The organism is Methylobacterium sp. JK268 (assembly GCF_054052225.1).
Genome location: NZ_JBSVZN010000007.1, coordinates 55,860 through 166,522, shown reverse-complemented (window position 1 = coordinate 166,522; position 110,663 = coordinate 55,860). Strand labels below are relative to the sequence as shown.

Below are 110,663 nucleotides of genomic sequence, written 5' to 3'. Positions count from 1 at the left end.
CGCAGCTCGCCGGTGGCGATGCCGAAATGCGCCCCGTGCAGCTGGAGCCTGCCGCGCTCCACCAGGATCTTCACGCAGGGGAAGGTCATCAGGTTGCGCAGGCTGTTCTCGACCGTGGCGTATTCGAGCCGCTGCAGGTAGTCGCCATCCGCCTCGGGGTCGACCCGCTCCGCCGCCGGCGCGATCAGCGACACCCAGCGGCCGATGAAGTCGCCGGGCGACAGTGGCGCCGCCGAATCCGCGAAGGCCCGCACGCCGCCGCAGCGGGCGTGGCCCAGCACCACGATGTGCTTCACCTTCAGGGCCTGCACGGCGAATTCGAGGGCCGCCGAGGTGCCGTGGTACTCGCCGCCCGTCTCGAAGGGCGGCACGAGGTTGGCGACGTTGCGCACCACGAACAATTCGCCCGGCCGGGCGTCGAAGACCACCTCGGGCGAGACCCGGCTGTCGCAGCAGCTGATCACCATGATCTCGGGGCTCTGCCCCTCGGCCAGCGCCTCGTAGCGTCCCCGCTCGCGGGCGAAGCGGTCGTCCAGGAAGGCGCGGTAGCCCTCGGTCAGCGTGTCGGGAAGCATGATGCAGCTCGTCGGATGACAGGGTTGCAAGAGCCAAGTTCGCCCGGGGGTTCGCCCCAGGTTCCCGGCGGGGAGACGGATGCCGCCCCGATCGTCATCTAGGAAGCGCCCTCGCCCCAGGCCAGTTGGACCTCCGTCACCGGCTCGCCCGCCGCGATCCGCCGCGCCAGGGCCGCGAGCCCTCTCGGCTCCACCCGCTCCGGCGTCGCCGCGAGTTCGTCGAGGGGCCACCAGCGGGTGCCGAGCACCGGATTGTCCTCCGTCTCGGCGAGCCGCGAGGTGTCGATCCGGTCGCTCGGCAGCCGCACCACGAAGTAGCGCTCGATCGCCACCCGCGGCTTCGTGAACAGCGTGAAGGGCCCCTCGCAGCGGGCGACCAGGGGGCCGAGCGGCGCGTCCGCGACGCCGATTTCCTCGTGCAGCTCGCGCCGGCATGCCTCCTCGGGCGTCTCCCCCGGCTCGATCCCGCCGCCCGGCATGAACCAGAAGCGGCGGTCTCCCGGCCGGGCCGGGTCGACGTCGCGCACCGCCTCGTAGGCGATGAGCAGCAGGCGGTCCTGCGGGTCGAAGACCAGGGCGCGGGCGATGTCGCGGGTCGGCAGGGTCATGGGGAATCGTGCTCCGGGAGGGTCCAGATCGCGGCGGGCAGGCCGTGGCCGTCGCGCTCCGGCGGATCGGGATAGGACACGCCGCGCCCGCGCGCGATCCCCCGCGCCACCAGGAGGCAGGCCAGCGCGTCGAGGAGATCGTCGGGCTTGGCGCCCCGCGGGGCCGCCGCCTCGGCGGCGTCCCCGAGCCCGGACCGAGCGAGCAGCGCCCGCCGCAGGGCCGCGCCCTCCGGGATGCGCTTGGGCAGGGGCAGCGGCGCGCCGTGGAGCCGCGCGAAGGCGAGTTCGGGATGCACCTCGTAGACCCGCTCCCGCAGGTCGGCCCGCGCCCGCAGCAGCGCGTCGACGGCCCGGATGCGGGGGAACAGCGCGTTGGCGGGCGGGGAGGGCGCGAAGGGCTGGATCGCCCGGGCGAGCGCGATGGCGCGGGCGTAGTCCGGCGCCTCGACCACGGCTCGGGACGAGGTCGGGAAGACCGAGGCCCGCCGCGCGCCGAGGAGCGGGCGCACCAGGGCCTCGGCGCGGCGTCCGCCGACGCCGACCCGCTCGGGCAGGCCGATCGGGATGTCGACCGCGACGATCGCGGGCGCCTCCGGCCCGTCGCAGATCGCGGCGAGGTCCGGCACGACGCGGATGCGCACCGGCGATCCGTCGGGTCCCTGAAGGGCCGCGATCCAGCCGCCGGGGCAGCCGTCGACGCCCGCGATCCAGGATCCGGCCGTCAGGACGAATACTTCACCGAGCAGCCGTAGGGCCGGGCGGTCTTCACCGTCACCGGTCGGCCGGCCGCGACCTCGGTCAGGGCCGCATCCACGAGGTTGTGCGCGGTCTTGAGATCGGCGGCGTTCACCGAGGGCTTGTCGTCGATGCCGCCCATATAGGCGACCGTGCCGTCGCCCCGGATCACGAACATGTGCGGCGTGGTCTGCGCCCCGTAGGAATGGCCGACCGCCCCCTGCGGGTCGAGCAGCACGTCGGTCGGGGCGGCGCCGCGCTCGGCGGTCAGGCGCTTGGCCGCCGGCCCGTCGACGTAACCCTGCTCGCCGGGGGCCGAGGAGATCACCGAGAGCCAGACCACGCCCTGGCCGGTCCACTTCTTCTGCAGATCCTGCATGGCGTGGGCGCCGTAATGCTTCTGAACGAAGGGGCATTCGTGGTTCGTCCATTCGAGGACGACGGTCCTGCCCTTGAAATCGTCGAGGGCGACGCTGCGGCCCTCGACGTCGGTGGCCCGGAAGGCCGGGGCGGGCTTGTCCACCGCGGGCGCCGCGGCGACCGGGGCGGCGAGGCAGGCGAGCGCGGCGGCCGCGCAGGCGGCCCGTCGGATCATCGTCGGCATTGGGGGATCACTCCTGGCTGGGAGAGGCGGCACCGAGGGACGCCGCCCGGCGCGGCGCGGCGAGCCCGTCGAGGGCGGCCAAAACCGTCGATTCGGTGAGGATCTGCGGCAGCACCTGCGCGTCGCCGGGTCCGCGATAGAGCAGGTAGAGCGGCACGCCCGAGCGCCCATGGGCCTCCAGCACCCGGGTGATCTCGGGGTTCTGGTTGGTCCAGTCGCCCTTCAGGTAGGCGACGTTGCGGGCCTGGAAGGCGTCGCGGACCGCCTGGCCGGCCAGCGCCGTGCGCTCGTTGATCTGGCAGGTGATGCACCACGCCGCGGTCATGTCGATGAAGACCGGCCGGCCCTGCGCCAGCAGCCCGTCGAGCCGGGCCTGCGTGAAGGGCTCCGGCCCGCCGGCCACCGTCACGGGTGTGGCGCCCGCCCGGTCGCGGTCGAGGGCCGCGCCGATCAGGCCGAGCGCCACGAGCCCGAGCGCCGCCGCCCCGAGGGCTAGCCGGCGGCCGAGGGGTCCGGCGCCGCGCCCCCGCTCCAGCGCGAAGGCACAGAACCCGACCAGCACGAAGCCTAGGAGCGCCAGGAACAGGCCGGCCGGGCCGACCTGCTGGCTCAGCACCCAGACGAGCCACGCCACCGTCGCGTAGAGCGGGAAGGCGAGGAAGCCCTTCAGGGTCTCCATCCAGGCGCCCGGCCGCGGCAGGCGCCGGACCGCCGCCGGCCACAGGGTGAGGAGCCAGAAGGGCAGGGCGAGGCCGAGGCCGAGGGCGGCGAAGACCGCGAGGCTCACGGCCGCCCCCTGCGTCAGGGCGAAGCCGACCGCCGCGCCCATAAACGGCGCCGTGCAGGGCGTCGCCACCAGGGTGGCGAGCACGCCGGTGAAGAAGGAGCCTTCGAGCCCCGCCCGGCGGGTCAGCCCGTCGCCGACGGCCACGAAGCGCCCGCCCAGCGTCAGCGCCCCCGACAGGCTGAGGCCCATGGCGAAGAGCCCGTAGGCGAGGCCCGCCACCACGAGCGGCGACTGCAGCTGGAAGCCCCAGCCGATCTGGGCGCCGCCGGCCCGCAGCCCGATCAGCAGCCCGGCGAGGCCCAGGAAGGTCGCGAGCACGCCGGCCGTGTAGGCGAGCCCGTGCAGGCGCACGCGGCCCGCACTCTCCCCCGATTGCCGCACGAGGCCCAGCACCTTGATCGACAGGACCGGAAACACGCAGGGCATCAGGTTGAGGAGGATCCCGCCCAGGAAGGCGAGGAGGGCCGCCTGCCAGAGGCCCGTCGGCCCGTCGTCGGCCAGGGGCGGCGCGGCGGTCTGGGGCGGCGCGGCGGCCGGAGAGGGCGAGGTGGAGGCGGGAGACGCCGCGGGGGCCGCGGCGTCTCCGAGCGCGAAGGCGTGGCGCACCGGCCCGTCGGCGGCGTCCTCCGTCAGGGTGAGGACCCCGTCGAGGCGGCCGATCGGGCCGGCCGGCGCGAGGTTGCTGCGCCGGAGCCCGACATGCAGTCCGGCCGCGTCGACCGAGACCGCCTGCGGGGCAGCGTGCTCGATCGCCGTCTCCGCGTAGGGGAAGAAGGCGAGGTCGTGGATCGTGTCGGGCTTCAGGCCGGGCGCGTCGAGGTGCAGGGTGAGCGCGTCGCCGTCCTCGGTCAGCCGCGAGGGCCAGGGCGAGGGCTGCGGCAGGGCGGCGCGGGCCGCGGCGAAGCGATCGGCCTGACGCGGGTCGGGCCGGGCGCTGGTGCCGGGCGGGGCGACCGGGAGCGTCAGGGCGAGGCTCGCCTCGCCCGGGATGCATTCCCGCTCGCAGACGAGGTAGGAGACCTTGGCCTTGAGGGGCGCGGCGCTGCCGTCGAGGCGCTCCGGCGGCGTGATCGTGGCGGTGAGGAGGGTCTCGCCCTCGTAGCCGAAATTGACGAGGTCGGCGACCGGGATGCGCGCCGGCACCGGCCAGGCGATCGGCCCGGCGGAGAAGCCCGGCGGCAGGGTCCAGGCGATCTCCGGGGCGAGGCCGGAATCTCCCGGATTGCGCCAGTAGACGTGCCAGTGCGGCTTCATGGTGAGCCGCACCCCCACCGTGAAGGGCTGGCCCGGGGCGATGGCCGCGGGCTCGGCGACGAGGTCCGCCCGCACGAGGTCGGCGTATTTGGGGTTCACCCGCGGCGCCTGGGCGGCGGCCGGAGCCGCGGCGGCGGGCAGGATGAAGGCCGCGAGGGCGAGGAGCAGCGACGGGAGATGGCGCATCGGGATCCTTCCGGGATCCCCATAGCCGGACTCCGCGGCCGCGGCGAGGCGACGGGCGGACGCGTTTGCGTGAGGAGCGCGGCGCGTCACCTTCCCCCTGCTGCGATTATCGTGTGAGTGGATCTTTTTAGCCGGTTCATCAAATCCGCGATTCTGGAAGACTCAGCACGCCTCACGCTGAGATGCTGCGCAACGGCCCCTCTCCCGAGTGGGCTAGCGCGTTCACACTTCGCTTCCCGGCATCAAAAAAGCGCTTCTTTCGCAGTCGCTTGAACGGAAACGAGGAGACCCGCGGGATCCCCTCTCCCGTGCGGGAGAGGGGTAGGGGTGAGGGTCCCGGACCGTGCCGTCATCGAGCGAAGACGGTCGTGCTGGCAGCGGGACACGTCAGAAGTCTTGCTGAACCACCTGGACCCTCACCCCTGCCCCTCTCCCGCACGGGAGAGGGGTTCCCCGCGCCGGACTCACCGAGTCATCCGCTTGAACAAGCGATTGTCTTGTAACAGTTTTTCGATCGCCGTGTTCACACGGCAGCCCCTCGGGAGAGGGGATCCCGCGCCCGTCTTGAGCGGCCATTACCGAGGATGGAATGCTCTTGCCGCACACCGGAACACGTTTTCCTCCCCAAGGGACGGCGAAGCCACCGACGAACTGATGCGGCGCGATTGTCCGGAGGCTGTGTGCACACGGTCACCCTCTGCGGGCCGGGCATCGCATCCGGGCAATCGGGATGAGCGTGCCGCCTCCGTCGACCTGCCCCACGCCCTCCCAGCCGCGATGGCTCCGGCCGCACCCTGCGCCTCCTCGACCCCGACGCATGGCGCACGGCCGTGACCCGCTCCCTCGCCGCCCTGCGCGCGGGTCTCGGCCTGTCGGCGACCCCGACCGCCGCCCGCTCAACCCACCCGGAAATGCGCCTCCACCGGCCGCGCCGCCTTCCCGTTGATCGGCAGGATGTCCTGCGGGCAGGCCGAGAAGGCGATCACGAGGTCCATCTCGGCCCGGAAGGTCACGAAGCCGCCCGGCACCGGCCGCGGCGGGGCCGCGAAGGCGAGCCGCCCCTCCGCGTCCCACGGGATGTTCATGAACAGGTTGAGCGGGCTCGGGATCTCGGGCGGCGCCAGCCCGAGTTCGGCCAAGCCCGCCACGAGGTTGTCGGCGCAATTGTCGTGGTGGCCCTCGTGGCCCAGGAAGGCGTAGCGGTGACGGTCGCAGGCCGCGATCAGCGTGTCGTGCACCCCGCCCGAGGTGTCGTCGAGCCAGGTCAGGATCGGCCGGCGGCGGTTGGTGCGCATCACGTCGCCCGGCCGCGGCACCAGCCGCAGCATGTGCGCCCGGGAATGCTCCATCGACATGAACTCGGTCAGGTCGTCCCGGTTGAAGGCCCAGGTATCGACCACCTGCTCGCCGTGCGTGTTGACGACCGTGACGGTCTCACCCGTCGCGACGAAGGCCGCCTTGCCGCTGCGGGCCGGGATGGTGACGAGGCTCTCGGTCATGGCTCAACCCCGCGCCGCGATCAGGTCGATCTCGACGATGCCGCCGCGGGCGAGGTGCGTCACCCCGACCGTGGTGCGGGCGGGCAGCCGGCCCGGCGCGAAGTAGGTCTCGTAGAGGGCGTTCATGGCGGCGTAGTCGCGGGGGAAGTCGGTCAGGAAGATCCGCACGCAGACCACGTCCGCGAAGGTCAGGCCGACGCCCGCCAGAACCCGGCGCAGGTTGTCCATCACCTTGCGGGTCTGCGCCTCGATCCCCTCCGGGATCGGGGTGGCATCGTCGTCCGGGTCGGTGGCGAGCTGGCCGGTCACGAAGACGAAGCCGTTCGCCTCGACGGCGTGGCTGTAGGGCGCCACCGGCTTGGGCGCGTCGGGCATCAGGTGGAAGAGGGGGCTCATCGGGTCTCCCTTGCGGCGTCGCCCGCGTAGCGGGCGAGGAACTGGCGCGCCCGGTCGGTCCGGGGCTGCGCGAAGAAGGTGTCGGGCGCGCCCGCCTCGACGATGCGGCCCTGGTCGAGGAAGACAACGCGGCTCGCGGCCTCGCGGGCGAAGCCCATCTCGTGCGTGACCACCACCATCGTCATGCCGTCGCGGGCGAGATCGCGCATGACGCGCAGCACCTCGCCGACCAGTTCCGGGTCGAGGGCGCTCGTCGGCTCGTCGAACAGCACGAGGTCGGGCTTCATGGCGAGCGCCCGGGCGATCCCGACCCGCTGCTTCTGCCCGCCGGAGAGCCGGGCCGGGAAGCTGTCGCGCTTCTCCGACAGGCCGACCTTGGCCAGCAGCGCCTCGGCCTCCTCGCGGGCCTCGACCTTCGACAGCCCGAGCACCTGCACCGGGCCCTCCATGACGTTCTGGATGACGGTCAGGTGCGGCCAGAGGGCGAAGTGCTGAAAGACCATCCCGATGCGGGCGCGCAGGCGCGACAGCGCCCGGTCTCCCATGACGACGCCGCCCGCCGTCACGCCGACCGGCTCGCCCTTCAGCAGGATCTGGCCCGCATCCGGCCGCTCCAGCCAGTTGATGCAGCGCAGCAGCGTCGACTTGCCCGACCCCGAGGGCCCGAGCAGGCAGACGGTCTCGCCCCGCTGCACCTGCAGGCTCACGTCCTCCAGCACCGTGAGCGGGCCGAAGTGCTTGGAGATCCCCACCAGTTCGAGCGTCGGGCGGCCGTGCAGGATCGGGCTCTCGGGCATCGCTCTCATCGCCGCGCCTCCGCCAGGCGGCCGATGCGGGCGACGCCGGCCTCCACGATCAGGCAGAGCGCCCAGTAGAGCAGCACCGCCGAGATGAACGCCGCGAACGGGACGTAGCGGCGCGACTGGATGGAACTCGCCGCGTGGGTGAGTTCGGGCAGCGCGATGATGGTCAGGAAGGCGCTGTCCTTGATGATCTGGATGGTCTGGTTGCCCAGCACCGGCCCAGCCGCGAGCAGGAGCGGCGGCAGGATCAGGCGGCGGAACAGCCGGAATCCGTGGAGCCCGATCGCGTGGCCCGCCTCGATCGGCTCCCGGGGCAGCGCCGCCCAGGCGCCGCGCAGGATCTCGGCCGTGTAGGCGGCGTGGTAGAGGCCGAGCGCCGCCAGCCCCGCGCTCCAGCTGTCGAAGTTGAGACCCAGGGAGGGCAGGCCGTAATAGACGATGTAGGCGAAGAGCAGGAAGGGCACGCAGCGCAGCGCGTCGACGACGCCCTGCGCGGCTGCCCGCACCGGCCGGACCCTCGCCATCAGCACGGGGGCGAGGAGCGCCCCGAGGCCGAGCGCGATCAGCGCGGCGACGACGCTCAGCGCCACCGTGTTGGCGAGGCCGGCGACCAGCAGGCCGCGCTCCTCCCAGACGATGCCGAAATCGCGCATCAGGCGGCTCCGAGGCGGGCCTGCCGGCGCTCGATGAGGCGCTGGACGAGGACGAAGGCGTAGACGATGGGCGCGTAGACGGCGATCGCCACCATGAAGGGCGGCAGCGGCTCGAAGCTCTCGGCGCCGATCCGGACCGCCGCCCGCGTGATGTCGACGACGCCGACCACCGCCAGCACCGGCGTGACCTTGACGAGGAGCGACATCTCGTTGACGAGGCCGGGCAGGCTGGCGCGGGCGATCTGCGGCAGCACGATGCGCCGGAAGCGGGGCAGGGCCGGCAGGCCGATCGCCTTGGCGGCCTCGTACTGGTCGCGCGGGAAGGCCATCAGGGCGGCGCGCCAGACCTCGCAGTTGAAGGCCGCGGTGTTCATGACGAGGGCCAGGATCGCCGCCGAGACCGGCCCGATCGGCAGGCCCACCTCCGGCAGGGCGAAGAACAGCAGCAGGAGGAGCGTCACGAGCGGCGTCGCGCGCAGGAGGCTGACATAGACGGCGACGATCGGCGCGGCGCCCGGCACCCGCGCCCAGCGGATCACCGCGAGGGCGAGGCCGAGGGGCAGCCCGATCAGGATGCCGATGCAGGAGAGGGTCAGCGTGGTGACCGCGCCCTGCAGGATGGCGAGGACATCGAGCCAGCTCATGCGGGGCGGCCTCGCGCATCATCCGCCGCCCGTCGTCGGCCACGGGAAGAGAGCAAGGACCGTGTGCAGCTTTCGGTCACGGTGCGGAAGCATCCTGCTTGATGACGACGGTTGGGCTCTGGTTCGGCCAAAGAGCGCGCGGGATCCCCTCTCCCACCCGGGCTTGCTCATTCACACTTCGCCGGATGAGGCGCGGGTTTCTCCTCTCCCCGCGTGCGGGGAGAGGGCTGCGGACCCCTCGTCGGGTCCGCAGCGAGCCCGCAGGGCGAGGGTGAGGGGGCGGTCCCGAAGGAGCCTCATCCTGCGCCTCCCCCTCACCATCGGCTGCCGCCTCGCCGCGCCGACGACAAGGTCGTCGCGGCCCTCTCCCCGCACGCGGGGAGAGGGCATGCGCACCACCCGAAGTGTGAATCCGCAAGCCCACCCGGGAGAGGGGAACCGCGCTTCCCATTCAACCATGGGCGCCGACCTCAGAACTCCGGCGCCCACGACACCGGCAGGTCGCGGAACTCCTCGCCGAAATACTTCTTCTGGAGTTCCCAGAAGGTGCCCTTTTCCTTCTGCTTCGCGATGAAGTCGTTCAAGTAGGCCAGGAGCTCGGTGTTGCCCTTCTTGACCGCCCAGGCCGGGAAGGACTTTCCCGAGACGGGTTGCCCGATCTCGAACACCTTCGGCTTCTCGGCCACCAGCGCCTTCAGGTTGATGATCGTGTTGACCACGTAGTCGGTGCGGCCGAGGGCGAGGTCCTGGTAGGCCTCCGGGTAGGAGGTGTACTCCACCACCTTGCCGAGGCTGCCGCCCTCCTTCTCCAGCATCGCCTTCAGTTCGGGCAGGCGGCCGAGCAGCGCGCTGCCGGCCTGCACGCCCACCGTCTTGCCCGAGAGATCCTTGATCGCCTTGATCGCCGTGTCGCTCTTGCGCTTGACGTAGTAGTGGGTGGCGTCGGCGATCGGGCTGGTGAAGTCGAGGGATTGCGACCGTTCCTTGGTGATGATCGCCGCGGTGATCGCGCAATCGTACTTGCCGGTCGCGACGCCCGCCAGGATGCCGGTCCAGGGCAGGATCTGCTGGTTGACCGGGAAGGGCGATTCCTTCTTGAGGATCGCCACGAGGTCGTTGTCGAAGCCGGTGGGCTGGCCGTCCTTCACGAACTCGAAGGGCCGGAAATCGTCCTCGGTCGCCACGACGAGGCCGCGCTTGCGGATCTCGTCCATCGTGCCGGCGAAGGCGCCGCGCACGGCGAGGAGCGAGGCGGCGACGGCGCCGAGGGCGGCCCGGCGGGTGGGGTGGCGGGCGGAATCGTCGGTCATGGCGTCGGGTCCCCTGTGGTGATCCGGCGGTGCCCCGCTGCGCGGGGTCCGCGATGGCACTCAGTTGAAGGTGAAACCGTGGGCGCGCAGGTAGACCGGGAAGGCGGCGCCCTCCGGCTGCGCCGCCTGGCGCGCCTTGTCCTCCGACCAGCCGTAGAAGGCGGCCGTGCCGAAGACCGCGTTGGCCCGATGCTGCTCGGCCGGGATGGCGTGGCGCGCGTGGCGGCGGCGGTCGTAGGCGTCGATGGCCGGGACCGGGTCGGTCGCCGCGTAGGTGTCGCGATGGCTCGTGACGCTCCGCGGCAGGCGCAGGCTGACGAAGCCCGCCCGCGCCGGGTAGCCGAGGCAGAGCCCCGCCACCGGGAAGACGAGGTCGGGCAGGTCCAGGATCTCCGCCACCGCGTCGATCCGGTTGCGCAGCACGCTGATCGGGCAGCAGCCCAGGCCGGCCGCCTCCGCGGCAAGCACGCAGGTCTGGAGGGCGAGCGCCGCGTCGACCGTGGCGTTGAAGAACCCTTCGAGGGTGCCGTTGGCGACGGGCTTGCCGCGCGCCCGGCCGATCGCGTCGAGCCGCCGCGCATCGCCGAGGAAGACCAGGAAGGCCGGCGCCGCGCCGATCCAGGGCATGGCGGGGAAGAGGGCGCCGAGCGCCGCCCGCCGCTCGGGATCGACCACCCGCAGGATCGACGCTTGCTGGAAGTCGGATTTGCTGGACGCGGACAGGGCCGCCGCCGTCAGGAGGTCGAGGAGCATCTCGTCCGGGACGCGGTCCTCGTAGGCCCGCACGGTCCGGCGCGTCAGCAGGCGGCGCAGGAACGGCTCGTCCGGCGCGCCCTCGCAGGTGGGACCGCCGTCATCGAACCGCGCGCCGAGTTCGTCCGCGTAGCTGGCCACGCCGCATCCCCGCCCGTCGGCGCGCCGCGGCAATTGCGCAGCACGCTTCGCATCGGGCGATGCAGCAAACGTGCCAGGGTGATCGGTCCGAGTCCGGCGGCAGGGGACGACCAATCCGGAGCATCCCGGGGGACAGGCCCTGCGGGGATCGACCGCCGGCGGGCGCAGCGGCCCGGCCCTTCCGTGACCCGCGGCGCCGCAGGGCTGTCCGCGGACGAGGCGAGGCACTTCTCCCCTCTCCCGTGCGGGCGACCGCGTCCCCACAGCCTAGGAAAACATGTTCCGTATCAAAAGCATGATCGTTCCGATCGACCAGACGTCGAGCGGATCCGTCATCCCTCAGCCGCACCCGCGGCGCGATCGCGCGCAGGGCATCGCAAGGCTCGATCGACGCCGATCGACATGAAGTCTAGTCGATTTGATCCCGTTAGGTGAGGGTGAGCCAGAGCTTCAAACCCGGCTCATGGCAACAAACCCACCTCCTCATGCTGAGGTGCGACCGCAGGGAGCCTCGAAGCACTGCTGACCATAGATCCAAGTCAAGACCTGCCTGAATAGACTGTTCTGGGGTGCTTCGAGGCTCCCTGCGGTCGCACCTCAGCATGAGGGGTGCTGTGCCTTTCATCTCCGTTGAGCCGACGACAGAGATGTGTGCACACGGTAGCCCGCACCGGAGAGGGGATCCCCGCGATCTGGAGTGGGGAAATTTGTTGTCTTAGTCGTGCTCTCCGGAGACCAAAGCCCCCTCCGAGGGGCGTTGAATGGTCCCCGGACAGCCCTGCGTCATGCGCGGGACGGCGCCCGTCAGTCCCGCGCCACCGCGATGGCCCCGTCATCTAGGCTGACGAAGCGGATGCCGGCCTGACGCAGGGCCGCGATGGCGCTGTGGTGCGAAGATGGCGCCTGTTGCTGCGTCTCCTCCTCCAGGCGCCGCACCGTCGACAGGGACAGGCCGCTCGCCTGGGCGAGAGTCGTCATCGACCAGCCGAGCAGGGCCCGCGCCGCCCGCAGGTGGTGGCCCCGCACCGCCTGCTCCAGCCCGCGGCGCAGGGACCCCGCCACCGGCACGAAGGGCAGCGCGGTCGGGTACATGACGCAGCTCCGGCTGATGACCGCGCCCGCCTCGTCGTGGACCGGCACCGACACGATCCGGACCCGCTGGCGGATCTCGTCCCGCAGGTTGAGCAGCGGCGTCTCCTGGAGGAGCGTGCCCTCGGCATGGTGCCGGATGGCGCTCTCGATGAACCGGGCGCGCTCCTCCGGCACGATCTCGGCGAAGGGGTCGGCGTTGAGATCCTCGAGGCTCCGTCCGGCGGTCGCGGCGGCCTCCGCTGGGAAATCGAACCGCATGTCCAGGCTCACCGGGAGGATGACGATGCCCGTCGCCCGGAAGATCGCACCGCGATGCCGCTGCTCGGCCTGCCGCGCCCGGATCAGGACCTGCGGGTCGGTGACGTCGAGGATGACGCCCGCCGCCTCGAACGGCCGACCGTCCGGCGTCACGCGGATCTCTGAGCGAAGGGCGAGGCTGCGCATCGTCCCGTCGGGCCGGATGATCCGGACCGTGGCCTGGGCCGGCCTCAGGCCCTGCATGAGCTCGGCCGCGCGCGGCATCATCCCCCTGTCCTCCGGATGGACGAGGCTCGCGAACAGGTCGTAGCTCGGCCGCATCTCCCAAGGATTCAGCCCGAGCAGGCGAAAGAACCCTGGCGACCAGATCTGAACGCCGGTCGCGAACGTCCATCGCCACAGGCCGACCAACTCCATGCCTTCCAGCAATCGCAGAAACTCAGGAGATTGAATAAATATCTCTTCTGGAGACATTCTGATAATATTCGTCTATATTCGTAGAGGGGTGAGACTCACTATCATGTACAGGAACGCATGACAAGAATGTCATGTTGGTCGGTGCGACCTTGGGTTCAAATGGACCCGATTGCTGCTTCACATAACAGTTTTCGCCATGGTCGCGCAGTCCTCCGTGCGCGCCGCAGGGCCGCTCCGCGTGGCGGCGCTCCGCGCGGTGCCCTATTTGGCGCCGGAGAAGCCAGGAGGCCGGTGATGCGCGCGATCAGGATCGGAACCGGGGGCGGCCTCGACGCCCTGGAGCCCGTCGATCTGCCGGATCCGGGCTCGCCCGGCCCGGGCGAGATCCGGGTGCGGATCCGCGGCTCTTCCCTGAACTACCACGATTACGGGGTGGCGAGCGCCGCGGGCGACCGCTTCGCGGGCCGCATCCCGCTCTCCGATGGAGCCGGCACCGTGGAGGCGGTGGGTGAGGGCGTGGCGGAGTTCGCGCCCGGGGATGCCGTCGTCTCCGGCTTCTTCCCGCTCTGGCTCGACGGGCCGCCGAATGCGGGCGACTTCGCCACCGTGCCGGGCGACGGGGTCGACGGCTACGCCCGTGAGGCGGTGGTGCGTCCCGCGACCTGGTTCACCCGTGCGCCCCGCGGCTACGACCCCGCGGAGGCCGCCACCCTCACCACGGCCGGCCTGACCGCGTGGCGCGCCCTCGTGGTCGATGGCGGCCTCAAGGCCGGCGACACCGTGCTGGTGCTCGGCACCGGCGGCGTCTCGATCTTCGCCCTGCAGATCGCCAAGGCGATGGGCGCCACCGTGATCGCCACCTCCTCCTCCGACGCGAAGCTCGAGCGGGTGCGGGCGCTCGGGGCGGATCACCTGATCAACTACCGGTCCGAACCGGCCTGGGGCGAGGCGGTGCGGCGCTGGACCGGCGGGCGGGGGGTCGACCACGTCATCGAGGTCGGCGGTCCTGGGACCTTGCCGCAATCGATCGCCGCGGTGCGCATCGGCGGCCACATCTCGCTGATCGGCGTGCTCACCGGGCGCGGGGGCGAGGTCCCCACCGCCGCCCTGATGGCCAAGCAGGCCCGCCTCCAGGGGCTGATTGTCGGCAGCCGGCGCCACCAGCAGGACTTCGTGCGCGCCATCGAGGCCACCGGCCTGCGCCCGGTCATCGACCGCCGCTTCCCCCTCGACGCCCTGGCCGAGGCCTTCCGGCACGAGGAATCCGGCGCCCATCTGGGGAAGATCTGCATCGACCTCTGACGCCGCAGGTCGCGTCGGTCTAAGGGGAACGGCCCGGCAGGGCTCCGGCGACGCGGCCGGGCCCCGATCGCCGCTGCACGAAGGAGCCTCGCCGATGGAAGCCGCGGACCTCGCCCCCTACGCGAACCATCTGCTGCCCGAGGCGCTCCTGCCGGGATGGCCCGATCCTTCCCGCGGGAAGGTGCGGGACAATTACGACCTGCCCGACGGGCGGCGCATCCTGATCAGCAGCGACCGGATCAGCGCCTTCGACCGGATCCTGGCGGCGATCCCGCTGAAGGGGCAGGTGCTCACCCAGACCGCCCGCTACTGGTTCGAGGCCACGGCCGACCTCTGCCCCAACCACGTCCTGGCCTATCCGGATCCGAACGTGGTGGTCGCCCGTCGGCTCACCATCCTGCCGGTGGAGATCGTGGTGCGCGGCTACCTCGCCGGGACCACCGCCACCTCGATCCTGACCCAGTACAAGGCCGGCGCCCGGGAGATGTACGGCCACCGCCTGCCGGACGGGATGCGGCCGAACCAGCGCCTGCCGGCGCCGATCCTCACGCCCACCACCAAGGCCGGGGAAGGGGGGCACGACACGCCCCTGACCCCGGACATGATTCTCGGCCAGGGACTCCTGACGGAGGCGCAGTGGCGGACCGTGTCGGAGGCGGCGCTGGCGCTCTTCGCCCGCGGGCAGACGCTCGCGGCCGAGCGCGGGCTGATCCTCGCCGACACCAAGTACGAGTTCGGGACCGATGCGCAGGGGAACATCCTGCTCGCGGACGAGATCCACACGCCCGACAGCAGCCGCTACTGGTTCGCGCAGAGCTACGCGGCCCGCTTCGAAGCCGGCGAGGCGCCCGAGAGCTTCGACAAGGATGTCATCCGGAGTTGGGTGGTGGCGCGGTGCGACCCCTACCGGGACGCGATCCCCGCGATCCCGCCGGACGTGATCCTGGAGACCGCCGCGGTCTACGTGCGCGCCTTCGAGACGATCACCGGCCAGCCCTTCGCCCTGCCGGACCTGTCCGTGCCGCCCTTGGAGCGGATCCGCCGGAACCTCGATGCGTTCCTCGGGCGCGCCTGACCGTGCCGGCGGGCGCCTCGCCCCGGCGGAGCCGGCGCGCGGGAGCCTGGGATCGACCGCTCTGGCGAGGCTCGACCTCCTCCAGGCCCTGCGGGCGGCCGCCGCCGTGATGGTGGTGCTGCACCATCTCGGGCACGAACTCGGCACGCTCGGCCTGCGCGGCGAGGGGCCGGCGGCGCTGCCCTGGTGGGCCGGGGTCGACGTGTTCTTCGTTATCTCCGGCTTCATCATGGTCCACGCCACGGGCCCGGACTACGACCGGCCGGGCGGCCGGATCCGGTTCCTGGCGCATCGCGTCGCGCGCGTCGTCCCGCTCTACTGGCTCGTCACGCTGGCCTTCCTCGCCGTGGCGCTCGCCGCGCCGCGGACGCTCGGCGATGCCGGCGCGGCCTTGAGTCCGGGCTTCGTCGCCGCCTCCTTCCTGTTCTGGCCGGCCGCGCGGCCCGACGGCACCCTGCAGCCGCTCTACGGCCTCGGCTGGACCCTCAACTACGAGATGTTCTTCTACGTCGTCTTCGCCCTTGGCCTCGGGCGCGGACGCGTCCGGACGGTCGCCTGGATCGCGGGCCTCTTCGCGCTGCTGATCGGTCTGGGCGCCGCGATCCGGCCGCTCCCGGCGCCGCTCGCCTTCTGGTCCGACCCGATCGTCGTCGAGTTCCTGCTCGGCGCCGCGCTCGGACTGATCCACCGGGGCGGCGGGCGGCTCGGCAGGCCTGTGTGCGTCGCGCTGGGGCTCGGCGCCGTGATCGGCCTCGCGTCCTGCGGCGGGGGCGAGGTGTCCGGGTTCGCCCGCCCGCTCTGGGCGGGCGTGCCGGCGGCGATGCTGGTGGCGGCCTCCGGCCTCGCCGAACGCGCCTCCGCGCCGCGCCCGGTCGTGGCCCTCGGGGACGCCTCCTACGCGCTCTACCTCGTCCATCCCTTCGCCCTGCGGGCCGTGCGCGAGGCGGCCACCCGGCTCGGCCTCGTCCCGGTTCTCGGCGGGATCGGCATCGGCACCCTCATGCTCGCCGGGAGCATCGCGGCCGCGCTCCTGACCTACCGCCTGATCGAGCGCCCGCTCACCCGCCGCCTGCGGGCCACGCTCGACCGCGATGCGCCCCGGCATCGTGCCGGGGCCGCGTGAACGAGCGGGCGAAGCCGCTGGTCACCCCTCTCTCGTCATCGTCTCTCAGCGTCGATTCAGACCGTTCCTCAGATCTTACTGGCGTTCCGATGCAAGTGCATCGTAATTTGCTTCAAAATACGTGTATTAATATGACATCGTTTCAATCTTTATTTCAATAAAGCTGCTTGTTGAATATCGATTACAGAAAAAAACCATCTTTCAAAATGACTTTTACTGTCAATCGAATGAAAGATTTGTTTTAAAATACAACATTATTGGCAATTGTGATAGGAGAATTGTCGACCATCACTATGTGGTGCATCTCGAATTTTTCTTGAACGGTACATGCTCCATTGAAACCTCTGGCGGCTAAGTTAGTTAATGTGCGGTGATGCGTTTTTTATTGAAGCCCGATCGGATCCTTCGTTGGAGCGCTCCCATGCCCGCCTGGTTCTCCCGGCTGCTGCTCGTCGCCGTCCTGGTGCTGCCGAACACGGCGGCCTGGGCGCAGCGCCGGCTGGCACTCGTCATCGGCGTGGATCGGTACGACCACATCCCCCTGCTGCGGAATGCCGAGAACGATGCCGACAGCATGGCCTCGACCCTGCGGCAGGTCGGCTTCGACGACGTCACCCTGCAGCGAAACGTCACCTACGAGGCTATGAATGAGGCAATGAACACCTTCGCAAACAAGATCAGGGAGGGCGATACGGCCCTCTTCTTCTTCGCAGGGCACGGATACAACGACGGCGCGCAGGATCTGTTGATGCCGTCGGATATCCAGCGGTTCAGCAAGGATCAGGTCAGGGGCATCCAGAACCAGTCCCTCTCGGCCGAACGCGTGATCAACGTCTTCCAGAACCGTGGCGCGCGCTTCGCCATCGTGATCGTCGACACCTGCCGAAGGAATCCATTCGAGCTGTCCAACGGGTATGACGGCCCGCTGCGCATCATCATCCGGACCCCGCTGCCGATCCCGACCGGGGTCCGGGCCGAGTCTTTCGAGATGTATTCGGCCGGGCCGCAGCAGCAAGCCCTCGACCGGCTCGGCGAGGATGATCCGGTCCGCAACTCGGTGTTCACCCGAGTCCTCCTGAAGCATCTCCTGATGGCGCCGCGGCCGCTGGAGCAGGTCGCCCGCAACGTGCGCGCGGAGGTGCAGCGCCTGGTCAGCCAGGGCGACCCGCGTCGGGTGCAGACGCCGACCTACGTCAACAACATCACCGACGACTTCTTCCTCGTGACGTCCGCCCCTTGGATCAAACCGTCGCAGCCGGGCCTGCCGCTCAAGATCCCGGCGCAGGGGGCGGAGGCGGCCCAGCGCTGCGACCAGCTCGCGGCCGCCCCGGACGACGAGCAGAAGCCTCGCGGCGTGCCGGGCGTGTACCGCGAGTTCGTCGATGCGGTGCCGGCCATCGAGGCGTGCGAGGCCGCCCTGCGGGCCGGCCGCGCCGACATCCGCCTGCAGTTCCAGCTCGGGCGCGCCTACTGGGCGAACCTGGAGGACGACAAGGCGCGTGCCGCCTTCGAGGCGGCTGCGGAGGGCGGCTACGCCGCCGCCGAGACGGCACTGGTCGAGATGGTCTACGCTGAGAACGCCGACGGCCGGCAGGACTATTCCGAAGACGCCTACGCGTATCTCCGCAGCGCGATGTCGCGCAATGCCCGTGCCGAGACCTTTCTCGGCCTCATGACGATCCGCGGGCAGGTCCCGCCCTACTTCCCCTCCGGATCGGACGCGGCCTACGCGTCGGGCGTCCGCTATCTTCGCCGCGCCTACGACCGCCGCGATCCCGAAGCCGCCTTCTGGCTCGGTATCATGGCCTATCGCGGCCGCGGCGGGCCGAAGAACTACCGGCTCGCCGAAGCCTACTTCAAGACGGCGGCGGAATCCGGCCACCGCCGGGCGATCCTGCACCTCGGCAGCCTGTATCGCGACTGGACGGACGCCCCCGAACACCTGGCCGCGGCCAAGAGCTACTGGGAGATTGCGGCCCGCCTCGGCAGCGGGCAGGCCACCGAGAATCTGGCTCAGTACTACGATCAAGGCATGGGCGGGACGCGCGATCGGCAGAAGGCCTGCGAACTCTACGAGAAGGCCGGGGAGATGGGCTACGCGTCGAGCTGGACGCGGTACGTCGCCATGTGTCAGGCCTTCGCGCGGCAGCGCCGGACAGAGGTGGCGCCTCCGGTCGGCCGGGCGGGCGCCACGCTCATCCTCGCCCGCGACGAGGTCGTGCGTTAGCGCCCTGTCGCGCGGTCACCAGCGCACCTCGCCGTCCGCGATCGCCTCGAAGACCACCAACGCGGCAAGCGAGCGCTCGCGCAGGTCGGCAATGCGCGAGATCGCCTCCAGCGTGTGCTCGTCCCGCCGGGCACACCGGGTCCTGAGGCCGCTCAGCGTCTCGGCGAGGCGCCGGCCGTCCGACGCGGGGACGGAACCCGCGGCCAGAGCGGCGAACCGCACCGGAATCTCCATCAGGGGGCGCCCGTCCTCCCCGAAGAGGCTGATCCGATCGACGCGGTTCCGGTCGGTCGGGCCGATGTCCAGCGCGGTGCTGCGCCCGGCCACTGCTCTCGACGCCAGAACCGACCCGGTTCTGCTGCGGAGATCGACGCGCGCCACGGGCAGGTGCGACCAGACGACGGTCACGCGGGACCGGTCGGCCGCGAGAACCTGCGGGGCGGGCCGCAGGACGGATCCGGCCCCGGCAGCCGACGGACCGCAGCCGGCCGCGTCTCTCCCCGCGCCGGGATCCGCACCCCTCGCATCGCGGGCCATCGTGGTGCGCTCCAGCGTCAGGCGCCGAGGCTCGAACAGCCCCAGCACCCAGCCCGGGAGGCGGGCCATCTCGCTTGGTTCTCCCGGCCGGGGCGCGACCCGGAACGCGGTCCCGTCCTCGGGAAGATAGAAGGGCCGGGCTCGGCCGGGCGCCTTGATCGCCACGCGGGGCCGTCCTGCCGTGATCTCGACCATGTCGCCGCTGTACAAGAGCTGCCCCGGCTCGATCTCAGCGTCGGTCTGGCCGCGCCGGCGCAGGACGGCACGGCCGCCCGTCGCCGTGCTGTACTCGGCGACGTAGGCGTCAGCCCGCAGGACCTCCTTCTCGCTGATCGCCGACGGCGCGTCCGGGGAGGCCGCGATGCCGGGGAAGCTCGACAGCAGGGCCGCGGCCGACAGCGCCGCCCGCACGGCGCGCCGCGCTCGGGATGCAGGATCCGCGCGATGGCCGACGGTCGCCGGCGATGGACCCAGACCTGCGTCGGACCGACCGACAGCGTCGATGTCCCAGCGTTTGGTCATTCGCCTCGCTCCTCGACTCCGCTCGATGCCGTTGGGCTTGCGGCCGGTCCTCCGACGGGCCGGCTGACTCTCGGCCGGAGAATGCTCACGGACGGACCGATCCATGACAGCGCCCGCTCGAGGCATCGATCCGCCATGGTATGAAAGACGACCAGCATCCATTTGGAGGCCTTCGCGAATCCCTCGAGCGACAGGGCGAAGATCGGAGTAAGTATATCCGGCGGAGGCATGCCATGGCCCACGTCAGGCACGTTGCGCCGGACGTCCCAGTACAGCAGCGCCAGGATGATCACGGCGATGCCCGAAACGAATGTCGCACCGATCGCCGCGCGCAGCACGATACCCGTCGGTAAAGATGCGCCCGCGATCTTGCTCGCCAGGAGCTCGATCGCGCACCAGATCACCAGGAACATGATCGACGCGCCCGAGACGAGTTCGAGTTCGTGACGCAGCTCTACCAGGAGCGTCGGATGACGGGTGACCGGGAAGCTCAGGAACGCGCGGACGGCGTTGAGGACCACTTCGGCGCCAGCCATCGTTCCGATGGGCGTTGCGTGCACGTCCCGCGCGCTCGCCGCAGAGGTCCCGATCACGACGACGGCCCCGTCGAACAACCGGATGAGGCTGGCGGGCCGCTGCCGGAACTGCGCGACGTCGGTCACGGGGACCCGCAGGGAGGCGGCGCGTTCGAGATTGTCCTCGGCGGAGGCGGTGATCGCGGTCGGAGCTGGCGCGCGGCCGCGCGGATAGGCGAGCGATCGTAGCGTGAAGAGCAATTCGGGCACCCGCACGCGCGACCGGTCCGCGGTGCTGGGCGTCAGTGCCGAGAGGCAGATCAGGTCGGGGTCGAAGCCGTAGCCGAACCCATGTCCGCCGGCCTGCGCGCCGTGCTCGGGCGCGCCGTGCCCGGCCGCCCGCGCCGTGTCGCAGCGCCCCGTCGCGCCGCTCTTGAGATCGGCCACGAGCTTGCTGAGCGCCTTCGGTCCTTCCGCGACCGCCACGGCAGCGGCCATGGCCACCGTCGGCTTCAATTCCCGCTGCCCGCCCGCGGCCGGGCGCGTGAGGAGGGCCGGCGCGTAGCGGCGCAGCATGTCGTCGGTGTCGTCGGTGTCGATGAAGGTTTGGGCGAGTGCGTCGAAGGCACCGTCCTTGTCGAGCACGCCCGCGGCGACCGGGTCGTCGCGCGCGTCGAGCCAGATCGTTCCCGGCTCATCCGTAACGCGGCCGGTCACCGCGTAGATCACCGGTGTCCCGGCGCTGCGAAGGGGTGGCTGCCCGGGCGGAGGCCAGTCCGGCGCCGCCTTCCGGTCGACGAGCGCCGCGTCGACGATCACGACGGCCGGTCGCTTCGCGCCGCCGAGCGTCGCTGCCAGGACATCGTAGACGAGTTCCGGCTGGGCCGGATGGCCGGCCCGGCAGCGTTCGATCGCCGGCTTCAAAGATGTCTCGCAGGCCACCTGGGTGATATCGAGAAAAACGAGGCGCGGCTCCAGCTTCGACTGCGAAAGTTCCCGCCTCACTCGAGCGTATATTTCGGCATGGATCTCCATCCCGAGATCGACTCCGAGGCGTTTGATGGCAAGGAATGGCCCGGCGATGGGAGGAATGCTCGAAAGGATGATGATCGACGTACTCAGGAGCGATGCGAAGAAGAAGCCCGCCAACGTGTTTGCTGAGGCGCGAAAGAAGACGCCATGCCGGTCACGGGTATGCGCCGCCTGATGGTCCGACATCGCTGTCAACTCGTGTGGTGAATGCATCAGAATAAATGAGTCCGTGTGATATGCAAGTTACTCACCGCGGAGAGCATCAGTATTCCGGGCTGCCGCTTCCTCGCATCCCAGTCATCGTCTGACGCAGGAAAGCCTCTACGCCTCCGCCGCATGTCCCGGTCGTGGCAGCGCGCCGAGTGATTTCGAGGCCTGCCCGAGCGCTTCCGGCCGGCATATCCCGCCGTGTCGTGCGGGCGACAAGACTCTCGTCCGGATAGGTCGCACGCACCGGGGAGGGTGTCTGCCCGACCGTCGCCGGCGCCCGGACGGGTCGCCGCCCGTCCCTCCTGCCGGCAAGAGAGCGTTGTCCTAGGCGCCCGCGGCGGATCGGTCCGCGCTCAGCCGGTCGCACCGGCTCCGGGTGGGCACCGCCGATCGCTCACCGGCCTTTCAGCCACGCGATCACGCCCTCCGTCGAGCGGAAGGCGTCGAGGGCGTGGATCCGCGCCTGCGGGATCGCGTCCCGGGCCATGGTGGCGAGGGCGTGGCCCGGGCCGAGTTCCAGGACCGTGTCGGCCCCGGCCTCGCGACAGGCGTCGAGGCAGGCGGCCCAGTCGATCGTCCGCGAGATCTGGCGCGCCAGTTTGTCGAATCCGGCCCGGGCGTCGAAGATCGGCGCACCGTCGAGGCCGCTGATCAGCCGCGGCGCCCCCGGAGGCAGGCGGAGCGGTGTCTCCGCCGCCAGACGGGCCGCGAAGGTCTCGCTGGCGCGGGCGAGGCGCGGCGTGTGCGAGGGGGTCCGCACCGGCAGCACCACGGCCCGCGCCGCACCCGACGCCAGGGAATCGGCGCAGAGCGCCTCCAGGTTCGGAGCCGCGCCGCCGACCACCGCGCTGTCGGGTGCGTTGCGGATGGCGAGGTGGGCGCCGTGCCGCGCGGCCAGGACCTCGATCGCCGCCAAGGGCAGGCCGCGGATCCCGGCGAGGCCGAAGCCGGGGGGGCAGGCGGCGTCCATGGCCTCGGCCCGGGCCGCGGCGAGCCGCAGGACCGCCTCCGGGGCGAGCCGGCCGGCGCAGCCCCAGGCCGCGAGGTCGCCGATGCTGTAGCCCGCCACGACGACGCGGGCCGGGCGCGCCTCGGCGACGATCGTCCAGCCCACGAGTGCGGCCACGCAGCACAGGATCTGGCCGGTGCGGTTCTCGTGCAGGGCCTCGCCGCCCTCTCGGGCGAGGTCGCGCGGGTCGCGCCCGAGGAGGCGCGCGGCGGTGGCGAAGATCGGCTGGGCGGCCGGCCGCTCGGCCGTCAGCGCGAACATCCCGGGATGCTGACCGCCCTGGCCGGAGAGCAGGACGGCGAGCGTCACCGCGCGCCCTCGATCCGGTCGACGAACAGGGTCATGGCGAGGAGGTCGGCCGCGCCGCCGGGGCTGAGGTTGCGGGCCACGAAGGCGCGGTGCAGCGCCCCGGCGCGCGACCGCCAATCGTCCCGCGCCACGCCGCCCTCCGCGATGAATCGCGCGGCGGCTTCCCGAGCGAAGGCGTAGCCCTCGGCCCCGCCCCGGTGCAGCAGGTTCGTGTCCTCCAGATCCGCGATGAGCGCGAGGCAGGCCTCGACGCGGGCCGCCTCCGGATCCCCGGGCCGCCGGGCGCGCGCCCGGCGCAGGGCCGGGAGGCCGACCCGGTAGAGCGACGGGAAGCCCGCCGCCGCCTCGGCCGGCGCCCCACCGACCCTGTGGCGTCGCCGCGCCCGCGCGCCCGGCGCGTGGAGAAGCACCGGGCCGTCGAGGATCGCCGCGCCGTAGCGCTCCCGGACGAGACTCCCGAGGGCGCCCGGCCTCGGATCCGGGACGGCCCCAGCCGCCGCGCAGAGCAGCCCGAGCCCGAAGATGGCGCCCCGGTGGGTGTTCACGCCGCCCGTCGCCTCGCGCATGGCGACCTCCGCGGCGAGACCGATGCGCCGCAGGGCCGGCATCGGCGCGCCCGCCGCCCCGGCCTCCGCGAGGTCGGCCAGGAAGGGCGCGATGGCGGCGGCGCTGGCCCGGAAGGTCGCCGCGTCCATGTCCGCGTGGCTGCCGGAATCGACGTGGCTCACGAGGCCGGGCTTCGGGTAGGTGTCGAGTTCGAGGTGGAGGCAGAGGGTGGCGATGGTGGCGATGGCCCGGATGCGTTCCCGAGGCTGAGCCGCTTCCGCGGCCGCCAGCCTGTCGGGGAGGTCATGGATCGCGCGGCGGGGCGAACCCTCCCCCCTCTGCGGGGGAGGGTGGCGAACGAAGTGAGCGCAGCGGGACGAAGTCCCGCCGAGAGGGGCAGCGCGACGCTGATCCAGGTGGCGCCCTGCACCGCGATTCAGCCAAATCCTGAAGCGTGGTTCCCCTCTCCCGCCCTGCTCCGCAGGGCACCCTCCCCCGCAGAGGGGGGAGGGTGGGGTGGGAGTTCCGGGCTCGTCGAGGATCGGCGACGACGTCATGCGGCCTCTCCGGCGAGGATCGCGGATGCGGCGCAGAGCGCGATCCGGTCGCGGTGCTTGACGAGGACGGTGTCGCCGGGCGCGGCGGCGTGCAGTTCGCGCCAGTTCGCGCCGCCGCCATCCGCGAGCAGGATCTCGCCGTCGAGGCGCATCGGCGCCCTGGCGTCGATGGCCGCGATCCCGTCGAGGAGGCCGGGCGGAACCGCACCCGGAACGGGCCAGAGCAGGTCGAGGTCGGACCCTGCCGCGAGGTAGGGCAGGCCGGTCAGCACCTGCCAGAGCAGGCTCCCGAACAGGTGCGGCACCAACGCGTGGCGCGCCGCGAGGTCGCCGATCTCCGCGACGGTCGGCCGCCATTCCTCCGGGCACGCCCCCGCGGCCTCCGCGAGGGTCACGGGCGCCCGCCTCCGCACGCCCCCCGGCGGCAGCCCGAGCCCGATCCGCCGCTTGCCGTCGCGCGGCGGCAGCGGCAGGCCGACCGGCACCGGCCCGGGATCCTCGTCCGGATGCGCGCGGCGGACGATCACCGGCCGGCCTTCCGCCGCCCAGGCGGCGAGGTGGGGCACGCCCGCGAGGTCCGGCCGCCCGGCGAGCACCGTCTCCCAGGCCTCCGGCGCCACGGCGAGGAGGTCGTGGCGCCGCAAGCACTCAGCCAAGGCGCGCGTCCCGCACCACCTGCGCGGCGATCTCGGCGGCGACCGGGCGGCCGCCGCGCTGGTGCCCGAGCCGGTCGCGGTCGTCCGCCGCCGGCAGGTCGTCGATCAGGGCCGCGACCTGGGGCCCGAGTGGGCGCGCCGGATCGAGCACGGCCCGGACCGCCCCGGTCTGCACCATGTTGTCGAGGCCGGGCGCGAAGACCGGCGTGTCCTTGGCCATCGCCTCCAGTGTGTCGAGGGGCAGCTTCGTCACCCGCGCGACGGAGGGCAGGTCCATCACGCTCGGATTGGCCCCCGGCAGCCCGACCAGCACCCGGGTCGCCAGCGCCGTCGCGATGAAGGCGCCGGCCGCCGAGTGGCCGTAGATCAGCCCGACCGTCGGGTGGCCGGAGGCATCGGCGAGCAGCAGCGTCTTGGCGAGATGGGCGAGATACTCGTTGAGGCCGAGGAGTTCGTCGCGCCGGCTCATCCGCTGGCTGTCGGAATCGACCACCACCAGGATCGGCGTGCCGCCGCCCCGGCGCACCACGTCGAGGACATGGCCGGCGAGCCGGCAGGCGCCCTCGACGCCGAGCGCCGTGTCGCCGTCGATGCCGATCACCGCGAGGCGCCCGCCCCGGAACGGCCCGTCCCCTGCGACGAGCCCGTCCGCCACCGTCACGTCGTGGCCCTCGGGGAAGAGCGAGGACAGGATCTCAGCGAGCGTCATGGGCGATCTCTCCGAGGCTCTCCAGCAGGGCGTCGAAATCGGCGGTCGCGAGGCCCGGGACCGCGGCCGGATCGTTGACCCCGAGCCGGGCCCAGATCTCGGTGGCGTCCCGGCAATCCCCGAAGCGCGCGAGGCGGGCCTCCAGCCGCGCCTGCTCGGCCTCCAGCGTCGCGAGGTCGAAGGCGGGGCTGTCGGCGATCAGCGCCAGCGCCGCCCGCCGGAACGCCGCGACGCTGTCGTCCACGAAGGCATCCGCGCCGCCGACGAGGCGCCGGTGCTTGCCGCCCATGGTCCGCCAGACCAGGGCCCGGTCGCGGGAATCGAACTCCTCCGCGCCCTTGTTGGTCTCGATCACCTCCGGCCCCGAGACGCTGATGCGCCCGCCCTCCGAGACGGCGAGCCGCGAGCAGGTGCCGGCAATGAGCCCGCCGCCGCCATAGGCGCCGGCCCGGCCGCCGATCAGCCCGATCACCGGCACGCCCGCCGCGCGCACCTCCGTGATCGCCCGCATCACCTCGGCGATGGCGGTCTCGCCGGCATTGGCCTCCTGCAGGCGCACGCCGCCGGTGTCGAACAGGATCAGCACGGCCGCGGGCCTGTGCGCCAGGGCGGCGCGGAGCAGGCCCACGAGCTTGGCCCCGTGCACCTCCCCGAAGGCGCCGCCCATGAAGCGGCCCTCCTGGGCGGCGGCGAGGACGGGCGCGCCGTCGAGGCGGCCCGCGCCGACGATCATCCCGTCGTCGAAGGCCCGCGGCAGGTCGAAGAGCGGCAGGTGCGGGCTCATCCGGCGCTGCTCGGGCCCGATGATCTCGCGGAAGCTGCCGGGGTCGAGAAGGCCGTCGAGCCGGGCGCGGGCGCTCGCCTCGTACCAGCTGGCGGAGGAAGGGTCGGTGATCCGCTCGCTCACGTCACGCCTCCATCAGCCGGGCGCCCTGAAGGAGGCGCAGAGACACGGTGTCGGGGCGCGCGCCGCCGTCGTTGACGGTGATGCGGATCCCGCCGGGCTGCGCGCGGGCGACGAAATCCGCCACCACGGCCTCCCAGACGTCGCCGTAGCCGCGGATCGGCGTCTCGATCTCGACCGTGCAGGCGGTGGCGGGCAGCGCCCGCTCCAGCAGCACTTCGAGGTTGCCCGAGGCGACCACCCCGGTGATCGCCTGCGCGCGGGTGCCGGCGAGCGCCGCGCGGGTGGTGTGTCGGAAGCTCAGCTTTTCCATGGCGGCGGCCTCACCCGTTGCGGAACTCACCAGTTGCGGAACTCACCAGTTGCGGAACTTGGCCGGCGGCTCGTAGAGCCCGCCCGACCAGTGCACGAGGTCCTTGATCGACCGCGCCGCGAGCAGCGAGCGGTCGGCATCGAGGGGTTCGATGCCGAGATCCTCCGGGCGGCGCACGATGCCCCGCTCGCGCAGGGACTCGACCATGGCCCGGTCGCGCTTGCGGCCGATCTCGGTGTAGCCCGCCACCCCGCGGATCGCCTGCTCGCGCTCGTCGGGCGTGCGGCACAGGAGGAGGTTGGCGATGCCCTCCTCGGTGACGATGTGGGTGACGTCGTCGGCGTAGACCATCACGGGGGCGAGTTCGAGCCCGAGCGTTCTCGCCAGTTCGAGGGCGTCGAGTTTCTCCACGAAGGCCGGGACGAGCTTGTCGCCGAAGGTCTCGACGATCTGCACCACCAGCTTGCGCCCGCGCATCAGCGCCGGATCGCCCGTCACCTGCGCCTCCCGCCCGGCCTTCATCCAGGTGTCGGAGGGGTGGCGGCGCCCGTGCGGGTCCGAGCCCATGTTGGGCGCTCCGCCGAACCCCGCCACCCGCGACTGGGTCACCGTCGAGGAATGGCCCATCAGGTCGATCTGCAGGGTCGAGCCGATGAACAGGTCGCAGGCGTAGAGGCCGGCGGTCTGGCAGAAGGCCCGGTTCGAGCGGAGCGAGCCATCGGCCCCGGTGAAGAAGATGTCCGGCCGCTCGCGGATGTAGCGGTCCATGCCGACCTCCGAGCCGAAGCAATGGACTTGGCGGACCCACCCCGACTCGATCGCCGGGATCAGGGTCGGGTGCGGGTTGAGCGCCCAGTGGGTGGCGATCTTGCCCTTGAGGCCGAGGCGCTCGGCGTAGGTGGGCAGCAGCAACTCGATCGCCGCCGTCCCGAAGCCGATGCCGTGGTTGAGCCGGCGGATGCCGTATTCCGCGTAGATCCCCTTGATCGCCATCATGGCCATCAGGATCTGGGTCTCGGTCATCGCCGCCGGGTCGCGGGTGAAGAGCGGCTCGACGTAGAAGGGCCTGTCCGCCTCGACCACGAAGTCGACCCGGTCGCCCGGGATGTCGACGCGGGGCACGCGGTCGACGATCTGGTTCACCTGCGCCACCACGACGCCGTTCTTGAAGGCGGTGGCCTCCACCACGGTCGGCGTGTCCTCGGTGTTCGGCCCCGTGTAGAGGTTGCCGTCCCGGTCCGCCGAGACGCCCGCGATCAGCGCCACGTTCGGCGTCAGGTCGACGAAGTAGCGGGCGAACAGCTCCAGGTAGGTGTGCACCGCGCCGAGCGCGATCTGCCCGCCGTAGAGCATCCGCGCGATGCGCGCCCCCTGCGGCCCCGAATAGGAGTAGTCGAGCCGCCGGGCGATCCCCTGCTCGAAGATGTCGAGGTGCTCCGGCAGCACGATGCCGGACTGGACCATGTGCAGGTCGTGCACCCGGCCAGGGTCGCAGGCGCTCAGCGCGCGGGCGAGGCAATCGGCCTGCTTCTGGTTGTCGCCCTCCAGGCAGACCCGGTCGCCGGGCCGCAGGATCGCCTCGAGCAGGTCGACCGCTCGCTCCGCGGCCACGACCTTGCCGGCGGCGTGGGCGCGGCCCGCCTCGATCCGCGCGTCGCGGGCCGCCCGTTCCTGACGCCAATCACTCATCCGCCGCTCCCTGCCGCGCACCGCGTATGCGCACCGCCCGGTCTTGCCGGTTTCGCGTATTCCCGGCCATGGAGATTTCGCATCTTTGTATTCTGTATTGCGTACTCGTCAAGAGTGTGCATACATAATCCGGTCAACCGCGAGAACGCGGACGCAGGAGGAGACGCCCCATGACGGGTGCATACGGGAAGACCGGGCGGGGCCCGGCGCGCGGACCGTCCAGGGCGCGACGGGGAGGCGGCCGATGACCATCCTCGGCGTGGCGCTGCTCGCGCTCTGCACCCTCGTGGGCGTGTTCCTGGGCGACCTGCTCGGGAGCGTGCTCGGCGTGAAGGCCAATGTCGGCGGCGTCGGCCTCGCCATGATGCTGCTCATCGCCGCCCGGATCTGGCTCATCCGTCACGGCCGCCTCGGCCACGGCACCAAGCTCGGCGTCGAGTTCTGGGCCACCATGTACATCCCGATCGTGGTGGCGATGGCCGCGCAGCAGAACGTGGTGGCGGCCCTGAGCGGCGGCCCGATCGTGCTCATCGCCTCGGTCGGCAGCGTGCTGCTGTGCTTCGCGGCCACCGCCCTGCTCGGGCGGCTCGGCGGCCGCTCGGCGGAGAGCAGCCCCGAGGTCGCGCATGGCGGCTCGGTCATCGGCGGCGACACCGACGAGGCTCCCGTTCCCGCCGCGACCCGGAGGTAGGCGCCATGCTGCACATGATCGAACACGTCTTCGTCGAGCAGAGCCTGGTCGCGGCCTTCGCGGTCGTCGGCGGGCTGATGCTGGTGTCGAACCTGATCGGCAAACGCCTGACCCGGGGCCGCGTTCACGGCTCGGCCATCGCCATCGTGCTCGGCCTCGTGCTGGCCTATGCCGGCGGGGTCGTCACCGGGGGCAAGCGCGGGCTCGCCGACATCCCGGCCTTCGCCGGCATCGGCCTGATGGGCGGGGCGATGCTGCGCGACTTCGCCATCGTCGCCACCGCCTTCGAGGTCGACGTGATCGAGGCGCGCCGGGCCGGGATCCTCGGCATCGTCGCCCTGGCGCTCGGCACCGTGCTGCCCTTCATCGTCGGCACGCTCACCGCACTCGCCTTCGGCTACCACGACGCGGTGTCGGTCACCACGATCGGCGCGGGCGCCATCACGTACATCGTCGGGCCGGTCACGGGCGCGGCCCTCGGCGCAGATTCGACCGTGATGGCGCTCTCGATCGCCACCGGCGTTACCAAGGCCGTGATGGTGATGGTGGGCACGCCCCTGGTGGCGCGGCTGATCGGCCTCGACAACCCGCGCTCGGCGATGGCCTATGGCGGGCTGATGGGCACGGTGAGCGGGGTCGCGGGGGGGCTCGCCGCCACCGACCCGCGGCTGGTGCCCTACGGGGCGTTGACGGCGACCTTCCACACCGGCATCGGGTGCCTGGTCGGCCCGTCGCTGTTCTTCCTGATCGTGCGGGCCCTGGTGGGCTGAGGCGGCCGGGACTGGGCCGCGCGGGAGGGTTCGTCCGATGGACGCGAGCGACGCGGGACGGGGCCTGCTCTCCGACCAGATCCGCAACGCGCTGACGGACGAGATCGCCTCCGGGGCGCTCGCCGCCGGCGTCGCCCTCGACGAGCAGGACCTCGCGGACCGCTTCGGCGCCTCACGGACCCCCGTCCGGGAGGCGCTGCGGCAGCTGGCCTCGAGCGGCCTCGTGGAGGTGCGGCCGCGGCGCGGGGTGGTGGTGACCCGCATGACGCCCGAGCGCATCATGGAGATGTTCGAGACCTCCGCGGAGGTCGAGGCGCTCTGCGTGCGGCTCGCCACCTACCGGATCACGCCGCTCGAACTGAGCGCGCTCATGGACCTGCACGACCAGTCCGAGGCCCCGGCCGCCGCGCAGGACCACGATGCCTACGACGCCCTCAACCGCGCCTTCCACGAGGCGCTCTACCGGGCGACCCATAACGGCTTCATGGCCGAGCAGGCGCTGGCGATCCGCGGCCGCCTCTCGGCCTTCCGCCGCACGCAGCTGCGCCACGGCAGCCGCATCCACCGCTCGCGGGCCGAGCACGGCGAGATCCTGCGCGCCATCGCCGAGGGCGACGGCGAGGCTGCGGCCCGGCGGATGCGCGCCCACATGCTCAACGCCGCGAGCGCGCTGGGCCGCTACGTCGCCGAGCATGCCGGCGCGTGAGCGCGGCGGCGGCGGGCGGCCGATATCTCGGGTCGACGACGTTGGGGGAAGGAACGGTCGGTACTCCCGGGGGGTTGGCGGCGAAAGTGGAGACCGCGATGAGCCCAGCCTCGCCCGACGACCTCGACACGGTCGCCCTCGGAGACGCCACGATCCTGCGCGGCGCAGGCGGCGAGACACACCAGGTCGCGGGCGGGCCGATCCCCGTCCTGACCACCCAGCAGGGCGTTCCGGTCTCGGACGACCAGAACTCCCTGAAGGTCGGGCCGCGGGGCCCGACGCTCCTCGAGGATTTCCACTTCCGCGAGAAGATCTTCCACTTCGACCACGAGCGCATCCCCGAGCGCGTCGTGCATGCGCGCGGCTTCGGCGCGCACGGCACCTTCGAGACCACCGACTCCCTGGCCGACCTCACCTCGGCCGACCTGTTCCAGCGCAAGGGCGAGCGCACGCCGGTGTTCCTGCGCTTCTCCACGGTCGCCGGGAACAAGGGCTCGCCGGACGTCGCCCGCGACGTGCGCGGCTTCGCGGTGAAGTTCTACACGAGGCAGGGCAACTGGGACCTCGTCGGCAACAACATCCCGGTCTTCTTCATCCAGGACGCCATCAAGTTCCCGGACCTCGTCCACGCCGCCAAGCAGGAGCCCGACCGCGGCTTCCCGCAGGCCCAGACCGCGCACGACAATTTCTGGGACTTCATCTCGCTCAGTCCCGAGGCCACGCACATGGCCCTGTGGATCATGTCCGACCGCACGCTGCCGCGCTCCTTCCGCTTCATGGAGGGGTTCGGCGTCCACACCTTCCGGCTCGTCAACGCCGAGGGGCGCTCGACCTTCGTCAAGTTCCACTGGAAGCCGAAGCTCGGGCTGCAATCGGTGGTCTGGAACGAGGCCGTCAAGCTCAACGGGGCCGATCCCGACTTCCACCGCCGCGACCTCTGGAACGCGATCGAGGCCGGCGACTACCCGGAATGGGAGCTCGGGCTGCAGCTCTTCGACGACGCCTTCGCGGACCAGTTCCCGTTCGACGTACTCGACGCGACCAAGATCATCCCCGAGGAGCTGGTCCCGATCCGCACGGTCGGGCGCCTGGTCCTCGACCGCAATGTCGACAACTTCTTCGCCGAGACCGAACAGGTCGCCTTCTGCACGCAGAACATCGTGCCGGGCATCGATTTCACCAACGACCCGCTGCTGCAGGGCCGCAACTTCTCCTACCTGGACACGCAGCTGAAGCGGCTCGGCGGGCCGAACTTCACCCACATCCCGGTCAATGCCCCAAAGGTGGAGGTCCGCAACTTCCAGCAGGACGGCCACATGGCGATGCGCAACCCGCGAGGCCGGGCCAATTACGAGCCGAATTCCTGGGGCGAGGCCGGCGGCCCGCGCGAATGCCGCGAGACGGGCTTCCGTAGCGCCCCGATCGAGGAGGCCGGGCCAAAGCGCCGCCTGCGGGCGGAGCTCTTCGCCGACCATTACAGCCAGGCCCGGCAGTTCTATCTCAGCCAGACCCCGACCGAGCGCACGCATATCCGCAACGCCTTCGTATTCGAGCTGAGCAAGGTCGAGACGCCGGCGATCCGCGCCCGGATGGTCTCGCACCTGCGCAACGTCGACGAGGAACTGGCGACGGCCGTGGCGGAGGGGCTGGGTCTCGGCGCGCTGCCGCCCGCCGCCCCGCCGGCGCGGCCGGTGGTGACGGACCTGCCGCCCTCGCCGGCCCTGTCGATCCTGCTGAACGGGCCGAAGGCGTTCACTGGCCGCAAGGTCGGCGCGCTGGTCACGGACGGGGTCGATGCCGCCCTGCTCGCCGCCCTGCGCGAGGCGGTCGAGGCGGCCGGGGCGATGCTCGAACTCGTGGCGCCGGCGATCGGGGGCGTCACGGCGAGCGACGGGAGCCACCATCCGGCGCAGCAGAAGGTGAATGGCGGCCCGTCCGTGCTCTACGACGCCGTGGCTCTGTTGCCCTCCGCGGAGGGCGCGGCGCTGCTCGCCCGGGAGGCGACCGCCCGCGACTTCGTCAGCGACGCCTACGCGCACGCGAAGTTCATCGCCTTCGCGCCGACGGCCAAGCCCCTCTTCGACAAGGCCGGCCTGAGCGCGCCGGACGAGGGCTGCATCCCGCTAAGCGGCCCGAAGGACGTCGCGGGCTTCCTCACCGCCTGCGCATCCCTCCGCTATTGGCCGCGGGAGGCGGAGGTCCAGGCGGTCTGACGCAGGGCGGGGCGGCTTCGGTCGCCCGCTCCTCTCATGCTATCACGGCCCCGACGGAGCCCCGCGGATGCGGGGTGACCGACCCATGCGTCGCAACGATCGACGCGGGGCCGAGGAGGAGGGGCATCGATGAGAGCAGACGGGCAGGCCGCGATCGTCACCGGGGGCGGATCGGGCCTGGGAGCCGCGACCGCCAGGGCGCTCGCCGGGCGCGGCGCCCGGGTCGCTCTCCTCGATCTGAACGGGGACGCGGCCGCCGCCGTCGCCGCGGAGATCGGCGGCATCGGCATCGCCTGCGACGTCGCCGACGCGGCGAGCGCCGAGGCGGCGGTCGCCCGCGCGGCGGCGGCGCACGGGCCTGCGCGCATCCTCGTCAACTGCGCGGGCGTCGCCACCGCCGGCAAGATCGTCGGCCGCGACGGCCCGCTCGCCCTCGACGCCTACGCGCGGGTGATCGGCATCAACCTGATCGGCACCTTCAACCTGATGCGCCTCGTGGCGGCGGGCGCGCTCACCCTCGACCCGCTGGAGGGGGGCGAGCGCGGCGTGATCGTCTCGACCGCCTCGATCGCCGCCTACGAGGGGCAGATCGGGCAGGCGGCCTATGCCTCCTCGAAGGCGGGCGTCGTCGGGCTGACGCTCCCGGCCGCGCGCGAATTCGCGCCTGCCGGCATCCGGGTCTGCGCCATCGCGCCCGGCCTGTTCGAGACCCCGATGCTCAAGGGCCTGCCCCAGGAGGTGCAGGATTCGCTGGGTGCTGCCGTGCCGTTCCCGCCGCGGCTGGGCAAGCCGGAGGAATACGCCCGCCTCGTCCTGGCGATCCTCGACAACCCGATGCTCAACGGCGAGGTCATCCGCCTCGACGGCGCGCTGCGGATGCAGGCCAAATGAGGCCGGGGCCCATGACGGATGGGACATGACGGACGGGACATGACGGACGGGAGAGGTGAGGGCGCGATGCTGACCGACGAACAGGCCGCGATCCGCGACACCGCGCGGAGCTTCGCGCAGGAGCGCCTCAGGCCCCGCTCGGCCGAGTGGGACCGCACCGCGCAGTTCCCGCGCGAGGCGCTCGCCGAGATGGGCCGGCTCGGCTTCATGGGCATGCTGGTGCCGGAAGCGTACGAGGGGGCCGGCGTCGACCACGTCGCCTACGCGCTCGCCATCGAGGAGATCGCGGCGGGCGACGGCGCGGTCTCGACCATCATGAGCGTGCACAACTCGGTCGGCTGCATGCCGATCCTCCGCTTCGGCAGCGAGGACCAGAAGCAGCGCTTCCTGCGGCCGCTCGCGCGCGGCGAGAGGCTGGCCGCCTTCTGCCTCACCGAGCCGGGTGCCGGCTCCGACCCGGCCGCCCTCAAGACGCGGGCGCGCCGCGCCGGCAACGGCTGGGTCCTGAGCGGCACCAAGCAGTTCATTACCTCGGGCAGGAACGCCGATGTGGCGATCGTCTTCGCGGTGACGGATCCGGCGGCCGGCAAGCGGGGCATCTCGGCCTTCCTCGTGCCGACGACGACGCCCGGCTACCGGGTCGGGACGATCGAGCACAAGCTCGGCCAGCGCTGCTCGGACACCGCCCAGATCCACTTCGACGAGATGGAGCTCACGCCGGACCTGATGCTCGGCGAGGAGGGGCAGGGGCTTCGCATCGCGCTCGCCAACCTGGAGGGCGGCCGGATCGGCATCGCCGCGCAGGCGGTCGGCATGGCGCGGGCGGCCTTCGAGGCGGCTTTGCGCTACGCGGGTGAGCGCGAGACCTTCGGATCGAAGATCATCGGCCACCAGGCGGTCTCCTTCCGCCTCGCCGACATGGCGACGCAGATCGAGGCGGCGCGCCTGCTCGTGCTCCACGCGGCGCGGCTGCGGGATGCCGGCCAGCCCTGCCTGAAGGAGGCAGCGATGGCCAAGCTCTTCGCGTCCGAGATGGCGGAGAAGGTCTGTTCGGACGCGATCCAGATCCACGGCGGCTACGGCTACCTCGCGGATTACGGCGTCGAGCAGATCTACCGGGACGTGCGGGTCTGCCAGATCTACGAGGGCACGAGCGACGTCCAGCGGATCGTGATCGGGCGGGCGCTGGCGGGCGGCTGACCGCCGGGCGCGAGAAACGCCGCCACCGGATCAGGGGCGGATCAGGCCCGGAGCCGCGTCGGCAGCCGGACGAAGCCCCGGAAGCGCACCCGCCGCGAGCGGATCGGCGGACCGTCCAGGTCGTAGGTCGGGAACCGCGCCAGGAAGCGCCCGACGGCGATCCGGCCCTCCAGCCGGGCGACATTCATGCCGACGCATTGGTGGATGCCGCTCGCGAAGGCGAGGTGGCGGTTCGGCTCGCGGGCGACGTCGAACCGGTCGGGATCGGGGAACTGGTCGGGATCGCGGTTCGCCGCCCCGATCCCGAGCGTGATCTGCGTGCCCGCCGGGAAATCGCGCCCGCCCAGCGCGAAGGGCTCGGCGGCGACGCGGTTGCCGAGCTGGTTCGAACTCTCGAAGCGCAGCATCTCCTCGACCCCCTGGCGCAGCAGCGCCGGCTCGGCGAGGAGCCGGGCGCGCGCCTGCGGCCATTGCGTCAGCAGGTGCAGCCCGTTGCCGATCAGGTTGGTGGTGGTCTCGTGGCCGGCATTGAGGATGAAGATGCAGTTCTGCAGCAACTCCTCCGGCGAGAGCCGCTCCCCCTCGACCTCGCCCTGGATCAGCCGGGTCAGGATGTCCTTCTCGGGATCGCCCGGACGGCGGCGCCGCTCGGCGACGAGCCGCTCCAGATAGTCCCGGAACTCGGTCACGGCCCGGTTGCCGGCCGCCACCGTGGCGGCGTCGAGGACCGGCTCCAGCGCACCCAGGATGGCGAGCGACCATGCCCGGAGCGGCCCCCGCTCGGCGCGGGGCACGCCGAGGAGGTTGCCGATCACCTCGACGGGGATCGCGGCGGCGAAATCCTCGATCAGGTCGATGCGGCCGCGCGCCTCCGCGGCGTCGAGGAGCCCGTCGACGAGCGCCACGATGCCGGCCTCCATCGAGGCGATCGCCCGCGGCGTCAGGGCGCCCGCGATGATCCGGCGGACGCGGGTGTGGCGCGGCGGGTCGTTGAAGACGAGGCTCGCCGTGTGGTGGTCGTAGAGGGGCGAGGGCCCGAACTTGGCCCCGAACTCCACCACCTTGTCCGACCGGAACGTGGCGGCGTCCTTGTAGACCCGCTCCAGGTCCGCGTAGCGGGTGAGAAGCACCTGCCCCTCCGCGAAGACGTGGACCGGCGCGTGGCGGCGCAGGGCCGCGTAGACGGGGTAGGGGTCCTCGACGAACCCCTCCGGCAGGCGCCGGAGGTCGAAGGCGCGGGCCTGCGCGGCCTCTCCGGCGCTCACCCGTTCGGCCCGGCGCAGGCGGGGTTCATGGGCAGGAAGGCCTCGCCCTGCGGGATCGCGCGCACCGCCTCGTAGAGGTCCCAGGGATTCCGGCTCTCGCCCTCCGCCTTCACCCGGTAGAGCACGGGATCGTAGAGGAGCCGCCCGTCGGCCCGCAGGGTCGCGGGGCGGCCGAAGAAGGCGACCGGCGTCGCCCGCATCGCCTTGTTGACCGCCACCGCCTCGTCCGTGCCGGCCTGCCCGATCGCCTTCAGGTAATGCGTCACCGCGGCGTAGATCAGCGCGTGGTTCTTGGTCGGCATCGCGCCGGTCTTGTCCTGGAAGCGCTTGGCGAAGGCGCGGGAGGACTCGCTCTGGTCCCAGTAGAAGGCGGAGGAGAAGGTCAGGCCGTGCGCGACCGGCAGCCCGAGCCCCTTGATGTCGGTGATGTAGACGAGGAAGCCCGTGAGGGTCTGGGATCCCTGCGTCAGGCCGAACTCGTTCGCCTGCTTGATCGCCTTGGTGAAATCGTCGCCGACGCTGGCGAAGGCGACCACGTCGGCGCCCGAGGACTGGGCCTGGAGCAGGAAGGACGAGTAGTCGGCGGTGCCGATCGGGTGGCGCGAGGTGCCCAGAACCTTGCCGCCGAGCGCCTCGACGACGGTCGTGGCCTCCTTCTGGAGCGCGTGCCCGAAGGCGTGGTCGACGGTGATGAAGTACCAGGACTTGCCGCCGCGCTCGAACACCGCCCGCGCGGTGCCGGCGGTGAGCGCGTGGGTGTCGTCGGTCCAGTGGGAGGAGACGGGCGAGCAGGTCTTGGCCGTGAGGTCGGAGGTCGCCGCCGCCGTGATCATCACGGTGCGGTTCTTCTCCTTCGACACGGCCTGGACGGCGAGCGCGATGGCCGTGACCGGCAGGTCGACGATCGCGTCGACCTTGTCGACGTCGTACCAGCGCCGGGCGATGCTCGACGCCACGTCGGGCTTGTTCTGGTGGTCGGCCGAGACGATCTCGACCGGCTTTCCCAGCACCCGGCCGCCCGCATCCGCGGCGGCCATCTCGGCCGCGATGACCGAGCCGCGCCCGCCGCTGTCGGCGTAGGGACCCGAGAGGTCGGTGAGCACCCCGATGCGGACCACGTCGTCCGAGACCTGCGCGGCGGCGGGGCCGGCGAGGAGTGAGAGCGCGAGGGCGGCCCACAGGCCGGCGGCGGATCGGTTCATCGCAGGGCATCCTCCCGGGCCGGCCCCCACGCTCTTTCCGGCGGGGTGCGGCGGCCTCCTCCGTCACAGCCGATCCCGCGCCGCAAGGCAAGCGGTTCGCGCGGCCCCGGTGCCCTGTCGACACGTCTGTGAACGCGATCCGGCGAGAGGCGCCTCTCGCCGGATCGCTCACCCCTCAGCGGCGGTCGAGATTGCCCCTGGTCTCCTTGGTGAGGACGGCGCCGACGAGGTACACGGCGGTGACGGCGGTGGTGAAGATCGCGAGCATCATCGGGATCTGGCTCGGACCGTCGACGGCGAGCGACACCAGCGTCGGCAGCATGCCGCCGAGGGCGAAGCCGACGTTCCAGGTCAGGCCGGTGCCGGTCGCCCGCAGCGCGGTCGGGAACGTCTCGTTGAGGAAGATCAGGAGCGGGCCGTAACTCGCATTGGCGATGAAGGCGATGAGCATGACGCAGGCCGCGAGCAGGGCCGGGTCCGACGACCGCGCCATGACGAGGAACAGGGCCGGGAAGGCGGCGAGCCGCACGGCGCCCATGATCAGGAAGCTCGCCCTGCGCCCGATGTGCTGGCTCAGCTCGCCGCTCGCACAGGCCCCGAAGGCGGCCGCGACGTTGGCCCCCACCAGCATGACCGAGGCGGTCGCGTTCGGCACGCCGTTCACGAGCTTGAGGAACGTCGGCAGGTAGCCCAAGGTGAGGTAATAGGCTGCGCCGCCGCCGAACGACACCAGGGTCGCGATCACGAAGGCGCGCCGATGCTCGGCCGAGACGAGCGCGCGCAGGGGCGAGGCCACCACCGGAGCGCCGGCCCGGCGGGCCGCCTTCTCGGCCTGGAGCTGCCGGAAGATCGGCGATTCCTCCAGGTTGCGGAACAGGAACAGGCCGACCACGGAGGTCAGCAGGCCGGAGAGGAACATCACGCGCCAGCCCCACGACGCGAAGGCTTCGCCCGGCGCCAGCAGCGAGACCACGGTGAAGATCAGCGAGGCCAGGAGGCCGCCGATCGCCGCGCCGCCGCCGCCCACCGCCCCGGACATCAGGCCGCGCCAGCGCTCGGGGACGGATTCGGTTCCGATCGTGTGCGAGGCCGCGACCACGCCGCCCACGAAGATGCCCTGGATCAGCCGGAACGCGAGGAAGATCGCGGTGGCGAGCCAGCCGACCTGATCCACCGTGGGCAGGAGCCCGAAGGCGGCCGTGGAGAGGCCGACCCCCATGACCGCGGCCATCAGGGCGCGCCGGCGCCCGAGCCGGTCGGCGTAGGAGCCGAACAGGGCCGAGCCGAGAGGCCGGATCAGCAGCGTCACGGCGAAGGAGGCGTAGGCTCCCGCGAGCGACAGCATCGGCTTGTCGGCCGGGAAGAACAGCGCGCCGATGACGGGCGCCACGTAGAGCAGGATGAAGAGGTCGAAGAGGTCGAGGCTCCAGCCGAACAGCGACGCGAGTGCGGCGGTCGCGGTCTGGCGGGGGGTGGGCTTGGCGAGCGCGGGATCGGATGCCGGGATCGCGGTGGCGGCACTCATCGGGGTTCCTCCTTCGGGCGAGCGTCAGGGATCGCGCGGCCGGTGCCGGCCGCGCGGGGAGGCCGCCCTGCCGGTCTTGGCGCCGGCCGGGGCGGGATCGTCGGGGCTTCAGGAGCCGCGGAAGCTCGGCTTGCGCTTGGCGTGGAAGGCCTCGACGCCCTCGCGGAAGTCGTCGGACTGGCGCAGCCGGCTGTAGCAATGGCCCTCGAGTTCGATGGCGATCGAGAGGGTCGCGTCCTCGGTGTCGTTCAGGAGCTTCTTCGCCGTGCGCTGCGCGATCGGCGAGAAGGCGCGCAGCTCGTCCACCAGCGCGTCGACCGCCGCTTCGAGGTCGCCGTCCGGCACGCATTCGGTGGCGATGCCCCAGTCGAGCGCCTGCAGGCCGGAGATGCGCCGGGAGCGCATCACGATGTCCTTGGTGCGGGTGATACCGACGATCTTCTGCAGGCGGGCGGAGCCGCCGGAGCCCGGGATCTGGCCGAGCTTCTGCTCGGGAAGGGCGTACTGACAGGTCTCCGAGACGATCCGGAAATCGCAGGCGAGCGAGATCTCGAAGCCGACCCCGAAGGTGTAGCCGCGGTTCGCCGCGATCACCGGCTTGGTGCAGCGGGCGGGCGCCGCGATGTTCCAGGCGAGCTTGGAGACGTGCTCGGGCGAGGCGTCGAGGAAGCCCTTGATGTACCCGCCCGAGGAGAAGTGCTCGCCCTCCGCACGCAGCACGATCACGCGCACGCGGTCGTCCTCGTCGAGTGTCTCGAACACCCTGCGGATCTCGTCGCGCTGGGGCATCGCGATCACGTTCATGGGCGGGCGGGCGAGGATGATGTCGGCCCGCTCGCGGGCGGGATCGATTTCGACCCGGAATCCGTCGAGTTCGGTGAGGCGGGGATCGGGCGTCGTCATGGCGGCTCTTTCTCGCTGATGGGGAAGGGGGTTAGGCGGCGGCCGAGGGGCCGTCCTGGGGCTCGGCCTCGTAGGCGCCGGCGACGAGCTGGCGGCGGAGGAGCTTGCCGACGGGGGATTTCGGGATCGCGGTGACGAAGACGTAGCGGCGCGGGCGCTTGTGGCTCGGCAGGCCGGCCGCCCGGCAATGGGCGTCGAGGGCCGTCTCCTCCACCGGCCCGCGGCGCGTCACGAAGGCGGTGACCACCTTCCCCCACCGCTCGTCGGGCAGGCCGACCACGGCCACTTCCGACACCGCCGGATGCAGGGACAGGCAGCTCTCGATCTCGACCGGCGAGACGTTCTCGCCGCCCGTGATGATCATGTCGTCGACGCGGCCGGTGACGAAGACGTCGCCGTCCTCGTCCATGAAGCCGGTATCGCCGGTGAAGTACCAGCCGTGACGGAAGGCCTTCGCGTCGGCCTCCGGGCGGCGCCAATAGCCTTCGAACGCCTCGTCGCCGCTGGCGATCACGGCGATCTCGCCCTCCTCGCCGGGGCGCGCCACCGCGTCCGGCTCGGTCGCGCCCAGCGGCACGATCCGCACCATGGTGTTGAGCCCGGCCCGGCCCGCGGAGCCGGGCTTGCGCGTCGCGTCCTGGTCGATCGTGAAGGTGTAGACCTCCGAGGACCCGTAGTGGTTGACGAACAGCTCCGGCCGGAAGGCCTCGGTCAGGCGCCGGAGCAGCCCGTCCGTCATCGGCGCGCCCGCGAAGCCGAGCTTGCGCACGCAGGACGTGTCGGTGGCGGCGAAGTCCGGATGGTGGACGAGGTCGTGGTAAAGGGTCGGGACGAGGTAGAGGGTCGTCACCCCCTCGGCCGCGATCAGGCGCAGGGCGCTCGCCACGTCGAAGCGGGGCAGGCACACGAAGGTGCCTCCGACGAGGGACATGGCGAGCAGCGAGCGCACCCCCATCGTGTGGTAGAGCGGCATGACCCCGAGCGTCCGCTCCCCGCGCCGGTAGAGGTTCTGGGCCACGTGGGCGAGGGCCGCGGCCCGCTCCGTGCGGTGGCGGCGGGGCACCCCCTTGGGCTTGGCCGTGGTGCCCGAAGTGTAGAGCATCAGCGAGACCGCCTCGGCGTCCGCACGGGGCGCGACGGGCACCGAATCGGCGGCGGCGAGGTCCGCGTAGCGCGTCTCGCCGGATGCGGGCTCCAGGCCGACCACGAGGCGCGGCAGGGCCCGCGCGGCGGCGCTCGCCCGCACGCTCGCGGCCGAGGCCTCCTCGTAGGCCAGGGCCTTGGCCTGCGCGTTCTCGACCGCGAAGTCGATCTCCTCGGGGCTGGCGCGCCAGTTGACGGGCGTGAGGATCAGCCCGGCGAACTGGCAGGCCCAGTGCAGCGTCGCCGCCTCGACGCGGTTCTGCAGCACCGTGACGAGCGGGTCACCCGGCCTGAGGCCGAGCGCGTCGAAGCCCGCGACCACCGCGGAGATCACCCGGTACCACTGCTCGTAGGTGAGCCGCGTCTCGCCATCCACGATGGCGAGGGCCCGGGGGTCGCGCGAGACGCTCGCCAGGAAGCTGGTGCCGAGGTCAAGCATGGGCGGAGGTCTCCTCGCTCGGTTCGCCGCGCAGCCGCGCCGCGGCGTCGCACGCGGCCGCGATGATCGGGGCGTAGCCCGTGCAGCGGCAGAGATGCCCGCCGATCACCGCGGTGAGGTCCTGGCGGGTCGCGTGCGGGTGCCGGCGCAGGTAGGTGTCGAGGGACATCAGGATGCCGGCGGTGCAGAAGCCGCATTGCAGGGCGTGCCGGCGCCGGAAGGCCTCCTGGAGCACGCCGAGCCGGCCGGGCTCCGGCGCCAGCGCCTCGACGGTGCGCACCGCGCAGCCCTCCACCGCGACGGCGAGGGTCAGGCAGGCGCGGGCCGGCATCCCGTCGATCGCCACCGTGCAGGCGCCGCAGACGCCGTGCTCGCACCCGACATGGGTCCCGGTCAGGCCGAGGCCGTGGCGCAGCGCGTCGGTGAGCAGCGTGCGCGGCTCGACCTCGACCCGGGCCGGAGCCCCGTTGAGCGTGAAGGCGACGGGGTGGCGGCGATCCGCCTCTAGCCTCGGCATCGACGGGCCTCCTTGTGGGCTTGGTCCAGAACCCGGCGCCCGAGACGGCGCACGAGGTCGCGGCGGTAGCGGGCGGTGGCGTGGACGTCGTCGCCCGCGCCGAGATCCCACGCGAAGGCGTTGAGCGCGTCGTCGAGGGCTGCCCCGTCGAGGAGGGGCCAGTCGCGGGCGGTCGGGCGGTCGGCGACGCCGCCCACGGCGAGCCGCATGCCCGTCGCGTCCACCACCGCCGCGCAGGCCACGATGGCGAAGTCGCCGTGGCGGCGCCCGACCTCCGCGAAGGCGGTGCCGGTTCCCGGCGCGGGCCGTTTCAGGCTGATGGCCTCGACGAGTTCGTCGTCGGCGCGGTCGGTGACCATCGTGCCGAGGAAGAACGCCTCAGCCGGGACGCGCCGCGCCGCCTTGCGCGAGCGCAGATGCACCGCGCCCCGCAGCGCCACGAGGCAGAGCGGGATCTCGGCGCTCGGGTCGGCGTGCGCGACGGAGCCGCACAGCGTGCCGCGCGCCCGCGTCTGCGCGTGGCCGACCCAGGGCAGGGCGGAAGCCAGGAGCGGCAGCTCCTCGGCGAGGCCGGGCCGGGCGAGGAGGTCCGCCTGGCGCGTGCCCGCGGGGATCACCAAGGCGCCGTCGACGCGCCGGGGCTCCCGCAGGGCCTCGATCCGCATCACGTCGACGAGCAGCCCCGGCTTCGTCAGGCGCATGTTCAGCATCGGCAGCAGCGACTGGCCGCCCGCGAGCACGCGGGCCTCGCCGCCCGCCCGCGCGAGGGCATCGAGCGCCTCGTCGAGGCTGTCGGCGCGCAGGTAGTCGAAGCGGGCGGGCTTCATGCCGAGACCCCGAGCGCGGTGAGGAGGCGGCGCCACAGGCCCGGTGCCGGTGCCCCGCCGCCGGCCCGGCGGGCGAGGGCCGCGAAGAAGCCGCCGATGATCACCCGCGCGGCGCCGTCGAGGAGCCGGCCGCCCACCGCCGCGACCTTGCCGCCGACCGAGGCCTCGTAGACGTAGCCGATGCGGGTGCCGCCGCGGCCGTCCGGCGTCAGGGTGATCCGCCCCGCGCCGCCGCCATCGCCGAGGGCTCCGGTCACGCGGCCCGACAGCGTCGCGGCCCGCCCGGGATCGAGGTCCGAGAGGGTGATGTCGGCCTTGTAGCGGCCCTTCACGGGCCCGACGCCCAGCGTCACATCCGCCCGAAAATGCGTGTCGGAGAGCTTGCGCACCGCGTGTGCGCCCGGGATCACGGAGGCGAGGAGGTCGGCGTCGAGCAGCATCGCCCAGACCGCCTCGGGCCGCGCGGCCACCCGGGCCTCGCCCTCGCCGCGCAGGGTCCGGTCGCCGGGCCGCGCCGCCGCGGGCGCCGCGCGGCCCGCGGGTGGGGCGGGCTCCTCGCCGCGGGCGGCCAGCGCGGCGAGCTTCGCGGGCGTGAGCGGCAGGTCGATGGCGTCCAGCGCGAGGGCGTCCGCCACCGCGTTGGCGAGGCAGACCGGCGTCGACATGCAGTTGCCCTCGCCGACGCCCTTGGCCCCGAGCGGGGTGAGGGGCGAGGGGCTCTCGACGTGCATGACCCTGAGGTCGGGGATCTCGGTCGCGGTCGGAAGCAGGTAATCCGCGAAGGTGCCGGACAGGAAGGCCCCGTCCTCGCCGTAGGCGAGTTCCTCGTAGACCGCCGCGCCGAGCGCCTGCGCGAAGCCCCCGCGCACCTGCCCCTCGACCATGCCGGGATGCAGGATCCGGCCGCAGTCGTGCATCGAGACGTAGCGGTCGATCCGCAGCTTGCCGGTGTCCGGATCGACCTCGACGCCGCAGAAATCGAAGATGAAGCCGTGGCAGAGGGAGGAGTTGATCGCGTCGGCCTCGTCGGGCGCGGTCAGTTCCGGCGGCGTCCAGAACGCCGTCTCGCGGATGACGGCGCCGACCGCGTCGGGCACGAGGCCCGGCGACCAGTGGCTCGTCGCGGCGACCCGCGCGAAGGGCAGGGCGGCATCCGGGTTGGTGCGCGAGGCGACGCGGCCGCCCGCGAAGACGAGGTCGTCCGCCCGCACGTTCAGCTGCGCGGCGGCGACCGCCGCGAGCCGATCGCGCAGCCGCAGGGCGGCCTGATGCGCCACCCCCGCCACCGCGGCGGCGAAGCGGCTCGCGTAGTTGCCCGAGGCGATCGACCACGCGTCCTTGGCGGTGTCGAGATCCGCCGTCACCCGGACCTGATCGAGCGAGAGGCCGAGCACGTCCGCCACGACCTGGGCCAGCACCGTGCGGTGGCCCTGGCCCTGGGGGACCGAGGCGACCTGCACGGTCACCGACCCGACCGGATCGAGCGTGATGGTGGCGGTGGATTGCGCGCCGTTCTTCGGCCCGGCCTTGGCCCGCTCGGCGGCCGTCAGGACGGTGGTGATGTAGCCCATGTTCGAGACGCTGGGCTCGACCGCGGCGGTGAAGCCGATGCCGTAGAGCCGCCCCTCCGCCCGGGCCGCCTCCCGGCGGCGGCGCAGGACATCGAGGCCGCCGTCGCGGACCGCCTCGGCGAGGGCGCGCTGGTAATCTCCCGAATCGTAGAGCGCCCCGGTCGCGGTGCGATACGGGAAGGCCTCCGCCGGGATCAGGTTCCGGTGGATCACGTCGAGCGGGTCGAGCCCGAGCGTGACCGCGATCCGCTGCACGAGGCGTTCGAGCGGGTAGTAGACCTGCGGTCCGCCGAAGCCGCGCACCAGCCCGGTCGGCGTCTTGTTCGTCACCACCACCCGGTTGCGGATGCGCACGTGCCGGATCGCGTAGGCGCCGGTCATGTTGCCATGCATCCGGTAGAGGGTGGCGGGTTCGGGGGCGCGCAGATAGGCGCCGCAATCCTCCACCTGGTCCCAGTCGAGGGCCTCGATCCGCCCCTCGCCGTCGAAGGCGGCGGCGAGCGTGGTGACGCGGTTCGTCGCCGAGACCGAGGCTGCGAGGTGTTCCAGCCGGTCCTCGATCCACTTGACCGGGCGCCCGACCTTGCGGGCGGCGGCGGCGATCAGCACCGCGTAGGGCGCGACGCCCTGCTTGACCCCGAAGCTGCCGCCGGAATCGGGCGGCGTGCGCAGGCGCAGGCGGTTGCCCGGCACCTTCAGCGCGCGGGCCACCACCGCGTGGATGCTGAACGGCCCCTGGAAATTGGCGAGCAGGTCGTAGGAATCCTCGGTCGGGTCGTAGGCGGCGAGGACCCCGTAGGTCTCCATCGGCGCTCCGGTGTTGCGCGGATAGCGGGTCGTGACGGAGAGCCGGTGCGGGGCCTGCGCGAAGGCCGTCTCGGGATCGCCGTACCGGAAGGAGCGGTCGCTCACGAGGTTGGAGCCCACCCCGTCATGCAGCACCGGAGCGTCCGCCCCGAGCGCCGCCAGCGGATCGATCACCACGGGGCGGACCCGGTACGCGACCTCGATCCGGTCGCAGCCGTCCTCGGCGAGGTAGCGGTCCTCCGCCAGCACCACCGCGACGGGCTCGCCGACGTAGCGCACCCGGTCCACCGCCATCGCCCGCGCGTCGACCGCGGCGCGCAGGGCCGGCACGAGCGCCCCGGTGATGTCGAGGAGGTCGCGGCCGGTGAGCACCGCCGCGATGCCGGGCAGCGCCAGGGCGGGAGCGGTGTCGATGTCCAGGATGTCCGCGTGCGCGTGGGGCGAGCGCAGGATCGCCGCGTGCAGCGTGCCCGGCCTGTGCCCGAGATCGTCGATGTAGCGGCCGTGTCCCGACAGGAGAGCCGCGTCCTCGACGCGCTCGACCGACTGCCCGACGAAGCGGCGTTGCTCGATGCCCAATGCCCGATTCCTCACCGGAGGCTCTTGAGAGGCCTCGTCTCGGGCAGAGTGCGTCGCGGGGCGCGGGAGCGTGAGACGTCCCGGTCTCGCGACTTACCGAAACGTCTCAAAATCCAGCCGCAGAGTCAGGCGGTGGGAGCGGCCCGGCGCACGATCGTGCGGAACACGCTCGGCGGCACGCTGACGTGGTCGCGGAAGAAGCGTGAGAAATGAGCCGGGGCCGAAAAGCCGAGCGTCGTGCCGAGATCCGCGAGGCTCTCCTCGCCGCCGACGATCGCCTCCACGGCGCGCTCGACACGGATCGCGTTGAGGAAGACGTGCGGCGAGGCGCCGGTCGTCTGCTCGAACAGGCGGTAGAAATGGGCGCGCGACAGGCCCGCCTCGCGCGCCAGCACCTCGGCGCTCAGGGGCAGCCCGGCCGCCCCGCGCATCCGGGCGATCGCGCGCTGGACGCGCCAGTCGCCCCGCGGGCGCCGCCCCGCCTCGCGCAGGGACCCCGGCACCTCGCGCCACTTGGTGAAGCGCTCGATGAGCGCGACCATGAGCCCGGGAAGCAACTCGTCGCGAATGCGCGGGGAGAAGGGCGCGTAGACCATCTCGCTCGCGAGATCGCGCACGAGCCCCCGGATCGCCGCCGTCACCAGCCCGGCCGGCTCGTGGAAGAAGCCCGGCGCGCCGCTCGCCGACCAATTGTGCCGGAACGCCCCGAGCCACGCCGGCTCGATGTAGAGAGCAAGGATCATCGCCGGCTCGCGGCGCGGATCGTGCACGTAGGCGTGCGTCTCCCAGGCATTGACCAGCACCGCCTGCTCGTCCGTCAGGCGCACCACGCGGTTGCCGACGAGGAACTGCGTATCGTCGCCCTCGACCTTCAGGAGCACGTGGCAATGCGGATGCGCGTGCCGCACCAGCCCCCGGTCCATGTCGAGCAGTGCGACGCGGCCGAAGTCTCCGTAGGCGATCTCAAGGGCGTCGGACATTGGGCCAATCTATCAGGCGGCAACGGACGCAACCAGACGCTGCCTCACCTTGCGATGACGGTTCCTTCCTCGAACTGAGCCTTCGGGCGGTGCGCCCCGGTGCTCAGCCGACCACGGCCTGGCCGTCGCGCCGCGGGTCGCTCGCCGCCACGTAGCCGTCCTCGTCCGGATCGCCCATCCGCCAGATGAACTGGCCGGCGCCGAAATCCTGGTAGCTGTCGTTGATCACCTCGATGCGGTGGCCGCGCTCCGCGAGCGCCCGCACCGTCTCGGGCGGCATGGTCGATTCGACGTTCAGGCTGAGGCCCTCGTTCACGCGCCAGCGCGGCGCGTCGCAGGCGGCCTGCGGGTTCTGATGGTGGTCGAGCATGCGCACCAGGGTCTGCACGTGGCCCTGCGGCTGCATGTTGCCGCCCATCACGCCGAAGCTCATCACCGGCGCGCCGTCCCGGGTGAGGAAGCCCGGGATGATGGTGTGGAAGGGCCGCTTGCCCGGCGCCACCACGTTGGGGCTCTCCGGATCGAGGTGGAAGCCGTAGCCGCGGTTCTGCAGGGACAGGCCCCATTCGGGCACCACGACGCCCGAGCCGAAGCCCATGAAGTTCGACTGGATGAAGCTCACCATCATGCCGGAGGAATCGGCCGCGGTGAGGTAGATCGTGCCGCCGCTCGCCGGGTTGCCGGGGCCGAAATCCTGGGCCTTCGTGCGGTCGATCAGGCGGGCGCGCGACCGCAGATAGGCCGGATCGAGCATCTCCTCCGGCGTGACCGTCATCCCCCGCGGATCGGCGACGTACCGGTAGGTGTCGGCGAAGGCGAGCTTCATCGCCTCGATCTGCAGGTGCTGGCCCTCGGCCCCGTCGGGCGGCAGCGCCGCGAGGTCGAATTCCTGGAGAAGGCCGAGCGCGATCTGCGCGGCGATGCCCTGGCCGTTCGGCGGGATCTCGTGGAGCCTGTAGCCGCGATAATCCTGCCCCGTCGGCTCGACCCATTCGGGGCGGAAGGCCGCGAGATCCGCCACATTCATGGCTCCGCCATGCGCGGCCGCGTGGCGGGCGGTCGCCTCGGCGATCTCGCCCTCGTAGAAGGCGCGGCCCTTGGTCTCGGCGACGGCGCGCAGGGTCCGGGCGATGCCCGGCAGCCGCACCCGCTCGCCCACCTCCGGGGCGCGGCCGCGGGGCAGGAACGTCTCGGCGAAGCCCGGCTGGCCGGCGAGGTCCGGGAGTCGGGCGGCGGCGGCCCATTTCTGCTGCACCACGATCGGCGCGAGGTAGCCGCGCTCGGCGATCTCGATCGCCGGCTCCATCAGGTCGGCGAAGGGCAGGCGCCCGAAGCGCTCGCTCAGCGCCACCCAGGCCGCGACGGCGCCCGGCACCGTCACCGAATCCCAGCCGCGCATCGGCGGGCGCGCGGCCTCCCCGTACTTGCGGCGGAAATAATCCGGGGTCCAGGCGGCGGGCGCGCCGCCCGACGCGTTCAGCCCGTGGAGCCGCTCGCCGTCCCACAGGATGCAGAAGGCGTCCGAGCCGAGGCCGTTGCTGCACGGCTCGGTGATGGTCTTGGCGGCGGCGGTCGCGATGGCGGCGTCGACCGCGTTGCCGCCCCGCCAGATCATCTTGAGCCCGGCCTGGGCGGCGAGCGCGTGCGAGGTCGCCACCACGTTGCGGCCGAAGACCGGCATGCGCAGGGAGGGATAGCCGTGGGTCCAGGCGAAGGGCTTCATCGAACAGCCTCTGGGTTGCCGGTCGGCCGCTCGGGGAGGGTCCGCGGTCCGCAGGCCCTGTTGCGCCCATCCTGGCGGCCGCACAAGTTGGGCCACGCAGCAACGGCTTGGCACGGTTGGTGCTTGGCACACAATGTCCCACAGGGACGCCGCTCGTCGGCCTTGACGTTCCGGCCCGGGCGCCGGACCTTCCCGACACCCTCTGCTGCGATCAACGAACAGGACATCTGGATGGTGCGTCTCGCATCCGCGTGCCTCGCCGCCGGGCTCGCGCTCACCGCGCCGGCCGGGGCGCAGACCCTGCGCTACGGCCTGATGGAGGACCCGGACGCCCTCGACCCCACCCTGGCGCGCACCTTCGCGGGCCGCATGGTCTTCGCCGCGCTCTGCGACAAGCTCGTCGATATCGGCCCGGACCTGAAGCCGGTGCCCCAGCTCGCGACCCGCTGGGAGCTCTCGGCGGACGAGAAGACCCTGACCATGACGCTCCGGCCGGGGGTCCGCTTCCACGACGGCGAGCCGGTGAACGCGGCGGCGGCCAAATACGCGATCGAGCGCCACCTGCGGATGCCGGGCTCGCAGCGCCGCGGCGAGATCGCGCCGATCGAGTCCGTGGAGGTCGTGGACGACCTCACCTTCCGGATCAACCTGAAGCAGCCCTTCGCGCCGCTGATGGCGCAGTTCACCGACCGGGCCGGCATGCTGGTCTCGCCCAAGGCGGCCGAGAGGCTGGGCGACAAATTCGCCACGGCGCCCGTCTGCGCCGGCCCGTTCCGGTTCGTCGAGCGGGTCCCGCAGGATCGCATCGTGGTCGAGCGCTTCCCCGACTACTGGAACAAGGACCAGATCCACGTCCAGCGCATCGAGTTCCGGCCGATCCCCGACACCACGGTGCGGCTGACGAACCTGCGGGCCGGCCAGCTCGACCTTCTCGAGCGCCTCGCCCCGACCGACGCGCCGCAGGTGGCGCGCGACCCCAAGCTCAAGCTCGCCTCGACCACCGAACTCGGCTTCCAGTCGGTCCTGTTCAACGTGCAGAAGGCCGGCTCACCCGTCGCCGACCCGCGGGTGCGCGCCGCCTTCGAATTGTCGCTCGACCGCGCCGCCATCAGCCAGGTCGTGTTCAACGGCGAGTTCCTGCCCGGCAACCAGTGGGTCTCGCCGAAGCATCCGGACTACGTGAAGGAGTACCCGGTCCCGAAGCGCGACGTGGCCAAGGCCAAGGCGCTGCTCGCGGAAGCGGGTCAGCCCAGGCCCCAGATCACCATGATGGTCTACGCCAACAGCGAGGCCCCGCAGGTGGGGCAGGTCATCCAGGCGATGACCAAGGAGGCGGGCTTCGACGTGAAACTGCAGGCGACCGACTTCACCACTTCCCTCGACTTGGCCGACAAGGGCAACTTCGAGGCCTATCTGTACAACTGGAGCGGCCGGCCCGATCCAGACGGCAACACTTACAGCTTCCTGGCCTGCAAGGCGCCGCTCAACTACCCGCGCTACTGCAGCCCCGAGGCCGACGCGGCGCTCCAGGCCGAGCGCGGCTCGGTCGATCCGCAGAAGCGCCGGGCGGCCTGGAAGGCGCTCGCCGACAAGGTGCTCACCGACCGTCCGACCGTCTACCTGATGCACCGCAAGCTGCTCTGGGCCTACAGCGCGCGGATCGGCGGCTTCGTCCCCTATCCGGACGGGCTCGTGCGCTTCACCGGGCTGACGCTCAACTGATGCTGCGCTTCCTGGCCCACCGCCTCGCGCTCGCCGTCCCGACCCTGATCCTCGCCTCGATGATCATCTTCGCCCTGCAGCAATTGTTGCCGGGCGACATCGCGACCGCGCTCACCGGCGAGGAGCGGGACCCGCAGGTGATCGCCTTCATCCGGGACAAGTACCACCTCGATCAGCCTCTCCCGGTGCGCTACGCCTATTGGGCGGCCGGCGTGCTGCGGGGGGACCTCGGCGTCTCGGTGCGCCTGCAGAAGCCGGTCACCGAACTCGTCGCCGAGAAGCTGCCGGTGACGCTCGAACTCGCCTGCCTCGCCATGCTGGTGGCGCTGGCGATCGGCGTGCCGATGGGTGTCCTGTCGGCGGTCCGGCGCGGCACCTGGACGGATGCGGCGGCCAACGGCATCGCCCTCTGGGGGCTGTCGATCCCGAATTTCTGGCTCGGGATCCTCCTGATCCTGCTGTTCTCCGTGCAGCTGGGCTGGCTGCCGGCCTCCGGCTACGTGCCGCCCGGCGAGAGCCTGACCGGCAACCTCGCCGCGATGGTGATGCCGGCCTTCGTGCTCGGCAACGCCATCGCCGCGGTGATGATGCGCCATACCCGCGCGGCGATGCTCGGCGTGCTCGGGCTCGACTACGTGCGCACCGCCCGGGCCAAGGGCGTCTCGCCCTTGAGGCTCGTGCTGCGGCACGCCCTGCCGAACGCGGCGATCCCGATCATCACCCTCGGGGCGCTCGAATTCGGGCAGCTGCTCTCGGGCGCGGTGCTCACCGAGCAGGTCTTCTCCGTGCCGGGCTTCGGCAAGCTGATGGTGGATGCCGTGTTCAACCGGGACTTCGCCACCGTGCAGGGCGTCGTGATCTGCACCGCCGCCACCTACATCGCCCTCAACCTCGCCGCCGATCTGCTCTCGGCCGCGGTCAACCCGAAGCTGCGGCGGGCATGAGGGGAGGGGGCGTGGTGCCGGATGAGGCGCGGGTCTTCATGCGCTCGCGCGGGGAGAGCCGCCGATGAGCCCCGGTGCTCCCCTCACGGATGCGTCCGGCACCGCTGCATCCGCCGGTGATCCCGGCCTCGCCAGCGAAGCCGGTGCGCTCGCCGCTGTCTGGGGCCGCCTGCGCGCGCGGCCGAGCGCCCTCGTCGGGCTCGCCATCGTGGCGGGGCTCGTCGCCGCCGCGGCGCTCGCCGATGTCGTCGCGCCCTACGACCCCACCGCCACCGACTGGGGCGCGGTGCGCGCCGCCCCGAGCCTCGCCCACCCGTTCGGCGGCGACGAGGTCGGGCGCGACGTGCTCTCGCGCATCATCTACGGCGCGCGGGCCTCGCTCGGGGCCGGCCTCGTCTCGGTGGGGCTCGCCGTAACGCTGGGCCTGCCGGTCGGCCTGGTCGCGGGCTATGCCGGCGGCTGGGTCGACGCGGCGGTCATGCGCCTCACCGACGCGCTCCTCGCGATCCCGTTCCTGATCCTGGCGATCGCGCTGGCGGCGTTCCTGGGCCCGAGCCTCACCAACGCCATGCTGGCGATCGGGCTGTCGGCCACCTCCACCTTCGTGCGCCTCACCCGGGCGCAGGTGCGGGCGGTGGCGGCCGAGGAGTTCGTGGAGGCGGCCCGCTCGGTGGGCAACCCGCCTTGGCGGGTCGCCCTCGTGCACATCCTCCCCAACATCGTGCCGGCGATCCTGGTCCAGGCGACGCTCACCCTCGCGGCGGCGATCATTGCCGAGGCCAGCCTCTCCTACCTGGGCCTCGGCCAGCAGCCGCCGGCGCCGTCCTGGGGCGCCATGCTCACCATCGCCAAGAACTTCATGGACCAGGCGCCCTGGATGGCGATCTGGCCGGGCGCCTCGATCTTCCTCGCGGTGCTCGCCTTCAACCTGCTGGGCGACGGCCTGCGGGACGCCCTCGATCCGAGGCAGCGCACGTGACGGCGCGCGGCCCCCTTCTGGAGGTGCGCGACCTCGCCGTGGCCTTCGACACCGAGGGCGGCGCGATCCACGCGGTCAACGGCGTCTCCTACGCGCTGAGCGAGGGCGAGACCCTCGGCATCGTCGGCGAGTCCGGGTCGGGCAAGAGCGTGCACGTGCTCGCCATGCTGGGCCTGATCCCGCGCCCGCCCGGCCGGATCACGGGCGGGCAGGTGCTGTTTCGCGGTCGCGATCTCCTGACGCTGCCCGAGCGCGACCTGCGCGCGGTGCGGGGAGGGGAGATCGGGTTCGTCTTCCAGGACCCGATGAGCTCGCTCAACCCGGCCATGACGGTGGGGGCGCAGATCGCCGAGCCCCTGCGCATCCATCTCGGCCTCGACCGGCGGGCCGCGCGGGCGCGGGCGCGGGACCTCCTCGACCTCGTGCGCATCCCGAACGCCACCGCCCGCCTCGACCTCTACCCGCACGAATTCTCCGGCGGCCAGCGCCAGCGCGTGATGATCGCGATCGCGCTCGCCTGCCGCCCGAAGCTCCTCATCGCCGACGAGGCGACCACGGCGCTCGACGTCACCGTGCAGGCCGAGATCATCGCCCTCGTCCGGGAGCTGAAGCGCGACCTCGGCATGGCGATCATCTGGATCACCCACGACCTCGGCGTCGTGGCGGGCCTCAGCGACACCGTCCAGGTCATGTATGCCGGGCGCATCCTGGAGCGGGGGCCGGTGGACGCCATTTTCCGCGACCCGCGCAGCGCCTACACGCTGGGGCTGCTGCGCTCCCTGCCCGATCTCGGCGATGGGCGCGCCGGGCGCCGCCGGCTGCGGCCGATCGACGGCGCGCCACCCGACATGCGCCGCCCGCCGCCGGGCGACCCGTTCGCCCCGCGCAACCCCTACGCCACGCCCCGCTGCCGCGCCGAGCGGCCGCCGCTGGTCCAGGCCGAAGGCGCGGCGCCCGGCCACCTCGTCGCCGCCTGGTACGACCTGCCGGCGCGGCTCGCCGAGGAGGCCGCGCGATGACCGCCCCGGCCGGACCCGTCGTTCCCGTCCTGTCGGTGCGCGGCCTCTCGAAGGACTACCCGCTGCGGGCGTGGTGGGGCGGCCGCGGGCGGGTGGTCCGGGCGGTGCACGCCGTCAGCTTCGACATCGCGCCCGGGGAAACGCTCGGGCTCGTCGGCGAATCCGGTTCCGGCAAGTCCACGATCGGGCGGGCCGTGACCATGCTCGCCCCGCCGACCGCGGGCCGAATCGCCTTCGAGGGCACCGACCTCGCCACGCTCTCCCCGCGGGCCCTGCGCCGCGTGCGCAGCCGCATCCAGACGGTGTTCCAGGACCCCTACGCGGCGCTCAACCCGCGGATGAGCGTCGGCGCCTCGGTGGCCGAGGTCTTCCGGCTGCACCGGCCGGCGATGGGCGGGCCCGAGCGCCGCGACGCGGTGGCCCGGCTCTTCGCGCGCGTGGGCCTCGACCCGGCCTTCATGAGCCGCTTCCCCCACCAGTTCTCGGGCGGCCAGCGCCAGCGCATCTGCATCGCCCGGGCGATCGCCCTGACGCCGAGCTTCATCGTCGCCGACGAGCCCATCGCGGCCCTCGACGTCTCGATCCAGGCCCAGGTGGTGAACCTGCTGCAGGAGCTGCAGGAGGACCTCGGCCTCTCGTTCCTATTCATCTCCCACGACCTGCGCATGGTGCGCTACCTCTGCCACCGGGTCGCCGTGCTCTGGCGGGGGCGCATCGTGGAACTCGCCGCGAGCGACCAGCTCTACGAGGACCCGCGGCACCCCTACACGCGGCGCCTGCTCGCGGCCGTCCCGGTGCCCGACCCGGCCGCGGAGCGGGCCCGTCTCGCGGCCGCCGGGCCCGACACCCTCGGCGAGGGGGAGCCGGGCGACCTCGTCGAGGTCGCTCCGGGGCACTGGGTGGCCGCTGAGGCGTGAGGTCCGGCGTCGTCAGGACCGGTTCGGGACCTTCCCCGCGGCGAGCCATTGACGCTTGACGTACGTCGTCAATGGCCACAAGGCTCATGGATGATCACGGGGTATCGGGACAAGCGGACGGCACGGTTTGCGGCGGGCGAGAGGGTTCCGGCCTTCTCTGGGTTTGAGCGGCAGGCGCATAAGCGGCTCGACATCCTGGCGGCACCCACCCGCCTTGATGACCTGCGCGGCCTGCCGAGCAACCGTCTCGAAGCCCTGAGCGGCGACCGCGCCGGGCAATACAGTATTCGTATCAACCAGCAATGGCGGATTTGCTTCGAGTGGCCCGAACATGCGATCGGGCCCTCACATGTCGAGATTGTCGATTATCATTGAGGCGGCGAAATTATGAGCAGACCAGCGATCCATCCGGGAGAAATACTGGCCGACGAACTGCAAGAGCTCGGCGTATCTCCGACCGAACTGGCTCGTCAGATCAACGTGCCGCCCAATCGCGTCACGCAAATCATCCAAGGCAAGCGCGCCATCACCGGCGACACCGCCTTGCGCCTGGGCCATTGGTTCAAAACGAGTGCGGAATTCTGGCTCAATCTGCAATCATCCTTTGAGCTTCGTGTTGCCGAGCAGGCGGCCGGGGCTGAGATCGAGGCGCTCCCCGTCAGGCCTGAAGGCAAGCCGCCATCGCGGCAGCCGGGCCTGCGATGAGGAGTCGCCCGCCGCACCTGTCCCGGATCGCCCAAGGCGCGGGATCCGGGCACCGGTGATGACCGTCGTACGGGTCTTCGGACGGAAACCGTCGGTCCGCCGGCCTGCGGCCGGTCGGTGCCGCGTCCGGCGCCCCGCCACAGCGTCCGCCCGGGCTCCATCCCTCACTCCTCCACGCCGAAGTCCGCCGTGACCGATCACCTACCCGACCTCGTGCCCCGCCCGCATCAGCGCGAGGCCCGCGACGCCATCCTGGCGCACCGCGCCGCCGGCCGCCCGGGCTTCCTCCTCGGCGACATGACCGGCCTCGGCAAGACGCTGTCCGTCTGGTCCGCGCTGGCCTCCATGCCGGAGCGCGACGTCCTGATCGTCTGCCCGAAGGGCGGGATGCCGCAATGGCGCCGGACGATCGCGGGGAGCGGCCTTTCGGCCAAGTCCGTGGCCAAGTCCGTCACCCTGATCAACTACGAGCGCACCAAGTCCCTGTTCGAGGCTCCGCAGGGGGTCACCCGGCGCTCGACCCGCGCCCGCAACAACCTCCTCGCCCGCGAGGGGCGCCCCAAGCGCACCTGGCCGCTCGTGGTGTTCGACGAGGCCCACCGCCTGCGCAACCCCTACGCCCAGCAGAGCATGGCCTGCCGCCAGCTCGCCGAGGCGGCGCAGTTCGCCGTCTACATGAGCGCGACGGCGGGCCAGGCCCCGCACGAGTTGTTCTACCTCGCGCGGCTCATCGGGCCGGCGGCGGGGACAGGCGTATCCTCCCTGGCGGATTTCCGCACCCTGATGCGCGATCTCGGGATCGGGCGCGCGAAGGGGCGCTGGACGAACTGGAGCTGGGTTCCGAACGCGCGCGACCGCGCCGTGATGTCGGACCTCCTCTACCGGGGGCCGAACGCCATCGGGATGCGGCGGCGCCCCTCCGACATCGCGGGCTGGCCCGAGGTGCAGCGCGAACTCGCCCCGACCGCGCTCGGACCGGAGGAGCGGCGCCTCTACGAGGCCTCGTGGCGGGAGTTCCGGCGCGAATTCGGGCTTCTCGGCGGGTCGACGCGCCGGCCGACGGGCTGGGCGGCGGATCTGCGCTTCCGGCAGAAGGCGAGCCTGCTGCGCGTGGCGGGCACCGCGAGCTTCGCGGGCGACCTCCTCGATGCCGGCGACCAAGTCGCGCTCTCGGTGGCCTTCCTCGAAACCTCGGCGCTCCTCGCCGAGACCCTGCGCGGCCAGCGCTGGCGCGTGGGCGAGATCAACGGCGAGCGCGGCGCCGCCGAGAACGAGGCGACCCGCCTCGACTTCCAGCGCGGTCTCCTCGACGCTGTGGTGTTCACGGTCACCGAGTCGATCTCCCTGCACCGGAACGAGGAGCAGGGCGGCGAGCGCCCGCGCGCCCTGGTGGTGCACGACATGCGCCACAGCGCGATCCAGCTGCAGCAGATCGAGGGCCGCTGCCACCGCGACGGCCAGCACGCGGTGATCTACTACGCCTACGCCGAGGGCACCGTGGAGGAACGGATCGCCGCCACCGCGGTCGGACGCATGGCGGCGATGGACGGGATGGCGGGCGACGACACCGCCATGGCGGACGCGCTCGCGGCGGTGCTGGCGGAGGCGGCCGCGCAGGGCGAACGGTGACGCGGGCGCGCCTGCTCGGGACGAGTGCAGGCCCGTCGAACGCGCCACCGACGGGCGGGATGGGCGAGCGGAGACCGGCAGGTCGACGAGCGTGAGCGCTCCGGACTCCCTCGCTGGCCTGCCGAAGCGCCGGACCTGGATTGACGTCCTGATGGTCGCGCTCGCGGCTTCTGCGAGCGCTCGCGTCCGTGCTCACCGAACCGCGTCCCGCCGCGCCGAGGACGGGGCCGCGGACCTGCCCGCACTCCCCGGCGACGCTCGACATTCCATAATCTTCCTTATGCGAATCACGGCTGTAGGCGCAAAGTTGGAATGTCCCAGCTGGGCAAAGGTGGAATGGCACACTCCCCCGCCTGCCCGCTGGCGGAGCTCGGCGAACGGGCGCGCGTCCGCACCAAGAGTCTCTCACGAAACGCCCGCTCACCGTCGTCGCTCGCCCGGCGCCCGGTCCCCCGGGCCGGTTCCGACCCGACCGGAATCGTGCTCTACGCTCGCGCGATGATCCCGCTGTCCCTGATCGCGGTCGCGGTCGCGGCCTTCGCGTCGACCAACCTCGACGACATCCTCCTGCTGTCGGCGCTCTTCGCCGATCCGGGCCTGCGGGCCCGCCACGTCGTCGCCGGCCAGTTCCTGGGCATCGGCATCCTGGTGGCCGCGAGCGCGGCGGCGGCGCTCGCCGCCCTCGCGGTGCCGGCGGGATGGACGGCGCTCCTCGGCCTCCTGCCCCTGGGGCTCGGCCTGCGCGGCCTCGCGCGGCTGCGGCGACCGGGGGCCGGGTCGGAGGATGCCGGGCGCGATCCCGGCGGGCGCGGGCCGGCCCGGCCGCACGCGCAGCTGCTCGCGGTGACCGGCGCGACCGTGGCGAGCGGCGGCGACAATCTCGGGGTCTACATCCCGCTCTTCGCCGGCTCGCCGGCCTCGGTTCCGGTCTACGCCGCGGTGTTCGCCGTCATGACGGCGCTCTGGTGCGCCCTCGGCTACGGGCTGGTGAGCAACCGGGTCCTGGGAACCCGCGTGCGGCGCTACGGGCGCGTCCTGCTGCCCTTCGTGCTCGTCGGGCTCGGCCTCCACATCCTCGCCGGGGCCGGCGCGCTCCGCGGCTGACGCACCAGGCCGTCCCGCGCGGCCCCCGCTCGGCCGCGCGGCAGCGTCGCCGCGTCCGGATGGCGATCGAGCGCACCGTTCGATCCGGCCTCGGAACTGCGCGGGGATCCCGTTTATTGGCTCGTCGAGACCGCGTGACCGAGGCCGCCGGCCGGCACCCCGCTCGCTCCATGGAGGACGTCATGGGCCTGTTCTCGAAAGACATCAAGACGCTGGACGACCTGTTCGTCCACACGCTCCAGGACATCTACTACGCCGAGAACCAGATCACCAAGGCATTGCCGAAGATGATCGCGAAGGCGACCGATTCGCAGTTGAAGCAGGGCTTCGAGACGCACCTGCGCGAGACCGAGGGCCAGATCAAGCGCCTGGAGCAGGTCTTCCAGATGCACGGGCAGTCGCCGAAGGCGGTCGATTGCCCGGCGATCGACGGCATCATCAAGGAGACGAACGAGACGGCGGGCGAGATCGCCGACAAGGACGTGCTGGACGCGGCCCTGGTCGCGGCGGCCCAGGCGGTCGAGCACTACGAGATCACCCGCTACGGCTCCCTGATCGCCTGGGCGAAGCGCCTCGGCCGGACCGACATCGCGGCCCTGCTGCACCAGACCCTCGACGAGGAGAAGGCCACCGACCAGAAGCTGACCGCCATGGCGGAGAGCAAGGTCAATCAGAAGGCGGCCTGAGGCCGGCGCGGCGGCCGGGCGGTCTCACGGGCCGTCCCGGCGCTCGCCCCGCGCCACCTCGGTCAGCCGCGCGTCGGGGAGCGGGCGCTGGAGCCGCAGGGCCTCCTCGGCCGGCGCTTCGAGCCAGAGGCGCCACTCCGCCTCGCTCGTCAGCAGCACCGGCATCGCCTTCGGGTGGACGGGCGCCACGACCCCGTTCGCCTCGGTGGTGAGGAAGGCGTAGAGCCGGTGCTCCTCCTCGACCGGGTCCTCGCGCCGCGGCCCGCGCTGGCCGGTCCAGGGCCGCCAGATCCCCGCGAAGGCGAGGAGCGGCCGCTCCGGCGCGAGCGCGAACCAGACCGGCGTCTTGCGCGGTTTGGTGTCGGCATATTCGCTGAAGGCGGTGAGCGGCACGAGGCAGCGGAATCCCGGCTTCAGCCAGGGCCGCCAATAGGGCGAGGCCACGTTGCGGACATTCGTCACCGGCTGAGTGCCGGCCTTCGGCGGCGGCGGGAAGCCCCAGCGCATCGTCGTCAGCGTGCGGGTCCCGGCCGCGGCGCGGATGACGGGGGCGAGCTGGTCGGGGAAGATCGCGGGCAGCGCCGGGAGGTTGCCGGTCTCGTCCGCCTCCACCCGGAAGAGCCGCCGGATCTCATCCTGCGTGCGGGTGAGGCTGTAGAGATTGCACACGGGGGACCTCGCCGGGCCGGAAGGCCGTCGCGGCCGCACTCTCGCCCGGGGAGACTCCCCTGGGAAGCCCCCTGCCCGCTCCCGGCAGCCTATCCCTCACGCGGGCAGGGCGGCGAGGGCCCGGCGCATTCGGGCGTTCATCTCCGGCCCGCCGTGGCCCTCGGTCTCCACCACCTCCAGGCGGCTCGCCGGCCAGAGGCGATGGAGGCGCCAGGGCGTGACGACGGGGCCGCTCCAGTCGCGGCGCCCGTGGATCAGCACCGCCGGGATGTGGACGATCGCGGGCAGCCGCCGCAGGATCGCGTCCTCCCCGGTCAGGAACCCGTCGCGCGCCCAGTAATGGGTCACCAGGGTGGCGAAGACGGTGTCGCGCTCGGGATCGAACGGCGGGACGGGCGCCTCCGGCCGGTCGATGCGGATATGCGCCGCCTCCCAGGCGGTCCAGGCGCGGGCGGCGCGCAGGCGCTCCTGCGCGTCGCCGGCCGCGAGGCGGCGCGCATAGGCCTCCACCAGCCTCTCGCCCGGACGGCGCTCGGCCGCGGCCTCGAAGGCCGCGAAGGCCTCCGGGATGAAGCGGCCGACGCCCTCGGTGATCCAATCGACCTCCTCGCGGCTCGTCGTCGTCACGGCGGCGAGCGCGAGCGCGCTCACCCGGTCGGGATGGGCCTGCGCGTAGGCGAGCGCGAGGGTCGTGCCCCAGGACCCGCCGGCCACCCGCCAGCGCGCGATCCCCAGATGCGCGCGCACCGCCTCGATATCCGCGATCAGCGCCGCCGTGGTGTTGCGCGCGAGAGCGCCGGCGTCGGTCGCGAGCGGCCGGCTGCGGCCGCAGCCGCGCTGGTCGATGCCCACGACGAGGTCCCGGCGCAGGTCGAAGAGCCCGCGATAGCCTCCCCGTCCGAGCCCGCTCCCGGGGCCGCCGTGCAGCCAGAGCGCCGGATGTCCGTCCGGAGCGCCGCTGGTCTCCCAGTAGATCCGCGCGCCGTCCGCGACGGGCAGGAGCCCCCGCGCGAAGGGGGCGGGCGGGTCCTCGGTCATGTCGCGTCCCCTCCTCCGGTCTGCCCACAGGTCCCGCACGGACGCTCCGGCGCCGGCCTTGCCGGGGCGGCACCGGCGGGGCCAGATGCGGGCATGTCCGACCTCTTCGCCGCCGCCGGGCTCGCCTCCGGCGCCCCCCGGCCCCTCGCCGACCGCCTGCGCCCCACCACGCTCGCCGAGGTGGTGGGCCAGGAGCACCTGACCGGGCCGGGCGGCGCCCTCACCCGCCTGCTGCGCGCCGGCAGCCTCGGCTCGCTCATCCTGTGGGGACCGCCGGGCACCGGCAAGACCACGGTGGCGCGGCTGCTCGCGCGCGAGACCGCCCTGCATTTCGAGCAGATCTCGGCGATCTTCTCGGGCGTGGCGGAGCTGCGCAAGGTGTTCGAGGCCGCCCGCGCCCGGCGGGCCGCCGGGACCGGCACCCTGCTCTTCGTCGACGAGATCCACCGCTTCAACCGCGCCCAGCTCGACGCCTTCCTGCCGGTCACGGAGGACGGAACGGTGACGCTCGTCGGCGCCACCACCGAGAATCCCTCCTTCGAACTCAACGCCGCGCTCCTGTCGCGCGCCCGGGTGCTGGTCTTCCGCGCCCTCGACGAGGCAGCGGTCGCCAAGCTCCTCGCCCGCGCGGAGGAGGTGGAGGCCAGGCCCCTGCCCCTCGATCCCGAGGCGCGGGCGGTGCTGGTGCGGATGGCGGACGGCGACGGGCGGGCCGCGCTCACCCTGGCGGAGGAGGTCTGGCGCTCCACCGCGGCGGACGAGGTTCTGTCCCCGGAGGCGCTGCAGGAGCTGATCCAGCGCCGCGCGCCCGTCTACGACAAGGCGCAGGAGGGCCACTACAACCTGATCAGCGCCCTGCACAAGACGATCCGCGGCTCGGATCCGGACGCAGCGCTCTACTATCTCTGCCGCATGCTCGACGCGGGCGAGGACCGCCTGTTCATCGCCCGTCGCCTGGTGCGGGCCGCCGTGGAGGATATCGGCCTCGCCGACCCGCAGGCGCTCGCGGTGGCGAACGCCGCCAAGGAGGCCTTCGATTTCCTCGGCTCGCCCGAGGGCGAATTGGCGCTCGCCCAGGCGACCGTCTACCTCGCGGCCGCGCCGAAATCGAACGCCGTCTACGCCGCCTACAAGGCCGCCACGCGGGCCGCCAAGGAGCACGGCTCCCTGCCGCCCCCGCGCACCATCCTCAACGCGCCCACCAAGCTGATGCGCCGCCTCGGCTACGGCGAGGGCTACCGCTACGACCACGACGAGCCCGACGCCTTCTCGGGGCAGGATTACTGGCCCGAGCGGCTGGGCCGCCAGCGGTTCTACGCCCCCACGGAGCGCGGCTTCGAGCGCAAGCTCGCCGAGCGCCTCGACTGGTGGGAGGCCGAGCGGCAGCGGCGGGCGCAGGACGATGATGGAGCGTGACGCGGCCGTCCGGGAACTCCGCCCCGCGGCACGACGATGACGGTCCCGTCATGGCACGGACCCTGCGTCATGCGGGGCGAGGCAGGAACCTGCCCGAGGGGCGCCGCCTTCGCCCGCGTCGATCTCGCCGTCGATCCTGTCGTGCGTGACCGAAATGACGCAAGGGCTGGCTTCTGTGAAGGTTTCATGAACCATCCTGCTCTACCAAATTGACGTCAGGGGAAGCCAGGTTCACCATGGCGGACACGATGGTTCACTTCAGACAACAGACGGCCTGCGGCGCCGTTCGAAAGGCCGCTCCGTCATGAGGGCACGTGTTCTCTCGGTCGCCAACTGCAAAGGTGGAACCGGCAAATCGACCACGGCGGTGAATCTGGCCGCCCACTTGGCCGCGGAAGGTCTCCGCGTCCTGGTCATCGACCTGGATCCTCAGGGGCACTCGGGTCTCGGTTTCGGGCTCGGCGCGCGGCTCGGCCGCGCCACGGTCCACGCGCCGCTGCTCGGACGGCGGGTGGACCTGCGCGAGGCGGTGCTGCGCAGCCAGGAGGACGAGGTCGACCTCGTGCCCGCCGACCGCAGCTTCGACGGCCAGCTCGCCGGCCAGGGCATCCGCTGCCTCGCCGACGCGATCGATCCCCTGCATCCCGACTACGACCTGATGCTGATCGACGTGCCGCCCGCCTCGGCGGCCCTCACGGTCTGCGCCCTGATGGCGAGCGACGGCGTCGTCATCCCCACCACCCTCGAGCCGCTCGGCCTCGATGGGGTCCGGCAATTCGCCCGCGCCTACCACCGTCTGATGCTGGATTTCGGCGCCGCCGCCCTGGGCTTCGCCATCGCGCCGATGCGGATCGACCTGCGCTCCAACGTCGAGCGGGACGTGCTCGGGCGGCTGCGGACGGATTTCGGCCCGGGCCAGATGGTCCGCGGCGTGCGCACCGACATCGCAGTGAGCGAGGCCTTCGCCCGACGCCGGCCCCTGCGGCGCCACCGCGACCGCACCCGGGCGGTGGAGGATTTCGGCGCGCTCGCCTCCGACGTCGTGCGCCGCTTCGGGATCGAGGCGCGGGACCGGCGCCCGGTCCATCAGGGCCGCGTCGAGGGCTTCGTGCGCGCGCCCTGGTGACGCGCGGCCGTCGGATGCGGAGGGGCCGGGGTCGCGCGGGCCTCGCGCGGACCAACGCCCGGAGCCTGCTCTAGGGTTTTGATTCTGCCGGATTTTCCGACGAACCGGTTTCCGCTTCGGCGCAAAATGCTCTATGAGCCCGGCATGATCGGAAGACCTCCCTCTCGTGGCGGGCGCGCCCGTCCCGCGCCCGGCCGCCCGCCCGCGCGGGCGCGCACCGGCCCGCGCAACACGGCCCGCGATGCCGCCGAGCGCGCCGCTGGCGGGCGCGACCTCAGCGAGGCCGCGCCCTGGGCCCAGGACGAGTCCGCCCCGGCCCGGGCGGCGCCGGCCGGACGTTCGGCGGGCAAGAGCACAGTGGGCAAGAGCACGGCGGGCAAGAGCTTCGCCGGCAAGCCCTCCGGCTCCAAGTCTCCCGGCTCCAAGTCTCCCGGTTCCAAGTCTCCCGGTTCCAAGTCTCCCGGTTCCAAGTTCTCCGCCGGCAAGGCCGCGCCGGCGAGGACGCGGCCGGGCGAGGCCCGCGCGGAAGAGGCCCGCGCCGGCGAGGCGCGGCCCGCCAAGCCGCGGATGCCGGGTCGTGCGCCCGGCCAGGAGAGCGCGGCGCCGACGCGCCGGGAGACCCGCGAGGCCACCGCCGCCGCCCTCGCCACCGGGGTCCAGACCCTGGAGGTGACGCCTGACGAGGCCGGGATGCGCATCGACCGCTTCCTGTCGGCGCGGTTCCCGCAACTGCCCTTCACGCGCATCCAGAGCCTCGTCCGCAAGGGCGAGCTGCGCGTCGACGGCAAGCGGGCCAAGGCCGCCGACCGGGTCGAGCCGGGCGCCAGCGTGCGCGTGCCGCCGCTGCGCCTCGACGCGGCCCCGCCGCCGAGCCCCGCCCGGGCGGAGAGCGACCTCGCCTTCCTGCGCGCCCTGGTGCTCTACGAGGACCAGGACATGATGGTCCTCAACAAGCCCTTCGGGCTCGCGGTCCAGGGGGGATCGGGGACCACGCGGCACGTGGACGGGCTGCTGGAGGCCCTGCGCGCGCCGGACGGCCAGAAGCCGCGCCTCGTCCACCGCCTCGACAAGGACACGGCCGGCTGCCTCGTCATCGCCAAGACGCGCCTCGCCGCCGCGACGCTCGCCAAGACCTTCCGGTCGCGGGCGGCGCGCAAGATCTACTGGGCTCTGGCGGCGGGCGTGCCCCGGGTGCGCCAGGGCCGGATCTCGACCTACCTCGCCAAGGAGGAGGTGGGCGAGGCCGACGCCCGCATGCGCGTCGCCCAGCACGGGGACGAGGGGGCGAGCCACGCCCTCACCTACTACGCGGTCGTGGACCAGGCCGGGCAGAAGCTGTCCTGGCTCTCCCTGAAGCCGGTGACGGGGCGCACCCACCAATTGCGGGCCCACGCGGCCCATATCGGCCATCCGCTCGTCGGCGATCCGAAATACTTCGACATCGAGAACTGGGAGCTGCCGGGCGGCCTGCAGAACCGGCTACATCTGCTCGCCCGCCGGATCGTGATCCCGCATCCGCGGACCAACCGGCCGGTGGACGTCACCGCCCCGCTGCCGCCCCACATGGCGCAGAGCTGGAACCTGCTCGGCTTCGATGCGGACCGCTACGACCCGATCGTGGAGGCGCCGGAAGGGTGAGCGGGCCGCGCCCCCGCCCCTCCTCCGGCGTCGTCCGACGCGGGGCCGGCGGGCTGCGGGGAGAATCGCGCGGCGGGTCTCGGCAGGGCCCCTTGGCAGGGCCCCTTGGCAGGGCCACGCCGTGCCTTATTGTTCTTCGCGGCGCCGACGCGCGGCCCATCCTTTCCCTCGCCTAGAGTTCCCCGTCATGCGACCCGGCCCCGAGAGTGCTGCCCGATGAGAGCTGCCCGATGAGACTCGCCGCGCTCGTCCTCCTCGGCCTCGTCGCGGCCGCCCTCCCGCCCTCCGCCGGGCCGCGGGCGCAGACCGCCCCCGCGCCGGGACGCGAATCGCCGGCGGCGGAGCCGCGGCCGGCCGCCCCCGCCCCGAATGTGGAGACCACCCAGGCGCCGGCGGCGGCGCCGCGGAGCGAGGGGCGCCCGGCGGCGGGGCGGGTCAGGCGCCGGATCTCCTACGCGGCCTGCAACCGCGCGGCCCTGCGGCGCTCCCTGCGCGGCGGCGCGCGGCGGCGCTTCCTGATCCGCTGCCGCCTGGGCTATGAGCGGATCCAGCCCGCGAGCCCCGCCCGTCCCGCAGAGCGTCCCCCGGAGGGGCGTCCGCGGCCCTGAGGGCGGGAGTCCGGTGCCGAGTCCGGTGCCAAGCGAGGGGCACGTGATCCTCATCGTCTTCGACGTCGACGGCACCCTGGTGGACAGCCAGCACCTGATCGTGGCGGCGCAGCGTGCCGCCTTCGCGGCGGTGGGGCTGCCCGCACCGAGCCGCGAGCGGTCCCTCTCGGTGGTGGGCCTGTCCCTGCCGCAGGCCTTCACGGCCCTCGTCGGCGCGGACGGGCCGGTGACTGCGCTGGCCACCCACTACAAGGAGGCGTTCCACCGCCTGCGCGCCGAGGCGGCCCTGCGCGAGCCGCTGTTCCCCGGCGCCGCCGACCTCCTGGCGCGGCTCAACCGCGCCCCCGACGTCCTCCTCGGCATCGCCACCGGCAAGTCGCGCCGCGGGGTCGAGCACCTGCTCCGGGCCTATGGCTGGGAGGACTGGTTCTCCACCGTGCAGACCGCCGACGACGCGCCCTCGAAGCCGCATCCGGCGATGCTCGAACAGGCCATGGCCGAGACCGGCGCCTCGCCCGCCGACACGCTGATGATCGGCGACACCACCTACGACATGGTGATGGCGCGGGGCGCCCGGGTGCGGCCGATCGGCGTGTCCTGGGGCTACCACACCGTCGAGGCGCTCACGGCGGCCGGCGCGCAGATCGTGGTGCCGTCCTACGCGGCTCTGGCCGAGGCGCTCCCGGTGCGGCTCCCGTCCTGCTGATCCGGCGCCGCGCCCGTCTCGCCATCGGGCGCCCGCGCGCCTATCTGCCCCTCATGACCGACGACACGCTCCGCGACTGGCTGGGACAGCCCGAGCCGAACCCCGATCCCCTCCGGGCCGCCCGGAGCGCGGGCAAGCCCGTCCTGCCCAAGCGCTTCTACGCGCGGGCGGGCGTCGCGGCGGCCGAGGACGGGCACCGGCTCGTCCTCGACGGGCGCCCGGCCCGCACGCCCGGCCGGCGCGTCGTGGCGGTGCCGCAGGAGGCGCTGGCGCAGGCGGTCGCCGCCGAGTGGGAGGCGCAGGAGGCCGTCATCGACCCGGCCCGCATGCCGCTCACGCGCCTCGTCAACACGGCCCTCGACGGGGTCGCGCCGAACCGCGCCGCCGTGGCGGAGGACATCGCCCGCTACGCCGGCTCCGATCTGCTGGTCTACCGGGCGGGGGATCCGGCGCGGCTGGTGGAGAGCCAGGCGGCGGCCTGGGACCCGGTGCTCGCCTGGGCGCGCGCGGATCTCGGTGCCCGCTTCGTGCTGAGCGAGGGGGTGATGCACGTGGCGCAGCCGGAGGCCTCGCTCCAGGCCGTGCGCCGCGCCGTCGACACGGTGGAGAGCCCGCTGGCGCTCACCGGCCTGCACGTGATGACGACGCTCACCGGCTCGGTGCTGCTCGCGCTCGCGGTCCTGCGCGGGCGCCTCACGGCCGAGGAGGCCTGGGCGGCGGCGCATGTCGACGAGATGTTCCAGGAGAGCGTCTGGGGTCGCGACGAAGAGGCGGCGGCGCGCCGCGCCATCCGCAAGGCGGATTTCCTCGCCGCCGCGCGCGTGGCGCAGCTGGCGGCCTGAGAGCGCCCGCTCGCCCCTTCGCCGGTCGTGGCGGAGGACGGCGGCGGGCGCCCGGATCAGAACTTGAGGGCTTCCTTCGACTCGCGCAGCTGCGCGATGGCCATGTCGAGGTCGCGGCGGCGGTCGTAGTCGCCCGTGGCGTCGCGCTGCGTCTCGACCGCGGCGATCTCGGCGTCGATGCTGGCGGGCGTCAGCTCCTCGACGGGCGTCGCCCGCTCGGCGATGACGGTGAGCCCGGTCGCGTTGATCTCCGCGAAGCCGCCGCGCACCAGCACGCGCTTGCCATGCTGGGGGCTCTCGGTGATCACGAGGACGCCGGTCTTGAGGGTGGTGAGCACGGGCGCGTGGCCCGGCAGCACGGTCATCTCGCCCTCGGAGCCGGGAAGCTGCACGGCGTCGACCGGGCCCGAGTAGAGGACCCGCTCGGGGCCGACGAGGTCGAACTGGAAAGTGGCCATGGGATCAGGTCGGTTCCGGTTGCGGGCGCGCTGATGTCATACGATTTCCGATCGATTGCTTCGCAATGCGGAAATCGGCCGCGCTCAAGCGCCGCGCGGGCTGGCGATACGATGTCCGGACGATTCCGTCCGGACATCGTACCAGTCGCGGAACGGGGACCGGGCGCGAGCCCGATCCCCGACGAAGCACGGGTCCCGGCGATCAGGCCGCGGCGAGGCGCTGGGCCTTCTCCATCGCCTCCTCGATCGTGCCGACCATGTAGAAGGCCGCCTCCGGCAGGTGGTCGTACTGGCCCTCGACCAGGCCCTTGAAGCCCTTGATCGTGTCCTCGAGGGCCACGAGCTTGCCGGGCGAGCCGGTGAAGACCTCGGCCACGTGGAAGGGCTGGCTGAGGAAGCGCTCGATCTTGCGGGCGCGGGCCACCGTCAGCTTGTCCTCCTCGGACAGCTCGTCCATGCCCAGGATTGCGATGATGTCCTGGAGCGCCTTGTAGCGCTGCAGCACCTGCTGGACTCGGCGGGCGATGGTGTAGTGCTCCTCGCCCAGGATGATCGGCGAGAGCATGCGCGAGGTCGAATCGAGCGGGTCCACCGCCGGGTAGATGCCCTTCTCGGCGATCGAGCGCGACAGCACGGTCGTGGCGTCGAGGTGGGCGAAGGAGGTGGCGGGCGCCGGGTCGGTCAGGTCGTCGGCCGGCACGTAGATCGCCTGCACCGAGGTGATCGAGCCCTTGGTGGTGGTGGTGATGCGCTCCTGCAGGGCGCCCATGTCGGTGGCGAGCGTCGGCTGGTAGCCCACCGCCGAGGGGATACGGCCGAGCAGCGCCGACACCTCGGAGCCCGCCTGCGTGAAGCGGAAGATGTTGTCGACGAAGAACAGCACGTCCTGGCCCTCGTCGCGGAAATGCTCGGCGACGGTGAGGCCGGTCAGCGCCACGCGGGCGCGGGCGCCCGGGGGCTCGTTCATCTGGCCGTAGACCAGGGCGCACTTGGAGCCCTCGACGTTGCCGCCGTGCTCCTTCGGGTCCATGTTGACCTTGGACTCGATCATCTCGTGGTAGAGGTCGTTGCCCTCGCGGGTCCGCTCACCCACGCCGGCGAAGACCGAGTAGCCCGAGTGGGCCTTCGCGATGTTGTTGATCAGCTCCATGATCAGCACGGTCTTGCCGACGCCGGCGCCGCCGAACAGGCCGATCTTGCCGCCCTTGGCGTAGGGCGCGAGGAGGTCGACGACCTTGATGCCGGTGACGAGGATCTGCGCCTCGGTCGACTGCTCGGCGTAGGTCGGGGCCGGCTGGTGGATGGCCCGGAAGCTGTCGGCCTTGATCTCGCCGAGTTCGTCGATCGGCTCGCCGATGACGTTCATGATGCGGCCGAGCGTGTTGGCGCCGACCGGCACCCGGATCGGGGCGCCCGTGTCCGTGACCTCCTGGCCGCGCACGAGGCCCTCGGAGGTGTCCATGGCGATGCAGCGCACGGTGTTCTCGCCGAGCTGCATGGCCACTTCGAGGACGAGGCGGTTGCCCTGGTTCTTGGTCTCGAGGGCGTTGAGGATCTCCGGCAGGTGACCGTCGAACTGCACGTCGACGACCGCGCCGATGACCTGGGTGATGTGGCCGACCTTGTTCGAGCCGGCGCCGGGGGTCGCAGTGTTCGCCATCTGATGAATTCCCTGGAATGAGCGGTCAGAGCGCTTCGGCGCCGGAGATGATCTCGATCAGCTCCTTGGTGATCTGGGCCTGACGGGTCCGGTTGTAGACCAGCGTCTGCTTCTTGATCATCTCGCCGGCGTTGCGGGTCGCGTTGTCCATGGCGCTCATGCGCGCGCCCTGCTCGGAGGCGGCGTTCTCCAGGAGCGCCCGGAGGATCTGCACGGTGAGGTTCTTGGGGAGCAGCGCCGCCAGGATCTCGCCCTCGTCCGGCTCGTACTCGTAGGCGGCGTCGGTCTGCACCGCCTCCGCGGCCGGGGAGATCTCGGCCGGGATGATCTGCTGCGCGGTCGGGATCTGGGCGATCACCGACCGGAAGCGCGAGTAGAACAGGGTGGCGATGTCGAACTCGCCCGCGTCGAAGCGGGTGAGCAGGTTCTGGGCGATCGCCTCCGCGTTCTTGAAGCCGAGCTGGCGCACGCCGCGCAGCTCGATGAGTTCGACGATCTGCTCGCGGAACTCCCGGCGCAGGATGTCGTAGCCCTTCTTGCCGACGCAGATGATCTTGACGGTCTTGCCCTCCGCCATCAGGCGGCGGGCGTGGTCGCGCGCGAGGCGCGAGATCGAGGAGTTGAAGGCGCCGCACAGCCCGCGCTCGGCCGTGCAGACGAGGAGCAGGTGCACCCGGTCGGCGCCCGTGCCCGACAGGAGCCGGGGCGTCTCCGCCCCGGGCGTCAGGTTGGTGGCGAGGTTGCCGAGGACGGCGGCCATGCGCTCGGCGTAGGGCCGGGCGTTCTCCGCCGCGCTCTGCGCGCGGCGGAGCTTGGCCGCCGCCACCATCTGCATCGCCTTGGTGATCTTCTGGGTCGCCTTCACCGAGGCGATGCGGTTGCGCAGGTCCTTCAGACTCGGCATCGGGTGTCCCTCGGGGCTCGTGCCGGGCTGATTACGAGAACGACTTGGCGAAGGACTCGACCACGCCCTTCAGCTTGGCCGCCGAGTCGTCGCTGAGGTCCTTGGACGTGCGGATCGCCTCCAGGAGGTCGGCGTGCTGGCCGCGCAGGGCCGAGAGCAGCCCGTCCTCGAAGGCCCGCACCCGGTTGACCGGGATCGCGTCGAGGTAGCCGTTCACGCCCGCGTAGATCACCGCGACCTGCTCCTCCATCTTCAGCGGCGAGAATTGCGGCTGCTTCAGGAGCTCGGTCAGGCGCGCGCCGCGGTTGAGCAGGCGCTGGGTCGAGGCGTCGAGATCCGAGCCGAACTGCGCGAAGGCCGCCATCTCGCGGTACTGCGCCAGCTCACCCTTGATCTTGCCGGCGACCTTTTTCATCGCCTTGGTCTGGGCCGAGGAGCCCACCCGCGACACCGACAGGCCGACGTTCACCGCCGGGCGCACGCCCTGGTAGAACAGGTCGGTCTCCAGGAAGATCTGGCCGTCGGTGATCGAGATCACGTTGGTCGGGATGTAGGCCGAGACGTCGTTGGCCTGGGTCTCGATGACGGGCAGCGCGGTGAGCGAGCCGAGGCCGGCGTCCTGGCCCATCTTGGCGGCGCGCTCCAGCAGCCGGGAGTGCAGGTAGAACACATCGCCCGGATAGGCCTCGCGGCCCGGCGGCCGGCGCAGCAGCAGCGACATCTGGCGGTAGGCGACGGCCTGCTTGGACAGGTCGTCGTAGATGATCACGGCGTGCATGCCGTTGTCGCGGAAGAACTCGCCCATGGCGCAGCCCGAGAAGGGCGCCAGGAACTGCATCGGGGCCGGGTCGGAGGCGGTGGCCGCGATGACGATCGAGTAGTCGAGGGCGCCGTTATCCTCCAGCACCTTGACGAACTGGGCCACCGTCGAGCGCTTCTGGCCCACCGCGACGTAGACGCAGTAGAGCTTGGCGGTCTCGTCGGTGCCGGTATGGGCCGGCTTCTGGTTCAGGATGGTGTCGAGCGCGATGGCGGTCTTGCCGGTCTGGCGGTCGCCGATGATCAGCTCGCGCTGGCCGCGGCCGATCGGGATCAGCGCGTCCACCGACTTCAGGCCGGTGGCCATCGGCTCGTGCACGGACTTGCGCGGGATGATGCCCGGGGCCTTCACGTCGACGCGGCGGCGCCCGGAGGACACGATCGGGCCCTTGCCGTCGATCGGGTTGCCGAGCGCGTCGACGACGCGGCCGAGCAGGCCCTTGCCGACCGGCACGTCCACGATGGCGCCGGTGCGCTTGACGGTCTGGCCTTCCTTGATCTCGCGGTCGGCGCCGAAGATCACGATGCCGACGTTGTCCTGCTCGAGGTTGAGCGCCATGCCGCGCACGCCCGACTCGAACTCGACCATCTCGCCGGCCTGGACGTTGTCGAGGCCGTAGACGCGGGCGATGCCGTCGCCCACCGACAGGACCTGGCCGACCTCGGTGACCTCGGCCTCCTGGCCGAAGTTCTTGATCTGCTCCTTCAGGATGGCGGAGATCTCAGCGGCTCGGATGTCCATCTGCGGACCTTCTCTGGTTCGAGTGTTGTGTCAGGAGCGGGTCGGGCGGGGGCGGCTGCGCCCTCAGCGCGCGGCCCGCATCGCGAGGCGGATGCTGTTGAGCTTGGTGCGCAGCGAGGCATCGACCATGCGGCTGCCGAGCTTGACCACGATGCCGCCGATCAGGCTCGGGTCGATGCGCAGGTCGAGATCGACCTCCGCGCGGGCGACGTCCCGCAGCGAGGCCTTGATCTCCTCCAGCACGGCGTCGGAGGGCGTCTCGGCGAGGCGCACCTCGGCGCGCACGATGCCCTTGGCTTCGCGCACCAGCGCCCTGTAGGCGCGGATCATGTCGGGCAGCAGGAACAGCCGCCGGTTGGTGGCCGAGAGCCGGATGAAGTTCGCGGCCAGGCCCGCGATCCCGGCGCGGGCGAGCACCGCGTCGATGGCCTTCACCTGCTCCTCGGTGGTGAAGACGGGGCTGCGCACGAGGCGCTGCAGGTCGGCGCTCTCCTTGGTGAGCGCCTCGAACCGGTCGAGCCCCTCGGCGACCGCGTCCACGGCGCGCTCGTCGCGCGCCAGTTCGAACAGGGCCGAGGCGTAGCGCCCCGCGACGCCGCCCAGGGTGGAGCCCGATTCCGATCCGTTCTGAGCCACCAGCGCTCTCTCTCTACCTGGCCGGCCGGGTCCCGCTGCCGCCGGTCGCCGGCGCGGCGTCGAGGCGGCGCGGCCCGCCGATGATGGGAAGGCGCCGGACCGGAACGACCCCCCTCCCCGGCGCGGCGCGGGCCTAGCATGGGTTCACGGGGGGCGCAAGGCGACGCCTGGGGCGCCGGCGGAGCGGCTTCCCCGAGGCCGTTCAGCGGGTTGACGCAGCTCGGAGGCGACCGCGTCGGCCCGGAAATCGCGCGTTGCACACAACGGCGTCGCCGGCATCCACGGCGGCGACACGCTTGGGGCGCCGCGGCCGGGAGGTCGCCGCGGCGGGCGGCCTTGCCCGCGGCGGGGACGGGCACGCCGCGCTTCGGGCGGGCATGGCAGCTCGCTCGTCTACGCGAGGGTCTGGTTCTGATGGACCCAACGCCAGAACGGATCGTTCGAGGTTTCGGCTGCGGCATCAGGAATCTCGCCGAGAATGTCCGTCGCCCTGGCCGGCACCGTGACGCCGTAGCGTCCGGTCAGCCAAGCCGCGTAGGCCGCGTTGCGCCCGGCCTCCTCGGGCGGCTCGTTCGGCCGATCCAGGCAGTCCCCGCTGATCTCCTCGTACCCGATGGCCAACAGCCGGAGGAAGTCGAGCGGCGTCCGACCGAGCAGGCAGACGAGCCCCTCCGAGCCGAGATGGACGATCTGCCGGTGGCCGGTGTCGTCGCGCCAGAAGGCGACGTGCGAGCCGTCGCCACCGGTTCGCGCAAAGGGCACGAGCCGCCCCTCGATGGCCGGAACCGCATCCCTGAACCACCCCCGGCCGAAGTCGCGGGCCTGGTCAGGCGTGGCGATGCGAAACAGGATCGCCGTAACGCGACCCGTCTGGACGTCATCCTCCGTCCCCAGCAAGCCGAGCCGGTCTCCGGGATAGGCTCCGCTCGCCATGAAGAACGCGTTGGTGTCGATCCAATCGAACAGCGCCCTGAACTCGTCCGGCAAGCTCAGTCCGGGCGGCAACCGGGCCGCCATCTCATCGGCGTAACGCATGCGGCACCCCTGCTCGATGATCGTTCCCGACATCTCCGTCACGGCGCTCGTGCGCAAGGTCGTCTTGAACCCGGATCGTGCTGCAGGTCCAGCGCCGCGCCGGCCTCGATCCCGCCGCTGCGGTGCCGCTCAGCCGCGGTTCTCGGCGGTGCAGACGACGGCGTCGCAGGCATCCACGGCCGCGATCACCGCGGCGAGGGCCCGCCGGCCCGGATAACCGAGCAGCGCCGTCGTCCCCACCACGTAGGAGGGAGTGGCCGAAAGGCCGAGATTGGCTGCGAGGCGCATCTGCCCGGTGAGGGCCCGCCGCACGAGGTCGGAATCGGCCTCCGTCTCCAGGCTCGCGCGGTCGTGGCCGAGAGCCTGCGCGGCGGCGAGCGCCGACGGCCCGTCGATGGGGCCGCGTCCCGCGAAGAGCGCGGTGGTGAGCGCCAGGGCCGCCGCCGATCCCGCCCGCCGCTGCAGCGCGAGGGCGACCTTGGCCGCCTGGGCGGAACGCGGCGACAGGATCGGGTTCTGGACGAGGCCGAGCCGCAGGCCCGGGGCCTCCGCCATCAGCGCCGTGAGATCCTGGGCCGCCGCCCGGCACCAGGGGCAGTTGAAATCGAAGAATTCGAAGAGCGTCGCGGCGGGCTCGGCGCTCCCGGCCAGCACGAGGCCGGGCAGGTCCGCGATCTCGGAGACGAGTTCTCCGGGCAGGCGCCGGTTCGCCACCGGCCGGCCGTCATCCCCGGTCAGGGGATACCACTGTCCCTCCTGGGCCCCGGCGGCGGAGCCGGCGAGCGCGCGGGCGGCCGCGGCGGCGGCCGCGAGGGAGATGAGGAGCGAGCGGCGGGAAGGGAGCATGCGGGCCACCGGTGCGGAACGGAAAACACCGCGTGCTGCCGCAGCTTGGCCGAAACAAGGCGACCGGCCCGCGGGGGGCCCGGGTGTCGTCAATTAGCAACATTGCCGGTTATTCACGGCACTGGGGGTTCTAGACGGTTGCCGAAGTGCCGGCTTCCGCGCAACGATCAGCCAAGGTTGTTCGGCGCGCCTTATCGATGGTGACGTTGCGTCGGACCGGGGACCTCGATCGAAACGTTGATATAAGACTAACAACGAGGAAGCGCGATGTCGATGAAGTGGATTGTTGCGGCGGGTCTCGCGGCAGCGGTGACGGGGAGTGTGACGGCGGCGCAGGCCGCCTCGGTGACGCAGCCCGGTGAGCAGGTCGGCCTCGCGGGCGGCTACCCGCTGCCCGAGGGCGTCTACGCGATCAACACCTTCGACTACGGCCGGGCCGACCGGGCGAACGCGCCCGGGATCGGCGTCAACATCCCGATCCTGGTCTGGTCGACCCCCTGGACGATCCTGGGCGCCAAGATCGAGCCGCTGATCGCGGTGCCGTCGGTGTTCGTGAACCCGAACAACCCGGCCCCGATCCCGAACAACGACCTCAGCGTCTTCTACAACCCGATCATCGGCAGCGTCTTCGCCTGGGACCTGGGCCGGGGCTTCGGCGTGTCCTACCTGCTCGGCGCCTACATCAATGTCGGCGACCGCGGCTCGCTCGGCATCGGCCCGGCCGGCACGCCGCTGATCCCGCAGATCGCCTCCACGACCCTGCGCCAGACCTGGACGGCGAGCTTCGTCGGTGACGGCAGCTACAACATCACGGCCGCCCTCACCTACGGCCTCACCCTCGACCCCCACGCCCGCTTCGGCGGCGCGGTGGGCACAGCCCTCGGCCCGCAGGCCCAGTCCGACAGCCTGAACCTCGACCTCACGGCGACGAAGAAGTTCGGCAAGTTCGAGATCGGGCCGGTGGCCTACGCCTCGACCGACCTGCCGGTGCGCCGGACCGATCCCCTCTACCGCAACTATCAGCGGGTCGGGCAGGTCGCGGTGGGCGGCCTCGTCGGCTACAACTTCGACCGCTTCGTGGTCCAGGCCTACGTGACCCGCGACGTGGTGGCCCGCGAGACGCAGAACGTCTTCGGGCAGCGGCAGAAGAATGAGGAGACCCGCGGCTGGTTCCGCATCATCCTGCCGCTCTACGTGGCGGATGCGGCCAAGCCCGTGGCGCCGCCGCCCGGCCCGCTCGTCACGAAGTACTGATCGGCGGGCTCCCCCCGCTCACGTGAAGCCGGGCGGTCGGTCCCCGACCGCCCAGGCGATCGCCTGCTCCAGGCGGTCGTTGCCCCAGAACAGCTCGCCGTCCTCGGTGAGGAAGGTCGGGGCGCCGAAGATCCCCCGCGACTTCGCCTCCTCGCCCATGACCCGCAGCCGGCTCTTCGTTGGTTCGGCGGTGGCCGCGCGCAGGATCGCCGGCCCGTCGAGGCCCAGGCCGTTGAGCAGCGCCGAGATGGTGCCGGGCTCGGCGATGGACTGCCCCTTGGCGAATTCCGTCGTGAAGACCGCCCGCGTGAAGGCGCCGATCCACGGCTCCTCGGCGCCGTACGTGGCGACGCGCGCCGCCGCGAGGCTGTTCTGCGGGAAATCCGCGGGCCGCCGCACCGGCGGCAGGCCGAGCCGCGCCGCCTCCCGGGCGAGGTCGCGCCACATCTGGCGCCCCTTCGCCGGGTAGAGGTTGAAGGGCGAGGAGGCCCAGCCCTGGCCCTGGAAGATCGGGCCGAGCAGGAAGGGCCGCCAGCGCAGGGACACGCCCGCCGCCTCCGCCAGCGCCTCGACGCGCATCGCCGCCAGGTAGGAGTAGGTCGACGCGAACTCGAACCAGAATTCGAGGGTGGGCCGGCGCGCCATTCGGGCCTCCTGTCGGGGGGATGGGGTCAGCTTCGCTCCACCCCCGTCCAGCCACAAGCGCAGCACCGGGGCGTCGCTTCGCCACGCGGGAAAAGCGCGGACAAGGCCGTCCCGGTTGCACGCCTGCGGGATCGGCTGATAAGGCCCGCCTCTCTCCCATCGGCAGCCGAGGCCCGTTCCATGTCCGACCCCTCCAAGAAGCGCGTGCAGAAGGTCGTGCTCGCCTATTCGGGCGGACTCGACACCTCGATCATCCTCAAGTGGCTGCAGACCACCTATGGCTGCGAGGTGGTGACCTTCACGGCGGATCTGGGCCAGGGCGAGGAGCTGGCGCCGGCCCGGGCCAAGGCGGAGCTGCTCGGCATCAAGCCCGAGAACATCTTCATCGAGGATCTGCGCGAGGAATTCGTGCGGGACTACGTGTTTCCGATGTTCCGGGCCAACGCCCAATACGAGGGCGTCTACCTGCTGGGCACCTCGATCGCGCGGCCGCTGATCGCCAGGAAGCAGATCGAGATCGCCGAGCGGGTCGGGGCCGATGCGGTCGCCCACGGCGCCACCGGCAAGGGCAACGACCAAGTCCGGTTCGAACTCGCCTACTACGCGCTGAAGCCCGACGTGACGGTGATCGCCCCCTGGCGCGAGTGGGACTTCCGCTCCCGCGAGGCGCTGATCGCCTTCGCCGAGCAGCACCAGATCCCGATCGCCAAGGACAAGCGCGGCGAGGCGCCGTTCTCGGTCGACGCGAACCTCCTGCACGCCTCCTCGGAGGGCAAGGTGCTGGAGGATCCGGCCCTCGACGTGCCGGACTACGTCTATTCCCGCACCCTCTCGCCCGAGGAGGCGCCCGACACGCCGACCGTGATCACGATCGGCTTCGAGCGTGGCGACGCGGTCTCGATCGACGGCGAGCGGCTCTCGCCCGCGACGCTGCTCGCCAGGCTGAACGACCTCGGCCGCGCGAACGGCATCGGGCGCCTCGACCTCGTGGAGAACCGCTTCGTCGGCATGAAGAGCCGGGGCATGTACGAGACCCCGGGCGGCACGATCCTGCTGCCGGCCCACCGGGCGATCGAGTCGATCACCCTCGACCGCGGCGCGGCGCATCTCAAGGACGAGCTGATGCCCCGCTACGCGGAGCTGATCTACAACGGCTTCTGGTTCTCGCCCGAGCGCGAGATGCTGCAGGCGCTGATCGACAAGAGCCAGGAGATGGTGACCGGCACGGTGCGGCTGAAGCTCTACAAGGGCGGCGTGCACGTGATCGGCCGCGAGAGCCCGCACTCGCTCTACGACCAGGACCTCGTCACATTCGAGGAGGGCGCGGTCGCCTACGACCACCGCGACGCGGCGGGCTTCATCAAGCTCAACGCCCTGCGACTGCGCACGCTCGGCCAGCGCCGGCGCAAGCTCGGGGGTTGATGGGGCGCGCCGGCGAGGGGACACGCCCGAGGGCGGGATCAGGCCTGCCGCGGCGCGTTCTCCCGCTGCGCGGGCCGCGGCTCCGGGCCGAGAGCGTGGACGCAGACCCGTACCAGGCTGCGAACCAGGTCAGCGTCGCGCGGCGCCTCCGACGAACGCCCGAGAGGTCCCAGCATGGTCTCGACGATGGCACCGACGATCGCCGTCGCGGTGACCGAGGGGTCCTGCGGGCCGATCTCCCCCGCCTCGGTCCCCGCGCGCACAATCGCCTCGATGATCGCCCGGTAAGGCTCCCGGAGGCGGCGGCGATCCGCGTCGATCTCGGGGCCGATCGAGTCCACCAGCAGGGCTTGGGCGAGACGCCGATTCCGCAGCGCGCGTTGGGCGAAGGCCTCGATCGCGCGGGACAAGCGCGTGCGGGCGTCGCCCGGGATCGCTGCCGCCGTCGCGAAGACCGCGATCTCCCGCTCCGACACGCGCCGGAACACCTCGCCGAACAGGGCAGCCTTCGAGGGAAAATGCCGGTACAGCGCGCCGATGGAGACGCCCGCCAACGCGGCCACGGCCGGCATGCCTGCCTCCGCGTACCCCGCCTCGCCGACCAGCCGGCGGGCGGCCTCGATGACCGCTTCGCGCTTCGCCTCGATCCGGGTCTGCATCTTGGCGGTGCGGCGGTACGTCATGAAAAGATTGAACTCCGATTCATTCCTTGTTGCGGGCCGGCCTTCCTCCTCATAACCTAGGGGCACTTGACCCAGGGTTCGGCGGGACTGCCGCGAGGCGCCGCAGTCGCTCGGGCCGCGCGGGAGGGGCGGGCATGAAGCACGAGGTGCAAGTCGAGACCCTTCGGATCCTCCTGGACCTCCGTGAGCGGGGCAGGGATGCCGAGATGCTCGGACGTATCGCCGAGGTGCCGGCTCGCAACTATACGGACGACGCGATCTTTCAGAGGGAACTCGACACTCTCTTTCGGGCCTCTCCGCTCGTGGCCGGGCATGCTTCCCACGTGCGTCGGCCCGGATCCACCCTCGTGAGCGATTGGGACCGTCTCCCTTTCGTGGTCGTCCGCGGACAGGACGGTGTCCTGCGCGCCTTCCTTAACACCTGCAGGCACAGGGGCGCCAAACTCGTCACGGGCGAGGCGTCGGAGAGGACGCTGAAGGCCTTCGTCTGCCCGTTCCACGGCTGGGTCTGTGGCAACACCGCTCACATCCTCGGCCTCGAGGAAGGTCTATGGGCCATTTTCCAGCACAGCGTCGACCAGGCCCTGTCCCGGTGCGGATCAGGGCCGCCAACGCTGGCGGCGGATCGCTCGACGGCCGTTGCCGACGAGGCGCGTCATGGCTGAGCTCACGGATGACCTGCACGACTTCGCCCGCCGCGTCTTCGAGAGCCAGCCCTTCAGTCGCTTCATCGGCGCGAGGCTGGTGAGCGTGGATCCGGGCTGGGCCGAGATCGGTCTCGCGGTCGCCGACCACCTGACGCAGCAGCACGGCTTCGTGCATGGCGGGGCGATCAGCTATCTGGCCGACAACGCCATCACCTTCGCGGGCGGGCTCGCGCTCGGCGGCAACGCGCTGACCTCGGAGTTCAAGATCAACTACCTGAAGCCGGCGGTCGGTGCGGAGCTGGTCGCCCGCGCGGAGGCGAGGAGCGCGGGCAAGCGGCAGGCGGTCTGCCAATGCGAGGTGTTCGCGCTGCTGAACGGTGTGGAGACGCTGTGCGCGCTGGCGCAGGGGACCGTCATCGCGGTGGCATAGGGGTGCGGCTCGAGCCCGCCGCGGACGCGGATCCGGTGCTCCCTCGAGCCTTTCCCGCTGAAGTGCACCCCGGTTCAGCGGAGGGCATGCGGCAATGACAAAGGCCGAGGGCAGGCTTCACGATTCGACGTGATCGAAGCCTGCTCGCGCGTCCCGCTGGCCGGCCCGCGATGATCTGGTCCCACCGCGCCGCTGCGGCGAGTCGGAGAAGGCTGGCAGCGGCCGCGCCGGTGCCGGAGACAGGAACGGGCGGCGAGAGCATTTTTCGGCGAAGTGGACGCCGGTTCGTCGAAGAAGATGCGGCACAATCAAGAACCGAGAGCGCTGACCGATCGCAACGCGACCGGGCAGCGCTCTCGGATCGCCCCGCCGCCCGGAACGGTCCGGGACCGGTGCGGGCACGGACGCCACAGCACCGCGCCCGCTCCCGCCCTCAGTGCTCCGCCTCGTCGTCGATGTCGACGAGGAACAGGATATCGACGTCGTCCGCCTCCTCCTCGTCGTCCGCGGTGTCGCCGGCCTTCGTGCCCGAATCGTCCGGCTCGTCCTCGAACTCCTCGTCCTCCTCCATGGCGTCGTCGAAGGTCTCGACCTCGTCCTCGGTGGAGGGCCGCAGCTTGAGCTTGGCGGCGTCGCCCGACCAGAGGGGGCGCCCCTCGCTCGTCATCGTGCGCAGGTCGTCCTTGAAGCCCTCCACGTCGAGCAATTCCCGGGCCTGGGTCTCGGTCGCCCGGATCACGGCGACCGGGGTTCCGTCGATTTCGAGTGTGAACATGCTGCCTCCTGGGCGGACAGGTGCGCTCTCTACGCGGGGAATCGGCCCGACGCCACCCGCGTTCCACCGCTCATCCCCGGTCCTAGCGTCAGGACCGCAGGCAGGCGGAGAGGTGGGCGGTACGCGCCATCCGGGCCTGCAGGCGTCCGGCGAGCGCGCCCAGGCCGCGGGAGGGACGGGCGGGGTTGCGGGCGATGGGGTTGGGCAGCGCCGCGACGAGGAGCGCCGCCTCGCTGCGGGTGAGGTCGCGGGCGCTGCGGTGGAACCAGTGGCGGGCGGCGGCCTCGACCCCGTAGATCCCCTCGCCCCATTCCGCCACGTTGAGATAGATCTCCATCGTGCGCCGCTTGCCCCAGACGAAGTCGGCGAGGAGCGCGAGGGGGATCTCCAGGGCCTTGCGCAGGTAGGAGCGGCTGGGCCACAGGAAGACGTTCTTCACCGTCTGCATGGTCACCGTCGAGGCGCCGCGGCGCGGCCCGTCCTCGTCGCTCACCACCTCGCCGAGCGCGCCCCAATCGACGCCGCGGTGCAGGCAGAAGCGCTGGTCCTCGGAGGCCACCACCGCCTCGACGATCAGGGGCGACACGGCCGAGAGGGAAACGGCGTCCCGCTCGACCGGGTGGCCCGTCAACCAACGGCTGAGCATCAGGGTTGAGGGCGGGTCCACCGCGCGATAGACGAGCGCGAGGCACAGGATCAGGACGACCGCCATGACGGGCAGGAGGGCGAGGAGGCGCAGCGTGCGGAGCAGCCGCGGCCGCCGCGCCGCCGCGGGGGTGCCGGCCACGGTCCCCATCGTCCCGACGCGCGGCTCCTGAATGCCTTCCTCCCCTGGCACTTCGACCGAGGCTTCCACCATGACGTCACTGCAGGCCGGCCCGGCCGGGACCCGGGGCTCCGCCGGGGCCGGTGTCACAAGTCCTTCGCACGGAACGGCCGGCAGCGGCTATCCGCAGGGCTCCGATTTCCCCGCCCGGCTCGGGGCGGTGGCGGACGCGGTCGAGGCCTTCCTCGACGAGCGCCTGGGCGACACCGCGGGGCCCGGCGAGATCACGCGCCCGCCGCGCTTGATGGCGGCCATGCGCCACGCGGTGCTGGGCGGCGGCAAGCGCCTGCGGCCCTTCCTGGCCATCGAGACCGCGCGCATGCTCGGCGGGGCCTATCCGGGCGCGCTCGCGGCCGGCAGCGGCATCGAACTCGTCCACTGCTACTCCCTGGTCCACGACGACCTCCCGGCCATGGACGACGACGACCTGCGCCGCGGCAAGCCGACCGTCCACAAGGCCTACGACGAGGCCACCGCGATCCTGGTCGGCGACGCGCTGCTGACGCTCGCCTTCGAGCTGCTGGCGGACCCGGCCTGGCAGCCGGATCCCGGCATCCGGGCCGAGCTGGTGCTGGGGCTCGCCCGGGCCTCCGGCCTCGGCGGCATGGTCGGCGGCCAGCTCCTCGACCTCGGGGCCGAGGGCCGCTTCGGCCCGGCCGAACTCGACGTCGACGCGACCCTCCAGCTCCAGGCCATGAAGACCGGCGCGCTGCTCGCGGTCTCCGTCGATGCCGGCGCCCTCGTGGGCGGGGCGACCCCCGAGCAGCGGACCGCCCTCCTGCGCTACGGCCGGGCGCTCGGCCAGGCCTTCCAGGTCGCCGACGACATCCTCGACCGCGAGGCCTCCGCCGAGGCGATGGGCAAGCGCACCGGCAAGGACGCGGCCGCCGGCAAGGCGACCCTGGTCGACCGCCTCGGCCTCGACGGCGCGCGGGCCGAGTGCGAGCGGCTCGTCGCCGAGTGCGAGGCCGCGCTCGCGCCCTGGGGCGAGGCCGCCGCGACCCTGCGCGAGGCCGCCCGCTTCACCGTCGCCCGCAAGACCTGACGGGGCGAAGGGTGAGTGGCGAATGGCGAATGGGGACGATGAGGCTCCCGCCGCGCCGCCCTTGACGCCCGGAGTGATGGCCGGGACCATTCGCCATTCGCCATTCGCCATTCGCCATTCGCCATTCGCCCGCCCCCTTTCCGCCCGAACCGGACACCCCCCATGGCCACGCACAAGATCCTGCTCCTCCCCGGCGACGGCATCGGCCCCGAAGTGGCGCGCGAGGTGGAGAAGGTGCTGGGCTGGCTCTCGGGCCGGGGCATCGCCGCCTTCGAGACCGAGACCGACCTCGTCGGCGGTGCGGCCCTCGACGCGCACGGGGTGCCGCTGACCGACGCGGCGCTCGCCCGCGCCCAGGCGGCCGACGCGGTGCTGTTCGGGGCGGTCGGCGGCCCGAAATGGGCGAGCGTGCCCTACGCCCTGCGGCCGGAGGCCGGCCTCCTGCGCCTGCGCAAGGATCTCGGCCTGTTCGCGAACCTGCGCCCGGCGATCTGCTACCCGGCGCTCGCCGCCGCCTCGTCGCTCAAGCACGAGCTCGTCGAGGGCCTCGACATCGTCATCGTCCGCGAGCTGACGGGCGGCGTCTATTTCGGCGAGCCGAAGGAGATCGTGACCCTGGAGGACGGCACCAAGCGCGCCGTCGACACGCAGATCTACACGTCGGGAGAGATCGAGCGCATCGCCGCGGTCGCCTTCGACCTCGCCCGCAAGCGCCGGAACAAGGTCTCCTCGGCCGAGAAGCACAACGTGATGAAGACGGGCGTCCTCTGGAAGGAGGTCGTCACCCGCGTCCATGCCGAGCGGTTTCCCGACGTGACGCTGGAGCACGTGCTCGCCGACAACTGCGCCATGCAGCTCGTGCGCAACCCCAAGCAGTACGACGTGCTCGTCACCGACAACCTGTTCGGCGACATCCTGTCGGACGTGGCCGCGATGCTGACCGGCTCGCTGGGAATGCTGCCGTCCGCCTCCCTCGGTGCCGTCGAGAACGGCACCCGGCGGGCGCTCTACGAGCCGGTCCACGGCTCGGCCCCGGACATCGCCGGCCAGAACCTCGCCAACCCGATCGCGATGATCGGCTCGCTCGCCATGGCCCTGCGCTACTCCTTCGGCCTCGGCGACGCGGCCGACCTCGTCGAGGGGGCGATCACCCGGACTCTGGCGGGCGGCACCCGCACCCGCGACATCGCCGGCCCGGGCGCCAACGCGATCGGCACCACGGAGATGGGCGACGCGATCCTGCGGGAACTCGACGCGCTCGCGGGCTGAGCCCGCCCCCGAGAGCAGGCTTCGGTCGGATTGAACCGTGAAGCCTGCTCTCGGTCTTTGATTGTGCCGCATTGCCTCCGCCGAACCGGCATCCGCTTCCTCGGAAATCGCGCTAGCGTCCCGGCAGGGTGAGGATCAGCGGCCCGTTGCGGGTGGCGACGACGGTGTGCTCGTACTGGACCGTGAGGGCGCGCGGCTCGGCGTAGAGGGTCCAGGGATCCTCGCCGTTCCCGGCGAATTCCGCGCCGAGGGACAGGAAGGGCTCGACGGTCAGCACCAGCCCCTCCCCCATGATGCGGCGCTCGGAGGCGTCGGGCCAGGTCGCGATCTCGGTCGGCTCCTCGTGCAGCGCGCGCCCGACGCCGTGGCTCGCGAGGTTGCGCACGAGCGTGTAGCCGTTCTTGCGCGCGAAGGCGCCCACGGCCCGGCCGATGCCCGCGAGCGGCAGGCCCGCGCCGACCTGGCGCAGCCCCGTCCACAGGGCCCGGCGCCCGTCCTTGCACAGCCGCTCGACCGCGCGGGTGGCGGGCGGCACCGCGAAGGACGCGCCCGTGTCCGCGAAGTAGCCGCCCTTCTCCGCGGCGACGTCGATGTTGACGAGGTCGCCCGGCGCGAGCCGCCGGGCCCCCGGGATGCCGTGGGCGACCTCCTCGTTGACGCTGATGCAGGTCGCCCCGGGAAAGGCGTAGACCGTCTCGGGCGCCGAGCGGGCGCCGGCGGCCTCCATGAACGCCCGTCCGACCGCGTCGAGCTCGCCCGTCGTCATCCCCGGCTCGATCGCCCGGCCCATCGCCTCGAGCGTCTCGGCGACGATGCGGCCGACCTGCCGCAGGGCTTCGAGTTCGTCCTCGTTCGAGACCGTCATGGGGGTTCCTTTCGCGAGGGCGCGCGGGCCTCTCGCCGGATCTTCTGCCACCGGGACGGCGCCGCGCGAAGCCGGTGACGCTGCGCGAGGGATCCGGACCGGCGCCGCCGGCGCGCGCGGGCCCTGTCTGGCCGTCCCGTCCCGCGGACGATCCCGCCTCCCCGCGTCGCGGCCCGCGCCCATCGTCGCCGTGCCGGTGTTGTTCTCCGTCCCTCGCCCTATCTCGGGCCCCTGACCGAGGCGGAGATCATGCTCGTTTTCGAATGGATCGTCGGTGTCCTGCTGGTCGCCGTCCTGCTGGCGGCCCTGGCGCGGCGCCTGGGCGCGCCGTTCCCGGCCTTCCTGGCGCTCGGCGGCACCGCCCTCGCCTTCGTGGACGCGGTTCCCAACCTCCGGCTCGACCCCGACCTCGCCCTCGCCCTGTTCCTCGCCCCCGTCCTGCTCGATGCCGGCTACGACACCTCGGCGCGCGACCTGCGCGCGAACTGGCTGCCGATCACCGGCCTCGTCATCGGCGCGGTCGGCGTGACCACGGCGGCGGTGGCCGGCATCGTGCGCTGGCTGGTGCCGGACATGCCGCTCGCCGCCTGCATCGTCCTCGGCGCCGTCGTGGCGCCGCCCGACGCGGTGGCGGCGCTCTCGGTGCTGCGGCACGTGGCGCTGCCCCACCGGCTCGTCACCATCCTGAAGGGCGAGAGCCTGTTCAACGATGCCACGTCGCTGCTGATCTATCGCCTCGCCGTGCCGGCCGCCATGAGCGGCAGCTTCATGGCCCGGGACGTGGTGCCGACCTTCCTGATCGGCGTCGTCGGCAGCGTGATCGCCGGGCCGGTCCTGGCCTGGATCTACGTGCGGGCGATGCGCCGCATCACGGACGCGCCGAGCACCATCGTGCTCCAGTTCGTCGCGACCTTCGGGGTCTGGCTGGTGGCCGAGCGGATCGGCCTCTCCGGCGTGCTGACGGTGGTGAGCTACGCCATCACGGTGGCGCGCATCGCCCCCGCCACCACGCCCGCCCACCTGCGGGTCCCCTCCTACGCCGTGTGGGAGACGGCGGTCTTCGTCCTCAACGTTCTGGCCTTCGTGCTGATCGGGCTGCAGATCGGCCCGATCCTGGAGGGCCTCTCCGCGGAGGACCGCAACCGCTACGCCCTGGTGGCGGGCGCGGTCTTCCTGACCCTCGTGCTGGTGCGGATCGCCTGGGTCATGGGCGCGGGTGCCGCCGCCCGGCTCTGGCGGCGCGCCTTCGGGCCCGTGGGCCTCGAGCCCGCCTCGCCGCAGGGCAGCGCCACGGTGGCGTGGTGCGGCATGCGCGGGGTGGTGACGGTGGCGCTGGCGCTCGCCTTGCCGGAGGGCGGCGAGCACCCGTTCCCGCACCGCGACCTCGTGGTGCTGACCGCGTTCGGGGCCGTGCTCGGCACGCTGGTCGTCCAGGGCCTGACCCTGCGCCCGCTCCTCGCGTGGTTCGCCCTGCGCGACGACGACCCGGTCGGGCGCGAGGTCGGTCTCGCCCGGGCGGCGGCCTATCGCTCCGCCCTCGACAGCCTCGCGCAGGACCGCTCGCCCTACGCGGCGACCCTGCGCCAGGAATTCGCGGCCGCCCTCGACGAGGCCGAGCGCGACCGCGAGGGCCGCGCCCCCGGGTCGCTCCCCTCGGACGCCCCGCGGCGGCGGGCGATCGAGGCGGCGCGGCGCACCATCCTCGACCTGCGCGAGCGCGGCCGGATCGGGGACGACGCCTTCTTCCGCCTGGAGGAGGAGTTCGATTGGGCCGAACTCAGCGCCACCCCGCGGGAGGAGATCGACCAGATGTGACGGGCGCCCGCCCGGACGCGATGCGGCCCCGCGCCGGACGGGCTGGGCAACGGGCCGAGCCTCGGAGTATGGCGGAAGCTGCAAGCACGAACGGCGCCCCGAACGGGGGCCGCCCGAGGAACCGCCAGAGGCCACCCATGAGTTCGACCCGGATGCCGTCGTCGCGGCCGCCCTCCCCGATGTCGCGGTTCTTCAGTGCGACGCCCGCGACCTGCATCGAGGATCTGCGCGTGCTCGCCGAGCGGCGCGTGCCGCGGATGTTCTACGACTACGCCGATTCCGGCTCCTACACGGAGGGGACCTACCGGGCGAACGAGTCGGACTTCGCGTCGATCAAGCTGCGCCAGCGCGTCGCCGTCGACATGACCAACCGGACGCTCGCCAGCACGATGATCGGCCAGCCGGTGAGCATGCCGGTGGCGCTGGCGCCGACCGGCCTCACCGGCATGCAGCACGCGGACGGGGAGATCCTGGCGGCGCGGGCGGCGGCCAAGGCCGGCGTGCCCTTCACCCTCTCAACCATGAGCATCTGCTCGATCGAGGACGTCGCCGAGAACACCGATCGGCCGTTCTGGTTCCAGCTCTACGTGATGCGCGACCGGGACTTCATCAACCGGCTCATCGACCGCGCCAAGGCGGCGGGCTGCTCGGCCCTGGTGCTCACCCTCGACCTCCAGATCCTCGGGCAGCGGCACAAGGACATCAAGAACGGGCTGTCGACCCCGCCCAAGATGACGATCCCCAACATCCTCAATCTCGCGACGAAGCCGCGCTGGTGCCTCGACATGCTGCGCACGCAGCGGCGCACCTTCCGCAACATCGTCGGCCATGCCAACGGGGTGAGCGACCTCTCCTCCCTCTCCTCCTGGACGGCCGAGCAGTTCGACCCGACGCTCAACTGGGACGACGTGAAGCGCATCCAGGACCGCTGGGGCGGCCCGCTGATCCTCAAGGGCATCCTCGACCCGGAGGACGCCGAACTCGCCGCGCGCAGCGGCGCCCAGGCCCTGATCGTGTCCAATCACGGCGGGCGTCAGCTCGACGGGGCGATGTCCTCGATCGCGGCTCTGCCCGCCATCGCCCAGGCCGTGGGCGACCGCATCGAGGTGCTGATGGACGGGGGCATCCGCTCGGGGCAGGACGTCATCAAGGCGCTGGCGCTCGGCGCCAAGGGCGTCTTCATCGGCCGCGCCTTCCTGTACGGGCTCGGGGCCGGGGGCGAGGCGGGCGTCACCCAGTGCCTCGACATCATCCGCAAGGAACTCGACACCACCATGGCGATGTGCGGCCTGCGCGACATCAAGGCGGTGACCGGGGACATCCTGGCGACGCGGCTCGCGCCCGTCCCGGCCTGACCGGCGGGCGGAACGCCGCGGAGCGAAGGCTCCGCGGCGCAGCCGATCACATGTGGTGGCGCATCATCCGGTGACGCATCATGCGCCGGTGCATCATCCGGCGGTGGTGCATCTCCCGGTGCATCATCCGGTGGCGCATCATGCGGCGCTCCATCCGGTCCATCTGCACGTAGGCCGTGGGCGCGGCGCCGAGGGACACCTCGGCGGAGGCGGCCGAGGCCGAGCCCATGCCGAGTCCGAGGCCGCCCAGAACGAGCGCGGCCGCGAGGCCCAGGGTCGTCTTCTTCATCGTCGTCTCTCCTTGGGAGTCCCCGTCCGGCGGGGAACGGCCTCATCGACGGATGGCCGGGAGAGAAAGTTTCGTCCTCCTGCAACGGTTCCTGATAAAAGTTCATTTCTGGCGCGCCGAGCGGCGAAAAAACGACTGCCGCCGCCGGCCCCTTTCGCGCCGCCGGCGCGTTGAGGGAACGGACCGGTCGCGCTGGGGCGGCTCGTCCCTGGGGGATCGTCCGGCGATGGCGCGGGAAGACGGGGTTCGGATCCAGGCCGACGCGGACGGCACCTTCACCCTCTACAGCGACGACCGCGTCATCCTCCGCGGGCTGACCCGCGAGAAAGCCTACCGGCTGGCCTCGCGCCTCGGCGGGCTCGCGATCGCCTATTGATCCTGGCGCGCCTCGCCCGCGGGCCTTGGCGCGATTCTTGAAAAGGCCTCCCGGTCCCGGCCTCGCCGGATCGGAGAAGGGTCGCAGATGCAGGTTGTTCTCTTGGCGCTCGTCCTCGTCACCGTTGTGGTCGCCCTCGGAGTTCTCACCCGGCACGGTGACTCGGAAGCGGGCCGCGCCGCGCCGTGCGCGACCGAGGGATGACGGCGCACGCCGCCCAGACCCCCGGGACGGGCGTGCGCCGCCGGGCCTACTTGTCCAGATCTTCGGCCATCTTGAGGTGCTGCGCGAGGTCCGGCTCGGTCTTGCCCGCCCAGGCCTTCAGATCCTCGGTGTCGCCGCCCTTGGCGTAGCGCTGGAACAGGTCGACCGCGTCCTTGTGCGCCTTCACCTGATCGCTGTGATACTGCTTCGTGAAGTCAGCCCCGTTCAGGCTCTTGAGCTTGTCGAGCTTGCTCTGATGCGTGGAATCGAGCGCGGTCGGGATCTCGGCCTTGACTTTGCCGGACTGCACCATCGTCTTGAGATCGCTGCTCGTCTTCTGGTGATCCGCGATCATCTTGGTGGCGAATTGTTTGGTCTGGTCGTCGGAGCGCTCGGCGGCGAGCTGGCTCGACTGGATCTCGAACATGTCGCTGATCGCCGCCTCCTTGACGAAATCCGCCGTCGAGGGCGCGGCGCCGACCAGGCTGTTGAGGCCGCTCTTCTCGCTCAGGGACTGGGCGAGGACGGGTGTGGCAAGCAGGAAACCCGCCAGGACGAGGATGGGACGTTGCATCGTGGACTCTCCCTCGGTGCGCCGGCCCGTCGCCCCGCCACGGCGATCGCCCGGCGATAGCGCCGGGCCGGGCGCGTGCGCCGGAGCAACAGGTCGCGGTCGGAAGGGGTTCCGGACGCCCTCCCTGGGCGGTCGCCCGATCCTTCCCGGTATCGTTGCCCGGCGCTCGCCCCCTAGGATCGCCAGACGCGCCCACCGCGAGGAGCCGCAACGCCATGATCCGGTCCCGTCCGCCCACCCCCGCCTTCCGGTGCGTTGCGCACGTGGCGCCCCTGCTCCTCGCTCTCCTCGGGAGCGGGGCGGCGCTGGCCGACGAGTGCGACGCGCTGGCGGGGCGGATCGCGGCGGCGACGGGGTCGCGGATCGCGCGCCGGGAGGGGCCGGGCGTCGAGTTCCGGGGGCCGGGCGGGCTGTCCCTCGACGTCACCTGCCGGGCCGACCCGATCGTGGCGGCGCGCTCCTCCGAGCGGAGCCCCTCACCCGCCTATTTCGACGCCATCGCCCGGGCCGCGTCGCTCGCCACCGGCGAGAGCGCCGAGCGGCTGAACGCCGCCTTCCGCACCGCCTACGGCGAGGCCCAGGGGCGGCCGAACGGCGGCGTCGTGCGCGAGGGCGGCTGGCAGGCGAGCTGCTACGTCGATCCCCGCGGCAGCGTCCGCACCCTCTGCTCGGCGGGGCGCATCCCGCGGGACTAGTGGCTGTGATGGCCCGTCGACGGGTGTTGCGTCGCGTCGGCGGCGTCCAGTCCGCCGGGAGGCCAGCCGAGGCAAGGCTGGCCGACGTTGCGGGTGGCGTCGCTCACGCAACCCCGGGCGGCACAACGCCTGTCGACGGGCCGTAGCAGCCTCAGGACGCGCCGGCCCCGTTCAGGGCGCCCGCCCCCTTCCCGCCGGGATCGCCCGCCGCCGAGGCCCTTGCCCGCAGCCAGGCACGCTCCGGCCAGCAGAGGACGAGCACGATGGGGAACGCCAGCAGCGACGTGCCCGACAGGAGGATGGAGGCCGGATCCCCTGCCCGCAGCCCGGGAAGGCCGTAGACGCCGAACATCAGCGTGGTCGCCAGGATATGGGTGAGCGCGCGGGCCGGACCGCCGAGAGCGAGCCGCCCGAAGAGGCGCGGCACCTGGGTCCGGTAGAGATCCGCGATCGCCACGACGACGGCGGGACAGAGCGGCGCGTAGATCCACCAGGGCGACAGGCCGAGGCCGCGGCACAGATGCGCGATGTCGCCGCTCGCCGCGAAGGTCCTGATCGGGACGTAGTCGTAGACATTGGCGAGGTTCATGAACAGGAACCAGAACAGGAGCAGGACCGCCGGCCACGACCGGCCCCCGTGCCACAGCAGGGCGGCCCGGCTGGCGGCGTAGAGACCGCCATTGACGAGGAGCGGGCCGGCCGCCGCGACGAGGGCGGCCGCGCCGCCGCGCCCGGACTGCCAGGCCCGCCCGTAATCGACGTTCTCGCCGATCTGGTGGAGCGTCAGCGCGTTGAGCACTGTCGCCGCGCCCCAGCGCAGGGTCAGGGGATCCTCCTTCAGGCCGAGGAGCCACGCCGTGAAGGAATGACCGAACTCGTGCGCCAGCACCGCGGCGTGATGCGCGATCACCAGCATCGGCAACGTGGCGAGAACCACCCACCGCGACCGCGGTCCCGCGTCCATGGCGCACCCCGAGGGTCTTCACCGCCCGCCCGCGCGAGCGGGGCGTCCTTCCCTTACGCGAGTCGCGCGCGGAGGAAAGCGGATCGGCGCCGAAGGGGAGATCGCCACGGTCCGGAACGGCACCGATCGAGGCTCTTTCCGGACGCGCGCCGGCTCCTACCTGAGGTCGCCTCAACAGGAGACTGCAACCATGGCGACCAAAGCCCGCCGGCGTCCGTCCTGGAAGAAGCGGAAGACCAAGAAGCCCGGGGCGGCGCCGAGACCCGCACCGCGCCCGGCCGGCTGAGCCGGAACCGGGAGTTCACCCCGATCACCTGCTCGGAGATCCGCCAGAGATGCGCGGCAGCCCGCCGGTCGAGGGCCTGAGCGGCGATCCCATCAGGCTTCTCCCGGGGCGAGCGCTTCGACGAGATCTCCGGCCGTGACCATGACCGTATCGCCCGCGTGATGCAGGGCGGCGAGCGCGTGCGCGGACGCTTCGGCGTTGCCGGCGCCACACGCATCCGTGGCCAAGACCGGCACGAGGCCGAGATCGGCGGCATGGCGAAGGGTCGGGTCGATCCCGATCTCGGTGGCGATGCCGCACACGATGAGCGTGGACAAACCGCAGTCGCGCAGGGCCGTGGCGAGCGGCGTGCCCACGAACGCGGACATCGCGTACTTGTCGAGGACGAGATCGTCCGGCGACGGCGACAGTTCGGGCACGATCGAGGCCGCCATGGCTTCGCGGCCGAAGGGCACCGTGAGAAGACCGGGGTCAGGTTGCCTCTGCCAGGTCATCGCGGTGCGGGTTCCGGTCGCCCCGAGCCAAGCCAGCGGCAACGAGAGGTGGCGCGTGTACACGACGCGCAGGCCCCGTGCGCGCGCCGCGGCAAGGAGATTCGCGACCTGCGCCACGATGCGTCCCCCATCGGGCAGCTGTCGACAGATGCCGACCTGCATATCATAGACCAGGAGTGCGGCCCGCAGCGGATCGACGAGTTCCGCGAGAGTCTGAGGGAGTGTCAGACCTGAAGAGGTTGTGCGCATGGTTCCGCCCGGGCTCTCGTTTGCGAGACGCGGCCGCCGTTTCGCGCCGCGCACCGCTGCGATACGGTGTGGGCGGATGGCGATTCAACGCACCGGATGGTTCGTCAGCGACGCGGGATGGTCAGGCCACGATGAAGCGGTTGAAGGCGCGGTACGGCTGCCCGGTCGAGTTGTCGCTCGCGATCCTCGGCGGCAAGTGGAAGGTCGTCATCCTGGCGCTGCTGAAGGATGGCCCGCTGCGCTACGGCGAGTTGCGGGCGCTGGTCCCCGGATTGTCCGACAAGATGCTCTCGGAAAGGTTGCGTGACCTGCATGCTGTCGGACTGGTCGCCGTTGCGTCAGCGGAGGAGGAGCGGCGCGCCTATGCGCTGACGGCCCGGGGGGAGAGCTTGCGCCCGGTGCTTCAGGCCCTCTACGACTGGGGAACCGATGCGGCCGCGATCGACGGGATCGCGATCGAGCGGGCGCCCTGACCGCCTCTGCCTCGTCTCGCCGCCGTCCGGCCGGACTGTTGCCGAATCCAGGGGCCAGAGAGCCCGTCCGTTCCGAATCCCGGCGACGCGCTGATCCCGTTGGTTCGGCGAACAGGAGGCAACCCGGACGGCGATCGAGGCCCGTCGACGTCCGTCCTGGACGACGATGACGAACAACGCGCCGGGAGCGGAGCCGAAGCCCGCCCCGCGCCCGGCGGGGTGAGCCCGGCTCAGACCCGGTAGGTCACCCCGGTCAGCTGCTCGGAGACCTGCCAGAGGCGCGCGGCGGCCCCCCGGTCGAGGGCCTGGGCAGCGATCCGCGCGGGGGCCGGGTGGCCGCGCGCCTCGAGGATGCCGTCCGGCCCGTAATAGCGGCCCCCCTCCGCCTCCGGGGCGGTCGCCGCGTAGAGGAGCGGCCACGCCCCCGCCGGCGCGCCCTGCCCGATGACCGCGAAGATCGCCCGGCCGGCCCCCTGCTGGATCGGCCCGGCCCGGTCGCCGCGACGGAAGATGTCGGTGCGGGCGATTCCCGGATGGACCGGGATCGACCGGGCCGCCGCGCCGGCCTCGCGCAGGCGGCGGTCGAACTCGAGCCCGAACATCAGCATGGCGAGCTTGGACTGACGGTAGGCGTCCTGCGGGCCGTAGCCCTGCCGACGCTGCAGGTCGTCGAAATGGATCCGGGCGGAGCGGTGGGCGAGACTCGCCACCGGCACGATCCGGGCGGCGGGCGCGGCCCCGAGGGAGGGCAGCAGCAGCCCCGCCAGGGCGAAGTGGCCGAGGTAATTGGTGGCGAGCTGGCGCTCGAACCCGTCCGGGGTCTCCTCGCGGCGCGGCACCGCCGCGATCCCGGCATTGAGGAGCAGCACGTCGATGGCGGTCCCCTGGGGCCATCGCGCCGCGAAGGCCCGCACCGAGTCGAGGCGCCCGGTGTCGAGGGCTTCGAAGGCGAGATCGGCCCCCGGGACCTCCCGGTGGATCGACGCCATGGCGCGCTGCGCCTTCGCCGCGTCGCGGGCGGCGAGCACCACCCGGGCGCCCGCCCGCGCGAGCGCCAGGGCGGCCTCGTAGCCGATCCCGCTCGTGGCCCCCGTCACGATCGCGAGCCGGCCGGCCTGGGGCGGCATGGCGGCGGGGGTCCAGGAGTGCTGCGGCATGGGCGGTCAATCCGCCGCGCGGTCGGACGTTCCCGGGGGACGATCGGGCCGGTCGCGCGTTCGACTCGGCGATTCAAGCGCGAGGCCGCCGTGACGGACGCACCCGACGACCATCTCGACCACTACGCCCTGGGATTCTACGCGCCGGGCAAGGGTCTGCGCCGCGAGGATTGTCCCTACGCGGCCGGCACGCGGGCGAGCGTCCTCTGGATGTCCGGATACGACGCGGCCGTCTCCGGCCGGGCGCCGGAGCCGAGCCCGGCGGACGGCCCGGCGGAGCCGCCGGGCCGCGGGTGACGGCGGCGCGCCGTCAGCCCCGGCGCCGGCCCTTGCTCATGGCCTGCCGGCAGGCGGGGCTGAGGCTGCGGCTGTGCTGGCGCAGGCAGGCCGCGACGCGCTGCGCGTCGGAGCCGGCGGAGGCGCACAGGCGCTGGGCGTCCGGGGTGCAGGCCTGCTGCCCGTCGACGGCGAAACTCTCGCCCGGGGCGAGACATGTCAGAAGCACGAAACAGGCGAAAGCGGCCACTCGTCTCACAGAGACTCTCCCTGTCTTTGCCGAAAGACCGGCTCGGCAAGGATACGCGGTATGTACGACAAATCCAGACGCGATGTCGGGCAATTCAGCAGAAATCCCGGGGCGGCGGCGCCCCCGCTGCGGCGCGCCCTCCGGCCACCGTCGAACCCCGCCGCACCCCGCGGCAGAGCCGCTCCACGCGCAGCCATGACGAGGCCGCCGTCCCGCCCCATCCGGGCCGCCCGCCGGCCGGGTGGTCGTTCACGATATCATAGGAAGTCTCAAATTACCTTTGGGGATGAGAAATAATAAGCGCGCTAAAAGGAATATGTTACTATGTTGATGACCATCAAGGCCCGTCTGATCTGCGTCCTGACGGCGACGGCCGCGATGGTCGCGGCGGCTTCCGTCGTCGGGCTCCTGTCCCTGCACGCGAGCAGCGAGAGCATCCGCTCCCTCCACGACGACCGCGTGGTCCGCCTGCAGCAGTTCATCGCGATCCGCGACCTGAACGACAGGATGCGCGAGGCCTCGCGCGGAGTGCGCGACCGAACCCTCGAACCGGGTGAGGCGGCCCGCGCGATCGCGGCGAGCCTGACCGGCATCCGCCAGATCTGGGCGGAATGCCGGGCCGTCGACCTTCCGCCGGACGAGACGGCGCTCGCGGACGAGATGGACCGGCGCCTCCGCGCCCAGGAGACCGCCTCCGCCGAGATCCAGGCGCGCCTGCGGGAGGGACGGCTGGACGGGTACGTGGAAGTGCACAACCGCCTCTTCGAGGCGCTGAAGCGATCCTCCGACCACCTCAACGCGCTGGCCGACGTCCAGCTGAAGGAGACGCGGGAGGAGCTGGCGCGGGCGCAGCGGGCCGCCGCCCTGTCGCGGCTCGCCCTCCTCGGCTGCCTGATCCTCGCGGGCAGCGTCATCGCGTACGGGATCGCCACGGTCGTGCGCGGCGTCGTGCGTCCGCTCGCCGCCCTGGCGGACACGATGAGCGGGCTGGCGGCCGGGGATCTCGACCGGGCGGTCGCGGAGCTCGGGCGCCGCGACGAGGTCGGGGCGATGGCGCGGGCCGTCGAGGTCTTCAAGGAGGCCCTGATCGCCAAGCGTGCGGCCGAGGCCGCGCGGGAGGTGGAGACCGGGGCCAAGATGCGGCGGGCCGAGGCGCTGGCCGGCGCGACCCGCCTCTTCGAGGACCGCGTGGCCGGCCTCTCCCGGGCCATGTCCTCGGCCGCGGGCGAGATGGAGGCGGCGGCCGGCGCCCTGAGCGCGGGCGCCGTCCACGCGAGCGGCGAGGCCACCGGCATCAGCGTGGCGGCCGGGGAGACCGCGGCCAATGTCGAGACCGTCGCGGCGGCCAGCGAGGAGATGGCGGCCGCGATCGGCGAGATCGCCGCCCAGGCGGCGCGGGCCTGCGAGATCGCCGAGAGGGCGGCCGCGGACGCGGCCTCGACGGAGCGCAGCGTCCGGGACCTGTCCACGGGGGCCGAGCGGATCGGCGAGATCGTGGACCTGATCCGCGGCATCGCCGGGCAGACGAACCTGCTGGCGCTCAACGCGACCATCGAGGCCGCCCGGGCCGGCGAGGCGGGCCGCGGCTTCGCGGTGGTCGCCGCCGAGGTCAAGGATCTCGCCGCGCAGACCGCGCAAGCCACCGGAACCATCGCGGACCAAGTCGCCGGCATCCAGGGCGAGACCCGGACGGCCGTGGCGGCGATCACCACGATCGCCGCCACGGCGGCGGAGATGCGTCGGATCGCCGTCGGCGTCGCCGCGGCGATGGAGCAGCAGGGGGCGGCCACGCAGGAGATCGTGCGGACCGTGGCACAGGCGGCGCAGGGCACACAGCGGGTGAGCCAGGGAGTGACGATGCTCAAGGAGGACGCGGACGGGACCGGGACCGCCTCCGCGCAGGTGCTCGCGGCCGCGGGCGACCTCGCGCGGCAATCCGTCGAGCTCGACGCGGGCGTCGCCGCCTTCCTGCGCACCGTGCAGGCCGCCTGATCGCGATGCGGGCCGCGCGGGCGCCCGGATCCCGCCGCCCGCATTCGGGACCGTCCGGGGGCAGGCCGGTTCCCGGCGCGGGGAGCGTCGGGTTCCCGGAAAGCACGGGTCGCGGGGAACGGGCGTCGCTCCCGCGCTTTGCGGACCGGAGGAGAGACCCGGCATGGAAGCGAAGCTCGTCGGCGTGATCAGGGAGGCGGCGACCGCGGCGCGGCAGCACGCCCGCGCGCATCCCGGGCTGCTCGCCCCGGACGACCTGCCCTGGGCGGTGATCCGGGCCTTCGACGACGGCGTGCGCGGCCGCGTCGAGCGCGACCCGCGGATCGAGGATGCCCGCGACCGGGTGCTGATCACCGCGGTCGATTTCGCGCAGACCCCGCCCGAGACGGAGCCGGAGCGGGTCGATCCGGCCCGCGACCGGCTGCTCGACGCGATCGACGACCTGGAGCGCACGGTGCTGCGGCGGGGGATCGTCAACCGGCAGGCCGCCGCGCTCGGCTACGGCGAGGCCGGGCAGCGGCTCGACGGGGGATGAGGGCGCCGGATCGGCGGGCCGCGCGTTATGCTGGCTCCCTGACGAATGGGACGACCATGGCGACGGGACTGATCGCGCTCCTCGACGACATCGCGGGCCTCGCCAAGCTGGCGGCCGCCTCCCTGGACGATGCCGCCTCGCAGGCCGCGCGGGCTGGCGCGAAGGCGGTCGGCGTCGTGGTGGACGACACCGCGGTGACGCCCCGCTACGTGGCCGGGATCGCCCCCTCGCGGGAACTGCCGATCATCGGGCGGATCGCGGTCGGCTCGCTGCGCAACAAGCTCCTCTTCCTCCTGCCCGGCGCGCTGGCGCTCAGCGCCTTCGCGCCCTTCCTGCTGGGACCGCTCCTGATGCTGGGCGGCGCCTATCTGTGCTTCGAGGGCGCCGAGAAGGTGATGGAGGTCTTTCTCTCGCACGAGGGCGAGGAGGCGGAGGCGCCCGCCCCGCGGGACGCCCGGGCGCTCGAGGATTCGAAGGTGCGCAGCGCCGTGAAGACCGACTTCATCCTGTCGGCCGAGATCATGGCCATCACCCTGGCGAGCGTCGCGGAATCCGGCCTCTGGATCCAGGTCTTCGTCCTCGCCGCGGTCGGCGTCGGAATCACGGCCCTGGTCTACGGGGTGGTGGCGCTGATCGTGAAGGCGGACGATGTCGGCCTCGCCCTCGCCCGCACGGAGCGCCCGGCCTCGACGCTCCTCGGCCTGCGCGAGGCCGCGGGGGATCCCACGGCGGCGGACCGGCGGCTGCGCCCCGCCACCCGCGCCCTCGGGTGCGGGCTGGTGCGCGGGATGCCGGCGCTGCTGCGGGCGCTCGCGGTGATCGGCACGGCGGCGATGATCTGGGTCGGGGGCGGGATCCTGGTGCACGGCCTCGAAGGCTTCGGCCTCACCGCCCTGGGGCACGGCATCGCGCAGGCGGCCGCGGCGGCGGGCGATGCGGTTCCGGTCGGGGACGCGGCGGTGGAGTGGGTGGTCACGGCGGCTTTGTCGGGCGTCGTCGGGCTCCTGGTCGGGGCGCTCCTGATCCCGGTCGCCCGCCACGTGGTCACGCCGGCCCTCGGCGCCCTGCGGGCCTGACCCTTCGGGTCACGCGCCCCGCCCCTCCGTCTCCCGGGCGAGCCCGTCCACCACCGCGGCGAGGGACGCGGCCTCGGTCGCTCCCGCGGCGAGGGCGGACTCGTAGGCCGCGACCTGCCTCTCGGCGCTCGTTCCCTCGGCGAGGATCCGCCGCGGCCCCGCGATCGCCTCCGGGCAGTCGAGCGCCGCCGCGTCCTCGGCCACGAGGGCGAGCAGTGCCTCCAGCGCCTCCGCGAACGGCACCGCGGCCTCCCTCGCCTCGTCGATCAGCGTCGCCCGGATCCCGTCGGCCTGCGCCCGCCACAGGTTCTCGCGGGCGAGCGCCCGGGTGACGCCGTCGAGACCGGCATTCAGTGCGGGAAGGCGCTCCGCGGCCCGCACGAGGCAGCGGTAGAGCGCCGCCACGGCGAGGGAATCCTCCAGCCGCGTGCAGCTGTCGGCCACCCGCAGCTCCAGGGTCGGGTAGCGGATCGAGGGGCGCAGGTGCCACCACAGGAAGCTCGCATCGGCGATCGCCCCGGCCCGCGTCATCACCCGCACGTAGCGGGCGAAGGAGTCCGGCCCCTCGAACAGGTCCGGCAACCCGGTGCGGGGCAGCTCCCCGAACACGCCGAGCCGGTAGCCCGCGAGGCCGGTCGGGCGCCCCTGCCAGAAGGGCGAGGAGACCGAGAGGCCGAGGAGCACCGGCAGGAAGGGCGTGAGCCGGGCCATCAGGGCGACGCGCCCGGCGGGATCCGCCACTTCCACGTGCACGTGGAGCCCGCTCACGACGCTGCGCCGCCCGACCATGCGCACGGCGTCGAGGATGCCGGCGTAGCGCGCGCCGTCGGTGGGCCGCTGGTCGTCCCAGGCGGCGCTCGGATGCGTGCCGGCGGCGAAGACCAGCAGGCCGTGCACGCGCCCGATCTCGGCGAGGCCGCGACGCAGGCCGCCGAGCGAGGTACGGGCCGCCGCGACCGCCGTGGCGGGCGGCGAGGCGATCTCGACCTGGCTCTCCAGCAGCTCGCGCTCGGCCGCCGGCAGGAGCGCGCGGGCAGCGGCGTGGAAGCCGGCGACGCCGGCGCGGGGGGTGCCGCGGGTCCCGGCATCGGCGAGGAAGAACTCCTCCTCGATCCCGAACGGATAGGGGTGGTGGCGCATCGCAGCCGATCCTCCAGAGGGGGCGGTCAATGCGTCAGGGAGGCGGCGATGAGGAGGCCGAGGGCGATCGCCGCGACGCCCGCGAGCGCGATCGCCCGATCCGCCGGCACCTCGCGCGGCGAGGCGGGCTCCGGCCGCGCGGGCGGGCGCGGGGCGGCGCCTGGACCGGTGCCCCCCTCCGCCGCCGCGCCCGGAGCGCCGCCGCCCGGGTCGTGGGTCGGCAGCACGAGGCCGGGTGGCGGCGCGGCGCCCAGGCCGCGGCCCGGTCCCAGGAGATCCTCCTCCAGCTCCACCGGGATGCCGGCCTCCTCCAGTTCGATCAGCACGAGTGCGATCGTGTCGGGGCTCATGCCGGAGATCGGGAGTTCGCCGCGAAGGTCGGCGGTGGTGAGCTGGCCCTGCGCCCGGCCCCGGGCGATCAGCCGGTCGAGGGTGGCGCGATCGATGGCGGGCTGCATGGCGGGTCTCCCGGACGAGGCCGGCCTGTCCGCGCGGGCGCCCCCCGAAGTGCGGGGCGCCCCGGGAGCCGCCCGCAGGGCGGCGCGGAGCAACAACGTCGCGGAACGCGCGGCGTTGCGTGCGGGCCGAGCCCCCCGCCCCGGCCGGCCTTGCTGATGCCCAGGTCTCGGCGCACCACGTCTCGGCGCAGGGAGCGGTGGCGGTTGCGATCACCGTCGCGTCCGCGCAGGATCCGCCGCCGCGAGGGGGTTGATGCCGGCCCGCGGGATGCCGACGTGGGGACAAGCGCCGCCACCCGACAGGCGCGGAGGACGGCCCGAGTCATGACCGCGCAGACCACCCTTCCGCTGGATTGGCCGCCCATGGCGCGCCTCGTCCCGCCCGAGGCTCCGCTCTCGCCGCTGCGCTTCCTCCGGACCGTCGTCCGCAACCCGGTCGAGACCTGGCCGCAAGCGGTCTACCGCGACCGGATCTACCGCTCGACCTTCCTCGGCCGCGAGACCCTGTTCGTGATGGACCCGGCCTTCGTGCGCACGGTCCTGGTCGACAAGGCGGAGTCCTTCGAGAAGTCGGAGGTGCTCCGCCGCTCCCTCTCGCCCGCGCTCGGCGACGCGATTCTCACGGCGGACGGGGCCCGCTGGCGCTGGCAGCGGCGGGCCGCCGCGCCGATCTTCCGCAACGAGCGCATCGTCAAGTTCCTGCCCGCCATGATCGCGGCGGCGGAGGAGACCCGCGACGCCCTGCTCGCCCGGCCGGCGGGACAGGAGGCCGACCTCGCGCACGAGATGATGCGCACCACCTTCGCGATCATCGTCTCCACGATGCTCTCGGGGCACGGTGCGATCGACGTGGGGCGCGTGGAGACCGGCATCACGGATTTCCTCGAATCGACCAGCTGGGTCTTCGCCATGACCCTGCTGCGGGCGCCCGAATGGATGCCCTATCCGGGCCGCCGCCGCTCGGACCGGGCGCGCTCCTACCTGCGGGACGAACTGCTGCGGCTGGTCGCCGAGGGCCGCCGAGGCGGCGTCGAGGGCCGCAACGACCTCCTGAGCCTGCTGGTGGCCGCCCGCGACCCGGAGACCGGCCAGGCGATGGACGACCGCGACGTGGCGGACAATCTCCTCACCTTCGTCACCGCCGGGCACGAGACCACCGCGCTCGCCCTCGCCTGGACCCTGTACCTGCTGGCGCTCCACCCGGAGGCGGAGGCGCGCGTCGTGGCTGAGATCGAGGCGGTGACGGGCGGCGGCCCCCTGGCGCCGGAGCACGTCGAAGCCCTCGCCTACACGCGGCAGACCGTCCAGGAATCGATGCGTCTCTACCCGCCGGCCCCCATCGTGGTGCGGGCCGCCCTCGAGGACGTGGAGGTCGGCGGCCAGCGGGTCGCGCGGGGGACGCCGATCTCGGTGCCGATCTACGCCATCCACCGGCACGCCCTGCTCTGGGACGAGCCCGACCGCTTCGATCCCGACCGGTTCGCCCCGGAGGCCGTGCGGGCCCGCGACCGCTACGCCTACCTGCCCTTCGGCGCCGGGCCGCGCATCTGCATCGGCATGAGCTTCGCGCTGATGGAGGCGGTGGCGATCCTGGCGGTGCTGATCCGCGCGCTGCGCTTCGACTTGCGGCCCGGCTTCGTGCCGACGCTCAAGCAGCGCATCACCCTGCGGCCCGCCGAGGGGATGCCGATGCGCGTCGCCGCGCGAGCGGGGTGATACAGTCCGCGCTCGATCTCAGTGGTCACCGGCTCGGTTCATCGCCGGCTTTTACCTCCCCGCGGAAGGACGAGTGTTCGGCTTCGTGATGAACGCGTAGAATCCTCCATGTTCGCCCTCCAACCCTGGTCCGGAATTCGCTGTTCCGGCTGGTTTAGGATCTGTGCTGAGATCGATCAGGTTGACCGCCCGGCGGGCCTATACGGGTCGCGAGTGGACGGCTAGTATTCGGCACAAAGTCGAAGAAGCGCGCCGTCGAGCACATGAATGGGGAGACCGCCTGGAGTGATCCCGCTCGGTCGCGATCTGCCTGCATCTGGTCTCCGACGCAGGGTCGCAGAGGAGCGGGATGGCGTCGGCAGCGACGACTCGGCAGGGAGGGATGCGTGACGCACACGAGCGTTGAAGAGCGCAGACTGTCACGGCGAGCGGTGTTGAGCGCAGCGGGGCTGCTGGCGGCGAGTCCGGCGGTGGCGGAGACATGTGGGGTCGGGCCGCCTGTGCACGCCAAGGGGCCTCTGGTCTGGATGAATATGGATCAGGTGGATCTCGACGCCGCGTACGATCAAGTGGCCTACGCGCCGATGCAGGCCCAGATCCAAGCTCGCTTCACCTCGTCTACGGAGATCACACGTCAGCGATTGGGAGAGCCGAAGCGGGTTTCCTATGGCCCAACTGCAGTTGAGATGCTCGATATTTATCCAGCCAGGATACCGAATGCACCGGTGTTCGTATTCATACATGGTGGACGATGGTTAAGAACGTCAGCAAAAGACTACGGTTTTCCCGCTGATCTCTTCGTTAATGCAGGTGTGACCTATGTCGTGCCGGATTTCATCCAGGCCGATGCGGCAGGAGGCGATCTGAGGCCGATGGCGGAGCAGGTGCGTCGGGCCGTGGCCTGGGCGTGGACGAACGCGGCGCGTTTCGGCGGCGACCCGTCGCGGTTCTACGTGGGTGGGCATTCTTCGGGCGCGCACTTGGCTGGCACCGTGATGGTGACGGATTGGCAGGCTCTCGGCCTCCCGGAGGTGCCGATCAAGGGCGGCCTGCTGATGAGCGGAATCTACGACCTGAAACCGGTCCGCCTTTCGGCCCGCAACACCTATGTGAGGTTCGACGACGATATTGAAGCGTCGCTCAGTCCGATCCGACACCTCGGCGACTTGCGCGCCCCCCTCATCGTTTCGCACGGGACCAGCGAGACGCCGGAGTTCCAGCGCCAAGCACGCGACCTCGTGACGGCCGTGAAGGCGACCGGCAAACCGGCTGAGCTGGTGGTCGGGCCCAACTTCAACCACTTCGAGATGTGCGAGAGCCTCGGTAATCCTTATGGGCCGAACGGCGGAGCGGCCCTGAAGCTGATCGGGCTCGCTTAGGGTCACACCCCATCAGCTTGACCGTGCGAGGGGCCGCCGAGGGTGGGCAGCGGTCACCGGGGTCGAACGGCCTGTCGGCAACGGGAAAACCGGGCAACGATGGTCGGTCATGGTCCCGGGACGATCCGCTTCGGCGACTCGAATTCAAGGCATCTGCTCAACCCACTCCGCACGCGAAGGGCCGGGCTCGAACGGATCCGCGAAATACTGGGTTTCACGAGCTACCTTGCCGTCGCAGAATTCCATGATGCTCACGGTGTAGGACGGCCGACCATCATAGGTCAGAACATATTCGGTGATCCAGAGATCGCCTGTGCCTGTAATCCGACGTACTGTGAAGTGCTTCCGGTTTGGCTGTGCGGTGCGGGAAGCCTGAATGTTTTTCCGCCCGCGAATGCGTTCGCCCGACTGCGGATATTCCAGCACGGCGTCCTCCCGGTAGATCTCATGCTCCTCATCGAAGTTGCCTGCGTCGGACGCGGCCCAATGGTGATCCAGTGCCGCTCGAATTCCTCGACCGTCCATATCGGGCCTCCTTGAGCATCACCGCGGATGTTGGACCGTTGTAGCACGCGCCCCGGGACCGACCTGTCTGGTTTGGGTCGAAAGCTGACTCCCACACGGTCAAGCTGATGAGGTTTGGACCCTAGGCAGGGGCCGCTCTCGACCTTACTCAGACATCCAGCGCCGCCCGCGCAATCTCTGCACTTGATCCGAAGCGGCCCCTCGCACACCGTGTCGGGAGTGTCCGGGTTCGAGGGTTTTCCGGCCAACTCATGTCCCGACACGGTTTCCTGACGCCTACCCTTCCGCCCGTTCTTGCGTCACCCAAATCTGCTTCGTCTCAACCAGAGACGATCCATCAGAACCGCCCCGCAAGGGTCAGGCGCACCGCGGTCGGTTCCACGGGGTGGAAGTGCCGGTCGGCGACTCCCACCGCCTCTCCGGGCAGGCGGGACTCGTAGTCGTAGGTGATCTGGTCGGCCTTGGCGTTCGTCAGGTTGAGCACGTCCAGGGCGAGGCTCACGCCATTGTCAAAGGCATAACCGAACCGGCCGTTGAGCAGCGCCGTCGGCTTCGAGCGCACCGCGTTGTCCTCGATCAGCGGCCGGGGTCCAAAGTACCGGACGCGCAAGCTGCCGAACCAGCCCTGGCCTTCGCCGAAGGTGATGCCCGCCGACGCGATGGTGGTCGGCGCCTCCGGCACGCGCTGGCCGACGGGGTCACGGTCGGCGAAGCGGGCGTTGGTGATCGTCAGGTCGCCTTCCAGCCGCAGCCAGGGCGTGACCGCGTAGTGGTTGCTCCACTCGATGCCGAAGCGGCGGGTCGGCCGGCTCGGCTCGGTGGTGCCTGTGTCGCCTTGAAACAGGTTCTCGGAGGCGAAGTCGAGCCGGAACAGGGCGAGGCTGGTCTCCAACCCGGTGATCGAGCGGTTGCGGATGCCGACCTCGTAGCCGGTCGAGGGCACGAGGAACGGCGAGCGGCTGATGGCGAACAGCGGGCTTGCCGGATCGACCGTCGCGGTGACGCCGCGGGCGTCGTTCGAGTGGAAGCCGCCACCGTAATTCAGGTAGATCTCGGTGTTGGCGAACGGCCCGAACACCGCCCCGAGCTTCGGGTTGACGATGCCGTCCCGGGCCTTGCCCGAGTTCGCGGGCGTGTCGGAGCGGACGTCGGCATCGTAGCCGTCCGCCCGGAAGCCGACGCTGGTGCGCAGCCAGTCGGTCCAGCGCACCCGGTTCTCGTAGTAGAAGGCCGCGCTCGCTTCCAGCACCCGGTCGTCGAGCACCGTCGAGCGGTACTGGCGAGACGTTGTGTTGAACAGGCCGACCCGGATGTCGTCGGTGCGGGTCTGCACGCCGATCTCGTTCTCCATCGCCAGCCCGAACAGGTCGCCCTGGAAGACGCGGCTGATCTCGCCGCCGCCGAGCACCCGCGTGTCGCGCTGGCGGAACTGGTCGCCGTTGACCGGATCGTTGAGGAAATAGGTGAAGTTGTTCCAGAGGTTCATCTGGTAGCGGATCACGTAGGCCGAGGCCCGGGTGATGCCGCTGGCATCCGACTGGCTCCAGCGCCCTGAGAGCGAGAACCGGCCGGTATCGCCGCCATCGGTCGGGTCGAGCGTGCCGTAGCGGCCGATGATGCCCTCCGCCACCGCCCGCTCCGGGATTTGGTTGGTCGCGTTCCACTTCGCCCAATAGGCCATGCCGGTGACGGCGAACCCGTCCGTGGCGGTGCCCTGGCTGTAGCGGGCGACACCGTTGAGCTTGCGCAGGGCGTCCGGCACCGCCCACGGCCCGTCGTAGGTCTGTGCCTCCCCGGCGACGAGCAGGTTGCCCGCGCCGAGCGGTACGGAGGTGGCCGAGAGCCCGCGCTTGAACCCGAAGCTGCCCAGCGTCGTCAGCACGACGTTCCGGTCGAGCGTGTCGAGGTAGTCGATGCGCACCGATCCCGCGGAGGCGAAGTCGCCGTCGCGGACGAAGTACGGTCCCTTGTGGAACTCGACCGCGCCGACGAGTTCCGGAATCAGGAAGTTGAGGTCGGCGTAGCCCTGGCCATGGGCGTGGGTGCGCATGTTGACCGGCATGCCGTCGACGTCGATGGCGATGTCGGTGCCGTGGTCGAGGTTGAAGCCGCGCAGGAAGAACTGGTTGGCTTTGCCCTCGCCGGAATGCTGGGTGACGATCAGACCCGGCACCTCCTCCAGCACTTCGCCCGGGCGGGTGACCGGGCGGCTGTTGATCGCAGCCCCGCTGATGACCCCGGCGCTCGCGGCCTCGACCGGACGCAGGGACCCGCCGATGCCGGTGACGCCGCCGGGGTAGCCGGCGCTGGCGGCGGCGCCCGTGGAGGCAGGCGGTGGCGCGGTCACTTCGATCTCGTCGAGGCGGATCTCGCCGGCGGCTTGCGCCAGGACAGGGACAGGGAAGCTGGCGGCGAGTGCCGCGAGGAACCAGGGACGGGAGACGGGCACGGAACGGCCTCGGGAGACGGCAGTGGCACGTCACCGCGAACGAGGCCGCGCGGACGCGAAGCGTCCGCCTCGACACCCGTCAGGACACCCCGCCCGACGCGTTTCGCGTGTGACCACGGCTGACGGCAGGTCTCCTGGCTCGCGGGTCGCTGCCCTCTCACCGTCTTCCCGGGCGAGGCTGCCCAGTGACATGGTGGCGGAAGGCTCGCCGCTTACAGTTGCGGGGGCAGCCGCGGCCTCGGGCGCACGCCCTCACCGCGTTCCCTTTTGATCCCCAGAGGGAACCGTCGCCGTGACGGTAGGCGGGTCGAGTGAGAGGGGTCAATGTCGGCACTGCGGTTCTAAGGGCGCGTGCCTCGTCCGTGACAGGAGAGTTGCACCCGAGCACCACCGCTCGCTTGGAAGCGCCCGGGTTGGTACGCCACCCTTGCGCCAACGGGCGTGAGTGTCGGAGGCGCATCACCGGCATCGAACGGCCGCTGTCCGATGCTGCGCAGCCAATCCGGTAGGCTCGCTTGAAAGTCCGAACGTTGCGTGATGCTGACGCCCGCGGTCCGCACCGCGAGCGGCTGCCTTCCACCCTCAGCCGTCTTTCGCACGTTCAAGCTGATTGAGGTGCGACCCGAGAGCATGCTCAATCGGGATGGCCGCCGGCCCGCGTGAAGACAATGTGATCACAGCAGAACTTGGAGCGGGTTCGGTGATCCGGTGATCGTCGCAACCGCTCTCGGAGTCCGATTCTGATGCCAAGGACCCGCGCACCATCTCAGCGACGGGTCGGAAGCGACGCGGAAACCTCCATCTCCCGTCCCGCAGCAAGCGCTGCAGGATGGGGGATTTGATACCACGCGATTCTGCCGCTCGCGTCCGGCCGGTCCCGGGGCGTCGCCGCCCCGGCGGGGACGCGGCCTACTGCGCCTCGGCGGTCTGCTCGATGCCCACGACCCCGCGGAAGGCCTTGGAGATCCACGAGGACTTCTCCTCGCGGGGCTCGACGCCGCCGTTCTGCAGGAGCGCGTAGGCGTCCTTGTACCAGGGCGAGTCGGGGAAGTTGTGGCCGAGCACGGCGGCGGCCGTCTGCGCCTCGCCGACGATGCCGAGCGCCATGTAGGCCTCGGCCAGGCGCTCCAGCGCCTCCTCGGCGTGGCGGGTCGTCTGGTACTTGCTCACCACGTCGCGGAAGCGGTTGATCGCGGCCGGAAAGTTGCGGCGCTCCAGGTAGTAGCGCCCGATCGTCATCTCCTTGCCGGCGAGCTGGTCGCGCGTGATCTGGATCTTGGCCTTCGCGTCCGCCACGTATTCCGAGGTCGGGTACTTCTGGACCAGCTCCTGCAGGGCGGCCAGCGCCCGCTCCGAGCGGTCCTGGTCGCGGGTCACGTCCGGGATCTGCTTGTAGTTGGACATCGCCAGGATGTACTGGGCGTAGGCCGCGTCCTTGCTGCCCGGATGCCGCTGCAGGTAGCGCTTGGCCGCGGTGATCGCGTCCTCGTACTTGCCGCCCTCGTAGTTCGAGTAGGCCGTCATCAGCACGGCCTTCCGCGACCAGTCCGAGTAGGCGTATTCCTTGTCGAGGTTATCGAACCGCTTCACCGCCTCGTCGTAGTCGTGGTCCTCGAGCTTGGCGAGGCCCTCGCTGTAGATCTTGTCGGCCGGGCGGCGCTCGATCACCTCCGGCTTGTACTTCTCCGGCCCGAAGGGATTGATCGAATCCAGGGCGTCGCAAGCGGTGAGGCCGGCGCCGCAGGCCGCGAGCAGCGCGGCGCGCAGAACGGCACCTTTCGCACCGCGAAGCGAGGAGGCGAGAGGCATACGGTTCATCCTCAGGCAGGCAGCCCGCACGGGCGCCGGTGTGGTCGGTCAGGCCGTCCGCGGACGCTGCCGTCCGGGCTCGGCGTTAACCTCTGCGTGGCGATTAGGGCGCGAAAACGGCGTGGCGAGGCGCCGGGGACCGGCCGGATCGGCTCTGCACAGGCCCGTCTTGCGGAAGGGGATGGCTGTGGCTTTCGCGCAACGCGCGCGGTGGCCGCGCCGGCGCTCAGAGGTCGGGCGCGTAGGCGGCGACGCCCAGGCCCATGCCGAAATCGGCCAGGACCGGCTCGCGGCGGGCGCCCGCCCCTTCGACCATGGCGTAGTTCGCGCGGTCCGCGAACAGGGCATCGAGGACGGCGACGTTGAGGCCGTGGCCGCCGCAATAGGATTGGTAGGCGCCGAGGATCGGCAGGCCCGCGAGGGCGAGGTCGCCGACCGCGTCGAGGAGCTTGTGGCGCACGAACTCGTCCGGGAACCGCAGGCCTTCCGGGTTCACGACGCCGCCCTCGCCCACCGCAACGGTGTTCTCCAGCGAGGCGCCGAGCGCGAACCCGGCCTTCCAGTAGCGCTCCACGTCCCGCATCATCCCGAAGGTCCGGGCGCGGGCGATCTCGCGGCGATAGGCGGCGGGGGTGAGGTCGAGGGCCTTGCGGCTGCGGCCGATCACCGGGCTCTCGAAGTCGATCTCGACGTCGAGGCGGAAGCCGCGCTCGTAGGGCCGCAATTCGGAGAAGGCCCGGCCCTTCTCGGCCCGGACGGGCTTCAGGACTTTCAGGAAGCGGCGGGGGGCGCCGCAGGAGACGAGGCCCACGGAGTCGATGGCGGCCACGAAGGGGGCGCTCGACCCGTCCAGGATCGGCATCTCCGGCCCGTCGATCTCGACGAGGACGTTGTCGAGCCCGAGCCCCATCAGGGCGGACATCAGGTGCTCGATGGTGGCGACCGCGCCGCTCTGGCGGTCGCCGATCACGGTGCAGAGTTCGGTGGCGGAGACCTGGCTGTGATGGGCCTTGATGAGCCGGTCGACGCCGCTGGGCATGCCGGTCCGGAGAAACTCGATGCCCTCGTGGGCTTCGCGGGGGTGGAGGGTGATGCCGACAGGGTTCCCGGAATGCACGCCGATGCCTGACAGGCTCACGGCGGAGCGAAGGGTCGTCTGCGAACTCGATTTCATTCTTCAGCCCCCGGACGCGGTCCACCGCCGCGTCCCATTCGGGAACACGCTCGAGTGAGACCCATCCGCTGTTCGAAGCCCCTTGGGCGCTGTGACCTACGGTGAGGTCCGCGTCCCTGCTTTGCTGTTGGGACACCTATAGTCGCGCTCGAAAGCGCGGCCAAATCACGGTTTCTTACGCTCTGTAACAACCCGGCGGGTCCGGTTGCAAAACCGATTCGCGTGACGGATCAGAGATTTACGAAACCGCGAAAGCCCCGGGATCGGGGATCCCGGGGTGTGTCCGAAACGCCTCAATGACCGGCCGCGATGGCATCCGCGCGGCGCCTTCGCGGCCTTACCGTGATCGCGCCGCGATCCCGCCCCGGGACGGGTGTCCCGGGGCGGGTGTCCCGGGGCGGGACGGCCGCCCGTCAGTTCGCCTGACGGCGCAGGAAGGCCGGGATCTCCAGCTGGTCGTCGTCCATCATCCGCGGGGCGGGCGCGGCGCGGCCCTGCGGGTCGAGGTTGCCCTGCGCCGGCCGGTAGCCCTGCGGCGCCGGGGCGTAGCCCTGGGGCGCGCGGGGGGCGGGCGGCGCGAGGGGCGCCTGCGGCTGCCGGGCGATCGGCGCCTGCGGCATCATCGGGGCGGGCGCGGGCTGCTGGGCCATGGCGGGGTGATGCGCCGGAGCCTGGGCCGCCGGAGCAGCCTGAGCCTCGTCCTCGCGCCGTCCGCCGAAGCCGACGGTGGCGAGGCGCCGCAGCAGCGAGGTGCGCTTGGCGTCGGGCGCCGCCTGGTGCGCCGGGGGCTCCTCGCCGCGGCTGGCGCGGATCTGGGCCTGGGCCGGCAGCGGCAGGTCCTGCACCCGCGGCATCCGCGGGGCCCGCACCACCGCCGGGGACGGCGGGATGAAGGGCGCGGAGGCGGAGGTCATCGGCGGCTCGGCGACCGGGTGGGGCGCCGGGGGCTCGTAGGCGGGCATGGCGCGCGGCTGGGCCGGGGTGATCTGGACCTCGTCGCGGATCATCGCGGCGCCGAGATCCGCCCGCGGCGCCTCGACCATCGCGGCGGCGTGGGCGGCCGGCATCGGCTCCGGCGCGGGGGCCGGGCGCGCGACCGGCGCCTCGGCCGGGCGGTAGGCGGTCGGCGCGGGGGCCGGGGCCGGGTTGTTGGCGCGGGCGCGGGCCTCGGCGCGCAGGCGCTCCGCGACCTCGGCGATGCGCAGCTCGGTCTGGGCGAGGTCCGGGCCGTTCACCGCGTTGGCGGTGATCAGGGCCGGCTCGATGCCGGTCGCCACCACCGAGACCCGGATGATGCCGTCGAGGCTCTCGTCGAAGGTGGCGCCCAGGATGATGTTGGCGTCCGGATCGACCTCCTCGCGGATGCGGGTCGCGGCCTCGTCGAGTTCGTAGAGGGTGAGGTCGTTGCCGCCGGTGATCGAGATCAGCAGGCCGCGGGCGCCCTTCATCGAGACGTCGTCGAGGAGCGGGTTGGCGATCGCGGCCTCGGCGGCGCGGTTCGCGCGCTTCTCGCCCGACGCCTCGCCGGTGCCCATCATCGCCTTGCCCATGCCGCGCATGATCGCGCGCACGTCCGCGAAGTCGAGGTTGATCAGGCCTTCCTTCACCATCAGGTCGGTGATGCAGGCGACGCCCGAGTAGAGCACCTGGTCGGCCATCGCGAAGGCGTCCGCGAAGGTCGTCTTCTCGTTCGCCACCCGGAACAGGTTCTGGTTGGGGATGACGATGAGCGTGTCGACGGCGGCCTGGAGCTCGTTGATGCCGGCATCGGCGGTGCGCATGCGGCGCACGCCCTCGAACTGGAAGGGCTTGGTCACGACGCCGACCGTCAGGATGCCCATGTCGCGGGCCGCCCGCGCGATCACCGGGGCGGCGCCGGTGCCGGTGCCGCCGCCCATGCCGGCGGTGATGAAGCACATGTGGGCGCCCGAGAGCTGGTCGCGGATCTCGTCGATCACCTCCTCGGCGGCGGCGCGGCCCACATCCGGCTGCGAGCCGGCGCCCAGGCCCTGCGTGACGCCGATGCCCATCTGGATCACGCGCTCGGCCTTCGAGGAGGTCAGCGCCTGCGCGTCCGTGTTGGCGACCACGAACTCGCAGCCGAGCAGGCCCGACTCGATCATGTTGTTGACGGCGTTGCCGCCCGCCCCGCCGATGCCGAAGACCGTGATGCGCGGCTTGAGTTCCCGGATGTCCGGCGCTTGCAGACTGATGGCCATGATGCGCGTGCCCCTTTGAAGGTGTCGTGAGCGCCGACCGGCGCCGGTGTGTCGTCCCGCCCGCCCCCGGGACCAGTTCGGCCGGGGGGCGCGCGGGTGGTTTCAGAAGCTCTCCCGGATCCAGCGCCCGACGCGCCGGAGATAGGTGTCGTCCAGGGGCCCCAGGCTCCCCTGGTGGCCCTTCGGCTCGAAATGCTCCACGTGGGAGACCTGCGGGTAGACGAGGAGGCCGACCGCCGCCGAGAAGGCCGGCCCCTTCGCGGCCTCCGGCAGGCCCTTGATCCCGAGGGGCCGGCCGATTCGGACCTGCCCCTGGAGGATGCGGCGGGCGACCTCGGGGAGGCCGACGAGCTGGCTCGCCCCGCCGGTCAGGACCACGCGCCGGCCGGCCTGGGCGGCGAAGCCCGCGTTGCGCAGGCGGTCGCGCACCAGTTCCAGCACCTCCTCGACGCGCGGGCGGATGATCCGCACGAGCTGCGACTTCGGGATGTGGTGCGGCAGGTCCCGCTCGTCCTCGTCGACGCCGTGGACCGCGATCATGTCGCGCTCGTCGGAGGCCGTCGCCATGGCGGCCCCGTACAGGGTCTTGAGGCGTTCGGCCGCCGCGACCCGGGTGGAGAGGCCCCGGGCGATGTCCATGGTGACGTGGTGGCCGCCGACCGCGACCGCGTCCACGTGGACGAGGTGGCCGCCCGTGAAGACGCCGACGCTCGTCGTGCCCCCGCCCATATCGACCACCGCGACGCCCATCTCCGCCTCGTCGTCGACGAGGGCCGAGAGGCCCGAGGCGTAGGGCGTGGCGATCACCGCCTCGACCTTGAGGTGGCAGTTCTCGACCGCCAGCATCAGGTTGCGGGCGGTGGCGATCTCCGAGGTCACCACGTGCAGGTCGACGCCCAGCGTCTCGCCGATCATGCCCGAAGGGTCGATCACCGCGCTCTGCTGGTCGAGGGAGTAGCCGGTGGGCAGGGCGTGCAGCACGGCGCGGCCGGGGCTCACGCTGTGCGTGCTCGCGGCCTCCAGCACCCGCTGGACGTCCGTGCCGGTGACCGGGCCGGTACGGACCGGGACCCGGGCCTCGAAGTGCTGCGAGCCGAGCCGGCCGCCCGACAGGTTCACGATGACGGACTGGACCTCGCACTTCGCCATGCGCTCGGCCGCGTGGACGGCGTGCCGGATGGCGTTCTCGGCGGCTTCGAGGTCGACCACCGCCCCGCCCTTCAGGCCGAGCGAGCGCTGGTGGCCGATGCCGATGATCCGCGCGAGGTGCGTGCGGCCGCGCAGGGTCGCCAGGGTCTCGACCGGCTGCAGCTCGGCGACGAGGCAGACGACCTTGCTGGTGCCGACGTCGAGCACCGAGAGGGTCGCGCTGCGCCGCGCGGAGAGCGGCTTCAGGCGGGGCGTGAGGCCGTGCTGGAGGAGACTCATGACGCGACGACCTGGGACACGCGGAGGAGGGTGAGCGAGCGGGGGGCGGACCTCATATGTCGGTCCCCTTGCCCTTGGGCTTCTTCGTGTGCGCCGCGCGCCAGGCGCCGCCGCTCTCCTCGGTCAGGCGGACCACGACGCGGTCGGGCATGCGCAGGTCCACCGCGATGATGTCCTTCTCCAGGAGGCGCGAGGCGGTTTCGAGCTTCACGAGGCGGGCCATCGCGTCCCGGGCGCCGCTCTCGGGCAGGCGGATGTCGACGCCGTCGAGCTTGAGCGTCCAGCGCCGCCCCGACACGAGGGTCCCGGCGCGGATGCGCTCCTTGAGCGGTCCCGCGGCGTCGAGGAGGTCGAGATATTCCCGCGTGCGCAGGTTGGCCTCGTCGCCGACCACGAGCGGCAGCGCCGCGAAGCGGCCGTCGCGCATGCGGTCGATCACGGTCCCGTCCGCGGAGATCACCGTGATCTCGCCGTTGCGCTGCCACAGGGCGGAGGGCTCGCGCTCGGCGAGGGTCACGAGGAGTTCGTGCGGGTAGATCTTGCGCACCGAGACCGAGCCGATCAGCGGCACCTCGGCCAGGCGGTCGCGGACCGCGACCACGTTGAGGAACGGCAGCGCGTTGCGCCGGTCGATGCCGGCGGCGCGCAGGATCTCGGCGGGCTGCAGCTGCACGAGCCCGGCGATCGTCACCTTG

General features: G+C 72.0%; 104 protein-coding genes and 1 riboswitch (2 of these 105 cut by a window edge). Of the genes, 43 read left to right on the top strand and 61 right to left on the bottom strand.

The annotated features are described in order from the left end of the window. The 13 genes from ACW9J6_RS09440 to ACW9J6_RS09380 all read right to left on the bottom strand — a co-directional run. On the bottom strand, positions 1–575 hold the 5' portion of the coding sequence (locus ACW9J6_RS09440) for a carbonic anhydrase (protein ID WP_457116206.1). It extends 91 nt beyond the left edge of the window; the window shows 575 of its 666 coding nt (coding positions 1–575); the start codon lies at positions 573–575; its stop codon lies beyond the left edge, outside the window. 98 nt (positions 576–673) lie between these two features. Then, positions 674–1,183 carry an NUDIX hydrolase gene (locus ACW9J6_RS09435; RefSeq protein WP_457116205.1) on the bottom strand — a complete coding sequence of 170 codons (510 nt, stop codon included), beginning with the start codon at positions 1,181–1,183 and terminating at the stop codon, positions 674–676. Next, entirely contained in the window at positions 1,180–1,824 is a 645-nt protein-coding gene (locus ACW9J6_RS09430; RefSeq protein WP_457116204.1) for a DUF429 domain-containing protein, read from the bottom strand. Before ACW9J6_RS09430 ends, ACW9J6_RS09435 begins: the two co-directional genes overlap by 4 nt. 80 nt (positions 1,825–1,904) lie before the next feature. Next, positions 1,905–2,522 carry a redoxin domain-containing protein gene (locus tag ACW9J6_RS09425; RefSeq protein ID WP_457116203.1) on the bottom strand — a complete coding sequence of 206 codons (618 nt, stop codon included), beginning with the start codon at positions 2,520–2,522 and terminating at the stop codon, positions 1,905–1,907. Positions 2,523–2,529: 7 nt separating this feature from the next. Continuing rightward, positions 2,530–4,749 (bottom strand): protein-disulfide reductase DsbD family protein, encoded by a 2,220-nt coding sequence (locus ACW9J6_RS09420; protein ID WP_457116202.1) that lies wholly within the window; start codon positions 4,747–4,749, stop codon positions 2,530–2,532. A gap of 896 nt (positions 4,750–5,645) precedes the next feature. Beyond that, entirely contained in the window at positions 5,646–6,248 is a 603-nt protein-coding gene (locus tag ACW9J6_RS09415; protein ID WP_457116201.1) for a DUF1989 domain-containing protein, read from the bottom strand. Positions 6,249–6,251: 3 nt separating this feature from the next. Continuing rightward, positions 6,252–6,644 (bottom strand): RidA family protein, encoded by a 393-nt coding sequence (locus tag ACW9J6_RS09410; protein WP_457116200.1) that lies wholly within the window; start codon positions 6,642–6,644, stop codon positions 6,252–6,254. Further along, the gene (locus ACW9J6_RS09405) at positions 6,641–7,450 is read right to left on the bottom strand and encodes an amino acid ABC transporter ATP-binding protein (RefSeq protein ID WP_457116199.1); all 810 of its coding nucleotides are present in this window, start codon (positions 7,448–7,450) and stop codon (positions 6,641–6,643) included. The genes ACW9J6_RS09410 and ACW9J6_RS09405 overlap by 4 nt, the downstream gene beginning before the upstream one ends. After that, positions 7,447–8,100: an amino acid ABC transporter permease gene (locus ACW9J6_RS09400; RefSeq protein WP_457116198.1), complete on the bottom strand. Its 654-nt coding sequence runs from the start codon at positions 8,098–8,100 to the stop codon at positions 7,447–7,449. Before ACW9J6_RS09400 ends, ACW9J6_RS09405 begins: the two co-directional genes overlap by 4 nt. Then, positions 8,100–8,744 carry an amino acid ABC transporter permease gene (locus ACW9J6_RS09395; RefSeq protein WP_457116197.1) on the bottom strand — a complete coding sequence of 215 codons (645 nt, stop codon included), beginning with the start codon at positions 8,742–8,744 and terminating at the stop codon, positions 8,100–8,102. The genes ACW9J6_RS09400 and ACW9J6_RS09395 overlap by 1 nt, the downstream gene beginning before the upstream one ends. 470 nt (positions 8,745–9,214) lie before the next feature. Next, positions 9,215–10,054, bottom strand: coding sequence for a transporter substrate-binding domain-containing protein (locus tag ACW9J6_RS09390; RefSeq protein ID WP_457116196.1), 840 nt, complete (start codon positions 10,052–10,054; stop codon positions 9,215–9,217). A gap of 60 nt (positions 10,055–10,114) precedes the next feature. After that, positions 10,115–10,948: a nitroreductase family protein gene (locus tag ACW9J6_RS09385; RefSeq protein ID WP_457116195.1), complete on the bottom strand. Its 834-nt coding sequence runs from the start codon at positions 10,946–10,948 to the stop codon at positions 10,115–10,117. Positions 10,949–11,752: 804 nt separating this feature from the next. After that, entirely contained in the window at positions 11,753–12,715 is a 963-nt protein-coding gene (locus tag ACW9J6_RS09380; RefSeq protein WP_457116194.1) for a PAS domain-containing protein, read from the bottom strand. Positions 12,716–13,009: 294 nt separating this feature from the next. Here ACW9J6_RS09380 and ACW9J6_RS09375 point away from each other — a divergent pair, with 294 nt between their 5' ends. The 4 genes from ACW9J6_RS09375 (at position 13,010) to ACW9J6_RS09360 (ending at position 18,442) form a co-directional block, all read left to right on the top strand. Further along, positions 13,010–14,017: a zinc-dependent alcohol dehydrogenase family protein gene (locus tag ACW9J6_RS09375; RefSeq protein WP_457116193.1), complete on the top strand. Its 1,008-nt coding sequence runs from the start codon at positions 13,010–13,012 to the stop codon at positions 14,015–14,017. 94 nt (positions 14,018–14,111) lie between these two features. Next, positions 14,112–15,092, top strand: coding sequence for a phosphoribosylaminoimidazolesuccinocarboxamide synthase (locus tag ACW9J6_RS09370; protein ID WP_457116192.1), 981 nt, complete (start codon positions 14,112–14,114; stop codon positions 15,090–15,092). Further along, a complete protein-coding gene (locus tag ACW9J6_RS09365) occupies positions 15,070–16,215 on the top strand; it encodes an acyltransferase family protein (protein WP_457116191.1) in 1,146 nt (381 codons plus the stop codon). Before ACW9J6_RS09370 ends, ACW9J6_RS09365 begins: the two co-directional genes overlap by 23 nt. Positions 16,216–16,636: 421 nt before the next feature. Beyond that, positions 16,637–18,442, top strand: coding sequence for a caspase family protein (locus ACW9J6_RS09360; RefSeq protein WP_457116190.1), 1,806 nt, complete (start codon positions 16,637–16,639; stop codon positions 18,440–18,442). 15 nt (positions 18,443–18,457) lie between these two features. On the opposite strand, the gene ACW9J6_RS09355 is transcribed toward ACW9J6_RS09360, so the two are convergent. From ACW9J6_RS09355 to mdcA, 9 genes are all read right to left on the bottom strand, one after another. Then, the gene (locus ACW9J6_RS09355; RefSeq protein ID WP_457116189.1) at positions 18,458–19,390 is read right to left on the bottom strand and encodes a hypothetical protein; all 933 of its coding nucleotides are present in this window, start codon (positions 19,388–19,390) and stop codon (positions 18,458–18,460) included. Between the two features lie 107 nt (positions 19,391–19,497). Beyond that, entirely contained in the window at positions 19,498–21,234 is a 1,737-nt protein-coding gene (locus ACW9J6_RS09350) for a CHASE2 domain-containing protein (protein WP_457116188.1), read from the bottom strand. A 418-nt stretch (positions 21,235–21,652) separates the two neighbouring features. Next, complete coding sequence (locus ACW9J6_RS09345) at positions 21,653–22,576, bottom strand: acyl transferase (RefSeq protein ID WP_457116187.1); 924 nt, start codon at positions 22,574–22,576, stop codon at positions 21,653–21,655. Then, entirely contained in the window at positions 22,573–23,376 is an 804-nt protein-coding gene (gene mdcB / locus ACW9J6_RS09340) for a triphosphoribosyl-dephospho-CoA synthase MdcB (RefSeq protein ID WP_457116296.1), read from the bottom strand. The genes ACW9J6_RS09345 and mdcB overlap by 4 nt, the downstream gene beginning before the upstream one ends. Before the next feature lie 299 nt (positions 23,377–23,675). Then, on the bottom strand, positions 23,676–24,335 hold the full coding sequence (mdcG, locus tag ACW9J6_RS09335) for a malonate decarboxylase holo-[acyl-carrier-protein] synthase (RefSeq protein ID WP_457116186.1): 660 nt from the start codon (positions 24,333–24,335) through the stop codon (positions 23,676–23,678). Continuing rightward, complete coding sequence (gene mdcE, locus ACW9J6_RS09330) at positions 24,328–25,044, bottom strand: biotin-independent malonate decarboxylase subunit gamma (RefSeq protein WP_457116185.1); 717 nt, start codon at positions 25,042–25,044, stop codon at positions 24,328–24,330. The genes mdcG and mdcE overlap by 8 nt, the downstream gene beginning before the upstream one ends. Then, positions 25,031–25,951: a biotin-independent malonate decarboxylase subunit beta gene (locus ACW9J6_RS09325; protein ID WP_457116184.1), complete on the bottom strand. Its 921-nt coding sequence runs from the start codon at positions 25,949–25,951 to the stop codon at positions 25,031–25,033. Before ACW9J6_RS09325 ends, mdcE begins: the two co-directional genes overlap by 14 nt. A gap of 1 nt (position 25,952) precedes the next feature. Beyond that, on the bottom strand, positions 25,953–26,261 hold the full coding sequence (gene mdcC / locus ACW9J6_RS09320) for a malonate decarboxylase acyl carrier protein (RefSeq protein ID WP_457116183.1): 309 nt from the start codon (positions 26,259–26,261) through the stop codon (positions 25,953–25,955). A 42-nt stretch (positions 26,262–26,303) separates the two neighbouring features. After that, positions 26,304–27,950: a malonate decarboxylase subunit alpha gene (mdcA, locus tag ACW9J6_RS09315; protein WP_457116182.1), complete on the bottom strand. Its 1,647-nt coding sequence runs from the start codon at positions 27,948–27,950 to the stop codon at positions 26,304–26,306. Between the two features lie 244 nt (positions 27,951–28,194). On the opposite strand from mdcA, the gene madL reads away from it, so the two are divergent. From madL to ACW9J6_RS09285, 6 genes are all read left to right on the top strand, one after another. Beyond that, a complete protein-coding gene (gene madL, locus ACW9J6_RS09310) occupies positions 28,195–28,641 on the top strand; it encodes a malonate transporter subunit MadL (protein ID WP_457116181.1) in 447 nt (148 codons plus the stop codon). 5 nt (positions 28,642–28,646) lie between these two features. Further along, complete coding sequence (gene madM / locus ACW9J6_RS09305; RefSeq protein ID WP_457116180.1) at positions 28,647–29,411, top strand: malonate transporter subunit MadM; 765 nt, start codon at positions 28,647–28,649, stop codon at positions 29,409–29,411. A 37-nt stretch (positions 29,412–29,448) separates the two neighbouring features. Then, positions 29,449–30,117, top strand: coding sequence for a GntR family transcriptional regulator (locus tag ACW9J6_RS09300; protein WP_457116179.1), 669 nt, complete (start codon positions 29,449–29,451; stop codon positions 30,115–30,117). Positions 30,118–30,215: 98 nt separating this feature from the next. Next, the gene (gene katE / locus ACW9J6_RS09295) at positions 30,216–32,330 is read left to right on the top strand and encodes a catalase (RefSeq protein WP_457116178.1); all 2,115 of its coding nucleotides are present in this window, start codon (positions 30,216–30,218) and stop codon (positions 32,328–32,330) included. A 129-nt stretch (positions 32,331–32,459) separates the two neighbouring features. Further along, entirely contained in the window at positions 32,460–33,221 is a 762-nt protein-coding gene (locus ACW9J6_RS09290) for an SDR family NAD(P)-dependent oxidoreductase (RefSeq protein WP_457116177.1), read from the top strand. Between the two features lie 66 nt (positions 33,222–33,287). After that, positions 33,288–34,421, top strand: a complete 1,134-nt coding sequence (locus tag ACW9J6_RS09285; protein ID WP_457116176.1) for an acyl-CoA dehydrogenase family protein — start codon at positions 33,288–33,290, stop codon at positions 34,419–34,421. A 41-nt stretch (positions 34,422–34,462) separates the two neighbouring features. Here the strand turns inward: ACW9J6_RS09285 and ACW9J6_RS09280 are convergent, their stop codons facing one another. From ACW9J6_RS09280 to ACW9J6_RS09235, 10 genes are all read right to left on the bottom strand, one after another. Beyond that, positions 34,463–35,686: a cytochrome P450 gene (locus ACW9J6_RS09280; protein WP_457116175.1), complete on the bottom strand. Its 1,224-nt coding sequence runs from the start codon at positions 35,684–35,686 to the stop codon at positions 34,463–34,465. Further along, a complete protein-coding gene (locus ACW9J6_RS09275; RefSeq protein WP_457116174.1) occupies positions 35,683–36,888 on the bottom strand; it encodes an ABC transporter substrate-binding protein in 1,206 nt (401 codons plus the stop codon). The genes ACW9J6_RS09280 and ACW9J6_RS09275 overlap by 4 nt, the downstream gene beginning before the upstream one ends. Before the next feature lie 175 nt (positions 36,889–37,063). Further along, the gene (locus ACW9J6_RS09270; RefSeq protein ID WP_457116173.1) at positions 37,064–38,413 is read right to left on the bottom strand and encodes an MFS transporter; all 1,350 of its coding nucleotides are present in this window, start codon (positions 38,411–38,413) and stop codon (positions 37,064–37,066) included. A 108-nt stretch (positions 38,414–38,521) separates the two neighbouring features. Further along, on the bottom strand, positions 38,522–39,316 hold the full coding sequence (locus ACW9J6_RS09265) for an enoyl-CoA hydratase/isomerase family protein (protein ID WP_457116172.1): 795 nt from the start codon (positions 39,314–39,316) through the stop codon (positions 38,522–38,524). 31 nt (positions 39,317–39,347) lie between these two features. Continuing rightward, entirely contained in the window at positions 39,348–40,898 is a 1,551-nt protein-coding gene (locus ACW9J6_RS09260) for an AMP-binding protein (protein WP_457116171.1), read from the bottom strand. After that, entirely contained in the window at positions 40,891–41,415 is a 525-nt protein-coding gene (locus ACW9J6_RS09255; RefSeq protein WP_457116170.1) for a (2Fe-2S)-binding protein, read from the bottom strand. Before ACW9J6_RS09255 ends, ACW9J6_RS09260 begins: the two co-directional genes overlap by 8 nt. Next, positions 41,403–42,242 (bottom strand): FAD binding domain-containing protein, encoded by an 840-nt coding sequence (locus ACW9J6_RS09250; RefSeq protein ID WP_457116169.1) that lies wholly within the window; start codon positions 42,240–42,242, stop codon positions 41,403–41,405. The genes ACW9J6_RS09255 and ACW9J6_RS09250 overlap by 13 nt, the downstream gene beginning before the upstream one ends. After that, positions 42,239–45,199 carry a xanthine dehydrogenase family protein molybdopterin-binding subunit gene (locus tag ACW9J6_RS09245; protein ID WP_457116168.1) on the bottom strand — a complete coding sequence of 987 codons (2,961 nt, stop codon included), beginning with the start codon at positions 45,197–45,199 and terminating at the stop codon, positions 42,239–42,241. Before ACW9J6_RS09245 ends, ACW9J6_RS09250 begins: the two co-directional genes overlap by 4 nt. A gap of 125 nt (positions 45,200–45,324) precedes the next feature. After that, a complete protein-coding gene (locus ACW9J6_RS09240; protein ID WP_457116167.1) occupies positions 45,325–46,179 on the bottom strand; it encodes an AraC family transcriptional regulator in 855 nt (284 codons plus the stop codon). Between the two features lie 103 nt (positions 46,180–46,282). Continuing rightward, positions 46,283–47,902, bottom strand: a complete 1,620-nt coding sequence (locus ACW9J6_RS09235; RefSeq protein ID WP_457116166.1) for a gamma-glutamyltransferase family protein — start codon at positions 47,900–47,902, stop codon at positions 46,283–46,285. Between the two features lie 231 nt (positions 47,903–48,133). On the opposite strand from ACW9J6_RS09235, the gene ACW9J6_RS09230 reads away from it, so the two are divergent. From ACW9J6_RS09230 to ACW9J6_RS09185, 10 genes are all read left to right on the top strand, one after another. Continuing rightward, positions 48,134–49,624: an ABC transporter substrate-binding protein gene (locus ACW9J6_RS09230; protein ID WP_457116165.1), complete on the top strand. Its 1,491-nt coding sequence runs from the start codon at positions 48,134–48,136 to the stop codon at positions 49,622–49,624. Next, positions 49,624–50,568: an ABC transporter permease gene (locus tag ACW9J6_RS09225; protein WP_457116164.1), complete on the top strand. Its 945-nt coding sequence runs from the start codon at positions 49,624–49,626 to the stop codon at positions 50,566–50,568. The genes ACW9J6_RS09230 and ACW9J6_RS09225 overlap by 1 nt, the downstream gene beginning before the upstream one ends. 64 nt (positions 50,569–50,632) lie before the next feature. Beyond that, the gene (locus ACW9J6_RS09220) at positions 50,633–51,547 is read left to right on the top strand and encodes an ABC transporter permease (RefSeq protein WP_457116163.1); all 915 of its coding nucleotides are present in this window, start codon (positions 50,633–50,635) and stop codon (positions 51,545–51,547) included. Beyond that, entirely contained in the window at positions 51,544–52,566 is a 1,023-nt protein-coding gene (locus ACW9J6_RS09215) for an ABC transporter ATP-binding protein (RefSeq protein ID WP_457116162.1), read from the top strand. Before ACW9J6_RS09220 ends, ACW9J6_RS09215 begins: the two co-directional genes overlap by 4 nt. Next, positions 52,563–53,483: an ABC transporter ATP-binding protein gene (locus tag ACW9J6_RS09210; RefSeq protein ID WP_457116161.1), complete on the top strand. Its 921-nt coding sequence runs from the start codon at positions 52,563–52,565 to the stop codon at positions 53,481–53,483. The genes ACW9J6_RS09215 and ACW9J6_RS09210 overlap by 4 nt, the downstream gene beginning before the upstream one ends. 90 nt (positions 53,484–53,573) lie before the next feature. After that, positions 53,574–53,858, top strand: coding sequence for a type II toxin-antitoxin system RelE/ParE family toxin (locus ACW9J6_RS09205; protein WP_457116160.1), 285 nt, complete (start codon positions 53,574–53,576; stop codon positions 53,856–53,858). Positions 53,859–53,870: 12 nt separating this feature from the next. Beyond that, complete coding sequence (locus ACW9J6_RS09200; protein WP_457116159.1) at positions 53,871–54,188, top strand: HigA family addiction module antitoxin; 318 nt, start codon at positions 53,871–53,873, stop codon at positions 54,186–54,188. 189 nt (positions 54,189–54,377) lie between these two features. Next, complete coding sequence (locus ACW9J6_RS09195) at positions 54,378–55,817, top strand: DEAD/DEAH box helicase family protein (protein ID WP_457116158.1); 1,440 nt, start codon at positions 54,378–54,380, stop codon at positions 55,815–55,817. A gap of 480 nt (positions 55,818–56,297) precedes the next feature. Continuing rightward, the gene (locus tag ACW9J6_RS09190) at positions 56,298–56,921 is read left to right on the top strand and encodes a cadmium resistance transporter (protein ID WP_457116157.1); all 624 of its coding nucleotides are present in this window, start codon (positions 56,298–56,300) and stop codon (positions 56,919–56,921) included. A 182-nt stretch (positions 56,922–57,103) separates the two neighbouring features. Further along, positions 57,104–57,607 (top strand): YciE/YciF ferroxidase family protein, encoded by a 504-nt coding sequence (locus tag ACW9J6_RS09185; protein ID WP_457116295.1) that lies wholly within the window; start codon positions 57,104–57,106, stop codon positions 57,605–57,607. A gap of 24 nt (positions 57,608–57,631) precedes the next feature. On the opposite strand, the gene ACW9J6_RS09180 is transcribed toward ACW9J6_RS09185, so the two are convergent. Together ACW9J6_RS09180 and pip are read right to left on the bottom strand one after the other, a co-directional pair. After that, positions 57,632–58,276 (bottom strand): SOS response-associated peptidase, encoded by a 645-nt coding sequence (locus tag ACW9J6_RS09180; RefSeq protein ID WP_457116156.1) that lies wholly within the window; start codon positions 58,274–58,276, stop codon positions 57,632–57,634. A gap of 96 nt (positions 58,277–58,372) precedes the next feature. Then, positions 58,373–59,314 carry a prolyl aminopeptidase gene (pip, locus tag ACW9J6_RS09175; protein WP_457116155.1) on the bottom strand — a complete coding sequence of 314 codons (942 nt, stop codon included), beginning with the start codon at positions 59,312–59,314 and terminating at the stop codon, positions 58,373–58,375. 93 nt (positions 59,315–59,407) lie between these two features. Between pip and ACW9J6_RS09170 the strand changes: the two genes are divergently transcribed. From ACW9J6_RS09170 to ACW9J6_RS09145, 6 genes are all read left to right on the top strand, one after another. After that, the gene (locus ACW9J6_RS09170) at positions 59,408–60,730 is read left to right on the top strand and encodes a replication-associated recombination protein A (protein WP_457116154.1); all 1,323 of its coding nucleotides are present in this window, start codon (positions 59,408–59,410) and stop codon (positions 60,728–60,730) included. A 304-nt stretch (positions 60,731–61,034) separates the two neighbouring features. Further along, positions 61,035–61,856, top strand: coding sequence for a ParA family protein (locus ACW9J6_RS09165; RefSeq protein WP_457116153.1), 822 nt, complete (start codon positions 61,035–61,037; stop codon positions 61,854–61,856). Positions 61,857–62,000: 144 nt separating this feature from the next. Then, positions 62,001–63,494, top strand: coding sequence for an RluA family pseudouridine synthase (locus ACW9J6_RS09160; protein WP_457116152.1), 1,494 nt, complete (start codon positions 62,001–62,003; stop codon positions 63,492–63,494). Between the two features lie 230 nt (positions 63,495–63,724). Then, complete coding sequence (locus ACW9J6_RS09155; protein ID WP_457116151.1) at positions 63,725–64,102, top strand: serine/threonine protein kinase; 378 nt, start codon at positions 63,725–63,727, stop codon at positions 64,100–64,102. Between the two features lie 43 nt (positions 64,103–64,145). After that, positions 64,146–64,808 (top strand): HAD-IA family hydrolase, encoded by a 663-nt coding sequence (locus tag ACW9J6_RS09150; protein WP_457116150.1) that lies wholly within the window; start codon positions 64,146–64,148, stop codon positions 64,806–64,808. Positions 64,809–64,861: 53 nt separating this feature from the next. Beyond that, a complete protein-coding gene (locus ACW9J6_RS09145; RefSeq protein WP_457116149.1) occupies positions 64,862–65,650 on the top strand; it encodes an ATP12 family chaperone protein in 789 nt (262 codons plus the stop codon). A 56-nt stretch (positions 65,651–65,706) separates the two neighbouring features. Here the strand turns inward: ACW9J6_RS09145 and ACW9J6_RS09140 are convergent, their stop codons facing one another. The 7 genes from ACW9J6_RS09140 to ACW9J6_RS09110 form a co-directional block, all read right to left on the bottom strand. Further along, complete coding sequence (locus ACW9J6_RS09140; RefSeq protein WP_457116148.1) at positions 65,707–66,108, bottom strand: F0F1 ATP synthase subunit epsilon; 402 nt, start codon at positions 66,106–66,108, stop codon at positions 65,707–65,709. 202 nt (positions 66,109–66,310) lie between these two features. Further along, a complete protein-coding gene (gene atpD, locus ACW9J6_RS09135; protein ID WP_457116147.1) occupies positions 66,311–67,768 on the bottom strand; it encodes a F0F1 ATP synthase subunit beta in 1,458 nt (485 codons plus the stop codon). 25 nt (positions 67,769–67,793) lie between these two features. Next, complete coding sequence (locus ACW9J6_RS09130; RefSeq protein ID WP_457116146.1) at positions 67,794–68,672, bottom strand: F0F1 ATP synthase subunit gamma; 879 nt, start codon at positions 68,670–68,672, stop codon at positions 67,794–67,796. Positions 68,673–68,703: 31 nt separating this feature from the next. Next, positions 68,704–70,233 carry a F0F1 ATP synthase subunit alpha gene (atpA, locus tag ACW9J6_RS09125; protein WP_457116145.1) on the bottom strand — a complete coding sequence of 510 codons (1,530 nt, stop codon included), beginning with the start codon at positions 70,231–70,233 and terminating at the stop codon, positions 68,704–68,706. 63 nt (positions 70,234–70,296) lie between these two features. Continuing rightward, positions 70,297–70,869, bottom strand: a complete 573-nt coding sequence (locus ACW9J6_RS09120; protein WP_457116144.1) for a F0F1 ATP synthase subunit delta — start codon at positions 70,867–70,869, stop codon at positions 70,297–70,299. A 393-nt stretch (positions 70,870–71,262) separates the two neighbouring features. Further along, positions 71,263–71,937, bottom strand: coding sequence for a hypothetical protein (locus ACW9J6_RS09115; protein ID WP_457116143.1), 675 nt, complete (start codon positions 71,935–71,937; stop codon positions 71,263–71,265). 96 nt (positions 71,938–72,033) lie between these two features. Then, positions 72,034–72,750: a DsbA family protein gene (locus tag ACW9J6_RS09110; protein WP_457116142.1), complete on the bottom strand. Its 717-nt coding sequence runs from the start codon at positions 72,748–72,750 to the stop codon at positions 72,034–72,036. 267 nt (positions 72,751–73,017) lie between these two features. Here ACW9J6_RS09110 and ACW9J6_RS09105 point away from each other — a divergent pair, with 267 nt between their 5' ends. Continuing rightward, positions 73,018–74,004 (top strand): transporter, encoded by a 987-nt coding sequence (locus ACW9J6_RS09105; RefSeq protein WP_457116141.1) that lies wholly within the window; start codon positions 73,018–73,020, stop codon positions 74,002–74,004. Between the two features lie 18 nt (positions 74,005–74,022). Here the strand turns inward: ACW9J6_RS09105 and ACW9J6_RS09100 are convergent, their stop codons facing one another. Beyond that, complete coding sequence (locus tag ACW9J6_RS09100; RefSeq protein WP_457116140.1) at positions 74,023–74,649, bottom strand: DsbA family protein; 627 nt, start codon at positions 74,647–74,649, stop codon at positions 74,023–74,025. 180 nt (positions 74,650–74,829) lie between these two features. Between ACW9J6_RS09100 and ACW9J6_RS09095 the strand changes: the two genes are divergently transcribed. Continuing rightward, on the top strand, positions 74,830–76,071 hold the full coding sequence (locus ACW9J6_RS09095; protein WP_457116139.1) for an argininosuccinate synthase: 1,242 nt from the start codon (positions 74,830–74,832) through the stop codon (positions 76,069–76,071). Positions 76,072–76,109: 38 nt separating this feature from the next. Here ACW9J6_RS09095 and ACW9J6_RS09090 read toward each other — a convergent pair whose 3' ends face one another. Then, a complete protein-coding gene (locus ACW9J6_RS09090) occupies positions 76,110–76,820 on the bottom strand; it encodes a TetR/AcrR family transcriptional regulator (protein ID WP_457116138.1) in 711 nt (236 codons plus the stop codon). A 68-nt stretch (positions 76,821–76,888) separates the two neighbouring features. On the opposite strand from ACW9J6_RS09090, the gene ACW9J6_RS09085 reads away from it, so the two are divergent. Together ACW9J6_RS09085 and ACW9J6_RS09080 are read left to right on the top strand one after the other, a co-directional pair. Next, positions 76,889–77,419 carry an aromatic ring-hydroxylating oxygenase subunit alpha gene (locus tag ACW9J6_RS09085; protein WP_457116137.1) on the top strand — a complete coding sequence of 177 codons (531 nt, stop codon included), beginning with the start codon at positions 76,889–76,891 and terminating at the stop codon, positions 77,417–77,419. Further along, entirely contained in the window at positions 77,412–77,831 is a 420-nt protein-coding gene (locus ACW9J6_RS09080) for a PaaI family thioesterase (protein WP_457116136.1), read from the top strand. Before ACW9J6_RS09085 ends, ACW9J6_RS09080 begins: the two co-directional genes overlap by 8 nt. A gap of 433 nt (positions 77,832–78,264) precedes the next feature. On the opposite strand, the gene ACW9J6_RS09075 is transcribed toward ACW9J6_RS09080, so the two are convergent. Both ACW9J6_RS09075 and mtgA read right to left on the bottom strand, forming a co-directional pair. Next, entirely contained in the window at positions 78,265–78,606 is a 342-nt protein-coding gene (locus ACW9J6_RS09075; RefSeq protein WP_457116135.1) for a hypothetical protein, read from the bottom strand. Positions 78,607–78,694: 88 nt separating this feature from the next. Further along, positions 78,695–79,402, bottom strand: a complete 708-nt coding sequence (gene mtgA / locus ACW9J6_RS09070; protein ID WP_457116134.1) for a monofunctional biosynthetic peptidoglycan transglycosylase — start codon at positions 79,400–79,402, stop codon at positions 78,695–78,697. A gap of 61 nt (positions 79,403–79,463) precedes the next feature. Between mtgA and ACW9J6_RS09065 the strand changes: the two genes are divergently transcribed. Further along, positions 79,464–80,477 (top strand): polyprenyl synthetase family protein, encoded by a 1,014-nt coding sequence (locus ACW9J6_RS09065; protein ID WP_457116133.1) that lies wholly within the window; start codon positions 79,464–79,466, stop codon positions 80,475–80,477. A gap of 162 nt (positions 80,478–80,639) precedes the next feature. Further along, the gene (gene leuB, locus ACW9J6_RS09060; protein WP_457116132.1) at positions 80,640–81,746 is read left to right on the top strand and encodes a 3-isopropylmalate dehydrogenase; all 1,107 of its coding nucleotides are present in this window, start codon (positions 80,640–80,642) and stop codon (positions 81,744–81,746) included. A 112-nt stretch (positions 81,747–81,858) separates the two neighbouring features. Here the strand turns inward: leuB and map are convergent, their stop codons facing one another. After that, positions 81,859–82,611, bottom strand: coding sequence for a type I methionyl aminopeptidase (gene map / locus ACW9J6_RS09055; protein WP_457116131.1), 753 nt, complete (start codon positions 82,609–82,611; stop codon positions 81,859–81,861). A gap of 249 nt (positions 82,612–82,860) precedes the next feature. Between map and ACW9J6_RS09050 the strand changes: the two genes are divergently transcribed. After that, positions 82,861–84,426 carry a cation:proton antiporter gene (locus ACW9J6_RS09050; protein WP_457116130.1) on the top strand — a complete coding sequence of 522 codons (1,566 nt, stop codon included), beginning with the start codon at positions 82,861–82,863 and terminating at the stop codon, positions 84,424–84,426. A gap of 179 nt (positions 84,427–84,605) precedes the next feature. Beyond that, entirely contained in the window at positions 84,606–85,781 is a 1,176-nt protein-coding gene (locus tag ACW9J6_RS09045) for an alpha-hydroxy acid oxidase (protein ID WP_457116294.1), read from the top strand. A 46-nt stretch (positions 85,782–85,827) separates the two neighbouring features. On the opposite strand, the gene ACW9J6_RS09040 is transcribed toward ACW9J6_RS09045, so the two are convergent. After that, the gene (locus tag ACW9J6_RS09040; RefSeq protein ID WP_457116129.1) at positions 85,828–86,070 is read right to left on the bottom strand and encodes a hypothetical protein; all 243 of its coding nucleotides are present in this window, start codon (positions 86,068–86,070) and stop codon (positions 85,828–85,830) included. A gap of 226 nt (positions 86,071–86,296) precedes the next feature. Here ACW9J6_RS09040 and ACW9J6_RS09035 point away from each other — a divergent pair, with 226 nt between their 5' ends. Then, positions 86,297–86,446: a hypothetical protein gene (locus ACW9J6_RS09035; RefSeq protein WP_457116128.1), complete on the top strand. Its 150-nt coding sequence runs from the start codon at positions 86,297–86,299 to the stop codon at positions 86,444–86,446. A gap of 250 nt (positions 86,447–86,696) precedes the next feature. On the opposite strand, the gene ACW9J6_RS09030 is transcribed toward ACW9J6_RS09035, so the two are convergent. Continuing rightward, on the bottom strand, positions 86,697–87,224 hold the full coding sequence (locus ACW9J6_RS09030; protein WP_457116127.1) for a DUF4142 domain-containing protein: 528 nt from the start codon (positions 87,222–87,224) through the stop codon (positions 86,697–86,699). 215 nt (positions 87,225–87,439) lie between these two features. Between ACW9J6_RS09030 and ACW9J6_RS09025 the strand changes: the two genes are divergently transcribed. Further along, on the top strand, positions 87,440–87,919 hold the full coding sequence (locus tag ACW9J6_RS09025) for a hypothetical protein (protein WP_457116126.1): 480 nt from the start codon (positions 87,440–87,442) through the stop codon (positions 87,917–87,919). 151 nt (positions 87,920–88,070) lie between these two features. On the opposite strand, the gene ACW9J6_RS09020 is transcribed toward ACW9J6_RS09025, so the two are convergent. Both ACW9J6_RS09020 and ACW9J6_RS09015 read right to left on the bottom strand, forming a co-directional pair. Next, positions 88,071–88,883, bottom strand: coding sequence for a hypothetical protein (locus ACW9J6_RS09020; RefSeq protein ID WP_457116125.1), 813 nt, complete (start codon positions 88,881–88,883; stop codon positions 88,071–88,073). Between the two features lie 378 nt (positions 88,884–89,261). Next, positions 89,262–89,912 (bottom strand): isochorismatase family cysteine hydrolase, encoded by a 651-nt coding sequence (locus tag ACW9J6_RS09015; protein WP_457116124.1) that lies wholly within the window; start codon positions 89,910–89,912, stop codon positions 89,262–89,264. 131 nt (positions 89,913–90,043) lie between these two features. Here ACW9J6_RS09015 and ACW9J6_RS09010 point away from each other — a divergent pair, with 131 nt between their 5' ends. Beyond that, on the top strand, positions 90,044–90,385 hold the full coding sequence (locus tag ACW9J6_RS09010) for a winged helix-turn-helix transcriptional regulator (RefSeq protein WP_457116123.1): 342 nt from the start codon (positions 90,044–90,046) through the stop codon (positions 90,383–90,385). Between the two features lie 230 nt (positions 90,386–90,615). On the opposite strand, the gene ACW9J6_RS09005 is transcribed toward ACW9J6_RS09010, so the two are convergent. Further along, entirely contained in the window at positions 90,616–91,542 is a 927-nt protein-coding gene (locus ACW9J6_RS09005) for an oxidoreductase (protein ID WP_457116122.1), read from the bottom strand. A gap of 90 nt (positions 91,543–91,632) precedes the next feature. Here ACW9J6_RS09005 and ACW9J6_RS09000 point away from each other — a divergent pair, with 90 nt between their 5' ends. Next, positions 91,633–91,839, top strand: a complete 207-nt coding sequence (locus ACW9J6_RS09000) for a ribosome modulation factor (RefSeq protein ID WP_457116121.1) — start codon at positions 91,633–91,635, stop codon at positions 91,837–91,839. A 13-nt stretch (positions 91,840–91,852) separates the two neighbouring features. On the opposite strand, the gene ACW9J6_RS08995 is transcribed toward ACW9J6_RS09000, so the two are convergent. Beyond that, positions 91,853–92,077 carry a hypothetical protein gene (locus ACW9J6_RS08995; RefSeq protein WP_457116120.1) on the bottom strand — a complete coding sequence of 75 codons (225 nt, stop codon included), beginning with the start codon at positions 92,075–92,077 and terminating at the stop codon, positions 91,853–91,855. Positions 92,078–92,398: 321 nt separating this feature from the next. Here ACW9J6_RS08995 and ACW9J6_RS08990 point away from each other — a divergent pair, with 321 nt between their 5' ends. From ACW9J6_RS08990 to ACW9J6_RS08980, 3 genes are all read left to right on the top strand, one after another. Beyond that, a complete protein-coding gene (locus ACW9J6_RS08990; protein ID WP_457116119.1) occupies positions 92,399–94,060 on the top strand; it encodes a methyl-accepting chemotaxis protein in 1,662 nt (553 codons plus the stop codon). A gap of 163 nt (positions 94,061–94,223) precedes the next feature. Continuing rightward, positions 94,224–94,595, top strand: a complete 372-nt coding sequence (locus ACW9J6_RS08985; RefSeq protein ID WP_457116118.1) for a hypothetical protein — start codon at positions 94,224–94,226, stop codon at positions 94,593–94,595. A 56-nt stretch (positions 94,596–94,651) separates the two neighbouring features. Then, positions 94,652–95,671 carry a DUF808 domain-containing protein gene (locus tag ACW9J6_RS08980; RefSeq protein WP_457116117.1) on the top strand — a complete coding sequence of 340 codons (1,020 nt, stop codon included), beginning with the start codon at positions 94,652–94,654 and terminating at the stop codon, positions 95,669–95,671. A gap of 9 nt (positions 95,672–95,680) precedes the next feature. On the opposite strand, the gene ACW9J6_RS08975 is transcribed toward ACW9J6_RS08980, so the two are convergent. Next, a complete protein-coding gene (locus ACW9J6_RS08975; protein WP_457116116.1) occupies positions 95,681–96,811 on the bottom strand; it encodes a carboxylate-amine ligase in 1,131 nt (376 codons plus the stop codon). Positions 96,812–96,837: 26 nt separating this feature from the next. Further along, a complete protein-coding gene (locus tag ACW9J6_RS08970; RefSeq protein ID WP_457116115.1) occupies positions 96,838–97,269 on the bottom strand; it encodes an RNA polymerase sigma factor region1.1 domain-containing protein in 432 nt (143 codons plus the stop codon). 324 nt (positions 97,270–97,593) lie between these two features. Here ACW9J6_RS08970 and ACW9J6_RS08965 point away from each other — a divergent pair, with 324 nt between their 5' ends. Next, entirely contained in the window at positions 97,594–98,985 is a 1,392-nt protein-coding gene (locus ACW9J6_RS08965) for a cytochrome P450 (RefSeq protein ID WP_457116114.1), read from the top strand. Between the two features lie 386 nt (positions 98,986–99,371). Beyond that, positions 99,372–100,364 carry an alpha/beta hydrolase gene (locus ACW9J6_RS08960; protein ID WP_457116113.1) on the top strand — a complete coding sequence of 331 codons (993 nt, stop codon included), beginning with the start codon at positions 99,372–99,374 and terminating at the stop codon, positions 100,362–100,364. A gap of 144 nt (positions 100,365–100,508) precedes the next feature. On the opposite strand, the gene ACW9J6_RS08955 is transcribed toward ACW9J6_RS08960, so the two are convergent. The 7 genes from ACW9J6_RS08955 to ACW9J6_RS08925 all read right to left on the bottom strand — a co-directional run. Then, the gene (locus tag ACW9J6_RS08955; protein ID WP_457116112.1) at positions 100,509–100,889 is read right to left on the bottom strand and encodes a nuclear transport factor 2 family protein; all 381 of its coding nucleotides are present in this window, start codon (positions 100,887–100,889) and stop codon (positions 100,509–100,511) included. Positions 100,890–101,226: 337 nt separating this feature from the next. Continuing rightward, positions 101,227–103,257 (bottom strand): TonB-dependent receptor, encoded by a 2,031-nt coding sequence (locus tag ACW9J6_RS08950; protein WP_457116293.1) that lies wholly within the window; start codon positions 103,255–103,257, stop codon positions 101,227–101,229. Between the two features lie 188 nt (positions 103,258–103,445). Next, a riboswitch (cobalamin riboswitch) is annotated at positions 103,446–103,641 on the bottom strand. Between the two features lie 606 nt (positions 103,642–104,247). Beyond that, positions 104,248–105,147, bottom strand: coding sequence for an outer membrane protein assembly factor BamD (locus tag ACW9J6_RS08945; protein ID WP_457116111.1), 900 nt, complete (start codon positions 105,145–105,147; stop codon positions 104,248–104,250). Positions 105,148–105,373: 226 nt separating this feature from the next. Next, positions 105,374–106,321, bottom strand: coding sequence for a UDP-3-O-acyl-N-acetylglucosamine deacetylase (lpxC, locus tag ACW9J6_RS08940; RefSeq protein WP_457116110.1), 948 nt, complete (start codon positions 106,319–106,321; stop codon positions 105,374–105,376). A gap of 413 nt (positions 106,322–106,734) precedes the next feature. Continuing rightward, on the bottom strand, positions 106,735–108,540 hold the full coding sequence (gene ftsZ, locus ACW9J6_RS08935) for a cell division protein FtsZ (protein ID WP_457116109.1): 1,806 nt from the start codon (positions 108,538–108,540) through the stop codon (positions 106,735–106,737). Positions 108,541–108,642: 102 nt separating this feature from the next. Then, a complete protein-coding gene (ftsA, locus tag ACW9J6_RS08930) occupies positions 108,643–109,968 on the bottom strand; it encodes a cell division protein FtsA (protein ID WP_457116108.1) in 1,326 nt (441 codons plus the stop codon). A gap of 52 nt (positions 109,969–110,020) precedes the next feature. Then, positions 110,021–110,663, bottom strand: partial view of a cell division protein FtsQ/DivIB gene (locus ACW9J6_RS08925; protein ID WP_457116107.1) — the 3' portion only. 338 nt of this gene lie beyond the right edge of the window; 643 of the gene's 981 nt are visible here — the last part of the coding sequence; its start codon lies off the right edge, out of view; its stop codon occupies positions 110,021–110,023.

What these genes read in the sequence shown, in the direction of transcription:
- ACW9J6_RS09435 (WP_457116205.1), bottom strand. Translation starts at nt 1,183, where the DNA reads ATGACCCTGCCGACCCGCGACATCGCCCGCGCCCTGGTCTTCGACCCG.
- ACW9J6_RS09425 (WP_457116203.1), bottom strand. Translation starts at nt 2,522, where the DNA reads ATGCCGACGATGATCCGACGGGCCGCCTGCGCGGCCGCCGCGCTCGCC.
- ACW9J6_RS09420 (WP_457116202.1), bottom strand. Translation starts at nt 4,749, where the DNA reads ATGCGCCATCTCCCGTCGCTGCTCCTCGCCCTCGCGGCCTTCATCCTG.
- ACW9J6_RS09415 (WP_457116201.1), bottom strand. Translation starts at nt 6,248, where the DNA reads ATGACCGAGAGCCTCGTCACCATCCCGGCCCGCAGCGGCAAGGCGGCC.
- ACW9J6_RS09410 (WP_457116200.1), bottom strand. Translation starts at nt 6,644, where the DNA reads ATGAGCCCCCTCTTCCACCTGATGCCCGACGCGCCCAAGCCGGTGGCG.
- ACW9J6_RS09405 (WP_457116199.1), bottom strand. Translation starts at nt 7,450, where the DNA reads ATGAGAGCGATGCCCGAGAGCCCGATCCTGCACGGCCGCCCGACGCTC.
- ACW9J6_RS09400 (WP_457116198.1), bottom strand. Translation starts at nt 8,100, where the DNA reads ATGCGCGATTTCGGCATCGTCTGGGAGGAGCGCGGCCTGCTGGTCGCC.
- ACW9J6_RS09395 (WP_457116197.1), bottom strand. Translation starts at nt 8,744, where the DNA reads ATGAGCTGGCTCGATGTCCTCGCCATCCTGCAGGGCGCGGTCACCACG.
- ACW9J6_RS09390 (WP_457116196.1), bottom strand. Translation starts at nt 10,054, where the DNA reads ATGACCGACGATTCCGCCCGCCACCCCACCCGCCGGGCCGCCCTCGGC.
- ACW9J6_RS09380 (WP_457116194.1), bottom strand. Translation starts at nt 12,715, where the DNA reads ATGGAGTTGGTCGGCCTGTGGCGATGGACGTTCGCGACCGGCGTTCAG.
- ACW9J6_RS09375 (WP_457116193.1), top strand. Translation starts at nt 13,010, where the DNA reads ATGCGCGCGATCAGGATCGGAACCGGGGGCGGCCTCGACGCCCTGGAG.
- ACW9J6_RS09370 (WP_457116192.1), top strand. Translation starts at nt 14,112, where the DNA reads ATGGAAGCCGCGGACCTCGCCCCCTACGCGAACCATCTGCTGCCCGAG.
- ACW9J6_RS09365 (WP_457116191.1), top strand. Translation starts at nt 15,070, where the DNA reads ATGCGTTCCTCGGGCGCGCCTGACCGTGCCGGCGGGCGCCTCGCCCCG.
- ACW9J6_RS09360 (WP_457116190.1), top strand. Translation starts at nt 16,637, where the DNA reads ATGCCCGCCTGGTTCTCCCGGCTGCTGCTCGTCGCCGTCCTGGTGCTG.
- ACW9J6_RS09350 (WP_457116188.1), bottom strand. Translation starts at nt 21,234, where the DNA reads ATGTCGGACCATCAGGCGGCGCATACCCGTGACCGGCATGGCGTCTTC.
- mdcE (WP_457116185.1), bottom strand. Translation starts at nt 25,044, where the DNA reads ATGACGCTCGCTGAGATCCTGTCCTCGCTCTTCCCCGAGGGCCACGAC.
- mdcC (WP_457116183.1), bottom strand. Translation starts at nt 26,261, where the DNA reads ATGGAAAAGCTGAGCTTCCGACACACCACCCGCGCGGCGCTCGCCGGC.
- mdcA (WP_457116182.1), bottom strand. Translation starts at nt 27,950, where the DNA reads ATGAGTGATTGGCGTCAGGAACGGGCGGCCCGCGACGCGCGGATCGAG.
- madL (WP_457116181.1), top strand. Translation starts at nt 28,195, where the DNA reads ATGACCATCCTCGGCGTGGCGCTGCTCGCGCTCTGCACCCTCGTGGGC.
- madM (WP_457116180.1), top strand. Translation starts at nt 28,647, where the DNA reads ATGCTGCACATGATCGAACACGTCTTCGTCGAGCAGAGCCTGGTCGCG.
- ACW9J6_RS09300 (WP_457116179.1), top strand. Translation starts at nt 29,449, where the DNA reads ATGGACGCGAGCGACGCGGGACGGGGCCTGCTCTCCGACCAGATCCGC.
- katE (WP_457116178.1), top strand. Translation starts at nt 30,216, where the DNA reads ATGAGCCCAGCCTCGCCCGACGACCTCGACACGGTCGCCCTCGGAGAC.
- ACW9J6_RS09290 (WP_457116177.1), top strand. Translation starts at nt 32,460, where the DNA reads ATGAGAGCAGACGGGCAGGCCGCGATCGTCACCGGGGGCGGATCGGGC.
- ACW9J6_RS09285 (WP_457116176.1), top strand. Translation starts at nt 33,288, where the DNA reads ATGCTGACCGACGAACAGGCCGCGATCCGCGACACCGCGCGGAGCTTC.
- ACW9J6_RS09275 (WP_457116174.1), bottom strand. Translation starts at nt 36,888, where the DNA reads ATGAACCGATCCGCCGCCGGCCTGTGGGCCGCCCTCGCGCTCTCACTC.
- ACW9J6_RS09270 (WP_457116173.1), bottom strand. Translation starts at nt 38,413, where the DNA reads ATGAGTGCCGCCACCGCGATCCCGGCATCCGATCCCGCGCTCGCCAAG.
- ACW9J6_RS09265 (WP_457116172.1), bottom strand. Translation starts at nt 39,316, where the DNA reads ATGACGACGCCCGATCCCCGCCTCACCGAACTCGACGGATTCCGGGTC.
- ACW9J6_RS09260 (WP_457116171.1), bottom strand. Translation starts at nt 40,898, where the DNA reads ATGCTTGACCTCGGCACCAGCTTCCTGGCGAGCGTCTCGCGCGACCCC.
- ACW9J6_RS09255 (WP_457116170.1), bottom strand. Translation starts at nt 41,415, where the DNA reads ATGCCGAGGCTAGAGGCGGATCGCCGCCACCCCGTCGCCTTCACGCTC.
- ACW9J6_RS09250 (WP_457116169.1), bottom strand. Translation starts at nt 42,242, where the DNA reads ATGAAGCCCGCCCGCTTCGACTACCTGCGCGCCGACAGCCTCGACGAG.
- ACW9J6_RS09240 (WP_457116167.1), bottom strand. Translation starts at nt 46,179, where the DNA reads ATGTCCGACGCCCTTGAGATCGCCTACGGAGACTTCGGCCGCGTCGCA.
- ACW9J6_RS09235 (WP_457116166.1), bottom strand. Translation starts at nt 47,902, where the DNA reads ATGAAGCCCTTCGCCTGGACCCACGGCTATCCCTCCCTGCGCATGCCG.
- ACW9J6_RS09230 (WP_457116165.1), top strand. Translation starts at nt 48,134, where the DNA reads ATGGTGCGTCTCGCATCCGCGTGCCTCGCCGCCGGGCTCGCGCTCACC.
- ACW9J6_RS09225 (WP_457116164.1), top strand. Translation starts at nt 49,624, where the DNA reads ATGCTGCGCTTCCTGGCCCACCGCCTCGCGCTCGCCGTCCCGACCCTG.
- ACW9J6_RS09220 (WP_457116163.1), top strand. Translation starts at nt 50,633, where the DNA reads ATGAGCCCCGGTGCTCCCCTCACGGATGCGTCCGGCACCGCTGCATCC.
- ACW9J6_RS09210 (WP_457116161.1), top strand. Translation starts at nt 52,563, where the DNA reads ATGACCGCCCCGGCCGGACCCGTCGTTCCCGTCCTGTCGGTGCGCGGC.
- ACW9J6_RS09205 (WP_457116160.1), top strand. Translation starts at nt 53,574, where the DNA reads ATGATCACGGGGTATCGGGACAAGCGGACGGCACGGTTTGCGGCGGGC.
- ACW9J6_RS09200 (WP_457116159.1), top strand. Translation starts at nt 53,871, where the DNA reads ATGAGCAGACCAGCGATCCATCCGGGAGAAATACTGGCCGACGAACTG.
- ACW9J6_RS09185 (WP_457116295.1), top strand. Translation starts at nt 57,104, where the DNA reads ATGGGCCTGTTCTCGAAAGACATCAAGACGCTGGACGACCTGTTCGTC.
- pip (WP_457116155.1), bottom strand. Translation starts at nt 59,314, where the DNA reads ATGACCGAGGACCCGCCCGCCCCCTTCGCGCGGGGGCTCCTGCCCGTC.
- ACW9J6_RS09170 (WP_457116154.1), top strand. Translation starts at nt 59,408, where the DNA reads ATGTCCGACCTCTTCGCCGCCGCCGGGCTCGCCTCCGGCGCCCCCCGG.
- ACW9J6_RS09165 (WP_457116153.1), top strand. Translation starts at nt 61,035, where the DNA reads ATGAGGGCACGTGTTCTCTCGGTCGCCAACTGCAAAGGTGGAACCGGC.
- ACW9J6_RS09160 (WP_457116152.1), top strand. Translation starts at nt 62,001, where the DNA reads ATGATCGGAAGACCTCCCTCTCGTGGCGGGCGCGCCCGTCCCGCGCCC.
- ACW9J6_RS09155 (WP_457116151.1), top strand. Translation starts at nt 63,725, where the DNA reads ATGAGACTCGCCGCGCTCGTCCTCCTCGGCCTCGTCGCGGCCGCCCTC.
- ACW9J6_RS09145 (WP_457116149.1), top strand. Translation starts at nt 64,862, where the DNA reads ATGACCGACGACACGCTCCGCGACTGGCTGGGACAGCCCGAGCCGAAC.
- ACW9J6_RS09140 (WP_457116148.1), bottom strand. Translation starts at nt 66,108, where the DNA reads ATGGCCACTTTCCAGTTCGACCTCGTCGGCCCCGAGCGGGTCCTCTAC.
- atpD (WP_457116147.1), bottom strand. Translation starts at nt 67,768, where the DNA reads ATGGCGAACACTGCGACCCCCGGCGCCGGCTCGAACAAGGTCGGCCAC.
- ACW9J6_RS09130 (WP_457116146.1), bottom strand. Translation starts at nt 68,672, where the DNA reads ATGCCGAGTCTGAAGGACCTGCGCAACCGCATCGCCTCGGTGAAGGCG.
- atpA (WP_457116145.1), bottom strand. Translation starts at nt 70,233, where the DNA reads ATGGACATCCGAGCCGCTGAGATCTCCGCCATCCTGAAGGAGCAGATC.
- ACW9J6_RS09115 (WP_457116143.1), bottom strand. Translation starts at nt 71,937, where the DNA reads ATGTCGGGAACGATCATCGAGCAGGGGTGCCGCATGCGTTACGCCGAT.
- ACW9J6_RS09110 (WP_457116142.1), bottom strand. Translation starts at nt 72,750, where the DNA reads ATGCTCCCTTCCCGCCGCTCGCTCCTCATCTCCCTCGCGGCCGCCGCC.
- ACW9J6_RS09105 (WP_457116141.1), top strand. Translation starts at nt 73,018, where the DNA reads ATGTCGATGAAGTGGATTGTTGCGGCGGGTCTCGCGGCAGCGGTGACG.
- ACW9J6_RS09100 (WP_457116140.1), bottom strand. Translation starts at nt 74,649, where the DNA reads ATGGCGCGCCGGCCCACCCTCGAATTCTGGTTCGAGTTCGCGTCGACC.
- ACW9J6_RS09095 (WP_457116139.1), top strand. Translation starts at nt 74,830, where the DNA reads ATGTCCGACCCCTCCAAGAAGCGCGTGCAGAAGGTCGTGCTCGCCTAT.
- ACW9J6_RS09085 (WP_457116137.1), top strand. Translation starts at nt 76,889, where the DNA reads ATGAAGCACGAGGTGCAAGTCGAGACCCTTCGGATCCTCCTGGACCTC.
- ACW9J6_RS09080 (WP_457116136.1), top strand. Translation starts at nt 77,412, where the DNA reads ATGGCTGAGCTCACGGATGACCTGCACGACTTCGCCCGCCGCGTCTTC.
- ACW9J6_RS09075 (WP_457116135.1), bottom strand. Translation starts at nt 78,606, where the DNA reads ATGTTCACACTCGAAATCGACGGAACCCCGGTCGCCGTGATCCGGGCG.
- mtgA (WP_457116134.1), bottom strand. Translation starts at nt 79,402, where the DNA reads ATGGGGACCGTGGCCGGCACCCCCGCGGCGGCGCGGCGGCCGCGGCTG.
- ACW9J6_RS09065 (WP_457116133.1), top strand. Translation starts at nt 79,464, where the DNA reads ATGACGTCACTGCAGGCCGGCCCGGCCGGGACCCGGGGCTCCGCCGGG.
- leuB (WP_457116132.1), top strand. Translation starts at nt 80,640, where the DNA reads ATGGCCACGCACAAGATCCTGCTCCTCCCCGGCGACGGCATCGGCCCC.
- map (WP_457116131.1), bottom strand. Translation starts at nt 82,611, where the DNA reads ATGACGGTCTCGAACGAGGACGAACTCGAAGCCCTGCGGCAGGTCGGC.
- ACW9J6_RS09050 (WP_457116130.1), top strand. Translation starts at nt 82,861, where the DNA reads ATGCTCGTTTTCGAATGGATCGTCGGTGTCCTGCTGGTCGCCGTCCTG.
- ACW9J6_RS09045 (WP_457116294.1), top strand. Translation starts at nt 84,606, where the DNA reads ATGTCGCGGTTCTTCAGTGCGACGCCCGCGACCTGCATCGAGGATCTG.
- ACW9J6_RS09040 (WP_457116129.1), bottom strand. Translation starts at nt 86,070, where the DNA reads ATGAAGAAGACGACCCTGGGCCTCGCGGCCGCGCTCGTTCTGGGCGGC.
- ACW9J6_RS09035 (WP_457116128.1), top strand. Translation starts at nt 86,297, where the DNA reads ATGGCGCGGGAAGACGGGGTTCGGATCCAGGCCGACGCGGACGGCACC.
- ACW9J6_RS09030 (WP_457116127.1), bottom strand. Translation starts at nt 87,224, where the DNA reads ATGCAACGTCCCATCCTCGTCCTGGCGGGTTTCCTGCTTGCCACACCC.
- ACW9J6_RS09025 (WP_457116126.1), top strand. Translation starts at nt 87,440, where the DNA reads ATGATCCGGTCCCGTCCGCCCACCCCCGCCTTCCGGTGCGTTGCGCAC.
- ACW9J6_RS09020 (WP_457116125.1), bottom strand. Translation starts at nt 88,883, where the DNA reads ATGGACGCGGGACCGCGGTCGCGGTGGGTGGTTCTCGCCACGTTGCCG.
- ACW9J6_RS09015 (WP_457116124.1), bottom strand. Translation starts at nt 89,912, where the DNA reads ATGCGCACAACCTCTTCAGGTCTGACACTCCCTCAGACTCTCGCGGAA.
- ACW9J6_RS09010 (WP_457116123.1), top strand. Translation starts at nt 90,044, where the DNA reads ATGAAGCGGTTGAAGGCGCGGTACGGCTGCCCGGTCGAGTTGTCGCTC.
- ACW9J6_RS09005 (WP_457116122.1), bottom strand. Translation starts at nt 91,542, where the DNA reads ATGCCGCAGCACTCCTGGACCCCCGCCGCCATGCCGCCCCAGGCCGGC.
- ACW9J6_RS08990 (WP_457116119.1), top strand. Translation starts at nt 92,399, where the DNA reads ATGACCATCAAGGCCCGTCTGATCTGCGTCCTGACGGCGACGGCCGCG.
- ACW9J6_RS08985 (WP_457116118.1), top strand. Translation starts at nt 94,224, where the DNA reads ATGGAAGCGAAGCTCGTCGGCGTGATCAGGGAGGCGGCGACCGCGGCG.
- ACW9J6_RS08980 (WP_457116117.1), top strand. Translation starts at nt 94,652, where the DNA reads ATGGCGACGGGACTGATCGCGCTCCTCGACGACATCGCGGGCCTCGCC.
- ACW9J6_RS08975 (WP_457116116.1), bottom strand. Translation starts at nt 96,811, where the DNA reads ATGCGCCACCACCCCTATCCGTTCGGGATCGAGGAGGAGTTCTTCCTC.
- ACW9J6_RS08970 (WP_457116115.1), bottom strand. Translation starts at nt 97,269, where the DNA reads ATGCAGCCCGCCATCGATCGCGCCACCCTCGACCGGCTGATCGCCCGG.
- ACW9J6_RS08965 (WP_457116114.1), top strand. Translation starts at nt 97,594, where the DNA reads ATGACCGCGCAGACCACCCTTCCGCTGGATTGGCCGCCCATGGCGCGC.
- ACW9J6_RS08955 (WP_457116112.1), bottom strand. Translation starts at nt 100,889, where the DNA reads ATGGACGGTCGAGGAATTCGAGCGGCACTGGATCACCATTGGGCCGCG.
- ACW9J6_RS08945 (WP_457116111.1), bottom strand. Translation starts at nt 105,147, where the DNA reads ATGCCTCTCGCCTCCTCGCTTCGCGGTGCGAAAGGTGCCGTTCTGCGC.
- lpxC (WP_457116110.1), bottom strand. Translation starts at nt 106,321, where the DNA reads ATGAAATCGAGTTCGCAGACGACCCTTCGCTCCGCCGTGAGCCTGTCA.
- ftsZ (WP_457116109.1), bottom strand. Translation starts at nt 108,540, where the DNA reads ATGGCCATCAGTCTGCAAGCGCCGGACATCCGGGAACTCAAGCCGCGC.
- ftsA (WP_457116108.1), bottom strand. Translation starts at nt 109,968, where the DNA reads ATGAGTCTCCTCCAGCACGGCCTCACGCCCCGCCTGAAGCCGCTCTCC.